This is a genomic window from Micromonospora sp. DT178 (assembly GCF_049841695.1).
Taxonomy (GTDB): domain Bacteria; phylum Actinomycetota; class Actinomycetes; order Mycobacteriales; family Micromonosporaceae; genus Micromonospora.
The window spans coordinates 56,645-167,228 of sequence record NZ_JBNCKV010000005.1 but is presented as its reverse complement, the minus strand read 5'-3'; the positions used below and the strand labels follow the sequence as shown (position 1 = coordinate 167,228).

General features: G+C 73.2%; 116 protein-coding genes and 2 pseudogenes (2 of these 118 cut by a window edge). 45 read left to right on the top strand and 73 right to left on the bottom strand.

Annotation, left to right across the window (positions count from 1 at the left end; translation table 11 throughout):
- Together ACLQ22_RS11635 and ACLQ22_RS11630 are read right to left on the bottom strand one after the other, a co-directional pair.
- A protein-coding gene (locus tag ACLQ22_RS11635) for a hypothetical protein (RefSeq protein WP_425692281.1) crosses the window boundary here: on the bottom strand, positions 1-159 show its 5' portion. 2,301 nt of this gene lie to the left of the window's left edge; the window shows 159 of its 2,460 coding nt (coding positions 1-159); its start codon is at positions 157-159; the stop codon falls past the left edge of the window.
- Positions 156-947 (bottom strand): deoxyribonuclease IV, encoded by a 792-nt coding sequence (locus ACLQ22_RS11630; RefSeq protein ID WP_425692280.1) that lies wholly within the window; start codon positions 945-947, stop codon positions 156-158. The genes ACLQ22_RS11635 and ACLQ22_RS11630 overlap by 4 nt, the downstream gene beginning before the upstream one ends.
- 638 nt (positions 948-1,585) lie before the next feature.
- Between ACLQ22_RS11630 and rpsF the strand changes: the two genes are divergently transcribed.
- The 4 genes from rpsF to rplI all read left to right on the top strand — a co-directional run bounded on the left by rpsF (position 1,586) and on the right by rplI (position 3,236).
- The gene (gene rpsF, locus ACLQ22_RS11625; RefSeq protein WP_074315517.1) at positions 1,586-1,876 is read left to right on the top strand and encodes a 30S ribosomal protein S6; all 291 of its coding nucleotides are present in this window, start codon (positions 1,586-1,588) and stop codon (positions 1,874-1,876) included.
- A gap of 81 nt (positions 1,877-1,957) precedes the next feature.
- Positions 1,958-2,494: a single-stranded DNA-binding protein gene (locus ACLQ22_RS11620; RefSeq protein WP_172896610.1), complete on the top strand. Its 537-nt coding sequence runs from the start codon at positions 1,958-1,960 to the stop codon at positions 2,492-2,494.
- Between the two features lie 41 nt (positions 2,495-2,535).
- Positions 2,536-2,775, top strand: a complete 240-nt coding sequence (gene rpsR / locus ACLQ22_RS11615) for a 30S ribosomal protein S18 (RefSeq protein WP_007073789.1) — start codon at positions 2,536-2,538, stop codon at positions 2,773-2,775.
- A gap of 14 nt (positions 2,776-2,789) precedes the next feature.
- Positions 2,790-3,236 carry a 50S ribosomal protein L9 gene (gene rplI, locus ACLQ22_RS11610; RefSeq protein ID WP_121397434.1) on the top strand — a complete coding sequence of 149 codons (447 nt, stop codon included), beginning with the start codon at positions 2,790-2,792 and terminating at the stop codon, positions 3,234-3,236.
- A 157-nt stretch (positions 3,237-3,393) separates the two neighbouring features.
- Here the strand turns inward: rplI and ACLQ22_RS11605 are convergent, their stop codons facing one another.
- Positions 3,394-4,962, bottom strand: a complete 1,569-nt coding sequence (locus ACLQ22_RS11605) for a hypothetical protein (protein WP_425692279.1) — start codon at positions 4,960-4,962, stop codon at positions 3,394-3,396.
- Between the two features lie 411 nt (positions 4,963-5,373).
- On the opposite strand from ACLQ22_RS11605, the gene dnaB reads away from it, so the two are divergent.
- Positions 5,374-6,765, top strand: coding sequence for a replicative DNA helicase (gene dnaB, locus ACLQ22_RS11600; RefSeq protein ID WP_370040282.1), 1,392 nt, complete (start codon positions 5,374-5,376; stop codon positions 6,763-6,765).
- A gap of 15 nt (positions 6,766-6,780) precedes the next feature.
- Here dnaB and ACLQ22_RS11595 read toward each other — a convergent pair whose 3' ends face one another.
- The 5 genes and pseudogenes from ACLQ22_RS11595 to ACLQ22_RS11575 all read right to left on the bottom strand — a co-directional run bounded on the left by ACLQ22_RS11595 (position 6,781) and on the right by ACLQ22_RS11575 (position 12,511).
- Positions 6,781-7,461, bottom strand: a complete 681-nt coding sequence (locus ACLQ22_RS11595; protein WP_425692278.1) for a maleylpyruvate isomerase N-terminal domain-containing protein — start codon at positions 7,459-7,461, stop codon at positions 6,781-6,783.
- 115 nt (positions 7,462-7,576) lie between these two features.
- Entirely contained in the window at positions 7,577-8,002 is a 426-nt protein-coding gene (locus tag ACLQ22_RS11590; protein ID WP_425692277.1) for a zf-TFIIB domain-containing protein, read from the bottom strand.
- A 22-nt stretch (positions 8,003-8,024) separates the two neighbouring features.
- The gene (locus ACLQ22_RS11585) at positions 8,025-8,657 is read right to left on the bottom strand and encodes a phosphoribosyltransferase (RefSeq protein ID WP_121397438.1); all 633 of its coding nucleotides are present in this window, start codon (positions 8,655-8,657) and stop codon (positions 8,025-8,027) included.
- Positions 8,647-9,971: pseudogene (locus ACLQ22_RS11580) on the bottom strand (glycosyltransferase 87 family protein); the annotation flags it as partial. The pseudogene ACLQ22_RS11580 and the gene ACLQ22_RS11585, both read right to left, overlap by 11 nt.
- Positions 9,972-10,006: 35 nt before the next feature.
- Positions 10,007-12,511: a putative bifunctional diguanylate cyclase/phosphodiesterase gene (locus ACLQ22_RS11575; RefSeq protein ID WP_425692276.1), complete on the bottom strand. Its 2,505-nt coding sequence runs from the start codon at positions 12,509-12,511 to the stop codon at positions 10,007-10,009.
- 898 nt (positions 12,512-13,409) lie between these two features.
- Here ACLQ22_RS11575 and moaC point away from each other — a divergent pair.
- The 4 genes from moaC (at position 13,410) to ACLQ22_RS11555 (ending at position 16,159) form a co-directional block, all read left to right on the top strand.
- Positions 13,410-13,901, top strand: a complete 492-nt coding sequence (gene moaC, locus ACLQ22_RS11570; protein WP_425692275.1) for a cyclic pyranopterin monophosphate synthase MoaC — start codon at positions 13,410-13,412, stop codon at positions 13,899-13,901.
- Positions 13,898-14,368, top strand: a complete 471-nt coding sequence (locus ACLQ22_RS11565; protein ID WP_121399159.1) for a MogA/MoaB family molybdenum cofactor biosynthesis protein — start codon at positions 13,898-13,900, stop codon at positions 14,366-14,368. The genes moaC and ACLQ22_RS11565 overlap by 4 nt, the downstream gene beginning before the upstream one ends.
- An 82-nt stretch (positions 14,369-14,450) precedes the next feature.
- Positions 14,451-15,710, top strand: coding sequence for a molybdopterin molybdotransferase MoeA (locus ACLQ22_RS11560; protein ID WP_425692274.1), 1,260 nt, complete (start codon positions 14,451-14,453; stop codon positions 15,708-15,710).
- Positions 15,707-16,159 (top strand): molybdenum cofactor biosynthesis protein MoaE, encoded by a 453-nt coding sequence (locus ACLQ22_RS11555; RefSeq protein ID WP_425692273.1) that lies wholly within the window; start codon positions 15,707-15,709, stop codon positions 16,157-16,159. The genes ACLQ22_RS11560 and ACLQ22_RS11555 overlap by 4 nt, the downstream gene beginning before the upstream one ends.
- Before the next feature lie 16 nt (positions 16,160-16,175).
- Here ACLQ22_RS11555 and ACLQ22_RS11550 read toward each other — a convergent pair whose 3' ends face one another.
- On the bottom strand, positions 16,176-17,618 hold the full coding sequence (locus tag ACLQ22_RS11550) for a glycosyltransferase 87 family protein (protein ID WP_121397442.1): 1,443 nt from the start codon (positions 17,616-17,618) through the stop codon (positions 16,176-16,178).
- Positions 17,619-17,833: 215 nt separating this feature from the next.
- The gene (locus ACLQ22_RS11545) at positions 17,834-18,379 is read right to left on the bottom strand and encodes a DoxX family protein (RefSeq protein ID WP_425692272.1); all 546 of its coding nucleotides are present in this window, start codon (positions 18,377-18,379) and stop codon (positions 17,834-17,836) included.
- A gap of 125 nt (positions 18,380-18,504) precedes the next feature.
- Here ACLQ22_RS11545 and ACLQ22_RS11540 point away from each other — a divergent pair, with 125 nt between their 5' ends.
- The gene (locus ACLQ22_RS11540; protein ID WP_425692472.1) at positions 18,505-19,059 is read left to right on the top strand and encodes a GNAT family N-acetyltransferase; all 555 of its coding nucleotides are present in this window, start codon (positions 18,505-18,507) and stop codon (positions 19,057-19,059) included.
- A 118-nt stretch (positions 19,060-19,177) separates the two neighbouring features.
- On the opposite strand, the gene ACLQ22_RS11535 is transcribed toward ACLQ22_RS11540, so the two are convergent.
- From ACLQ22_RS11535 to ACLQ22_RS11525, 3 genes are all read right to left on the bottom strand, one after another.
- Complete coding sequence (locus ACLQ22_RS11535) at positions 19,178-20,419, bottom strand: ATP-binding protein (RefSeq protein WP_121397445.1); 1,242 nt, start codon at positions 20,417-20,419, stop codon at positions 19,178-19,180.
- 141 nt (positions 20,420-20,560) lie between these two features.
- A complete protein-coding gene (locus ACLQ22_RS11530; protein WP_425692471.1) occupies positions 20,561-21,013 on the bottom strand; it encodes a PT domain-containing protein in 453 nt (150 codons plus the stop codon).
- 602 nt (positions 21,014-21,615) lie between these two features.
- A complete protein-coding gene (locus tag ACLQ22_RS11525) occupies positions 21,616-22,152 on the bottom strand; it encodes an LppU/SCO3897 family protein (protein WP_425692470.1) in 537 nt (178 codons plus the stop codon).
- Positions 22,153-22,379: 227 nt separating this feature from the next.
- Between ACLQ22_RS11525 and ACLQ22_RS11520 the strand changes: the two genes are divergently transcribed.
- Positions 22,380-23,408 (top strand): EamA family transporter, encoded by a 1,029-nt coding sequence (locus tag ACLQ22_RS11520; RefSeq protein WP_425692271.1) that lies wholly within the window; start codon positions 22,380-22,382, stop codon positions 23,406-23,408.
- Between the two features lie 10 nt (positions 23,409-23,418).
- Positions 23,419-24,141, top strand: a complete 723-nt coding sequence (locus tag ACLQ22_RS11515; RefSeq protein WP_425692270.1) for a prepilin peptidase — start codon at positions 23,419-23,421, stop codon at positions 24,139-24,141.
- 87 nt (positions 24,142-24,228) lie between these two features.
- Here ACLQ22_RS11515 and ACLQ22_RS11510 read toward each other — a convergent pair whose 3' ends face one another.
- The 6 genes from ACLQ22_RS11510 to ACLQ22_RS11485 form a co-directional block, all read right to left on the bottom strand.
- Positions 24,229-27,423, bottom strand: a complete 3,195-nt coding sequence (locus ACLQ22_RS11510; protein WP_425692269.1) for a UvrD-helicase domain-containing protein — start codon at positions 27,421-27,423, stop codon at positions 24,229-24,231.
- Positions 27,424-27,523: 100 nt separating this feature from the next.
- The gene (locus tag ACLQ22_RS11505; RefSeq protein WP_425692268.1) at positions 27,524-28,768 is read right to left on the bottom strand and encodes a metallophosphoesterase; all 1,245 of its coding nucleotides are present in this window, start codon (positions 28,766-28,768) and stop codon (positions 27,524-27,526) included.
- 13 nt (positions 28,769-28,781) lie between these two features.
- Entirely contained in the window at positions 28,782-29,060 is a 279-nt protein-coding gene (locus tag ACLQ22_RS11500) for a MoaD/ThiS family protein (protein ID WP_425692267.1), read from the bottom strand.
- 2 nt (positions 29,061-29,062) lie between these two features.
- Positions 29,063-30,076 (bottom strand): GTP 3',8-cyclase MoaA, encoded by a 1,014-nt coding sequence (gene moaA / locus ACLQ22_RS11495; RefSeq protein WP_425692266.1) that lies wholly within the window; start codon positions 30,074-30,076, stop codon positions 29,063-29,065.
- On the bottom strand, positions 30,073-30,987 hold the full coding sequence (locus ACLQ22_RS11490) for a fructosamine kinase family protein (RefSeq protein WP_425692265.1): 915 nt from the start codon (positions 30,985-30,987) through the stop codon (positions 30,073-30,075). Before ACLQ22_RS11490 ends, moaA begins: the two co-directional genes overlap by 4 nt.
- A gap of 97 nt (positions 30,988-31,084) precedes the next feature.
- Entirely contained in the window at positions 31,085-33,244 is a 2,160-nt protein-coding gene (locus ACLQ22_RS11485; protein WP_425692264.1) for a sigma-70 family RNA polymerase sigma factor, read from the bottom strand.
- A 338-nt stretch (positions 33,245-33,582) separates the two neighbouring features.
- Here ACLQ22_RS11485 and ACLQ22_RS11480 point away from each other — a divergent pair, with 338 nt between their 5' ends.
- The 3 genes from ACLQ22_RS11480 (at position 33,583) to ACLQ22_RS11470 (ending at position 37,794) form a co-directional block, all read left to right on the top strand.
- Positions 33,583-35,097, top strand: a complete 1,515-nt coding sequence (locus ACLQ22_RS11480) for a pectinesterase family protein (RefSeq protein ID WP_425692263.1) — start codon at positions 33,583-33,585, stop codon at positions 35,095-35,097.
- A 40-nt stretch (positions 35,098-35,137) separates the two neighbouring features.
- The gene (locus ACLQ22_RS11475) at positions 35,138-36,586 is read left to right on the top strand and encodes an RICIN domain-containing protein (protein WP_425692262.1); all 1,449 of its coding nucleotides are present in this window, start codon (positions 35,138-35,140) and stop codon (positions 36,584-36,586) included.
- A gap of 167 nt (positions 36,587-36,753) precedes the next feature.
- Positions 36,754-37,794, top strand: coding sequence for a DUF4192 domain-containing protein (locus ACLQ22_RS11470; protein WP_425692261.1), 1,041 nt, complete (start codon positions 36,754-36,756; stop codon positions 37,792-37,794).
- Between the two features lie 6 nt (positions 37,795-37,800).
- Here ACLQ22_RS11470 and ACLQ22_RS11465 read toward each other — a convergent pair whose 3' ends face one another.
- The 5 genes from ACLQ22_RS11465 to ACLQ22_RS11445 all read right to left on the bottom strand — a co-directional run bounded on the left by ACLQ22_RS11465 (position 37,801) and on the right by ACLQ22_RS11445 (position 41,494).
- Complete coding sequence (locus ACLQ22_RS11465; RefSeq protein WP_425692260.1) at positions 37,801-38,973, bottom strand: serine hydrolase domain-containing protein; 1,173 nt, start codon at positions 38,971-38,973, stop codon at positions 37,801-37,803.
- Between the two features lie 201 nt (positions 38,974-39,174).
- Complete coding sequence (locus ACLQ22_RS11460; RefSeq protein ID WP_327030015.1) at positions 39,175-39,609, bottom strand: hypothetical protein; 435 nt, start codon at positions 39,607-39,609, stop codon at positions 39,175-39,177.
- Between the two features lie 15 nt (positions 39,610-39,624).
- A complete protein-coding gene (locus tag ACLQ22_RS11455; RefSeq protein ID WP_425692259.1) occupies positions 39,625-40,077 on the bottom strand; it encodes a hypothetical protein in 453 nt (150 codons plus the stop codon).
- Positions 40,078-40,148: 71 nt separating this feature from the next.
- Complete coding sequence (locus ACLQ22_RS11450; RefSeq protein ID WP_425692258.1) at positions 40,149-40,529, bottom strand: hypothetical protein; 381 nt, start codon at positions 40,527-40,529, stop codon at positions 40,149-40,151.
- Between the two features lie 122 nt (positions 40,530-40,651).
- Complete coding sequence (locus ACLQ22_RS11445; RefSeq protein ID WP_425692257.1) at positions 40,652-41,494, bottom strand: helix-turn-helix domain-containing protein; 843 nt, start codon at positions 41,492-41,494, stop codon at positions 40,652-40,654.
- Between the two features lie 25 nt (positions 41,495-41,519).
- Here ACLQ22_RS11445 and ACLQ22_RS11440 point away from each other — a divergent pair, with 25 nt between their 5' ends.
- Together ACLQ22_RS11440 and ACLQ22_RS11435 are read left to right on the top strand one after the other, a co-directional pair.
- Entirely contained in the window at positions 41,520-42,026 is a 507-nt protein-coding gene (locus ACLQ22_RS11440) for a VOC family protein (protein ID WP_425692256.1), read from the top strand.
- A 70-nt stretch (positions 42,027-42,096) separates the two neighbouring features.
- Entirely contained in the window at positions 42,097-42,741 is a 645-nt protein-coding gene (locus ACLQ22_RS11435; RefSeq protein ID WP_425692255.1) for a class I SAM-dependent DNA methyltransferase, read from the top strand.
- A 19-nt stretch (positions 42,742-42,760) separates the two neighbouring features.
- Here the strand turns inward: ACLQ22_RS11435 and ACLQ22_RS11430 are convergent, their stop codons facing one another.
- Together ACLQ22_RS11430 and ACLQ22_RS11425 are read right to left on the bottom strand one after the other, a co-directional pair.
- Positions 42,761-43,837, bottom strand: coding sequence for a MerR family transcriptional regulator (locus ACLQ22_RS11430; protein ID WP_425692254.1), 1,077 nt, complete (start codon positions 43,835-43,837; stop codon positions 42,761-42,763).
- Complete coding sequence (locus tag ACLQ22_RS11425; RefSeq protein ID WP_425692253.1) at positions 43,831-44,526, bottom strand: HEAT repeat domain-containing protein; 696 nt, start codon at positions 44,524-44,526, stop codon at positions 43,831-43,833. The genes ACLQ22_RS11430 and ACLQ22_RS11425 overlap by 7 nt, the downstream gene beginning before the upstream one ends.
- Positions 44,527-44,583: 57 nt before the next feature.
- Between ACLQ22_RS11425 and ACLQ22_RS11420 the strand changes: the two genes are divergently transcribed.
- Positions 44,584-44,790 carry a hypothetical protein gene (locus tag ACLQ22_RS11420; RefSeq protein ID WP_425692252.1) on the top strand — a complete coding sequence of 69 codons (207 nt, stop codon included), beginning with the start codon at positions 44,584-44,586 and terminating at the stop codon, positions 44,788-44,790.
- Between the two features lie 44 nt (positions 44,791-44,834).
- Here the strand turns inward: ACLQ22_RS11420 and coaD are convergent, their stop codons facing one another.
- Positions 44,835-45,257: a pantetheine-phosphate adenylyltransferase gene (gene coaD, locus ACLQ22_RS11415; protein WP_425692251.1), complete on the bottom strand. Its 423-nt coding sequence runs from the start codon at positions 45,255-45,257 to the stop codon at positions 44,835-44,837.
- A 163-nt stretch (positions 45,258-45,420) separates the two neighbouring features.
- Here coaD and ACLQ22_RS11410 point away from each other — a divergent pair, with 163 nt between their 5' ends.
- On the top strand, positions 45,421-46,209 hold the full coding sequence (locus tag ACLQ22_RS11410; RefSeq protein WP_425692250.1) for a class I SAM-dependent methyltransferase: 789 nt from the start codon (positions 45,421-45,423) through the stop codon (positions 46,207-46,209).
- A 117-nt stretch (positions 46,210-46,326) separates the two neighbouring features.
- On the opposite strand, the gene ACLQ22_RS11405 is transcribed toward ACLQ22_RS11410, so the two are convergent.
- From ACLQ22_RS11405 to ACLQ22_RS11395, 3 genes are all read right to left on the bottom strand, one after another.
- On the bottom strand, positions 46,327-47,202 hold the full coding sequence (locus tag ACLQ22_RS11405) for an alpha/beta hydrolase family protein (protein WP_425692249.1): 876 nt from the start codon (positions 47,200-47,202) through the stop codon (positions 46,327-46,329).
- A gap of 396 nt (positions 47,203-47,598) precedes the next feature.
- On the bottom strand, positions 47,599-47,793 hold the full coding sequence (locus tag ACLQ22_RS11400; protein WP_425692248.1) for a DUF397 domain-containing protein: 195 nt from the start codon (positions 47,791-47,793) through the stop codon (positions 47,599-47,601).
- Entirely contained in the window at positions 47,781-48,524 is a 744-nt protein-coding gene (locus ACLQ22_RS11395; protein WP_425692247.1) for a Scr1 family TA system antitoxin-like transcriptional regulator, read from the bottom strand. Before ACLQ22_RS11395 ends, ACLQ22_RS11400 begins: the two co-directional genes overlap by 13 nt.
- A gap of 206 nt (positions 48,525-48,730) precedes the next feature.
- On the opposite strand from ACLQ22_RS11395, the gene ACLQ22_RS11390 reads away from it, so the two are divergent.
- The 3 genes from ACLQ22_RS11390 (at position 48,731) to ACLQ22_RS11380 (ending at position 50,185) form a co-directional block, all read left to right on the top strand.
- On the top strand, positions 48,731-49,051 hold the full coding sequence (locus ACLQ22_RS11390) for a hypothetical protein (RefSeq protein WP_425692246.1): 321 nt from the start codon (positions 48,731-48,733) through the stop codon (positions 49,049-49,051).
- Positions 49,052-49,171: 120 nt separating this feature from the next.
- On the top strand, positions 49,172-49,348 hold the full coding sequence (locus ACLQ22_RS11385; RefSeq protein ID WP_425692245.1) for a hypothetical protein: 177 nt from the start codon (positions 49,172-49,174) through the stop codon (positions 49,346-49,348).
- 141 nt (positions 49,349-49,489) lie between these two features.
- Positions 49,490-50,185, top strand: a complete 696-nt coding sequence (locus tag ACLQ22_RS11380) for a GAP family protein (protein ID WP_425692244.1) — start codon at positions 49,490-49,492, stop codon at positions 50,183-50,185.
- A gap of 9 nt (positions 50,186-50,194) precedes the next feature.
- On the opposite strand, the gene fdhD is transcribed toward ACLQ22_RS11380, so the two are convergent.
- Positions 50,195-51,049 (bottom strand): formate dehydrogenase accessory sulfurtransferase FdhD, encoded by an 855-nt coding sequence (gene fdhD, locus ACLQ22_RS11375; RefSeq protein ID WP_425692243.1) that lies wholly within the window; start codon positions 51,047-51,049, stop codon positions 50,195-50,197.
- Positions 51,050-51,206: 157 nt separating this feature from the next.
- Here fdhD and mobA point away from each other — a divergent pair, with 157 nt between their 5' ends.
- The 3 genes from mobA (at position 51,207) to ACLQ22_RS11360 (ending at position 53,277) form a co-directional block, all read left to right on the top strand.
- The gene (mobA, locus tag ACLQ22_RS11370; RefSeq protein WP_425692242.1) at positions 51,207-51,827 is read left to right on the top strand and encodes a molybdenum cofactor guanylyltransferase; all 621 of its coding nucleotides are present in this window, start codon (positions 51,207-51,209) and stop codon (positions 51,825-51,827) included.
- Positions 51,824-52,090, top strand: a complete 267-nt coding sequence (locus ACLQ22_RS11365; protein ID WP_416606308.1) for a DUF6457 domain-containing protein — start codon at positions 51,824-51,826, stop codon at positions 52,088-52,090. Before mobA ends, ACLQ22_RS11365 begins: the two co-directional genes overlap by 4 nt.
- Before the next feature lie 80 nt (positions 52,091-52,170).
- Positions 52,171-53,277: a T3SS (YopN, CesT) and YbjN peptide-binding chaperone 1 gene (locus ACLQ22_RS11360; RefSeq protein ID WP_425692241.1), complete on the top strand. Its 1,107-nt coding sequence runs from the start codon at positions 52,171-52,173 to the stop codon at positions 53,275-53,277.
- Between the two features lie 78 nt (positions 53,278-53,355).
- On the opposite strand, the gene ACLQ22_RS11355 is transcribed toward ACLQ22_RS11360, so the two are convergent.
- Together ACLQ22_RS11355 and ACLQ22_RS11350 are read right to left on the bottom strand one after the other, a co-directional pair.
- The gene (locus ACLQ22_RS11355) at positions 53,356-55,239 is read right to left on the bottom strand and encodes a beta-propeller domain-containing protein (protein ID WP_425692240.1); all 1,884 of its coding nucleotides are present in this window, start codon (positions 55,237-55,239) and stop codon (positions 53,356-53,358) included.
- An 82-nt stretch (positions 55,240-55,321) separates the two neighbouring features.
- Positions 55,322-55,780 carry an Lrp/AsnC family transcriptional regulator gene (locus ACLQ22_RS11350; protein ID WP_121397466.1) on the bottom strand — a complete coding sequence of 153 codons (459 nt, stop codon included), beginning with the start codon at positions 55,778-55,780 and terminating at the stop codon, positions 55,322-55,324.
- Positions 55,781-55,839: 59 nt separating this feature from the next.
- Here ACLQ22_RS11350 and ddaH point away from each other — a divergent pair, with 59 nt between their 5' ends.
- On the top strand, positions 55,840-56,673 hold the full coding sequence (ddaH, locus tag ACLQ22_RS11345) for a dimethylargininase (RefSeq protein ID WP_425692239.1): 834 nt from the start codon (positions 55,840-55,842) through the stop codon (positions 56,671-56,673).
- Positions 56,674-56,724: 51 nt separating this feature from the next.
- Here the strand turns inward: ddaH and ACLQ22_RS11340 are convergent, their stop codons facing one another.
- Both ACLQ22_RS11340 and ACLQ22_RS11335 read right to left on the bottom strand, forming a co-directional pair.
- The gene (locus ACLQ22_RS11340) at positions 56,725-57,918 is read right to left on the bottom strand and encodes an ABC transporter substrate-binding protein (RefSeq protein ID WP_425692238.1); all 1,194 of its coding nucleotides are present in this window, start codon (positions 57,916-57,918) and stop codon (positions 56,725-56,727) included.
- Positions 57,919-57,997: 79 nt separating this feature from the next.
- Positions 57,998-58,795, bottom strand: a complete 798-nt coding sequence (locus tag ACLQ22_RS11335; RefSeq protein WP_425692237.1) for an alpha/beta hydrolase family protein — start codon at positions 58,793-58,795, stop codon at positions 57,998-58,000.
- 83 nt (positions 58,796-58,878) lie between these two features.
- Between ACLQ22_RS11335 and ACLQ22_RS11330 the strand changes: the two genes are divergently transcribed.
- Positions 58,879-59,487 (top strand): bacterial proteasome activator family protein, encoded by a 609-nt coding sequence (locus tag ACLQ22_RS11330; protein WP_121399168.1) that lies wholly within the window; start codon positions 58,879-58,881, stop codon positions 59,485-59,487.
- A gap of 33 nt (positions 59,488-59,520) precedes the next feature.
- On the opposite strand, the gene ACLQ22_RS11325 is transcribed toward ACLQ22_RS11330, so the two are convergent.
- Positions 59,521-60,333 (bottom strand): HAD family hydrolase, encoded by an 813-nt coding sequence (locus tag ACLQ22_RS11325; protein ID WP_425692236.1) that lies wholly within the window; start codon positions 60,331-60,333, stop codon positions 59,521-59,523.
- Complete coding sequence (locus ACLQ22_RS11320; protein ID WP_416606296.1) at positions 60,333-61,154, bottom strand: HAD family hydrolase; 822 nt, start codon at positions 61,152-61,154, stop codon at positions 60,333-60,335. Before ACLQ22_RS11320 ends, ACLQ22_RS11325 begins: the two co-directional genes overlap by 1 nt.
- Before the next feature lie 193 nt (positions 61,155-61,347).
- Here ACLQ22_RS11320 and ACLQ22_RS11315 point away from each other — a divergent pair, with 193 nt between their 5' ends.
- Positions 61,348-61,869 carry a GNAT family N-acetyltransferase gene (locus tag ACLQ22_RS11315; protein ID WP_425692235.1) on the top strand — a complete coding sequence of 174 codons (522 nt, stop codon included), beginning with the start codon at positions 61,348-61,350 and terminating at the stop codon, positions 61,867-61,869.
- A 52-nt stretch (positions 61,870-61,921) separates the two neighbouring features.
- On the opposite strand, the gene ACLQ22_RS11310 is transcribed toward ACLQ22_RS11315, so the two are convergent.
- On the bottom strand, positions 61,922-62,671 hold the full coding sequence (locus tag ACLQ22_RS11310) for a hypothetical protein (RefSeq protein ID WP_425692234.1): 750 nt from the start codon (positions 62,669-62,671) through the stop codon (positions 61,922-61,924).
- A 112-nt stretch (positions 62,672-62,783) separates the two neighbouring features.
- Here ACLQ22_RS11310 and ACLQ22_RS11305 point away from each other — a divergent pair, with 112 nt between their 5' ends.
- From ACLQ22_RS11305 to ACLQ22_RS11295, 3 genes are all read left to right on the top strand, one after another.
- Positions 62,784-63,215, top strand: coding sequence for an OsmC family protein (locus ACLQ22_RS11305; protein WP_425692233.1), 432 nt, complete (start codon positions 62,784-62,786; stop codon positions 63,213-63,215).
- Between the two features lie 126 nt (positions 63,216-63,341).
- Positions 63,342-63,686, top strand: coding sequence for a metallopeptidase family protein (locus ACLQ22_RS11300; RefSeq protein WP_425692469.1), 345 nt, complete (start codon positions 63,342-63,344; stop codon positions 63,684-63,686).
- Positions 63,687-63,752: 66 nt separating this feature from the next.
- Positions 63,753-64,475, top strand: coding sequence for an AIM24 family protein (locus tag ACLQ22_RS11295; RefSeq protein WP_366641569.1), 723 nt, complete (start codon positions 63,753-63,755; stop codon positions 64,473-64,475).
- A gap of 137 nt (positions 64,476-64,612) precedes the next feature.
- Here ACLQ22_RS11295 and pheA read toward each other — a convergent pair whose 3' ends face one another.
- The 5 genes from pheA to ACLQ22_RS11270 form a co-directional block, all read right to left on the bottom strand.
- Positions 64,613-65,566 carry a prephenate dehydratase gene (pheA, locus tag ACLQ22_RS11290; RefSeq protein ID WP_425692232.1) on the bottom strand — a complete coding sequence of 318 codons (954 nt, stop codon included), beginning with the start codon at positions 65,564-65,566 and terminating at the stop codon, positions 64,613-64,615.
- A gap of 9 nt (positions 65,567-65,575) precedes the next feature.
- The gene (locus tag ACLQ22_RS11285) at positions 65,576-66,073 is read right to left on the bottom strand and encodes a hypothetical protein (protein WP_425692468.1); all 498 of its coding nucleotides are present in this window, start codon (positions 66,071-66,073) and stop codon (positions 65,576-65,578) included.
- Between the two features lie 260 nt (positions 66,074-66,333).
- On the bottom strand, positions 66,334-66,723 hold the full coding sequence (locus tag ACLQ22_RS11280) for an ACT domain-containing protein (RefSeq protein ID WP_121397477.1): 390 nt from the start codon (positions 66,721-66,723) through the stop codon (positions 66,334-66,336).
- 75 nt (positions 66,724-66,798) lie between these two features.
- Positions 66,799-67,257 carry a hypothetical protein gene (locus ACLQ22_RS11275; protein WP_425692231.1) on the bottom strand — a complete coding sequence of 153 codons (459 nt, stop codon included), beginning with the start codon at positions 67,255-67,257 and terminating at the stop codon, positions 66,799-66,801.
- Positions 67,258-67,432: 175 nt separating this feature from the next.
- The gene (locus tag ACLQ22_RS11270; RefSeq protein ID WP_121397479.1) at positions 67,433-68,173 is read right to left on the bottom strand and encodes a hypothetical protein; all 741 of its coding nucleotides are present in this window, start codon (positions 68,171-68,173) and stop codon (positions 67,433-67,435) included.
- Between the two features lie 163 nt (positions 68,174-68,336).
- On the opposite strand from ACLQ22_RS11270, the gene ACLQ22_RS11265 reads away from it, so the two are divergent.
- Positions 68,337-69,566, top strand: coding sequence for an arginine deiminase (locus ACLQ22_RS11265; protein ID WP_425692230.1), 1,230 nt, complete (start codon positions 68,337-68,339; stop codon positions 69,564-69,566).
- Between the two features lie 56 nt (positions 69,567-69,622).
- Here the strand turns inward: ACLQ22_RS11265 and ACLQ22_RS11260 are convergent, their stop codons facing one another.
- The 12 genes and pseudogenes from ACLQ22_RS11260 to ACLQ22_RS11205 all read right to left on the bottom strand — a co-directional run.
- Positions 69,623-70,507: a DUF5926 family protein gene (locus ACLQ22_RS11260; protein ID WP_425692229.1), complete on the bottom strand. Its 885-nt coding sequence runs from the start codon at positions 70,505-70,507 to the stop codon at positions 69,623-69,625.
- 60 nt (positions 70,508-70,567) lie between these two features.
- Positions 70,568-71,017, bottom strand: a complete 450-nt coding sequence (locus ACLQ22_RS11255; protein ID WP_121397482.1) for an ATP-binding protein — start codon at positions 71,015-71,017, stop codon at positions 70,568-70,570.
- Positions 71,018-71,052: 35 nt separating this feature from the next.
- On the bottom strand, positions 71,053-72,510 hold the full coding sequence (locus tag ACLQ22_RS11250; protein WP_425692228.1) for a PAS domain-containing sensor histidine kinase: 1,458 nt from the start codon (positions 72,508-72,510) through the stop codon (positions 71,053-71,055).
- 73 nt (positions 72,511-72,583) lie between these two features.
- The gene (locus ACLQ22_RS11245) at positions 72,584-73,375 is read right to left on the bottom strand and encodes a glycerophosphodiester phosphodiesterase (RefSeq protein ID WP_425692227.1); all 792 of its coding nucleotides are present in this window, start codon (positions 73,373-73,375) and stop codon (positions 72,584-72,586) included.
- A 10-nt stretch (positions 73,376-73,385) separates the two neighbouring features.
- Positions 73,386-73,721 (bottom strand): rhodanese-like domain-containing protein, encoded by a 336-nt coding sequence (locus ACLQ22_RS11240; protein ID WP_121397485.1) that lies wholly within the window; start codon positions 73,719-73,721, stop codon positions 73,386-73,388.
- 53 nt (positions 73,722-73,774) lie between these two features.
- Positions 73,775-74,692, bottom strand: coding sequence for an LCP family protein (locus tag ACLQ22_RS11235; RefSeq protein WP_425692226.1), 918 nt, complete (start codon positions 74,690-74,692; stop codon positions 73,775-73,777).
- A gap of 237 nt (positions 74,693-74,929) precedes the next feature.
- Entirely contained in the window at positions 74,930-76,144 is a 1,215-nt protein-coding gene (locus tag ACLQ22_RS11230) for an LCP family protein (protein WP_425692225.1), read from the bottom strand.
- 231 nt (positions 76,145-76,375) lie between these two features.
- Positions 76,376-77,611: an LCP family protein gene (locus ACLQ22_RS11225; RefSeq protein ID WP_425692224.1), complete on the bottom strand. Its 1,236-nt coding sequence runs from the start codon at positions 77,609-77,611 to the stop codon at positions 76,376-76,378.
- 76 nt (positions 77,612-77,687) lie between these two features.
- The gene (locus ACLQ22_RS11220) at positions 77,688-78,662 is read right to left on the bottom strand and encodes a UDP-glucuronic acid decarboxylase family protein (RefSeq protein ID WP_425692223.1); all 975 of its coding nucleotides are present in this window, start codon (positions 78,660-78,662) and stop codon (positions 77,688-77,690) included.
- An 89-nt stretch (positions 78,663-78,751) separates the two neighbouring features.
- Positions 78,752-80,425, bottom strand: coding sequence for a solute symporter family protein (locus tag ACLQ22_RS11215; RefSeq protein ID WP_425692222.1), 1,674 nt, complete (start codon positions 80,423-80,425; stop codon positions 78,752-78,754).
- Entirely contained in the window at positions 80,403-80,774 is a 372-nt protein-coding gene (locus ACLQ22_RS11210) for a DUF485 domain-containing protein (RefSeq protein WP_425692221.1), read from the bottom strand. Before ACLQ22_RS11210 ends, ACLQ22_RS11215 begins: the two co-directional genes overlap by 23 nt.
- A gap of 199 nt (positions 80,775-80,973) precedes the next feature.
- Positions 80,974-81,525 (bottom strand): annotated as a pseudogene (locus ACLQ22_RS11205) (flavin reductase family protein); the annotation flags it as partial.
- A 264-nt stretch (positions 81,526-81,789) separates the two neighbouring features.
- Between ACLQ22_RS11205 and ACLQ22_RS11200 the strand changes: the two are divergent.
- Complete coding sequence (locus ACLQ22_RS11200; RefSeq protein WP_425692220.1) at positions 81,790-82,620, top strand: M23 family metallopeptidase; 831 nt, start codon at positions 81,790-81,792, stop codon at positions 82,618-82,620.
- Positions 82,621-82,733: 113 nt separating this feature from the next.
- On the opposite strand, the gene ACLQ22_RS11195 is transcribed toward ACLQ22_RS11200, so the two are convergent.
- The 4 genes from ACLQ22_RS11195 to ACLQ22_RS11180 form a co-directional block, all read right to left on the bottom strand.
- The gene (locus ACLQ22_RS11195; RefSeq protein WP_425692219.1) at positions 82,734-83,159 is read right to left on the bottom strand and encodes a hypothetical protein; all 426 of its coding nucleotides are present in this window, start codon (positions 83,157-83,159) and stop codon (positions 82,734-82,736) included.
- Positions 83,160-83,276: 117 nt separating this feature from the next.
- Positions 83,277-83,771 (bottom strand): SRPBCC family protein, encoded by a 495-nt coding sequence (locus tag ACLQ22_RS11190; protein WP_311409887.1) that lies wholly within the window; start codon positions 83,769-83,771, stop codon positions 83,277-83,279.
- A gap of 74 nt (positions 83,772-83,845) precedes the next feature.
- Entirely contained in the window at positions 83,846-85,546 is a 1,701-nt protein-coding gene (locus ACLQ22_RS11185; protein WP_425692218.1) for an ABC transporter permease, read from the bottom strand.
- Positions 85,531-86,295 carry an ABC transporter ATP-binding protein gene (locus ACLQ22_RS11180; protein WP_425692217.1) on the bottom strand — a complete coding sequence of 255 codons (765 nt, stop codon included), beginning with the start codon at positions 86,293-86,295 and terminating at the stop codon, positions 85,531-85,533. The genes ACLQ22_RS11185 and ACLQ22_RS11180 overlap by 16 nt, the downstream gene beginning before the upstream one ends.
- Before the next feature lie 180 nt (positions 86,296-86,475).
- Between ACLQ22_RS11180 and ACLQ22_RS11175 the strand changes: the two genes are divergently transcribed.
- Together ACLQ22_RS11175 and ACLQ22_RS11170 are read left to right on the top strand one after the other, a co-directional pair.
- Positions 86,476-86,976, top strand: coding sequence for a SigE family RNA polymerase sigma factor (locus ACLQ22_RS11175; protein ID WP_425692216.1), 501 nt, complete (start codon positions 86,476-86,478; stop codon positions 86,974-86,976).
- Entirely contained in the window at positions 86,969-87,793 is an 825-nt protein-coding gene (locus ACLQ22_RS11170) for a hypothetical protein (protein WP_425692215.1), read from the top strand. The genes ACLQ22_RS11175 and ACLQ22_RS11170 overlap by 8 nt, the downstream gene beginning before the upstream one ends.
- Positions 87,794-87,856: 63 nt before the next feature.
- Here ACLQ22_RS11170 and ACLQ22_RS11165 read toward each other — a convergent pair whose 3' ends face one another.
- The 7 genes from ACLQ22_RS11165 to ACLQ22_RS11135 form a co-directional block, all read right to left on the bottom strand.
- Positions 87,857-89,497: a cation acetate symporter gene (locus ACLQ22_RS11165; protein ID WP_425692214.1), complete on the bottom strand. Its 1,641-nt coding sequence runs from the start codon at positions 89,495-89,497 to the stop codon at positions 87,857-87,859.
- A 1-nt stretch (position 89,498) separates the two neighbouring features.
- A complete protein-coding gene (locus ACLQ22_RS11160; RefSeq protein WP_151455584.1) occupies positions 89,499-89,888 on the bottom strand; it encodes a DUF485 domain-containing protein in 390 nt (129 codons plus the stop codon).
- A gap of 274 nt (positions 89,889-90,162) precedes the next feature.
- Positions 90,163-90,813 carry a DUF5701 family protein gene (locus ACLQ22_RS11155; RefSeq protein ID WP_425692213.1) on the bottom strand — a complete coding sequence of 217 codons (651 nt, stop codon included), beginning with the start codon at positions 90,811-90,813 and terminating at the stop codon, positions 90,163-90,165.
- A gap of 81 nt (positions 90,814-90,894) precedes the next feature.
- Positions 90,895-91,656: a LytR/AlgR family response regulator transcription factor gene (locus tag ACLQ22_RS11150; protein ID WP_425692467.1), complete on the bottom strand. Its 762-nt coding sequence runs from the start codon at positions 91,654-91,656 to the stop codon at positions 90,895-90,897.
- 67 nt (positions 91,657-91,723) lie between these two features.
- Entirely contained in the window at positions 91,724-92,974 is a 1,251-nt protein-coding gene (locus ACLQ22_RS11145; protein ID WP_425692212.1) for a sensor histidine kinase, read from the bottom strand.
- Between the two features lie 39 nt (positions 92,975-93,013).
- Positions 93,014-94,585 carry a sugar transferase gene (locus tag ACLQ22_RS11140; protein WP_366641751.1) on the bottom strand — a complete coding sequence of 524 codons (1,572 nt, stop codon included), beginning with the start codon at positions 94,583-94,585 and terminating at the stop codon, positions 93,014-93,016.
- 264 nt (positions 94,586-94,849) lie between these two features.
- The gene (locus ACLQ22_RS11135) at positions 94,850-95,710 is read right to left on the bottom strand and encodes an Fpg/Nei family DNA glycosylase (RefSeq protein ID WP_425692211.1); all 861 of its coding nucleotides are present in this window, start codon (positions 95,708-95,710) and stop codon (positions 94,850-94,852) included.
- A gap of 80 nt (positions 95,711-95,790) precedes the next feature.
- Here ACLQ22_RS11135 and ACLQ22_RS11130 point away from each other — a divergent pair, with 80 nt between their 5' ends.
- Complete coding sequence (locus ACLQ22_RS11130) at positions 95,791-97,059, top strand: glycosyltransferase family 4 protein (RefSeq protein ID WP_425692210.1); 1,269 nt, start codon at positions 95,791-95,793, stop codon at positions 97,057-97,059.
- Between the two features lie 228 nt (positions 97,060-97,287).
- On the opposite strand, the gene ACLQ22_RS11125 is transcribed toward ACLQ22_RS11130, so the two are convergent.
- From ACLQ22_RS11125 to ACLQ22_RS11105, 5 genes are all read right to left on the bottom strand, one after another.
- Positions 97,288-98,010, bottom strand: a complete 723-nt coding sequence (locus tag ACLQ22_RS11125; RefSeq protein ID WP_425692209.1) for a CDP-alcohol phosphatidyltransferase family protein — start codon at positions 98,008-98,010, stop codon at positions 97,288-97,290.
- Positions 97,985-99,052, bottom strand: coding sequence for an iron-containing alcohol dehydrogenase family protein (locus ACLQ22_RS11120; protein ID WP_121397506.1), 1,068 nt, complete (start codon positions 99,050-99,052; stop codon positions 97,985-97,987). Before ACLQ22_RS11120 ends, ACLQ22_RS11125 begins: the two co-directional genes overlap by 26 nt.
- On the bottom strand, positions 99,040-99,771 hold the full coding sequence (locus ACLQ22_RS11115; protein ID WP_425692208.1) for a sugar phosphate nucleotidyltransferase: 732 nt from the start codon (positions 99,769-99,771) through the stop codon (positions 99,040-99,042). Before ACLQ22_RS11115 ends, ACLQ22_RS11120 begins: the two co-directional genes overlap by 13 nt.
- 79 nt (positions 99,772-99,850) lie before the next feature.
- On the bottom strand, positions 99,851-100,621 hold the full coding sequence (locus ACLQ22_RS11110) for a hypothetical protein (protein ID WP_425692207.1): 771 nt from the start codon (positions 100,619-100,621) through the stop codon (positions 99,851-99,853).
- Positions 100,618-101,067 carry an NUDIX domain-containing protein gene (locus tag ACLQ22_RS11105; RefSeq protein WP_425692206.1) on the bottom strand — a complete coding sequence of 150 codons (450 nt, stop codon included), beginning with the start codon at positions 101,065-101,067 and terminating at the stop codon, positions 100,618-100,620. Before ACLQ22_RS11105 ends, ACLQ22_RS11110 begins: the two co-directional genes overlap by 4 nt.
- 115 nt (positions 101,068-101,182) lie before the next feature.
- On the opposite strand from ACLQ22_RS11105, the gene ACLQ22_RS11100 reads away from it, so the two are divergent.
- The 4 genes from ACLQ22_RS11100 (at position 101,183) to corA (ending at position 104,823) form a co-directional block, all read left to right on the top strand.
- On the top strand, positions 101,183-101,575 hold the full coding sequence (locus ACLQ22_RS11100; RefSeq protein WP_366641599.1) for a CBS domain-containing protein: 393 nt from the start codon (positions 101,183-101,185) through the stop codon (positions 101,573-101,575).
- Between the two features lie 92 nt (positions 101,576-101,667).
- Positions 101,668-102,126 (top strand): ester cyclase, encoded by a 459-nt coding sequence (locus ACLQ22_RS11095; protein ID WP_132240536.1) that lies wholly within the window; start codon positions 101,668-101,670, stop codon positions 102,124-102,126.
- 106 nt (positions 102,127-102,232) lie between these two features.
- Positions 102,233-103,327 (top strand): PLP-dependent aminotransferase family protein, encoded by a 1,095-nt coding sequence (locus ACLQ22_RS11090; RefSeq protein ID WP_425692205.1) that lies wholly within the window; start codon positions 102,233-102,235, stop codon positions 103,325-103,327.
- Positions 103,328-103,683: 356 nt separating this feature from the next.
- Positions 103,684-104,823, top strand: a complete 1,140-nt coding sequence (corA, locus tag ACLQ22_RS11085) for a magnesium/cobalt transporter CorA (protein WP_425692204.1) — start codon at positions 103,684-103,686, stop codon at positions 104,821-104,823.
- A gap of 154 nt (positions 104,824-104,977) precedes the next feature.
- Here the strand turns inward: corA and ACLQ22_RS11080 are convergent, their stop codons facing one another.
- The gene (locus ACLQ22_RS11080) at positions 104,978-105,793 is read right to left on the bottom strand and encodes a hypothetical protein (RefSeq protein ID WP_425692203.1); all 816 of its coding nucleotides are present in this window, start codon (positions 105,791-105,793) and stop codon (positions 104,978-104,980) included.
- A gap of 84 nt (positions 105,794-105,877) precedes the next feature.
- Between ACLQ22_RS11080 and ACLQ22_RS11075 the strand changes: the two genes are divergently transcribed.
- Together ACLQ22_RS11075 and ACLQ22_RS11070 are read left to right on the top strand one after the other, a co-directional pair.
- On the top strand, positions 105,878-106,408 hold the full coding sequence (locus ACLQ22_RS11075; protein ID WP_121397514.1) for a peptidylprolyl isomerase: 531 nt from the start codon (positions 105,878-105,880) through the stop codon (positions 106,406-106,408).
- Between the two features lie 94 nt (positions 106,409-106,502).
- Positions 106,503-107,417: a rhomboid family intramembrane serine protease gene (locus tag ACLQ22_RS11070; protein ID WP_425692202.1), complete on the top strand. Its 915-nt coding sequence runs from the start codon at positions 106,503-106,505 to the stop codon at positions 107,415-107,417.
- 72 nt (positions 107,418-107,489) lie between these two features.
- Here ACLQ22_RS11070 and ACLQ22_RS11065 read toward each other — a convergent pair whose 3' ends face one another.
- A complete protein-coding gene (locus ACLQ22_RS11065; protein ID WP_425692201.1) occupies positions 107,490-107,918 on the bottom strand; it encodes a PH domain-containing protein in 429 nt (142 codons plus the stop codon).
- A gap of 88 nt (positions 107,919-108,006) precedes the next feature.
- Between ACLQ22_RS11065 and ACLQ22_RS11060 the strand changes: the two genes are divergently transcribed.
- From ACLQ22_RS11060 to ACLQ22_RS11050, 3 genes are all read left to right on the top strand, one after another.
- Positions 108,007-109,179 (top strand): thiolase family protein, encoded by a 1,173-nt coding sequence (locus tag ACLQ22_RS11060; RefSeq protein WP_121397517.1) that lies wholly within the window; start codon positions 108,007-108,009, stop codon positions 109,177-109,179.
- Positions 109,180-109,231: 52 nt separating this feature from the next.
- Complete coding sequence (locus ACLQ22_RS11055) at positions 109,232-110,233, top strand: phosphotransferase (protein ID WP_425692200.1); 1,002 nt, start codon at positions 109,232-109,234, stop codon at positions 110,231-110,233.
- A 139-nt stretch (positions 110,234-110,372) separates the two neighbouring features.
- Positions 110,373-110,584, top strand: the start of a protein-coding gene (locus tag ACLQ22_RS11050) for a hypothetical protein (protein WP_121397519.1). Its footprint extends 301 nt past the window's final position; only the first 212 of its 513 coding nucleotides appear in the window; it begins with the start codon at positions 110,373-110,375; the stop codon falls past the right edge of the window.

Below are 110,584 nucleotides of genomic sequence, written 5' to 3'. Positions count from 1 at the left end.
CCCACCGGTTCTGGCGGCCGAGCCGGTTCTGGCGGCCGAGCCGGGCGTGTCACCGGCCGTGTCGGTCTTCCCGGCGGCTTCCGTCTTCTCGGCAGTGTCGGCCTTCTCGGCGGCGGCGTCAGGACGAGGGCTGCCGGCGGCGGACTGCTCGGTCGTCATGCCGCCGGGCTCCCCGTGCCCAGTCGGTCGCGCAGGAAGGCGATGTCGGCGCCCTGACCGTCGACCCCGCCCGGGGTCTCGACGATGACCGGCGCGCCGGCCGCGCGGATCACCGCCACCACCAGCTCCGGGTCGATCGTGCCGCCGTCGAGGTTGTCGTGCCGGTCCTGACCGGAGTTGAACGCGCCCTTGGAGTTGTTGGCGTGCACCAGGTCGATCCGCCCGGTGATCGCCTTGACCCGGTCGACGAGCCCGAGCAGCTCCTCGCCGCCGGCGTGGGCGTGGCACGTGTCCAGGCAGAAGCCCACCTCGTGGTCGCCCACCGCGTCCCAGAGCCGGGCGAGCGCGTCGAGCCGCCTTGCACACGCGTTGTCGCCGCCGGCGGTGTTCTCGATCAGGACCGGCACGTCGAAGCCGCCGGAGTCCGCCGCGTACGCGAAGGTCTTGCGCCAGTTGTCGAAGCCGACGGCCAGGTCGTCGCCGGCGTTGACGTGCCCACCGTGCACGATCAGGCCCTTGGCGCCGACGGCGGCGGCCGCCTGGGCGTGCCCGAGCAGCAGCTTGCGGCTGGGGATCCGGATCCGGTTGTTCAGGGTCGCGACGTTGATGACGTACGGCGCGTGCACGTAGAGGTCGACGCCCGCGGCCCGCAGCCGGTCCGCGTCCTCCCGCGGCTTCGGTGCCTTCCACCCCTGTGGGTCGGAGAGGAAGAACTGCACGGCCTCGGCCCCGCGGGCGGTCGCCTCCGCCACCGGGTCGGTCGAATCGACGTGGGCTCCGATACGCATGCACGGGAGCCTACGTCGCGTCGCCGACAGCCGGGATGACGGCGGTGGCGGACTCGCCGGTCCCACGCGTCACCTGCCGGCGCCGGCGGTCGTTGATGCGAGTGGGATCCACGGTTGCCGCAGCCGGCCCGCAACGGCCGCAGGTCGGCCTGCCGGGAGCACATCGAACCGCCCGAGAGCGGGGGCACCCCCGCCGCGCGGCCCGGCGCGGCGGGGGCCCGCCCTGACGGAACCGGGGTGACCGGGAAATTTGTCGGAGAATTCCGCCATTTCCTCCGACAAGGGGCAAGTGCCGTTGTAACGTCAGGTAACAACACGATAAAGCTCCGCGGGGCGTCCCCGGTCCAACCTCATCGGTGTGGTCGTTCCTCCCCAGGTCCCACCCAAGGAATGCGGACGGGACGCCCCGCGGCCTCGTGTACGGGGGCTCGCATCGACAGCGACGTCGAGGCGGGCCCCCGTCGCTTCGCCCGGTGGACGGCCCCCGCCGACCACCCCGGGCATGATCGTCGGGACCGGGTATCCTGGTCCGGTTGTCCGCGTCCGGCCGGGTCCCCCCGGAACCGGCGTGGGCCACGACGCAGACCTCCTGCCACGGAAGGACCGTGGCCGCTTAGCCCACAGGAGGTGAGCACGTCTTGCGTCATTACGAAGTAATGGTGATCCTCGACCCCAGTCTCGAGGAGCGCACCGTCGCCCCGTCGCTCGACACGTACCTGAACGTGATCCGGACCGCGGGTGGCTCGGTGGAGAAGACCGACGTGTGGGGCCGCCGGCGCCTCGCGTACGAGATCAACAAGAAGGCCGAAGGCATCTACGCCGTCGTCGACCTGCAGGCGACGCCCGCGGCGGTGGCCGAGCTGGACCGTCAGCTGCGGCTCAACGAGTCCGTGCTGCGCACCAAGGTCATCCGGCCGGAGATGCGCTAAAAGCATTCAACCCGGTTCACCCGGATCAGCCTCATCGGCACTGTCGGAGGGCTCTGAGAGCCTGTACGGCAGAACAGATGAGTGCGCGAGGAGATGGTCATGGCAGGAGACACCACCATCACGGTCATCGGCAACCTGACCGATGACCCCGAGTTGCGGTTCACCCCCTCCGGTGCGGCGGTCGCCAAGTTCCGGGTCGCTTCGACGCCCCGGTTCATGGACAAGGCCTCCGGCGAGTGGAAGGACGGCGAGCCGCTCTTCCTGGCGTGCACCGTGTGGCGGCAGGCGGCGGAGCACGTCGCCGAGTCGCTCCAGCGGGGCGCCCGCGTGATCGTCTCGGGCCGGCTGCGTCAGCGGTCGTACGAGACGCGCGAGGGCGAGAAGCGCACCGTCATCGAGCTCGAGGTCGACGAGATCGGCCCGTCGCTGCGCTACGCCACGGCGAAGGTGCAGAAGATGTCCCGCTCCGGCGGCGGTGGCGGCGGCTTCGGCGGCGGTGGTGGAGGTGGCCAGGGCGGCGGCGGAGGCAACTTCGACGACCCCTGGGCCTCGGCTGCACCGGCACCCTCGCGCGGTGGTTCGGGTGGCGGCAACTTCGACGAGGAGCCCCCGTTCTAATGGCGCCGAGCGCCCGCGATCGCAAACCAGGAGCACGAGCAATGGCCAAGGCCGCTGCACTTCGCAAACCGAAGAAGAAGGTGAACCCGCTCGACAAGGACGGGATCACCTACATCGATTACAAGGACACCGCGCTGCTGCGCAAGTTCATCTCCGACCGCGGCAAGATCCGCGCTCGGCGGGTGACCGGCGTGACCTCGCAGCAGCAGCGGCAGATCGCCCGTGCGGTCAAGAACGCCCGTGAGATGGCGCTCCTGCCGTACACGGCCACGGCCCGCTGAGAGGAGGCACCGAAATGAAGATCATCCTGACTCAGGAGGTGTCCGGCCTCGGTGCCCCGGGCGACATCGTCGAGGTCAAGAACGGCTACGGCCGTAACTACCTGCTGCCGCAGGGCTTCGCGATCGCCTGGACCAAGGGTGCGGAGAAGCAGGTCACGGTCATCAAGCGGGCCCGTTCGGCCCGGGAGATCCGCGACCTCGGCCACGCCAACGAGGTCAAGGGCCAGCTCGAGGGTCTCAAGGTCAGCCTGAAGGCCCGCGCCGGCGACGGCGGGCGCCTCTTCGGCTCGGTCACCCCGGCCGAGATCGTCGACGCCGTCAAGGCCGCCGGTGGTCCGGTCCTCGACCGGCGTCGGCTGGAGCTGTCCGGTCCCATCAAGTCGACCGGCTCCTACCCGGTGCAGATCAAGCTGCACCCCGAGGTGACCGCCAAGTTCGACCTCAACGTCGTCCAGGGCTGACACCTCACCCCAGCACCACGACAGGGCCCGCACCGACCGGTGCGGGCCCTGTTCGCGTACGGCCGCCGTCGCACTTCCCGCTGTACGCCTGCGGCACGCTCCCGCCGCACGGTCAGCGCGCGTCGGTCGACAGGCTGGCCGGTCACCGCGCTGATCGTCAGCCGATCGGCTGGCCCGTCACCGCGCTGATCATCACCGTCGAGAGACCGCCGCCGACCACGGCCGCCGCCAGCGCGACGCTGGCCGAACGCCACGTCGTGCCGACCCGGCGCAGCAGCAGCGCCACGACCAGGCTGCTGGCCAGCGCCAACCCGAAGCGCGGCAGGCCCGCCGCCAGCGAGCCCAGCGCCCGCGCCCGGGGCGAGTCGCAACCCCCTCCGGTGATGTCCGTGACACACCCGGCCGGCACCTGTCCGTCCAGGGTCAGCAACCAGACGAAGATCAGCGCCGCTGGCACCAGATAGCACGCGACCGTGTAGAGCAGCGACCGCCACGGCCCGCCCGGATCGGGATCGAGCAGGTCGTCCTCGATTCGACGGCCCCACGCCCCCGCCCCGGCCGTCCCGGCCCGACGGCGTACGGCCGACGCCGTCGCGGCACCGACCGGCTCGGCCACGCGCCGACGCGGCGCCGGACGCGGTCGCGGCGCGGAGTAGGGCGCCACCGGTGACCGGGGCGCCGACACCGGCGGGTCCATCCAGCGGGGATCGTCGCCCGCCAGCCGGGTACCCGACCAGAAACCCTCGCTCCGGTCGTCCTGCCCCGGCCGGGACCACCCCTGAACGGCACCCCCGCCGGAACCCGGCGCGGTCCTGTCCCACCCACCGTCGTCGGAATACCGCTCCCACTGGCCGGTGTCGTCGGACCGGTACCACTCACCGGTGCCGTCGGTCAGGTCCCACTGGCCCGTGCCGTCGCTCCGGTCCGAGCGGCCGGTGTCGTCGCTCCGGTCCGAGCGGCCGGTGCCGGCGTGGTCCCAGCGGTCGACCTCACCGGCCGGATGCCACGCGTGCACACCCGACGCGTCCCACGCGTCCACCGCGGGAGGACGGGAGGGCGGGATCTCGGACGCGGCGAGGTGCGACTCCCGGTCCCACGGATCGACGGCGGGTCGCTCCTCCGCCGCCCGCCGGCCCCGGCGGGCCGGCCGCTCGGCCTCCCGATCCGGTACGGGCCCGGAGGCGTCCGCCTCCGCCAGGCCGGACCAGACGACCTGCGGGCGGTGTGACGACGAACGCCTCGGCCGGCTCGGCGGCGGCGATCCCGAGACGGGTTCGTCCTCGGCCCGCCGCCGCCCGGAGTATCCCCGCTCCTGCGGATGGTCGAACGTCCACTCCCCGGTGTGCTCCGACTCCGGGGCAGCGCCGATCGCCGGGGTCTCGCGCCAGCTCGTCTCGCTGACCCGGCGCCAACCGCTCGTGGTCTCCGTGCTCCGCCAGGCACCGGAATGCGGCCGGTCGGCCTCGATCCGCGCCTCGTCGTCGGGCGCGGCGTGCCGGCCACCGCCGTCCGCGCTGCGTACCCCCGACTCCAGTGCCCAACGCGGCAGGTAGCTGTCGACCGGTTCCCGCTGGCCGCGCTCGACGGCCCGGCGCCGGCTCGGCGTGCGGTGCCGGGCGGGAGCGCGCTCGTCGGGATCGACCGGTGCCGGGTCGGCGGGATCCTCCCAGGGAGCGACCGGCTCGCGCGGACCACCCTCTCCGCGTCCCCAGTCCCGGTTACTCACGGCCGGAGCGTGACCCTTCTCAACCGATGGCGCAATCCGCTGTGCAGGTGTAGCCGTTCGCTGGAGATAGTACGGGACGTTCGATCGCGCAGTTCGACCGAAAACTTGCCGTCCACAGGCTGGGGATTGTGTTTCCGCAGCTCACAGCCTTGCGGTGGGGAATTCCCCAGCCGTTGTCCACAGGCTGTGCACACACTGCGCACATGCTCGTCCACCGGCGTCCACAGGTTGTCCCGAGGCTCGTCCACCGACGTGGTTGAGTGGCTGACCTCGGGTTCCGTATGGTTGGCCCCCGACCGGCCGTGCGATGACCCCCGATCGACCGGCAGGTCGAGGTTGTCGTACCTCGGCGGTAGGGCTGAATCCGGATCCGACGCAGTGGAGGGGGAACCCGTGTCGGTCACCGACGACATGCGGGCGGACTCGCGATCGGGCGGGGGGCAGGCGTCCGCGCCGCCGCAGCGCGACGGCCAGTTCGACAAGACCCCGCCGCAGGACGTCGCCGCCGAGCAGTGCGTCCTCGGCGGCATGCTGCTGTCCAAGGACGCCATCGCCGACGTCGTCGAGATCCTCAAGACCAACGACTTCTACCGGCCGGTGCACGCCACCATCTTCGACACCATCCTGGAGATCTACGGCCGGGGCGAGCCGGCCGACTCCATCACCGTGGCGGCGGCCCTGGCGGACTCCGGTGACCTCGTCCGCATCGGCGGCGCCCCCTACCTGCACACGCTGATCGCCAGCGTGCCGACCGCCGCGAACGCGGCGTACTACGCCCGCATCGTCAGCGAGCGGGCGGTCCTGCGGCGCCTGGTCGAGGCCGGCACCAAGATCGTGCAGCTGGGCTACGGCACGGGCCAGGGCGGCAGCCGCGACGTCGACGACATCGTCGACCTCGCGCAGCAGGCGGTCTACGACGTCACGGAGCGCCGCGTCAGCGAGGACTTCGCCGTGCTCGCCGACATGCTCCAGCCCACGCTGGACGAGATCGAGGCGGTGGGCGCCCAGGGCGGCGTGATGACCGGCGTGCCCACCGGCTTCACCGACCTCGACCGCCTGCTCAACGGCCTGCACGCGGGGCAGCTCGTGATCGTTGCCGGACGCCCTGGCTTGGGAAAATCGACCGCAAGCATGGATTTCGCCCGAAACGCCGCGATTCGGGCAAACCAGGCATCGGCCATCTTCTCGCTGGAAATGAGCAAGGTCGAGATCGTCATGCGGTTGCTCTCGGCCGAGGCGCGGGTGCCGCTGCACGTCCTGCGCAGCGGCCAGCTCTCCGACGACGACTGGACCAAGCTCGCCCGCTGCATGGGCGAGATCAGCGAGGCGCCGCTCTTCGTCGACGACACGCCGAGCATGAACCTGATGGAGATCCGGGCCAAGGCGCGCCGACTCAAGCAGCGGCACGACCTCAAGCTGATCGTGGTCGACTATCTCCAGCTGATGACCTCCCCGAAGCGCACCGAGAGCCGGCAGCAGGAGGTCGCGGACCTCTCCCGTGGCCTGAAGCTGCTCGCCAAGGAGGTCGAGTGCCCGGTGATCGCGGTAAGCCAGCTGAACCGTGGCCCGGAGCAGCGCACCGACAAGCGACCGCAGCTGTCCGACCTGCGTGAAAGTGGCTCAATTGAGCAGGATGCCGACGTCGTCATCCTGCTGCACCGCGACGACTACTACGACAAGGAGTCGCCGCGGGCCGGGGAGGCGGATTTCATTGTTGCCAAGCACAGAAATGGTCCGACCGACACGGTGACGGTGGCCGCGCAGCTCCACCTGTCGCGCTTCGTCGACATGGCCATCGTCTGAGGACGGCTGCGCCGCTCAGCCCAGGAGGGGGAACCAGCCGGCGACCTCGCCGAGTTCGAGCTGGTCGCGGTCGGTGAGTGGCATTCGTCCGGTCGCCTTGAGCAGGTACTCCGCGTCGCTCCACGCGGCCGGTCGGACGGCGTCGTCGCTGAGCAGGCCGTCCATGGTGGCGACGGCGACGCCTGTCGCGAGCGTTCCGGGCAGGGGCGCGGCGGGCAGGTCGAGCACCAGGTCCAGGTGATGCACGACGGCCTCGGTGGTCAGGGTGGCGATGAGGTCCCGCACCCGCAGCACGTGCCCCTGGGTGGTGACGTGGCCGTCGGGATCGGCCGCGCCCGCGGCGCGTACGGCGGCGGGTGCGGTGTCGGTCCAGAGCCGGACTATCCCGCCGGGACGGTCGAAGGCGGCCGCCGAGCGGCGGGCCCACCAGGCGTGCCGTGCGCCGTTCCCGTCCTCCTCGGACGGGAACGTGCGCCAGTAGCTCACGTCGTCCACGTCGGCCGGGCCCTCGGCGGGGCTGGCCAGCGCGACCAGCGCCCGCTGGGCGTCGCAGAGCACGTGGAAGAGCAGGTCCGCGACGAGCCAGCCCCGGCACCGGGTGGGCCGTTGCAGGCCGGCGTCGTCGAGGTCGGCGACGACCCGGGTGATCCCGTCGTACGCCTGCGCCAGCGGGTAGTGCAGCGTGTGCGGCGTCATGGGGTGCAGCGTCGCACGGCCGCTGCCGACCGGCACGGCGACCGGCGGTGGTGGGAGGGCGCGGAACCACGGGTGACCGGGCCGGTCGATGCACCGGCCCGGTCGACGGAGTGGCTCAGCCGAACATCTCGTCCAGGAAGCTCTTGTGCTTCTTGCGCTTGTAGTGCCCGTGGTAGCCGTGGTGCTGCTGGCCGTGGCCGTAGGCGGGGGCCGGCGGGTAGCCGTGCACCGGCGGGGGCGGCGGGACGGCGCCGTAGCCCGGCTGGTGCGGGGCGGGAGCGGGCGGCGGCGGGGGCGGCGGAGGCGGGTAACCGCCCTGCTGGTGGCTCGGCTGGCCGGCGTAGCCGCCCTGCTGCTGGGCGGGCTGCGCCGGGGCGGCCCCGCCCTGCTGGCGGTTCCAGTTGGCCTCCGCCTCGAACAGCTTCTCCAGTTCGCCGCGGTCGAGGAAGATTCCCCGGCACTCGCCGCACTGGTCGATGACGACGCCGCTGCGCTCGTACTGGCGCATTTCTCCGTGACACTTGGGACAGGTCAGGCTCATTCTCCGACCGTACCCGGTCAGGTCACGCAGTCGCTGTCAGCGCTTCGGTGACTTCGGAGTCGGCGACCTCGTGGAAGTCCTCGTAGTAGGCGCTCACCGCCATGAACTCCGGCGGGTGCTGGGCGCAGACGACCTGGTCGGCCTCGGCGGCAAGCATCTCGTACGCCTCCTGCGAGCCGACCGGGACGGCGACCACGACCCGGCGGGCGCCGAGGTGGCGGGCGACCTGGACGGCGGCACGGGCGGTGGCGCCGGTGGCCAGGCCGTCGTCGACGATCACGGCGGTGCGCCCGGTCAGGTCGAGCGGCGGTCGACCTGCGCGGTAGAGCCGTTCCCGCCGGTCCAGTTCGGCCTCCTCGCGGCGGACGACCTCGGCGACGTCGCCCTCCGTGAGCCGGCTGGCCACGACGTCGTTGAGGACCCGTACGCCGCCGGGGCCGAGCGCGCCGAAGGCCACCTCGGGTGCCCACGGCATGCCGAGTTTCCGGACGACCAGCACGTCCAGGGGCGCGCCGAGACGCTCGGCGACCACCCGGGCCACGGGCACGCCGCCGCGTACCAGCCCGAGGACGATGACGTCCGGTGCACCGATGAGTGCGGTGAGCCGTTCGGCGAGCGTCCGGCCCGCCTCTTCGCGGTCGCGGTAGGTGGTCATGCCTCAGGTCTACGCCGTGTCGCCGGCCTTCGCCCGCCGGTTCGCGGAAACCGGGGGGTGCAGGGCGGGGGCCCACGCCAGGAGGGCGAGCGGGTAGAGCAGGTAGCCGAAGCGGGTCGTGGGCATCAGCAGGATCGCGGCGAGCAGGCCGTACCCGCAGATCAGGGCGGCGGCGACGGCGGTGCGGGGCGGGCGGCGGGCGAGCCGGACGGCGATGGCCAGCCCGGCGGCGAGCAGGAGGGCTGCGGCGACGGCGCGGCCGGCGGGCAGCGCGGTGGCGATCAGGTGGCCGGGGAACGGCGACTGTGCGGGGCTGGTCACCAGGCCGTGCCCGAGCGGGAAGCGGAGCACGTTCTCGACCAGCGCGTCGCGGTCGACGAGCAGGGCCGGCAGCAGCGCGGCGGCGGGCAGGCCGATGGCGCCCGCGGCGACCCGTAGGCCGGCCCGCCGGGTCAGCCCCCAGATGATCAGCACGAGGGCGACCGGCCAGGCGAAGAGCTTCAGCGCCCCGGCCAGGCCGACCGCGAGGCCGGCCCGGCCCGGCCGGCCGGTGGCGGCGAGGGCGAGGGCGAGCAGGCAGAGCGCGAGTACGGGCAGGTCGTCGCCGCCGGTGGCGAGGGTGAGCGCGCAGATCGGGAGGACGGTGGCGGCCTGTACGCCGCGGAGGAGGGCGGCGCCGGTGTGGTCGTCCGCGGTCCGGTACACGCCGCGGGTGAGGGCGCGGACGGCCAGGGCGAGCGCCAGCGCGGTCCCGACGGCGAACCAGACGCGGGCGTCGGTCCACCAGACGTCGACGGCCGCCCGGGGCAGCCCGAACAGTGCCATTCCCGGCTGGTACGGGGTGTAGCCGAGCAGTTGTTCGCCGGGTGGCAGGGCGGCGATCGCGTCGTGCCCGAGGTACGGCGTGCCGGTGTCGACCAGCCGCCGGCCGGACTCCTCGACGACCAGCACCTCCTCCTGCGCCCGGTCGGTGCGTCCGCCGGCCCGTTGGATGCTCTGCCAGGCCAGCGGCAGCAGGGCGGTGGCGAACCAGGCGAACCCGGTGACCGCCCAGCGGGCCCGCAGCCCGGCCGGCGGCGATCCGGGGTCGCGTCGGCGCAGCAGGAGCTGGCCGGTCGCGGCGAGGGCGGCGAGGAGGTATCCGACGGCGGCGACGGCGCCCCAGGCCCGGTGCGGGACGAGGGTGGACGTGGCGGCGGTGATCGCGGCGAAGGCCGCCGACGCGGCGTACAGGCCGAGGTCGAGGGCGAGGCCGCCGGCGGCGGAGTCGAGGGGCTGCCAGCCACGGCGGCGGGCGGTCGGGGCGGCGGTCACGCGGGCCAGTCTGGCAGCAGGTGCGCGTCGCCGCGTCAGGCGGGCAGGTGGCGGTCGGTGCGGCCGCGCCCGCCCGGCCGGCGGCCCGGGGCGAGCCGGATCACGGCTCCGGCGTCGTGCAGCGGAGGCGCGAGGGTGCCGGGGCTGCCGCCGGAGCCGCGCCGGAACGCCGCGAGGAGCGTGCCGGCGGGCATCGGCCGGGCGAAGAGGTGCCCCTGGCCGGCGGTGCAGCCCAGCTCCCAGAGGGCCCGGCGCTGTGGCTCGCTCTCCACGCCCTCGGCCACCACGTCGAGCCCGAGGCTGCGGCCCAGGTCGAGGGTGGAGCGGATGACGGCGGCGGCCTCGGCGGAGGTCTCCATGGCGGTCACGAAGCTGCGGTCGATCTTCAGCTCGTGCACGGGGATGCGGGAGAGCAGCGACAGGGAGGAGTAGCCGGTGCCGAAGTCGTCGAGCGCCAGCCGGACCCCCTCGTCGCGCAGCCGGCTGAGCACCCGGTCGACCACGTCGAGCTGGCTGAGGGTGAGCGTCTCGGTCAGCTCCAGCACCAGCCGGTCGGGGGGCAGGTCGTGGGCCCGCAGCCGGGCCAGCACGGAGCCCGGGAAGCGGGCGTCGAGGAGGCTGCGCGGCGACACGTTGACCGCCACCGGCACGTCGAAGCCGGCGTCGCGCCAGCTGACCGCCGCGATCAGTGCCTGGTCGAGGATCGCCTCGGCGAAGGCGGGGAGCAGGCCGGAGCGTTCCACCGCCTCCAGGAAGCGCATTGGGTCGATCATCCCGTGGGTGGGGTGGTGCCAGCGGGCGAGGGCCTCGGCGCCGGTGACCCGGCCGGTGCCCAGGTCGACGATGGGCTGGAAGTTGACGGTGAACTCGTGGTCGGCGACGGCGCGCGGCAGTTCGCCGCCGAGGGTGAGCCGGCCGAGGTCGGCGGTGTCGCGGGTCGGGGCGTACGTCGAGGTCCGCTGCCCGGCCCGTTTGGCCTGGTACATCGCCACGTCCGCGCGGCGCAGCAGCTCCGGCATGCCGCCGGTGGCGGGTGCGGCGGCGATCCCGCCGCTGGCCTCGACGCTGATCCGCATGCCGTCGAGGTCGAAGGGCTCGTGCAGCGTGGCGAGCAGGGTCTCCGCGCGGTGTGCGGCCACCGCCGGGGCCGGCAGACCCCGCAGGAGTACGGCGAACTCGTCGCCGCCGAGCCGGGCCACCAGGTCCCCCTCCTGGGCGGCGTCGCGCAGCCGCTCGGCGACCTGCACCAGGACGTGGTCCCCGGCGGCGTGCCCGAGGGTGTCGTTGACCTCCTTGAAGTGGTTGAGGTCGATCAGCACCAGCGCGGTCACCCCGTCGGCGTGCCGGGTGTTGAGGTGTTCGGTGCCCTGGTCGAGCAGGTGCCGGCGGTTGGCCAGCCCGGTCAGCGCGTCGTGCGTGGCGGCGTACGCGTGCTCGTCGGCGACCCGGGCCAGTTCGGCGTACGCCTGCGCGTTGCGTACTGCCGTGCACAGCGCCGAGGCGAAGGTGCGCAGCGTGTACTGCTCCCGCTCGGAGAGCTGCACGGGCCCCCGGAACCGCAGTCGCAGTACGCCCACGTCGACCGTGCGGTCGTGCCCCTCCAGGGCGGCGGGGACCACGGTGCCGTCCACGGAGGTCGGCTCGCCGGCCGGCCCGTCGTACGTGGTGCCGGCCGCGCCGCCGCGGACGGTCCGGCCGCCGTCGCGCAGCTCGATCTCCACCTCGTCGGCGGAGAACAGCTCGGCGGCCTGGGTGACGGCGGTGGTGAGGACCTTGTCCAGGTCGACCACGTTGAGCGCGTCGGTGGTGCGGGCCAGCCGCTGCCACGCCTGCTGCTCGGTGCGGGCCTTGACCCGGTTGGAGTAGAGCAGGTGGAGGCTGAGTACGAGGGGCGGCACCGCCAGCAGGAGCCGGGGATCCCCGTGGAGGATGAACAGCGTGGTGACGATGAGGACGAAGCGCGCCAGCGCGCTCGTCAGGCGCAGCCCGATGTCCTCGCGGAAGAGCTGCCTGAGCCGGGTGCCGGTGGCGAGTGCGATGACCGGGAGGGTCAGCACTTCGTCGAGGACCACCGTGACGGCGTAGGCGACCCCGATCGGGCCGAGGGCCGGCCACAGGTCGGTGATCGGTGGTGACCCTCCGGCCGCGTGGAGGGCGGCCCCGCCGCCCACCGCCAGCAGCATGGTCTTGGCCACTCCGAAGGCGGCCTTCAGCGGCGGGAGCTTGGCGAGGTACTGGGCTATCGCCACCCCGATCCCGGTGGTCAGGATCACCAGCGGAGTCGGCGCGACCGCCAAACTCAGGATGATCGCTGTCTCGCTCCAGGAGATCGCGTGGACCGTCGCGCGAATCCGGATCCGCCACTTGATCGTCATGGCGAGGAGGGCCAGACAGATCAGAGTGAGCGAGAGCGTCAGGTGGTTACGGGACCAGTCCAGTTTCGTCAGCTCGCGCAGACACAGAGCGGCCGCGATGGCGGCCACAACGCAGACGAGGCCGACGTGCAGCGTCAGCCGCCGCTCGGCCTCTGTCTTGCCCACGTTCAGTCGTGTCACGGCATCCCGACTGCCTCCGCCTGCTAAGCACGCCAAGATTACCCGCGGTCACGCGCCAGCCACAATCCTCAGTTCCACTCGTGTGCCGACATCGCTATCCCTCCCCGGTATCGCCCTTGGCCCTTGCGCCGCTGTGTTCCGCGACGCCGACAGCCTAAGTGCGGTTCGGCCAATTATGGAGGGATATATGTGACTATGGGCAATGGATGAGAACCGCGCCCTACGGCGTGACTTTGTGCTTCCGGGTGGGAACTCAGTGCTGTGTTTCCATCGACTTCCGGTTAACGCTAGATAATGGACCGGTGGCGGCGTCGGCGGCATCGGACACGACGGTGCAGTTTGCAGCGGCCGGCGGCCCGGACGCGGCTCGTGGAGCGGACCTCGGGCACGCCGCGTGGTCGAGGCCGCCGCTTCCGTGCCGGTACGCCCCATCCGCCCGGTGATTCCGTCAGTGTCGACCCTCTGCTGCCGCCCTCGACGACCTCACGGACGACCGGCGCAAGATGCACTCCGCACGTTGCCCCCTGCCGCCCCGATCGACTCGCGACCGGGCAATTCTCCGGTGGTGATGATCGCTTCCGTGGCGTTGCGGAGTCAATGACGTGACATCGTTCCGCCGATGGCATCCTGAGTCACCGCCCACCGGGGAGGACGCCTATCGGGCCGGTCCGTGAACCGGGTTGGAAACGGTCGCGGGGCAACGGGCAGGAAACGCGTTCCCAATTCGCGACAGGGGTGGCGCCCACTCACCCGAAGTCGCGGCCGACGTGCGATCAAAAGGGACGGCAGTGCGGCGGTGCGGGCCGGCGACGCCCTGCGCCCGCCGCCGCGTGCCCGTACCGGCGACCCCGGGCATCCGTACCGGAAAGATAGGCTCGCGAGCGTGACCGATCCCGCGCAGCTCACCCACGTCGATCCGGCGGGCGCGGCCCGCATGGTCGACGTCTCCGCGAAGGCGGTCACCGGCCGCCTGGCCGTCGCCGCCGGCCGGCTCCGCACCACGCCGGAGGTCGTCGAGCTGCTGCGCCGCGACGGGCTGCCCAAGGGCGACGCGCTGGCGGTCGGCCGGCTCGCCGGCATCATGGGCGCGAAGCGCACCCCCGACCTGATCCCGCTCTGCCATCCCATCGCCCTGCACGGCGTCACGGTCGACCTGACGCTCACCGACGACACCGTCGAGATCACCGCCACCGCGCGCACGGCGGACCGCACCGGCGTGGAGATGGAGGCGCTGACCGCGGTGGCCGTCGCCGGGCTGGCGCTGGTCGACATGGTCAAGGCGGTCGACCCGGCGGCCAGCGTGGAGGCGGTGCGGGTGCTGCGCAAGGAGGGCGGCAAGACCGGCCTTTGGGTCCGCCCGGAGGAGCGGCCGTGATCCGGGCGCGGGTGGTCGTGGCGTCCAACCGGGCCGCGGCGGGGGTGTACGCGGACACCAGCGGCCCCCTGCTCGTGGCCGGCCTGCGCGACCTCGGCTGCGAGGTGGACGGGCCGGTGGTGGTGCCCGACGGCGAGCCCGTGGGCGAGGCGCTGCGCGCCGCCCTGGCCGACGGGATCGACGTGGTGCTGACCAGCGGCGGTACGGGGATCAACCCCTCCGACCGCACCCCCGAGGTGACCCGGGCGCTGCTCGATCACGAGATCCCCGGCATCGCCGAGGCGATCCGGGCGCACAGCCGCGACAAGGTCCCCGCCGCCGCGCTCTCCCGGGGGCTCGCCGGCGTCGTCGGCCGGATGCTGGTGGTCAACCTGCCCGGATCGACCGGCGGCGCCAGGGACGGCCTCGCCGTGCTCGGGCCGATCCTCCGCCACGCCGTCGACCAGCTCCGCGGCGGCGACCACTGACGAGGCGGGAGGGCCGCGACCGAGCGGTGGGCGCGGGACCGCTGACGGCGCGACCGGCGTGCCGCACCGTTAGGCTCGGCCGGTGAGCACGGAAACCGCCCCGGCCGCCGAGCCGGCCACCGCGCCCCCGCCCGCCGGCTGGGAGGAGGCCCGGTCCCGGGTGTACGCGGTCGGCCTGGCCGCCGCGCTCCCCGCCGTCAGCCGGCCGCTCGCCGAGATCGACGGGCACACCCTCGCCGAGCCGCTGACCACCCGTACGGACCTGCCCGCCTTCCCCACCTCCAGCGTCGACGGCTGGGCCGTGCGCGGCACCGGGCCGTGGCGGCCGGTCGGGCGGGTGCTGGCGGGCGGCACCCCGGCCCCGCTGACCGACGACGGGACGACCGTCGAGATCGCCACCGGCGCGATGGTGCCGGAGGGCACCACGGCCGTGCTGCGGGTGGAGGAGTCCCGTCGTACGCCGGAGGGGCTCGTCGACGGCACGCCACGGCCGGCGCCGGAGTGGCGCGAGCCGGGCGAGGAGGCGTACGCCGGGGAGGAACTGCTCCCCGCCGGCACGCCGGTGGACCCGGCGCTGATCGGCCTGGCCGCCTCCTGCGGGCACGACAGCCTGCTGGTGCGGCGGCAGCCCCGCGCCGCGCTGCTGGTCTTCGGCGACGAGCTGCTGACCGCCGGCCCGCCCGGCGCCGGCCGGGTGCGGGACGCGCTCGGGCCGGCGGTGCCGGCCTGGCTGCGCCGGTACGGCTGCCTGGTCCGCCCGTCGGACGTGGTCGGGCCGGTGGCGGACACGCTCCCGGCGCACGTGGCGGCGCTGCGCGCCGCGCTGGCCACCGCCGACCTCGTGTGCACCACCGGCGGCACGATGCACGGGCCGGTCGACCACCTGCATCCCACGCTGGAGGCGCTCGGCGCCGACTACGTGGTCAACACGGTGGCGGTGCGGCCCGGGTTCCCGATGCTGCTGGCGCGGCTGGTCGACGCCGACGGCCGGGTGCGGTTCGTCGCCGGGCTGCCCGGCAACCCGCAGTCCGCCATCGTCGCCCTGGTCTCGCTGGTCGCCCCGCTGCTGGCCGGCCTGGCGGGCCGCCCGATGCCGGTGCTGCCGCACGTCACGCTCGCCGAGCCGGTGCGCGGCCGGGGCGGGTACACCCACCTGGCGTTGGTCCGGTTGGACCGGACCGCCGGCACCGCGCACCCGGTGCGGCACGTCGGCTCGGCGATGCTGCGCGGCCTGGCCGGCGCAGACGGGTTCGCCGTCATCCGCCCCGGCACTTCCGGCGAGCCGGGGGACCGGGTGCCGCTCGTACCGCTGCCGCTGCTGCCCGGGGAGCGTGCGTGGTGACCGCGCCGACGGCCGACGCGTCGGCCCGCCAGCCCGCGACGTTCGGCGAGGTCACCGACCGGCCGCTCGACCTCGCCGCGCACGAGGCGGCGGTCGCGGACCGCCGGGCCGGCGCGGTGGTCTCGTTCCAGGGGGTGGTCCGCGACCACGACCACGGCCGCGCGGTGACCAGCCTGGAGTACGAGGGCCACCCGAGCGCCGAACGGATCCTGCGCGAGGTCGCGGCCGAGATAGCCGCCGACCCGGACGTGTACGCGGTCGCGGTGTCGCACCGGGTCGGCCCGCTCGCCATCGGCGACGCGGCCCTGGTGGCGGCCGTCAGCACCGCCCACCGGGCCGCCGCGTTCGCGGCCTGCGCCCGACTGGTCGACGAGGTCAAGGCGCGGCTGCCGATCTGGAAGCGGCAGGTCTTCGCCGACGGCACCGAGGAGTGGGTGAACTGCCCCTGAGGGGCGGTCCACCCGGTCAGCGGCGGAGGCTCGGCGCGGCCTGGCGGCCGAACCGGTCGGCGTAGAAGGCCGGCTCGGCGCCGGGGCGCCACGGCAGGGCGGCGACCAGCAGGATCAGGGCCAGCGCCAGCGAGTTCTCCATCAGGGCGCCGAAGAGGCCGTCCTGGTAGTGCGACACCTCGGGGAGCTGGTGCTCGTACGGCCAGATCGGGGAGACCAGGAAGAGCAGGTAGAGCCCGATCGCGGCGACGCCGTGCCGGAGCCCGGTCAGCGTCGGGTACCAGATCGGCGAGCGCAGCCCGGTCACCCCCGGCGGCCCGCCGTACCCGCCCTGACCGGCCCGCTGTGCCAGCCCGCGACTGGCTTCGCGGCGGCGTACGGCGGCGTCGGCCAGCACGATGATCGCCGGGATCACCCAGACCAGGTGGTGCGTCCAGGAGATCGGGCTGATCACGTTGGCGGTGAGGCCGACCAGGGTGAACGCGGTCAGCTCGTCGCCGTCGGCGCGGGCGTTGACGGCCCGGGAGAGGCCGACCGCCAGCATCAGCACCGAGAACGACAGCCAGAGCAGGCCGGGCGTCTCGATCGAGTCGTACAGCCGGGCCAGCAGCCCCGCCAGCGACTGGTTGGGCGTCATGTCGGCGGCCCCGACCCGCTCGGTCTGCCAGAGCACGCCGCCGAAGTAGGCCCGCGACTCGGTGCCGACGACCGCGAAGGAACCGACCGTCACCGCGATCACCGTGCCGATCGCGGTGGTCGCGGCACGCCACTGCCGCGTGATCATCAGGTAGGCGATGAACAGTGCCGGGGTCAGCTTGACGGCGGTGGCCAGACCGATGCCCACGCCGGCCCAGGCGCCGCTGTAGACGAAGCGCAGCAGCGGGCCGTCGGTCGGGGGGATGTGGGTGCCCCGGCGGGCCCGCCAGCGCAGGCCGATCAGGTCGGCCATGATCAGTGCGAAGAGGAGCAGGTTCACCTGGCCGTAGCCGAGGGTCTCCCGGGCCGGCTCGACGGCGACCGCCAGCGGCGTCGCGATCCCCACGGTGAACCAGAGGGGCCAGCCGAGCCGGTCGACGATCGGGCGGAGCAGCCCGGCCAGCACGACGGCCAGGGCGGCGATGCTGGCGAGCGCGTTTACCGTCCCGGCCAGCTCGACCGGCAGGTGCGCCATCGGCAGCATCACCAGACCGCCGAACGGCGGGTAGGTGAAACCCAGGGTGGTGCCGGGTGCGATGAACTCGTAGAGCTCGTGACCGCTCGCCCACCACACCACCGCGCCGTGGTAGATCTTCATGTCGAAGAAGTTGTACGGCCGCCCGAAAGCACCGATGGCGAGCCATGCGGCATAGGCGACGGCGGCCACGATGCCGGTCCGTACGACTGTCCTACGATCGATCCCACGCGTTACGCGACGGACTGGGGCGAGGCGGTCCACCCGTCTTCCGACGGTCGCCGGCATGGCGTGGCCACCCCCGTACCAAGGTCGTCCTACCCGTCCAGGTCCTGCACGGAGCCTAGAACGGCGCCTCACGTTAATGCCTCCCGCGTTATGCGACCGTGTCCGATCCCACACATGTTTTTGACATTTCAACCGCGTTAACGCCTGTCGGGTGGTTCAGGTGATTCGCGGCGTTGACACGTGAGGGGCCGGCCGGAGGGAGGTATCGACGCAGGTCAGCCAGGCAGTCGTCGGGCCGTTGCTGCCGATCGTACGGCGATCCGCGCCTCCCTGCGGGCGGTACGGACGGCTCGCTGCACGGAACGTCGCGAGTGGCCGATCCGGTGGCCGGTCCGCCACCGCAGCCCGGGCTTGCCGCCGGTGTCGGCGGCGGCGAGCAGCAGTCCGCCGAGGAGGCCGAGGTTCTTCAGGACGTGGATCTGGTTGTTGTGCCGCGTCGCCGGGTCGTCGTTGTTCCAGAAGGGATGCCCGGCGAGGGTCACCGGGACCAGCGTGCCGGCGAGGACCAGCGCCGCCGGCCGGGCGAGCCGGCCGGTGGCGAGCATCAGCCCGGCGCCGACCTGCACCGCCGCGTTGACCCGGATCAGCGTCTCGGTGTCGGTGGGGATGCGGGGATCGGCCTTCTCCAGCAGCGGGGTCACCCGGTCCGTCACGGGCTTCGCGGCCGGGACCAGCCGCCCGGGGTTGCGGAGGTTGGTGAACCCGCTGACCACGAAGATGCCGCTCAGCATGGCGCGGGCGAGGGAACGTACGGGTTTCATGGGTCAGTCATACCCCGTCGCCGGCCCGGCTACCCCCGCAACCGCCGATCCGGATCGGCGGGCGTGCACGTCGCGCCACGCCGATTCGAGCGACCGTCGCTGATGGACGGGCTGTGAGGGGTAACGTGCCCCGCGTGACGACGCTGCGGTTGCGACCCGAGGACCCGGCCGACACCGGCGCGGTCCGGCGGGTGCTGGCCGCCGCGTTCGCCCGCCCCGACGTGTCCACGCCGCCCGAGGTGAGGCTGGTCGAGGAGTTGCGCGACACCGACGCCTGGGTGCCGGAGCTGGCGATGGTCGCCGAGTACGGCGGCGAGGTCGTCGGCTACGCCCTGCTCACCCGGGTCCGGGTGAAGTCCGACGACCACACCGCGCCGGCGCTGGCGCTCGGTCCCGTGGCGGTCGCGCCGCACCGGCGGCGGATCGGGCTCGGCACTGCGGTGGTGCAGGCCGCCCTCGAAGCGGCCACCGAGCTGGGCGAGCGGCTGGTGGTGGTGCTCGGCGACCCCGGCTACTACCACCGGTTCGGCTTCGGCCGGGCGGACCGGATGGGCCTGACCAGCCCTTGGTCGGGTCTCGGCGACCCCTGGCAGGCACTGGTGCTGCCGCCGGCCACGAGCGGCGAGGGCCCGCCGCCGCGCGGCGAGGTGCTGTTCCCGCCGCCCTGGTCGAAGGTCTGAGGTGCTGTTCCCGCCGCCCTGGTCGAAGGTCTGAGGTGCTGTTCCCGCCGCCATCGTCGACGGTCTGACGCCCGCGTAGCACGCCGACGGCCCTCCGCCACCTGCCCGTCGCGGCGGGTCAGGCCGGTTGGGTGCGCAGGTAGCGGCCGAAGTGGGGGACGGTGAAGGCGACCGTGCCGCGTTCACCGGAGTAGATCAGGCCCTTCTTGATCAGCGCGTCCCGGGCCGGGGAGAGGCTGGCCGGCTTGCGCCCCAGGGCCCGGGCGATCTCCGCCGTCGGCACGGCGGCGTCCATGTCGTCGCGGCCTCCCCCGTCGGCCTCGCCCTCCACCAGGGACAGCGTGGCCATGGCCCGCATGTACTCGCGTTCGGCCGGGGTGGCCCGTTCGAAGCGGGAGCCGAAGAAGCCCACGGCCAGCTCGGCCTCGGCCTCGGGCGCGGCGACCCGTACGTCGGCGGCGGTGATCGGCGAGCGGGGCGCGTGGTCCCACGTCGCCTTGCCGTACGCCTGGACGAAGTAGGGGTAGCCGCCGGACTTCTCGTAGAGCAGGTCGAGCGCCTTCTGCTCGTACTCCACCTCCTCGCGCTCGGCCGGCGCGCAGAGCGCCTGGTCGGCGGCGATCCGGTCGAGCCGGTCGATGCGCTGGTAGCGGAAGAGCCGTTCGGAGTACGACTTGGCCGCGCTGAGCACGGCCGGCAGGTGCGGCAGCCCGGCGCCGACCACGATCAGCGGCGCGCCGAGCTGGGACAGCTCGTGGCAGGCGGCGCAGAGCGCGGAGACGTCCTCCGGGCCGAGGTCCTGCATCTCGTCGATGAAGACCGCGATGCCGGTGCCGACGTCGGCGGCCACCGCCGCGGCGTCGGTGAGCAGTTCGACCAGGTCGATCTCGATGTCGCCCGAGTCGGCACGGCCGCTGGCGGCGGGCACGTCGATGCCCGGCTGCCACCGGTCGCGCAGCTTCGGGGCGGCGTTGCCGCGACCGGTCGGCGCGGTCCGCTGGGCGAACGCCTTGAGCACGCCGAGGAAGGCGTCGATCCGGTCGGGCGCGCGGTGCCGGGGCGCCAGCTCCCGGACGGCCATGTGCAGCGCGGCGGCGATCGGGCGGCGCAGCGACTGGTCCGGCCGGGCCTCGATCTTGCCGCTGCCCCAGAGGTGGTTGATCGCCTGGGAGCGGAGGGTGTTGAGCAGCACCGTCTTGCCGACCCCGCGCAGGCCGGTGAGCATCAGGCTGCGTTCCGGCCGGCCCCGGGCGATGCGCTCCAGCACGACGTCGAAGACGTCCAGCTCGCGCCCCCGCCCGGCGAGCTCGGGGGGACGCTGGCCGGCGCCCGGGGCGTACGGGTTGCGGACCGGATCCACGCATCGCACAGTATCGGGCCGTCTAGCTGGGGGACTAGACATCCGTAGATGGGGCAACCGGCGTGTCGGGTCACCGGGATCGGTCTCGACACAAAACTAGGGCTGTCTAGCGTCCATGCTAGACAGCCCTAGTTTTGGTAATCAGCGCTTCTTCAGACAGAGCACGAAGTCGAGGAAGTCCACCGAGTTGTCGTGCACGTAGTTCGCGGTCGCCTCCGGGGCCCGGGTCTTGCACCGGTCGCCGTCCGCCGTGCCCGGGATCCGCAGCAGCACCTCGTACGTGTTGGGACCGCAGGGCACCTTCCGCAGCTCGGCCTTGCTGGCCGTGCCGTCGTTGACCACGCAGTCGCCCTTGGCGAAGTCCCTCCTGCTCGGGCTCGGCCTGGCGGAGGTCGGCGCCGCGCTGGGCTCGTCGGTCGGCTCGGTCGTCGGGTCGTCCGTCGGCTCCGGCGTCGGCTGGCCCGTCGGGTCGGCGGAGGCGCTCACCGTCGGGGCGGCGATCGGGTCCTCGTCGTCGCCGCCCTGCCAGAACGCCCAGCCGGCCAGACCGAGGCACGGGCAGAGCAGGAGCACCACCACCAGGCCGATGACCAGCGCGATCTTGCCGCCGCTCTTCTTCGCCGGCGGAGCGCCCAGCGGCATCCCGTAACCGCCGGGCACCGGCGGCGGCGGGGCGCCCCACTGGTTGCCCGGCGCGGGCGCCGGCCCGGCCGGCGGATACGGTCCCGCCGCCGGATAGCCCCCCTGGCCCGCGGGCGGCTGCGCCCCGGGCGGCGGCGGATAACCCGCCCCGGAGGTCGGCGGCGGGTACCCGGCCCCGGAGGTGGGCGGCGGCGGGTAGCCCGGGTCCGGGGCCGGCGGCTGCGCGGGCTGGTTCCACGCCGGGTCCGGCTGGCCCCACTGTGCGCCGCTCCCGGGCTGCTGTTGGCCCCACTGCGGGTCACTTCCCGATTGCGGCTGCCCCCACTGCGGTTCGCCGCCGGCCGGCGGCTGACCCCACTGCCCGGCGGCGGGCGGCTGCCCCCACTCCGGCAGGGTCGGGTCGATGGGTGGCGGGCCGCCCGGGGTGCCGGGCGTGCGCTGGTAGGGGTCGTCCGGCTGTGCGGGTGATCCGTAGGTCGTCATCTCTTCCTCAGGGGTGGGGCCGCTCAGAGTGCGGTGGTTCGGGGGGTCCGATGGATCGGGGGTGCGGTGGCTCAGCGCTGCTTCAGGCAGAGCACGAAGTCGAGGGTGTCCAGCTCGCTGTCGAAGAAGTACCAGTTGGTGTAGCCGTCAACCTTGGCGCACTTCGCCGCGGCGTCCTTCTCGCCGCTGGTCGCCCCGTCGATCCGGCGCAGCACCTCGTAGGACTGCGGCGCGCAGTCGCTGATCAGCAGCTTGGGCTTGCCACCGGCCGGCCCGTCGTTGCGGACGCACTGGCCGGCCTTGACGAAGCGCGGGTCGGTGGAGGACTCGGGGGCGGGTGTGCTCGGTGCGGCGGCCGTCGCGCTCGCCGGGGCTTCCGGCGGGTCGGTCCTCGCTGCGGGCGCGGGCCCGCTCGGCGTGGCGACGGGCGTCCTGTCGTCCTGATCGAGTAGGTAGAGCACCGCGGCGCCGCCGACCAGGACCAGCAACGCCACCGTGGCCAGCACCGCGACGACCGGGGCCGCCCGCCCGCGCCGACGCCGCGGCGGCGGGGCGGGACCTTCCGCGTACGGGGAGGGGACGCCGTCGCTCTGGGAGGCGTACGGCACCGGGCCGTGCTGCGGCGGGGTCGCGCCGTACGCGTCCTCCCAGCGGTCCGGCCCCGGGGGGCCGGCCGACGGGCCGTACGACTCGTCGGGGCGCCGCCCGTGCCACGGGTCCGGGTTCCCGCGACCCGGTGCTCCGTAGTTCGCCATGCACGCCTCCCGTGCGAGTGGTGAGAGGCCGGCCACCAACGAGGGACGCCGACGCCGAGGCCACCGTAGCGTGTCCACCGATGAGCTCACCTCCACCGAGTGCGCAGCCGCCCGTCGACGCAGGTACCCGGCCCGGCCCGGACGCCGGGACGGGTCGTACGGCTGCCGCCACGCCGGCCCTGCTCTGGACCGCGCTGCTGCTGGTCTACGTCCTGTGGGGCTCCACCTACCTGGGCATCCGGATCGCGGTGGAGTCCATGCCGCCGCTCGGCTCCGCGGCCGCCCGGTTCGCCGCCGCCGGCCTGGTGCTGGCGATCGTGCTGCGGGTGCGGCGGGGGCGGGGCGCGCTGCGGGTCGACCGGCGGCAGCTCGCCTCGGCCGCGCTGGTCGGGGTCCTCCTGCTGGCCTGCGGCAACGGGCTGGTGGTGCTCGCCGAGTCCGGTCCGGTGGGGGTGGCGGTGCCCTCCGGGATCGCCGCCCTGCTGGTGGCGACCGTGCCGCTGCTGGTGGTGCTGCTGCGTACGGTCACCGGCGACCGACCCCGGTCGTGGACGCTGGCCGGGGTGACGTTGGGCTTCGTCGGCCTGGTGCTGCTGGTGCTGCCGACCGGCGGGGCGGACGCTGTGCCGCTCACCGGGGCGCTGACCGTGGTCGCCGCGGCCACCTGCTGGTCGATCGGCTCCTTTCTCTCCGGCCGGATCCGGATGCCCGCCGATCCGTTCGTCGCCACCGTCTACGAGATGTTCGCCGGGGCGGCGGCACTGGCCGTCCTCTCGGTGGGCCGGGGCGAGCTGCGCGGCTTCGACCTGGGCGCGGTGACCACCCGGTCGTGGCTCGCGCTCGCGTACCTGATGGTGGCCGGCTCGCTGGTGGCCTTCACCGCGTACGTCTGGCTGCTGCACCACGCCCCGATCTCGCTGGCCTCCACGTACGCCTACGTCAACCCGGTGGTCGCGGTGGCGCTCGGCGCGTTGTTCGCCGCCGAGCCGGTCACCGCGCGGGTGGTGCTCGGCGGCGCGGTCATCGTCGCCGGGGTGGCCCTCGTGGTGAGCACCGAGAGACCGCGACGTCCCGCCCGGGGGACCGCGCCGGAGCCGTCGCGCCGGTAGCGTCCGGCCCGTGTCGACCGGGCTGCTGGCAGGCGTGGCGCTGCTCGGCGCCCTGGCCGGCCTCGCCGCGCCCCGGGTCGCCCGCCACTTCACCGCCCCGCCCGCACCGCACGTCGCCGGCGCCACGCCGAACGCGGCGCGGGACACCCGGTCCACGCCGCGCGTGGTCGGGGCCGCGCCGGGCGCGGTGCGCCTCGCCGGGGCTGCGCCGGGCGCCGGGTGGGGCGCGGCGGCGGGTGCGGTCGTGTTCGCCGGGCTCGCGGCGGCCCTGGGGGCGGATCCCGTCCTGCCTGTCCTCCTCGTGCTGGCCGCCGTCGGGCTGGTGCTCGCCCTGGTCGACCTGTCCTGCCTGCGGCTGCCCGACCCGCTGGTCGGCGCCGCCGCGCTGGTCGCCGCCGTCGGCCTGACCGGCGCGGCGGCGGCGTCCGGCAGCCCCGGGCGCCTGCTCGGCGCGGTGGCCGGGGCGGCGCTCTGTTTCGTCTGCCACGTGGTGCTGGCGGTGCTGCCCGGCTCCCGGCTGGGCTTCGGCGACGTGAAGCTCGCCGCCGTCCTGGGCCTGCCGCTCGGCTGGCTCGGCGGGTCGTCCCTGGCGCTCGGGCTGCTCCTGCCGCACCTGCTGCACGGTGTGCTGGTGCTCGTCCTGCTGGTCGCCGGCAGGGTGCGCCGCGACACCCCGCTCCCGCTTGGCCCGGCCCTCCTCACCGGCGCCTGGCTGGCCGCCCTGACCGCCTGACGGGAACGGCACCGCCGTGGCGGCCAGCGCCGACATTGTCTCCGCTGACGCGGCGACCGGAGCCGCGACGACCTGCCGACGCGCCGGTCAGATGAGGCGGAGCTGGCGGTCGCGGGGGCGGCGGGGTTCGGCCTCGCCGAAGCGCTCGAAGAGACCCGGGTCGATGGCGTCGAGGAACGGCGACGGGGCGCACTCGCGTTCCGTGCCGTGCCGGCTGCGGCGGGCGGCGTGCGTCACGTACAGCCGGTCCTGGGCCCGGGTCAGCCCGACGAAGAAGAGCCGCCGCTCCTCGGCGATCGCGTCGGAGTCGGGGGTGCTGCCGGGCCAGCGCAGCGGGAGCAGCCCGTCCTCGGCGCCGACCAGGAAGACCACCGGGAACTCCAGCCCCTTGGCGGCGTGCAGCGTGAGCAGGGTGACCGCCTCGGCGCGCGGGTCGAGCGCGTCCACCTCCGCGCCGGTGGCGAGCTGGGACAGGAACAGCGGCAGGTCGTCGCCGCAGCGGCGGGCCAGCGGGGTGAGCAGGTCGACGGCCGACCGGACGTCCTCCGGGCGGACCGTGTTGGCGCCGTCCAGCGTCGGCACGGCGAAGCGCTCCGCCAGCACCTGACCGGCCAGCCGGACCCGCGCGGCCAGCGAGCCGTCGAGCCCGTCGGCGTGGCGCAGCTCGCGGGCGATGGCGGCCACCCCGGGCCGGTCCCGCAGCCGGTCGTGCGAGCGCTTCTGCACGGGGATGTTCGCCCGGGCCAGCGCGTCCACGATCGGTGCGGCCTGCGCGTCCGTGCGGTAGAGCACCGCGATGTCGGAGAAGGACAGCGAGGTCGACCGGCCGTCGATCCGCCCCGAGTCCAGCGACCGGTGGGAGAGGCCGCCGACCAGCTCGTCGATGGTGCGTACGACGAAGTCGGCCTCGTCGGAGACGGAGGCCGCCGGGTAACGACCCACCAGCGGGGCCTCCGGGTCGAGCCGGGCCGGGTCGAGCCGGCGGCCCCGGACCAGCGACGACGGCGCGATGGCCTGCACGGCGGCGGCCAGGATAGGGGCGGACGAACGGTAGTTGCGGTTCAGCCGGACCAGCCGGGCATCGGTGAAGTCCTGCGAGAAGCGCAGGAAGTAGCCGACGTCGGCGCCCCGGAAGGAGTAGATCGCCTGGTCCGGGTCGCCGATCGCGCAGAGGTTGCCGTCGGCGGGGCTGAGCAGGCGCAGCAGCTCGTACTGCACCTCGTCGACGTCCTGGTACTCGTCGACGAAGATCCAGCGCCAGCGCTCCCGGTAGTGCCGGACCAGCTTCCTGTCGGCCTTCAGCAGCGCGACCGGCAGGGTCAGCAGCTCGTCCAGGTCCACCAGGTCCTGCTTGCGCAGCAGCGCCGCGTAGCCGGCCTCGTCGTCGCCCGCCTCGGCGCGGGCCTCCGCCCGCTGGGCGTCGTCGGCGATCCGGAAGTCCGCCGGCAGGCCGGCGGCGTCGGCGTTCTCCCGGAGGAGGGTCAGGCCCAGCGAGTGGAAGGTGCCGACGGTGACGTCCTCGGCGACCGGGCCGAGCAGGCCGTCGAGGCGGTGCCGCAGCTCCTCGGCGGCCCGCCGGGTGAACGTGATCGCCAGGCACTGCTCCGGGAAGACGTTCAGTTCCGCGCAGAGGTAGGCGATCCGGTGGGTCAGCGTCCGGGTCTTGCCGGTGCCCGGCCCGGCGACGATGAGCAGCGGACCGCCCGGCGCGGAGGCGGCCACCCGCTGCATGGCGTCCAGGCGGTCCAGCAGGCCGGTGCCGACCTCCTCCATGCCGGCGAGCATCGGCTCGAACGGCTCGTGCGGCGAGGGCGTCGGCGCGATCGGGGGCGGGGGCGCGACCGGCGCGGCCTTGCGCTTCGGTTCGGGCTTGGCCGCCGCCGGGCGCTTGGCCCGGGGCTTCGGCGCCGGCTCCGTCGGGGTGCGCTGCGCCGGCACGGGTACGTCGAAGAGCGTCTCCTGGGCCCCGCCGGCGTTGCCGCCCAGCTCGGCCGGGTCGAAGAGGGTGATGACGCCGTACTCGCCGTCGTAGCCGGGAACCCGACGGACGTCGCCCCGGCGCAGCCGGCCGATGCCCTCGGCGAGCAGTTCCCCGCCGACCCGGCCGATCTCGTCGAGCGGCGTGGTGGTGAGGATCTCCAGCTCCGGGCCGAGTGCGGCGACCAGCTCGTGGAGCTTGCCCTCGACCTTCTTGGACCGGGCGCCCACCTTGTTGATCTCGCCGAGCACCTCGGCCAGCGGCACCAGGTGGGTGACGTCGCGGGCGTGCGCGGGCCGGTGCCCCGACGGCCGGTCGGCCAACTCCTCGACCCGGCTGAGTACGCCGACGGTCAGCGGCTTGCCGCACTCCGGGCAGCGGCCGTCGGCGGCCCGGGTCTTCTCGGGCGACCAGTTGACCCCGCAGAGCCGGTGCCCGTCCGCGTGGTACTTGCCCTCCTCCGGGAAGAACTCGATGGTCCCGGCGAGCCCGTCGCCGGTACGCAGGGCGTCCCGGATCGCGAAGTAGTCGCGGGCGGTGGCGAAGACGGTGGCCTCCCGGGCCAGCGCCGGCGGCGAGTGCGCGTCGGAGTTCGACACCAGCCGGTAGCCGTCCAGGCTGCCGACGCGCCAGTTCATCTCGGGGTCGGAGGAGAGGCCGGTCTCCACCGCGAAGATGTGCCCGGCCAGGTCGGCGTAGCAGTCGGCGATCGCGTCGAAGCCCGACTTGGAGCCCAGCGCGGAGAACCACGGGGTCCAGATGTGCGCCGGCACGAGGTAGCCGTCGGCGCTGGCCTCCAGGGTGATCTCCAGCAGGTCCCGGGAGTCCAAGCCGAGGATCGGCCGGCCGTCCGAGCCGAGGTTGCCGATCCGCCCGAGCGCCGTGTTGAACCGGGCCACCGCGTCCAGGTCGGGCAGATAGATCAGGTGGTGCACCTTGCGGGTGCGGTCGTCCCGCTTGTAGATCGTGGAGATCTCCACGCTGAGCATGAACCGGACCGGGTCCGCCTCCGCCTCGCTCGCCAGCCGGGGCGGCAGCCGGCGGGCGATGTCCCGCTCCGCCTCCGGGCTGAGCCGGTGCAGGCCGGGCTCGGCCGGGTGCAGCGTCTCGCGGAGGTGGTCGTACCAGGCGGGGTGGGTGAAGTCGCCGGTGCCGAGCACCCCGATGCCCTTGCGCCGCGCCCACCAGCCGAGGTTGGGCAGGGTGAGGTCGCGACTGCACGCGCGCGAGTACTTCGAGTGGATGTGCAGATCCGCGACGAACGGCGAGAGGCCGCCGGGGGGTGCGGGACTGAACGGAGGCACGCCGCATCCTGTCACGCCCGCGCCATTACCCACCCGTCGCCACGCACACCCGTGACCTGAGCATCCGGTGCTGGACAACGCCGGCCGCCCGCGCTATGGGTCAGCGGGAGCGCAGCTCCACCAGGGTGATCTGCGGCTCGGCGCCGACGCGGACCGGCGGGCCCCAGAAGCCGGCGCCGTTGGTGACGTAGACCTTGGTGCCGTCGACCTCGCCCAGGCCGGAGACCACCGGCTGCTGGAGCTTCACCAGCAGGTTGAACGGGACCATCTGGCCGCCGTGGGTGTGCCCGGAGAGCTGGAGGTCGACGCCGAACTTCGCGGCCTCCACCGCGGCGACCGGCTGGTGGGCGAGCAGCACCACGGGCCGGTTCGGGTCGCGGTCGCCGAGCGCCGCCGCGTAGTCCGCCGGGGCGCCCAGGCCGGTGCCGGCGGCGGTGACGTCGTTCACCCCGGCCAGGTCGAGCACGCCGCCCCGGGCCTGGATCTCCGTCCGCTCGTTCTGCATGACCCGCAGGCCGAGCCGGTCCAGCTCCTGGACCCACTCCTCGACGCCGGAGTAGTACTCGTGGTTGCCGGTGACGAAGTAGCTGCCGTGCCGGGAGCGCAGGCCGCGCAGCGGCTCGGCCGCCTCGCCCAGCTCGGCGACCGAGCCGTCGACCAGGTCGCCGACGACGGCGACGATGTCGGCGTCCAGGCGGTTGATCGCGGCGACGATCCGCTCGGTGTGCGCCCGTCCGCGCAGCGGGCCGAGGTGGATGTCGGAGACCGTGGCGATCCGCAGGCCGTCCATGCTGCGGGGGAGTTTGGCCAGCGGGATCTGCACCCGGTCGAGCTGCGGCGGGCCGAGGGCGGTGCGGATGCCGTACCCGGTGAGGCCGGTGGCGGTGAGCCCGGCGAAGATCGCCGCCCCACGGGCGAGCAGCAACCGGCGGGCCGGGTCGTGGTCGGGCTGCGCGACGGCGTCGGCGGCCGGCGGGTCGGCCGGGCCCGCCGCGCCCACCATGGCGGGCTCGGGCGCGGCGGCGGTGGGCTCCGCGGCGGCGACCCGGCGGCGCAGCACGAGCTTCGTCACCGCCATCGGCACTTCCAACGCCACGAGCAGGACCAGCAGGTAGAACATGACGGCGAGCCAGAGGTAGCCCGGCCACGCGAGCCAGTAGAGGCCCGCCTGGGTGCCGGCCATGGTCGCCGGTACGAGCAGCGCGAGCACCAGGGCGGTGATCCCGCCGATCCGGCGCCAGCGCCCCGGGGCGGTGGTGTCCCGGACCAGGCGCTTCCACAGGTAGAGGTGGATCAGGCCGGTGATCAGGGCCATGGTGGCGACGAACGCCAGTGCCGCCAGCATGTGTGTGCCTCCCTCAGCCGCCCGCGAAGGGCGGCAGGACGTCGATCGTGGCCCCGGCCGTCAGCGGTGCCCGCCGATCATGACAGGTCACGCCGTCGACCAGGAAACTCGCCACCGTCAGGACGGCGGCGAGGCGCTCACCGTGCCGGTCGGTCAGCTCCACGACGAGTTCGTCCAGGGACCGCCCGGCGGATGCGGTCTCCTCGGTCCGGCCGGCGGCGGCCCGCGCCCCGGCGAAGTAGCGGACGGTCAGCGGCGCCCCGGCGTCGGCCGGGCGCGTCGGTTCTGCCACGGTCAGCCTCCGATCGCGGACATCGGCCGGGCGGGCTGGAGGAAGGCCGGGTCGTCGATGCCGTGCCCGGCCCGCTTGCCCCACATCGCGGCCCGCCAGCGCCGGGCCAACTCGTCGTCGTCCGCCCCGGCCCGCAGCGCGCCGCGCAGGTCGGACTCCTCGGTGGCGAAGAGGCAGGCGCGCACCTGCCCGTCGGCGGTCAGCCGGGTGCGGTCGCAGTCGCCGCAGAACGGCCGGGTGACACTGGCGATCACGCCGACCCGGGCAGGGCCGCCGTCGACCAGCCAGGTCTCGGCCGGCGCCGCGCCGCGTTCCGCCGGGTCGGGGGTCAGGTCGAACTCCCCGCGCAGAGCGGCCAGGATCCCGTCGGCGGTGACCATGGTCGCGCGGTCCCAGCCGTGCTGGGCGTCCAGCGGCATCTGCTCGATGAACCGCAGCTCGTAGCCGTGCGCGAGTGCGAAGCGGAGCAGCCGCGGCGCCTCGTCGTCGTTGACGCCGCGCATGAGCACCGAATTGATCTTGACGGGGGTGAGCCCGGCGGCGGTCGCCCCGGCCAGCCCGGCCAGCACGTCCGCCAGGCGCGGGCGCCGGGTCAGCCGGGTGAACCGCTCCGGGTCCAGCGTGTCCAGCGAGACGTTCACCCGGTCCAGCCCGGCGGCGCGCAGCGTGGGGGCGAGCCGGTCCAGCCCGATGCCGTTGGTGGTCAGCGAGATGCGGGGGCGCGGCTCCAGCGCCGCCACGGCGGCCACGATGTCGGCCAGGCCGGGCCGGATCAGCGGTTCCCCGCCGGTGAAGCGCACCTCGGTCACGCCGAGCAGGCGTACCGCGACCCCGACCAGCCGGACGATCTCGTCGTCGCCGAGCAGTTGCGGGCCGGGCAGCCAGGCCAGCCCCTCGGCCGGCATGCAGTAGGTGCAGCGCAGGTTGCACTTGTCGGTCAGGGAGACCCGCAGGTCCCGGGCGACGCGGCCGTACCGGTCGGCGAGGACGCCGGCGGTCGGCGGGGCGGCGGTCACCCGTCGACGGTAGCGCGCCCGAGCCCGGCCAGGGCCGCCCGGGCGGTACGGGCGACCGCATCCCGGTACGCCGCGCCGAACAGGGCGGTGTGCACCAGCATCAGGTGGAGCTGGTGCAGCGGCACCCGTTCCCGCCACCCGTCGGCCAGCGGCCACTCCTCCGCGTACGCGGCGAGGATCCGGTCGAGGTGCGGCGCGCCGCCGAAGAGGGCCAGCTGCGCCAGGTCGGTCTCGCGGTGCCCGCCGTGCGCCGCCGGGTCGACCAGCCAGACCCGGTCGTCCGCGCCCCAGAGCGCGTTGCCCGGCCAGAGGTCGCCGTGGATCCGGGCCGGCGGCTCGTCCCCGCCGAACTCGCCGATCCGCTCGACGACCTGCTCGACCAGGCCGGCCTCGGTGCCGGTGAGCGCGCCGCCGTCGACCGACATCCGGAGGTACGGAACGAGCCGGGCCCGCGCGAACCACCCTGACCAGGGGCCGTCGTCGGGGGTGTTCTCCGCCGGCAGCGCACCGATGAAGCCGCTCCACCCGGCGCCGAAGGCCGACGCCCCGGCGCGGTGCAGCCCGGCCAGCTCCCGGCCGAACCGCTCGGCCGCCCCGGGCGTCGGCTCCCCCGGGTCGACCCACTCCAGCGCGAGCAGCTCGGGCAGCGCCACCACCACCTCCGGTACGGCGACCGTCCCGGCCTCGCGGAGCCAGCGCAGGCCGGCCGCCTCGGCGGCGAAGAAGCCCTCCGGCGCGGGCCTGCCGGCGCTCTCCGGCCAGCTTTTGGCGAACACCGAGTGCCCGTCGTCCAGCGTCAGCCGGGACGCGGCGCAGATGTCGCCGCCGGCGACCGGCGTCTCCCGGATCCGCTGGTGGGTCAGGAAGGTCGGCAGGTGCTCCGGGTGCGCCCGCAGGTACGCCAGATCCATCTGCGCAAGGTAACCCCTCCCGCCGGCCGTACGGGTGCCGGCCGCACGGTGCCGGCGGCTCAGCCCGCCGGCTGCGCCTGGTCGGATGGCACCGCCGTCACCGCATGTCGGCGCCCATCGCCGGATCGCGGCGGTTGAGCAGGAACGTGGTCTCCGGCAGCGCGCCCCCGGCACCCCGTGGCCCCTCGGCCGAGGACGGGTCGCCGCTGCGCAGGGTCGTCGTCGCCCAGTCCCGCTGGTTCCACGAGTTTTCCTCGTCGTCGACCGTCCCGCCGAGCCACGTCTCGTCGCGGTTGGCCAGGGCCAGGTTGTGCCGCAGCACCGACGGCGAGCCGACGAACGCGAACCCGGCCTTGCCGTTGCGGTAGGCCGTGCTGTTCGTGATCCGCAGCTGCCCGTGGTTGCCCGCCTCGGTGAACCCGTAGCCGGCGTTGTCCCAGGCTGCGCTCCGGGTCACCCGGTGGCGCACCTCGGGAGCGGGGTCGCCGCCGCCGAGCTTGAAGCCGTTGCCGCCGCCCTGGGTGAAGCCGGGGATGCCCCACCGGTCGACCCCGTTGCCGTACGCCCAGGACCGTTCGACGCTCACCGGGTCCGTGAACTCGCTTAGGTCCAGCCCGTCGGCCGAGTTGTGGTACATCCGGCAGCCGCGTACGAGGTTGCCGGTGCCCGAGCCGTACTTGAACGCCAGCCCGTCCGCCGTACCGCCCGCGTCCGAGGTGTCGTGGTTGGCGTGGAAGTCGCTGTCCAGCACCTGGTTGCCCACGGTGCCCGGGTCGCGCAGCAGCAGGCCGACGCCCCCGTTGTCGTGGACCGACAGCCGGGAGAAGACGGTGTGGCGGCAGGAGACGCAGACGTACGCGTGGCCGGGGGCGTTCCTGATCTCCAGCCCGCGTACGGTCCAGTAGCTCGCCCGCTGGGTGATCGCCCACTCGCCGGCGGGCACCCGGCTCGCGTCGACCACCGCCCGCTCGTCGCGGTAGCCGCTGAGGGTGATGCGTCTCTGCGCGGTGCCGCTGGTGGTCATGACTAGGGGCTCGGTGAGCCGGTGGGTCCCGCCGTGCAGCACGATGGTCTGGCCCGGGCGTACCACCGCGACGGCCCGACCCAGCGTGGCATAGGGGCGGTCGGCGCTGCCGGTGCCGGCGTCCGAGCCGCCCGGGGCGACGTGGATCTCGGCTCCCGCCACCGGGGCGGCGGGGCGGGTCGGCCCGGCGGCGGTGGGCGTACTCGTGGGCGGGGACGGTTGCGCGGCCACCGTGGGGCCGGCCGGGGCGGGGACGCCGCCGGGGTCAGGGGCCTGGAGCACGGCGTAGCCGATGCCGCCGGCCGCGACCGCCGCGACCGTGGCGCCCGCCACGACCTTGTTGGCGAAGAAGCCCTGGATCATGGCCCAGAGCGTCCCGGCGGCCGGGGCCGCCGGGACGCCCGCCACGAGCCCGGCGGCGACCGGGAACGTCGTCATGCCCGGCAGCAGCCGCTCCGGTGCCAACAGCACGTGCCGGTGCGATCCGCACCGCGGGCAGCCCCGGCCGTGCCGGCTCAGCCGCTTGCGCCACAGCGGTCCGGCGGTGCCGTCCCAGTCGCGGAGCAGCGCGGCCAGGTCCGGGCAGCGGGGTGTCGCGCGCAGCGTGCGGACGATCAGCCGGCTCTCGTCCAGTCGCGTCCGCATCCGGCCCAGCCGTACCGCCGCGTGCTTCGGGCTGACCGACAGCGCGTTGGCCAGCTCGGCGCGGGTCAGCTCGCCGATCGCCTCCCGCCACCACCAGCGCAGCAGCCGCCGGTCGTCGTCGTCCAGCCAGCCGGTGGCCTCGGCCAGTTCCCGGCGCTGCTCGCTGAGGATCAGCTCCGCCACGGTCCGTTCGGCCAGGTCGCCGCCGGGGTCGGGCAGGTCCGCGTCGGTCTCCTGCTCGCGGCGCCGGGTCCTCGCCTGACCGCGCAGGTGGAGCTGCACCTGCCGGTACGCGATGGACACCAGCCAGGCGCGGAACCGTTCCGGCTCCCGCAGGTCCGGCAGGCCCCGGATGACCCGGACCATCGTCTCCTGGACCAGGTCGTCCACGTCGGCGTGCCCGTTCAGCGCCCGCCCGACGATCCCGTAGACGAGGGGGAGGTATGCGGAGACCAGCTCGGTGAGCGCCGCCTCGTCACCCGCGCGGGCGGCGGCGACCAGGGCGGGCACGTCCGGGTGGGACGGGTCGCGCGTCCCCGGGTCCAGGTCCGCGTCGTGGGCCGGCGTGTGGACGTCGCTGCCGGTCACGGTGGCGGTCCCTCCTCACGTCGCGGGTGGGCGGACCGACCGGATCGGCGTTCCCCCGCCGCTCCGGACCGGCGTCCTTCTGCCGGTCCGGCACCGGTGACGACGCAGCTCACGGCATGTTCGCACACCGATATGCGCCTGTAAAGATCGTCGCCCATCACTGTCCAGGTAAGTGGGCGATCCAAACAAAGTTCTGAATTTCCGTTGTCGGCGTGACCCTGCCGTCGTCTACGGAACCAGAGCGGGCCGACGCCGACCCGCCTGGCGCCGGCCCCCGGGCAGCCGGTCGCCAGGAGGGCCGACCACACCTCCACCACCCGTACGCAGGAAGGAAGTCAATGCGACTGACCCCCCATCCCCCCGACGACCACCCGGCACCGGCGGCCACCGCCGTCCGTCGCCTGTGGCGGCGTCTGGTGCCGTTGGCGGTGCTCGCCGTCGTGGCGCCGGCCGTCGTGGCGGTCACCAGTGGTCCGGCTCAGGCGGCGGCTGTGGACACGGGCGCGTTCTACGTGTTCGTGTCGCGGCACAGCGGCAAGGTGATCGATGTGTCGAACTATTCGACCAGTGACGGTGCGCCGATTCATCAGTGGTCGCGTACGGACACGTTGAACCAGCAGTGGCAGTTCGTGCCGGTGGACAACGGCTACTTCCAGTTGCGGTCGCGGCAGAGCGGCAAGGTGTTGCAGATCGCGAGTGCCGAGGACGGTGCGGCGTTGACGCAGGAGTCGGCGGGCACGAACACGCGGCAGCACTTCGGGGTCGCGGATTCGGCGGACGGGTACGTGCGGTTCGTCAACCGGCACAGCCGTAAGGCGTTGGACGTGTGGGAGTGGTCGACGGCCAACGGTGGCCGGATCTCCCAGTTTTCCGACCTCGACGGCGCGAACCAGCAGTGGCAGCTGGTCAAGCTCGGCGGTGGCAGCACGCCGCCCGGCGCGATCACGGTGGCCGCTGACGGCAGCGGCCAGCACCGCACGGTCCAGGCCGCCGTGAACGCGGCACCGGCCAACAGCGCCAACCCGGTCGTCATCGCGATCAGCCCCGGCACCTACCGCGGCGTGGTGTCCGTGCCGTCGAACAAGACGAACATCCAGCTCCTCGGCATGGGATCGAGCCCGAGCGCCGTGGTGATCGTCGAGCGGCACTCGGCCGGCACCGTCAAGCCCGACGGGACGACCTACGGCACCTCCGGCAGCGCCACCATGACGGTCTCGGGCCGGGGTTTCACCGCGACCAACCTGACCATCTCCAACGACTTCGACGAGGCGGCCAACGCCAGTCAGCCGGGCCACCAGGCGGTCGCGCTCAACCTGAATTCCGACCGGTCGGTGCTGAGCAACGTGCGGCTGCTCGGCGACCAGGACACCTTCCTCGTCGGCGGTTCGGCCCGCTCCTACATCCGCAACTCGTACGTCGAGGGCACCGTCGACTTCATCTTCGGCGACGGGATCGCGGTGCTGCACAGCTCGCAGATCCACGAGAAGCGGGCCACGGGCGGGCCGGTCACCGCCGCCCGCACCCCGGCGGCGCGGGCGTACGGCTTCCTCTTCTACCGCTGCAACCTGACCAGTTCGGCGGCGGCGGGTTCGAGCAGCCTGGGCCGGCCGTGGGGCCCGGACGCGCAGGTGCTCTACCGCGAGTCCACGCTCGGCGCCCACATCAGGACCAGCCAGCCGTGGACCGACATGTCCAGCAACTCCTGGCGCAACGCGCGCTTCCTGGAGTACCGCAACACCGGCGCGGGAGCCGGCACGAACAGCAACCGGCCGCAACTGAGCGACGTTCAGGCGCCCAACTACACCCCGCAGAAGTACCTGGCCGGCACCGACGGCTGGAACCCGGTCGGCTGACCGGTCCCACCCCGTCTGATCCTCAGGAGGAGAAACAACCATGAACATCCAGATCCGCCGGCTGTGGCGGCGCCTGGTGCCGTTGGCGGTGCTGGCCGTTTCGGTGCCCGTGGCTGTCGTGGCGACCGGCAGTCCGTCGCAGGCGGCGGTCGTGGACACGGGTGCGTTCTACGTGTTCGTGTCGCGGCACAGCGGCAAGGTGATCGATGTGTCGAACTATTCGACCAGTGACGGTGCGCCGATTCATCAGTGGTCGCGTACGGACACGTTGAACCAGCAGTGGCAGTTCGTGCCGGTGGACAACGGCTACTTCCAGTTGCGGTCGCGGCAGAGCGGCAAGGTGTTGCAGATCGCGAGTGCCGAGGACGGTGCGGCGTTGACGCAGGAGTCGGCGGGCACGAACACGCGGCAGCACTTCGGGGTCGCGGATTCGGCGGACGGGTACGTGCGGTTCGTCAACCGGCACAGCCGTAAGGCGTTGGACGTGTGGGAGTGGTCGACGGCCAACGGTGGCCGGATCTCCCAGTTTGCGGACCTCGACGGCACCAACCAGCAGTGGCAGCTGGTCAAGGTCGGCTCCGGCGGAACGCCGGCGGTGCCGTACGCGAACGCGCCGGACGGCTTCGCCACCGGGGTGACCGGCGGCGCCGGCGGGCAGACCGTCACGGTGACCACCCAGGCGCAGCTCAACCAGTACGTCACCGCGTCGGCGCCCTACGTGATCCGCGTCGCCGGCACGATCAACATCAGCCCGAAGGGCACCGAGCTGCGGGTGGCGTCCAACAAGACGATCATCGGCGTGGGCACCAGCGGCCACATCGTCGGCGGCGGGTTCTTCCTCGGCTCCGGGGTCAACAACGTCATCATCCGCAACCTGACGATCCGCGACACCCTGATGCCGGACGACGACCCGGGCGACGACACCTACGACTACGACGCCATCCAGATGGACACCGTCAACCGTGTCTGGATCGACCACAACCGGCTCCAGCGGATGAACGACGGACTGCTCGACAGCCGCAAGGACAGCACCAACATCACCGTGTCCTGGAACCACTTCGCCGACAACAACAAGACCTTCGGCATCGGCTGGACGGAGAACGTCACCGCCCGGATGACCATCCACCACAACTGGTTCCAGAACACCAGGACCCGCAACCCCAGCGCCGACAACCTGGCCAACCTGCACATGTACAACAACTACCTGCAGAACTGCGCGTCCTACGGCAACTACGTGCGGGGCCTGACCAAGGCCGTCGTCGAGAACAGCTACTACGAGAACGTCCGCAACCCGTACTACGTCGAGTCGGGCGAACTCGTCCAGCGCGGCAACGTCACGGTCGACAGCCCATGGGACTCCGGCAAGGTCAGGTCGAAGGGCACGGCGTTCAACCCGAGCAGCTTCTACCCGTACACGCTGCACGACGCCGCCGACATCCCGGCGATGCTGCGTACCCACGCCGGCCCGCAGGCTGGCATCGGCATCTGACCGATCCGCGGTGGCACCGGCCGGTTCCGCCGGCCGGTGCCACCGTCGCGTTCCCGCACGATCGAGAAACGGCGTGAGCTGCGGCGACACTCTCCGTGTCTGTGGACAACCCGCGTGTCGTCCACAGGGCCCGCCGGCCGTCCCGCCCGCGTCGCAGGCTGCGAGCCATGACCCCGACCGACCGCCCCCGGCTCGCCGTCCGTTCCCCCGCCGACCTCATCGCCGCCGTGCCCTACCTGCTCGGCTTCCACCCCGCCGACAGCGTCGTCGTGGTGGCGATGCGGGGTCGCCGGATCACCTTCGCCGCCCGCGCCGACCTGCCCGACCTCGCCGACCCGCGCGACCCCGCCGGCCACCTCGCCGGCGTCGTCGCCCGGCAGCACGCCGAGACCGCCACGGTCCTGGGCTACGGGCCCGCACCGCTGGTCACCCCGGCCGTCGACGCCGTGCGCGCCGCGCTGACCGCCGCCGGGATGTCCGTGCTCGACGCCCTGCGCGTCACCGAGGGCCGCTACTGGTCGTACCTCTGCACCGAGCCGGAATGCTGCCCGCCCGACGGAACCCCCTACGACGTCGGTGCCAGCGAGGTCAGCGCGGCGGCCGTCTTCGCCGGCCAGGTCGCCCTGCCCGACCGGGCCGCCCTGGTCGCGCAGGTCGCCCCGGTGACTGGTCCCGCTCGCTCGGCCGTACGCCGGGCCACCGCCCGCGCCGAGCGACGCCTGGCGGACCTGCTCGACCGGGCGCCCGCGACCGACCCGCGCGGCGAGCGGGCACTCCGCTCCGCGGGGGTGGCAGCGGTACGCACCACGCTGCGCCGGCACCGGCGGGGGCAGCGGCTCACCGACGACGAGGTCGCCTGGCTGAGCGTGCTGCTGACCCACGTGCCGGTTCGCGACCACGCCTGGGAACGCACCGACGGGCGGGACGAGGACATCGCGCTCTGGGCTGACGTGCTGCGCCGGGCCGAGCCGGAGCTGATCGCCGCGCCAGCCGCGCTGCTGGCGTTCGCGGCGTGGCGGGCGGGGCAGGGGGCGCTGGCGGCGGTGGCCCTGGAACGCGCCCTGGCCGAGCACCCCGGCCACTCGATGGCGCTGCTCCTCGACGACCTGCTGCGCCGGGGCGTGCCGCCCTCCGAGCTGGACGGCTGGCCGGCGGTCGGAGCGCCCGGCGTGCTACGCCGCAGACGCAGCCGACGCGGTCCCCGCTGACTCCCGTCAGAGCATCCCGAGCGCGGCACCGATGACGGCCTGAGCGGTACGGCTGAGCTCCTCACCCTTGGCGTCGGTCCCGGTAATCGAGTACTGCGTCCGGAACCGGCCGTCGCGGGTGGCCGCCACGCCGGTCAGGTAGCCGAACCGGGAGCCCGTCTTGATCCACAGAAGTTCGCCTCCGGGCAGCGGGAACGCGGTGAGCCCGGCGCTGTACCGGGCCGGACCACCGGAGACGTCGGGGACCCCGGGCAGGGTGAACATCTCGGCCAGCTGGGCCGGCGGTACGACGCGGCCGGCGAAGAGCGCGGCGACGAACGTGTCCAGGTCAGCGAGGCTGGAGATGACGTTGCCGGAGGCCGGAGTGAAGGTCTGGCTCCACGTCGTGGCGTCCACCAGTTCGGTGGCTCCGTCGCGCACGACGGCCTGGTATCCGTGTGCGTGCGGACCGAGGATGCGCGGGTCGTCGCCGGGGGCGTACGTGTTTCGCAGGTGGAGCGGGCGGGCGATCCGCCGGTCCAGTTCCCGCGCGTACGGGTGGCCGGTGACCTTCTCCACCAGCAGGCCGGCGACGATGTAGCCCATGTTGGTGTAATGCTGCTTCGTCCCGGGCTCGAACTCCCGGGGGTTACGCAGGCCGAGTCGCACGATCTGCTCCGGGGTCCACCGGTCGTACCGGTGGGCGAGCTGCCACTCGATGCCGTCCGGCATGGTCGGGCTGGGGATGCCGTTGGTGTGGTCGAGCAGCTGGCGGACGGTGACGGTCGGGTAGTCGGCGGGCAGCAGCCCGGGTAGGTGACGCTGCACCGGGTCGGCCAGGTCGATGCGGCCCTCAGCGACCAGTTGCAGCACCAGTGCGGCGGTGAAGACCTTGGTGACGCTGCCGGTCCGGAAGCGTGCGTGCGGCGGCACGGGGGCCTGACTGCGCAGGTCACGGACGCCGGTGGCGCCGGTCCAGCAGCCGTCCGGGGTGATGATTCGGACCTGGGCGCTGGTGGCGTCGGAGTTGGGTAGTCCGGCGATCGCCTGTCGGAGTGGGCCGGGGTCGAGGGTGCCGGGGCGGCAGTCGGCGGCGGAGCGGGCCGGGGGTGCGGCGGTGACCGCGCCGGGGGCCACGACAGTCAGCACGGTGGCGAGCGCAGTCGCCACGAGGGCGGTCCGGCTGTTCATGATTTTCATGACATCGAGCCTTGTCTCCCGGTGCCGGTCGGGACATCGGGGAGATTCCCCTGGCGCACCCGGACCGGAAGACCGGGGAGAACCCCGCCAGGAAGGGGGCCGGCCGGCCCCCTTCCCCACCTCCACACGCGTCGGCGCAACGTGGCTGGCCGGGCGAGCCCGCGGCAGGTCAGGCCCGGCGACGTCCTGTTGCGACCCGGCTCAGCCCGCGTAGATCGTGGTCCACCCGGTGGCCCAGGCGAAGCAGGAACCGTTCTTGCCCAGGCCCTCGCGGGCGCGGATCTTGGTCACGTTGATGGCGAAACTGTAGTGGCCCGCACCGATCGGAGCGCTCTTGCCGCTTCCTTTGCTCATGTAGTCGATCTCGGTGCGGCCCGGATTCGAGGAGTAGCTGTAGTAGGCCTCGGTCTGCAGGCAGGCCGAGTAGCCGTCGGCGGCGGTGTCCTCCAGCGTGCCGCGCAGAATGACGCGTCCGTCCTCGACGCCGACAGACCCCGCTGCGTGCGCCCCCGCCACATCTCCGTTGGTGTGGTAGAGCGACCAGTTGGCGACGGCCAACGCTGGCGATGCCGTGAAAGCGAGGACGGCCGCGGTCGTCGCCGCACAGATGGTGAACCTACGGCCCGTGATGCGCATTGATCGCCTTTCCGGCTAGAAGGCCAGTGACTTGTAGCCGGACGCGTAGACGCACGTCCCGCTGCTGTTCGTGATGCCCTCGCGGGCTTTGATCGTGCTTACGTTGCTGGCAAAGCTGTAATGTCCGGCGCTGCCCAGGCTCTTGCTGTTGCCGTAGCCGCCCACCCGGTCGTACTCCCTGCGGGTGCCGCCGTCCGAGTAGGTCGCGAAGAACTCCAGGCAGGCGGACTTCCCATCGCTCTTGGTGTCCTCCAAGGTGCCAAACACGCACACCCGACCAAGGCCGTCGCACTGGGTGGTGGTGTATCCGTCGGCGTGCGCACCGACGACATCCCCGTCGCTGTGGTACAGCGTCCAGCACTTGCCGAAGAGGATGTCGCAGTCGGCTGCGGCAGCCGGGCTGGCGACGACCGCCGTCGACACGGCCAGCCCCACGACAACTGCCAGCAGTAGTCGTACTGGTTTCATCAGGGCTCCCTTTCCATGGGAATCGAGCGATCTCCCTTGGGCGACCGCAGAGTGCTCTCGTGCGGATCAGGTCAGCACTGGTGGGAAGCGGGCGGGTGCGGCAGGATCCAACCGTTGCTGCGCAGGAAGGATTCGGAGATGTAGCCCTGCTGCTGGGTGCCGGCCTTACGTACGTGCCACCAGAGCGGGCTCGTGACGCCGTGGGCGGTGATCTTCTCACCGACTCGGTAACAGTGCAGATAGACGTCAGATCCGCTGTTCCAGGTGCCGTTCGAACTGCAACTACGCCACGGGCCGCTGCGATAGTTGACGTCGTCGCCGACGGTTACGGCTGTCCAATTGCTCGGATTGGACCACGAATAACTGCAGGCGGCGGAAGCCGTGGGCGCCCCGGCGACAACGCCAGCGGCACCCGAAACGAGGACGAAGATCGAAGCCAACAATCTGCGCATGGCGCGTAGTGGACCATGGCCTTCGATCGTCCAACAAGCACAGTTGGCAGAAATACCGCGAAGGTCCACGGACGTGTACCGCGGAAGTTCAGGGGCGAATACCGCGAGAGTTTACGGCGAACCTACGACCCGTCCTCCTCGCACGTGACCCGCTGCCGGTAGCTGCTCAGGGAGAGGCCGAGTACCGACCGGAACTCGTTGGCGAGGTGGGCGTGATCGCTGTAGCCGAGGTCGGCGGCGACGGCGGCCAGGGTCGTGCCCGGGTCGGTGCGCAGGCGTTCGGCCGCCTCCTGCAGCCGACGCCTGCGGATCATCGTCGACGGCGGCAGCCCGACGTAGCGTCCCGCGAGCCGCTGCAACGAGCGGGTGGACAGGCACACGCGTACGGCGGCATCCTCGACCGTCCGGATCGCCGGATCCGTGTCGATGGCCTCGGCCATCGCGTTGGCCAGCAGCGCCTCGTCGTTCGGCGGTGGGATCGCGTCGCTGAGCCACCCCGCGAAGGCGTCGACGGCCCGGCGGTGCCGGGTCTGCCGGTCGCCCGGCCCGGTCATCTCGCGGTGCACCCGCTCGTGCAGGACGGGTAGGTCCACGGCCTCGTAGCGGTCCCGCAGGGCCGCCGGGTCCGCGACGAGGTGGGGTACGGCCGCCGGCCGCAGCAGGGCGCCGACGGCCCAGCCCGTTCCGGTGAGGTCACGGTACGAACTGCCGGTCGTCGGCCCGGAGATGCCGACCGCGTCCGGTTCGACGACGAGGTTGCAGGCGGGGAAGGCGATCAGATGCTGCCGGGAGGACCGCCCCGGCTGGATCTGCCACTCCGGGATCCAGAACCACCGCACCAGCTGCCGCACCGCATCCGGCGGCGGGAGCCGGTCGAACGTGGGCAGCCGCGCCGGGTAGAGGACACCCCGTGGGCTCGCCGCATCCGGGCCGGCCGGCTGGCGCGAATCTTCAAGCCGGCCCACGCCCGCCATTCCTACGATCGGTCACATGACTGCAACGAGCCGAGCCGCCGACGGTGAGCACACCACGAACGGTACGCCGCACGGCGCCACCAGCCTGACCCCCTTCCTGGCGATCCCCGACGCGCGCGGCGCCATCGACTTCTACCGGGACATCTTCGGTGCCCGGGTGGTCGACGTGACCGAGATGGGCGGAGTCGTGGCCCACGCCGTCCTCGACTTCGGCCACGGTCTGCTGCAACTCGGCGAGCCGATGCCCGACTACGGGCTCGTCGCGGCACCCGAGGGGGACCAGGACTGCTACTCGATGGGCCTCTACCGCCCCGACGTGGACGCCGTCGTCGCCCGGGCCGAGGCGGCCGGCGCCGTCGTCCGTGAGGCGCCGTCCACGTTCGTGTCCGGCGACCGGTTCGCCAGCATCAGGGACCCCTTCGGCGTACGGTGGTCGGTCATGACCCGGGTGGAGGATCTCTCCGAGAAGGAGAGCGCGCGCCGGGTCGCCGAATGGGCCGAGCAGCAGAACCAGGCGAGCTGACCCACCGTGCCGGGCCGAGCAACGCTCCCCGGGGAAGGCGAGCGTCGCTTGGAGACCTAACGTGTCGGACGTGAACGGTGCAGGCTGGTTGGCGGACACCCGGGACTCCTACGACACCGTTGCCGCCAGCTACGCGGAACTGGTGCGCGACCTCCTGGTCGACGCGCCCCACGAACGGGCGGCCCTGGCGTTGTTCGCCGAACTGGTGCTGACCGCCGGCGGAGGCCCGGTCGCCGACATCGGGTGCGGGCCCGGACGCGTCACCGCCCACCTGCATCGGCACGGCCTCGACGCCTTCGGCATCGACCTTTCCCCAGGGATGATCGAGGTGGCTCGGCGGGACCATCCCCACCTGCGCTTCGAGGTGGGCTCGATGACCGACCTCGCGCTCGCCGACGCCTCGGTCGCGGGCGTGATCGCCTGGTACTCGCTCATCCACATCCCGGACGACGAGATCGGCCGGGTCTTCGCGCACTTCCGACGGGTACTGCGCCCAGGGGGCCCGCTACTGCTCGGCTTCCACGTCGGCGACGGGTCACGGCTGAAGACGGAGGGCTACGGCGGCCATCCCATGAAGGTCCACGTCCACCACCGCCGGCCGGCACGGATGGCGGCCTGGCTGCGCGCGGCCGGGTTCGCGGTGGAGGCGGAGACGGTCGTGACCTCGCCCGAGAGCAGGCTCGGCGGAATCCTCTTCGCACGCCGGCATCCCTGACGAGTACTCCCGGAGCCGGTCAGGGGGTCGAGGAAGAACCGAGCGGGAACTGACCCCGGGGCTTGCTCCTACTGGCAGGACCTTCGGCCGTCGAGCCGTTCATCGACGATTCCACGAGGGCCGAGGCGAGGAGGGCGACAGCCGGATCATCGTCGTGGGTCAGTTGGTGCAGGGTGCCCCGCGCGAGGGCCGCCGGCAGTTCGGCGAGCGCCTGGGTCAGGCGTACCCGCGCCGGGGAGTCCGCAGTGCGGGTGGCGAGCGCGTCGACCAGTGCAGTCATGATCCGGTCCGCGCAGTCGGGCTCCAGTGACAGGCTTGCCAGGATCTCGGCCGCCTCGACGTCGTTCGCGCCTTCGACCACCATGTTGACGAGTGTCGGCACGGCTTCGGTCGCGCCACGCGTACCCAATGACAGAGCAGACTGCCTGCGTACCGTCGGATCCGAGTCCCCGAGCGCTTCCCCGAGCAGCGCGGTCGCCTCGTCACCGGGCAGCTCCGCGACTGCCCGGACCGCGCGCCGCCGGATGTCGACGTTTGCCGAGTGCACGCCGGGCGCCACGCTCGCGACCGCGTCACCGCCTGCCCGCGCGAGGGCCCATCGCAGAGCACCGGCGACATTCGGATCGGATTCGGCGAGGACCGCCCCAGCCAGCAGCCCGGTGGGGACCGACATGCCCTCGGCCGGGTTCAGGACGGTCTGCTGCCGGCGTGCGGCACTGGGCGAGTTGAGCCCGTGCAGAAGCTCGACGATGCGCAGGACGTCCTGCCAGCCGGAGGGTGCCGCGACATCGACGGTACGGAGTCGCGCGAGTAGCTCCTGCTCCCGCTTCAGTCGGTCTTCGGCCTTTTGGATGAGGCTGCCGACCAGCGCGGACGGCGCGAAAGCAGGATCTTCCAGAGCACGTCTGATCTGTCGCAGCGACAATCCCAGGGACCGCAGACTCTCCACGTGGAAGATCCGGCGGATGTCCTCGGTGGAGTATTCGCGGTAGCCGCCCACAGTGCGTCCTGTCGGTCGTACCAGCCCGAGGGAGTCGTAGTGCCTGAGCATTCGCGCACTCACCCCCGAGCGGCGTGCGACCTCGCCGATCAGCACGCTGTTCCCCCGACCTGTTCCGGGCCGAGCGCGACGATCCGGGTCGCCTCGTCAACGGCCGCGTCGAAACCGGCATCCGGGTCGCGCAGGAGCAGTTCCGTGGCGCGGGCATGGGCACTCACCGCTGGGTCGTCACTCGCCATGCCCGTCCGCAGGGCCGGCTCGATCACGTCTCCGAGTGCGACGAGTGCTCTGCTGAGACTCAGTCTGACATTCCGGTCACCGCGACCGAGTTGTGCAGCAAGCTCCGCGGCCAGCGCCTGCTGTTCCCCGTCAGGCACGAGGACGACGGCGGCACGCCACGCGCTTCGCGCGACCTCGTCGTCGGCGTCATGCAGCAACGACCGGGTGATTGCGGGGTACGCGCTCCTGTCGCCGATCTTGGATAGCGTGTGCAACGCCTGGCTACGGGCCTGAGCGCGCTCGGTGCCAAGCTCCGTGCGGAGTCTGGGGACCGTAATCTCCGCCGGGAGGCGGGTCAACGCCCAGGTGAGCATGTCGCGTACGAAGAAGTCCGGTTCGATCGCGCAGCGCGCCACGAGCGCGTCGACGAGGCCGGGTTCGGCGCGCGTGCCAACCGCCAGAGCCGCCTGGAGTCGCGTCGACGAGTTGTCGGCGCCCAACGCGTCGAGCAGCCGTTCGTCCTGGGAATTCCTGGGTGTCGCGTTGACGGGGACCACCTCCTGCATCCAGTGAAGGCCTTGTCACAGTGTCAACGTCAAGTGCGCGTGACGCCCGGGCGGCCGGTGTCAGACCGGCCTGAGTTCGAGCTGGAACCCTACGAGGAGCCGGAAGGGCTGGACGCCGACGTCGAGGTGCTGCGGTTCGTGTTCCGCACCCTGACCACGCCGCTCGACGAGCTGCCGCGCCGCACCGAGCTCCAGCGGGCGGTCGTCGATCACCTGAGCGCGGGCCGCCACTGGCACGTCCGGCGCGGCCGTTTCCCGATCTAGTGCCCCAGCCTCACTCCGGCCGGCTGCGGCTGCGTGGACGAAGGTCACTCCCTGAGCGTGCGCACCGCAGTCGAAGACACCGCAGCCAGTTCGGGCTGGGCAGGCAGAAATACCGTGGGGACACCGAGCGACTCGTTCATCGCGGCGAGCCGGTACTCGCTCTGCAGATCGGTGGTGTTCCGCAAGCCGCGGACGATCACTCCTACTCCGTGACGACGGCAGTAGGCGGAGGTCAACCCGCTCCAGGCCGCAACGCTGACGGAGGTCCACCCTGCCGGCAGGATGGCCCGGACCGCAGCCGCGCGCTCCTCTTCGTCGGTGCCCGGATTCTTGAAGCTGTTGATGGCGACGAGCACGACCACCTCGTCGAAGATGCGGCGTGCCCGGTCCACCACATCCAGATGCCCGGGAGTGAAGGGATCGAAGCTGCCGGGGTAGACCGCCCGCACACCTCTGCCGGTGCTCATGGCCCGACTGTAGGTATCGGCTGTCGGATCCGCTGGCCCCTGCCTGTGGGCAGTACGTCACAGCCACAGGGACTCGCCCTGCCGGGCGCAAGCAGCGACACCTTGGCCATGCCCTGAGCAGAATCGCTCGCTTCCCGAACTGCGCTGCGGGCAGGCTGTCGAGATGAAGGCGAGCTTCAGCGGTGAGGTGGCGACGTACTACGCGAGGCACCGGCGGGGTTACCCACCCGAGGTGCTCGACGCCCTCGTCGAAGCGTTCGGCCTCAGCGCCGAGGACACGGTGGTCGACCTCGGCTGCGGCACCGGCCAGTTGAGCCTCCCGCTCGCCGCCCGGGTCGGGGCCGTCGTCGGCGTGGACCCGGAGCCGGACATGCTGGTTCTGGCCCGCCAGGCCGCTCTCGACGCTGCGACGGTCAACACCACGTGGCTGCTCGGCACCGGCAACGACCTGCCCGCGCTGGGTCGGCTACTCGGCGACCGGACGATCGGCGCGCTGACCGCCGCCGTCGCCATCCACTTCATGGACCGCGACGCGCTGTTCAGGGCCGTCCGGCCGCTGCTGCGCCCCGGCGGCGGCGTCGCCGTCGTCACCAACGGAGCGCCGCTGTGGCTCCAGGACGCCGACTGGTCCAGGGCACTGCGCGAATGCCTGGAACGGCTGCTCGGGCACCCCGTCACAGCTGCCTGCCAAACCGACGACGCCGGCCGCCTACGCAACCGGGAAGCCCTCGTTCGCGCCGGCTACCGGTACGCGGAGTTGTCGGTGCAGTACGACGCACCGCTCACCGTCGATGACATGGTGGGCGGCGTCTTCTCCGCCCTGTCGACCGACCGGCTGCCGTCCACGCAGGGCCGGGCCACGTTTGCCGCAGAGATGCGCGACGCCCTCGGCGGACGCGACGAGGTCACCGAGCGGGTCCGCGTCTGGCTCCAGTTCGGTACGCCCGACTGAAGCCGCACCTCGCCCAGCCAAGCCTTCCACCTCCACGGCCCGCCGGCATCGGAGCGCGCCCCGGATGGTCAGGCCCGCTCGGCCAGCTCACCGACGAACGCGCGCCACGCCGCCACGTCATCGAACTGGGGGGAGCCGCCGGTCCAGCCAGGAGAGCAGGATCTGTGCGTACTGCGGGCTGATGCCGGCCAGGTTTTCGGCCTCGTGCAGGGTGGGCGCGTGGTCGCAGCCGGCCAGCCGGGCGATGGTCAGGTCTGCCGCAACGGCCGCCCGGCGCCACACCGTCAGGCTCTCCTCGATCGGGATCCAGGCGTCGGTGTCGCCGTAGCAGAGCAACACCGGGCAGGTCAGCGCCGCGAATACCGGTTCCGGATCGAAGTCCATGTCGGCCCAGGCGCCGGGCTCCGGCACCTCGCGCGGCAGGAACGCCAGCGGAAACCAGGGCCGCTCGACGGCGGCGTCCAACTCCGCCTGGGCGACCGCCCGCGACAGCCCACCGCGAAGGTACGCCTCTGCGACCCCACGCAGCCGGTCCAGCTCGGCGAGGTCGGCGTCGCCGTACCCGTGGCGGCGAAGTTGCTCGGCGGTGCCGTACCGCATCTGCCGTGCGGGGCTGACCCCGCTGCACCCGACGAGCACGAGGAGGTCGACCGGGTGGCGGCTGGCGGTCAGCGCCGCCGCCCAGGCCCCCTGGCTGAACCCCCACAGCCCGACCGGGACGTCACCGACCTGCCGGCGTAGCACGTCCAGGGCCGCCGCCGCATCGTCGGCCTGGGCGTTCATCGGCACGTCGCGTCCGTCGATCCGGGGGCGCCGGTCGTAGCGCAGCACCGCGATGCCGGCAGGCGGCAGCAGCCGGGCCAGGTGCTCATAGAGAAAGTACGACCGGTTGTCGGCGTGGGAGCCGTGCAGCACGGCGAGGGCGCCCCGGGCCGGCCCGGCCGGCAGGGTCAGGGTGGCGGGGAGTTGCTGCTCGCCGACGCTCAGCTCCATGCCGGGCAGTCAAGCACCGACCGGGCGTCTCCGTCTCGCCCAGTGAGGAGCTGGCGGCGCGCCGATCCGGTCCACCGCCAGGATCGGGCGGCCCTTGCGGCTCGCGTGGGACTGTCGAGCTGATGTCGCAGACGATTCACCGCCATCTGGTGTCGCAGCGAACCAGGCATCGCCTGATGTCACAGACGACTCAGCTCGACAGCGTCGAGCGACCTGTTCGCCCGCGGGCGGGCTCCGCCACCGCCGCACGAGGCGCGGATCACCCGGTCGAGGCTGCGTGACGAGGCGCCAGCTCGACTGCTGGCGGTTACGAGCCGTCTCCCGCGCGGCGCTCGGGTTTGGCTGGGTGTCCGCGATCCTGCTCGCCCGCGCCGGGCCCGACGTGCGCTTCCGACGTCAGGCCCGCTCGGCCAGTTCGGCGACGAACGCGCGCCACGCCGCCGGTGCGAAGGTGAGCGCCGGGCCGGCCGGGTCCTTCGAGTCGCGGACGGCGACGACGCCGGGAAGATTGTCGGCGACCTCGACGCAGGCGCCGCCGTTCGAGCTGCTGCGGGTGCTCTTGCGCCACTGCGCGCCGGTCAGGTCAGCCATGATCGCGCTCTCAACAGGTCGATGGTCTGGTCTCGCGGCAGCGCGACCGATCTCACGGTATCCCAGACCGCCCAGAGCGGAGCAACGTCATTCGTGAGACGGCCGGTGGCTTGGTCATCGAGGTAGCCGACCTCGCCGTCGGGCGTGCTGGCGATGATGAACGGCCCAGCCTGCCCGGGGTGCAGCCCGGCACGGAGAGGAAGCACGTGGATCATGACGTTCGGACGCCGGGCAAGCTCGATCAGGTGATCAAGCTGCGGTTGCATGACCTCGGGCTCTCCCCGCCGGAGCGCAGCCTCGTCGATCACGAAGACCAGGAGAGGAGGACGTGGACGGTCGAGCACGGCGGCCTGCCGGCGTAGCCGGGCGTCGACATAGGCTTCCGCGTCAGCCATCAGCGGCCCGCTGGTGAGGACCACCCTGGCGTAGTCCTCGGTCTGTAGGAGGCCCGGGAGGACGGCTGACTCGAACCACCGCAGCCCGGACGCCTCACGCTCGATCTCGGTCCACGGTCTGAACCACGCTGGCTCTCTTCGCTTCAGTGCGTCCGGCCAGAGCTCTTCTATGTCCTTGTTCAGGATCTCGGCGACCCGGGCACGGTGACGGGTCTGCGGGATTCGTCCCTGACTCACCCAGCGCGCCGCCGTCTTCGGATCGACGCCGATCTGAGCTGCGAGGCTCTCCGCAGTCTCGCCGGCCTTCGCCATCGCTACCTGAACCGCCCGGTTCATCCCTGCTCCTCGCCTGAACGTCCTGAATATCCCAGGTACAGACTGCTACGCGGTGTGATCGGCTGGCAACCCTCGGCAGGGTGCCTTGTAGACGGCGCGAGCCGGTGGAGGCATCCCGAGGCCCGCCGGTCGTGCCGCGAGGGGGTCGCCGCCGGGCGAGCATCCGTGGCGGCCCCCTCCTCCACCGACGGACGAGGGGGAAGACCTTGCCGGAGCGCCAGCCGCCGCCAGGGCTGGAACCGAAGCCGGACCCCAAGCCCGTGCTGCGGCAGATCAGGTCGGGTGACGTGCTGTACCTGACCCGGTCCGCGAGCCCGCAGTTCGTCCGTCCGATCTCCGTGCGCGTGATCCGCGTCCTGACCGACTGGCACACGTACCACGGTTGGCGCTGGATCGACGTCTACCAGCTGGGCGCGCGCGGCGACGCCGTGGACCGGCGCTCGCTCTACGTGTGGTGCGAGGGGGTCCGCTGGCGTACCGCAGCTCCGGCCTCGCCGGCGACGGCCCGCCGGCGGGTCCCGGCATGAACCGGCGCCGCGCCCACCTGCCCACCCGGCCCACCTGGCGCTGCGCGGCCTGCGGGATCGCCTGGCCGTGCTCGGCGGCGAAGCTGCGGCTGCTCGCCGAGTACCGGACGGACCGGCCTGATGGCCCACCTCGACCACCTGCGCACCTTCCTGATGTACGAGCCCCGGGGCCCGGCCCTGCTGATCCACCTGGCGACCCTCCAGGCCGAGGCGGGCGAGGAACTCGCCGCGCTGGACCACGCCACGACGCCGGCCGGTCTGACCGCCCGCTTCACCGCCTGGGCCCGCCCGCGCTGACCGCCGCCGAAGGCGCCACCGGGAGCGACGGTGTGGCGTTCTCCGTCGAAAGATGTAGGGGATGTTCGTTCCGTAAGGCGAGTCGGTGGGTACGACGCCGGCACAGAATGGGTCCGTGCCCCAACCCATCGCAAGCACCGCATGAGCGTCGGACTGCTGCTGTCGCTCGCCGGCCTGGCCCTGGTCGACAGCACGAGCATCGGCACACTCTTCATCCCCGTCTGGCTGCTGCTCGCTCCCGGGCAGGTCAACGCCCGCCGGATCCTCGTCTACCTCGGCACGATCGTCGTCTTCTACTTCGGCGTCGGGCTGCTGCTCGCCCTCGGCGGCAGCCGGCTGGCCGACGTCCTCGGCGGGGCGATGGACAACCGGCCGGTGCTCTGGGCACAGCTCGTCCTCGGGGTCGGGCTGTTCCTGCTCAGCTTCCGCTACGACAGCAAGCGGCGTCCGCGCAGCGGCGGGGTGCTGCGCTGGCGGGACCGGGCCACCGCCGGCGACTCCTCCGCGCGGTGGCTGGTGGGGCTGGCGCTGCTCGCCGCGCTCGCGGAGGTGGCGACGATGCTGCCGTACCTCGGCGCGGTCGGCCTGCTGACCACCTCGGGTCTCGGCGCGGCCGAGATGGTGGGGCTGCTCGCCGGCTACTGCCTGGTCATGGTCCTGCCGGCGGTGCTGCTGCTGGCGGCCCGGATGGCGCTGCCGAGGCTGATCGAGCCGGTGCTGGCCCGGCTCAACGCCTGGATCATGCGAACCTCGGGCAGCATGCTCGGCTGGATCCTCGGCATCGCCGGCTTCCTGGTGGCCCGCGACGCCGCGGTCCGGCTGGGGCTGTTCGACTAGGCCGGCGGATCAGGTGGTGATCCGGTCGGGGCGGGCGTAGACGTTCATCGTGTCGCCGCGCAGGAAGCCGACCAGCGTCAGCCCGGCCTCCTCGGCCAGCTCCACCGCCAGGGTGCTCGGCGCGGAGACCGCCGCGAGCAGCGGCACCCCCGCCATCCACGCCTTCTGGGTCAGCTCGAAGCTCGCCCGCCCGGAGACCAGCAGGACGTGCCCGGCCAGCGGCAGCCGCCGCTCGCGGAGCGCCCAGCCGACCACCTTGTCGACGGCGTTGTGCCGGCCCACATCCTCGCGCAGCACCACCAGGTCGCCGTCGGCGGTGAACAGGCCCGCGGCGTGCAGGCCGCCCGTGCGGTCGAAGCCGCGCTGCGCCGCGCGCAGCCGGTCCGGCAGCGCGGTCAGGACCGCCGCCGGCACGGTCAGCGGGTCGTCGCCCACCGCGAAGACCGATCGGGTACGCACGGCGTCGATGCTCGCCTTGCCGCACACCCCGCAGGAGCTGGTGGTGTAGAAGTTCCGGGCCGGATCGACGGCGGGTTCGGGCACGCCGGGCGACAGCACCACGTCCACCACGTTGTACGTGTTGGGTGTCTCCGCGCCGGCGCAGAGCTGCGCGGTGCGCACGTCGTCGGCGGAGCGGATCAGCCCCTCGGTCAGCAGGAAGCCGATCGCCAGGTCGAGGTCGTCGCCCGGAGTGCGCATGGTCACCGCGAGCGGCCGTCGCCGGCCGGGACCGGCCGCACCGACCCGGATCTCCAGCGGTTCCTCCACGGCGAGGCTGTCCTGCCAACGTACCGAGGCGCGGCCCGTCGCCGCCGCGTCGAGGTCGATGCGGAGCACGCCGCGCCGGTCAGTCGCCCGTCCCATCCCGCCATCCTGCACCCCGGGGTCGGGGCGCCGCGCGGCGACGGCCCGTCCGTCGACCCGCTGCGTGGCGTCGAACGCCGGTGTTCGACTTCGAGCAGGCGGTCTCGACCCGCCGCCACACCGCCCTGCCGAGGCGTCGCGCGGCTACCGTGACCGGATGGACGCGTACGCGGCGGTGGTGCTGGCGGGCGGCGCCGCGCGGCGGATGGGTGGCGTGGACAAGCCCGCCCGGACGGTCGGCGGCCTGCCGATGCGGGACCGGGTGCTGGCCGCGGTCGCCGATGCCGCGCCGCGCATCCTGGTCGGCCCGCCCGGGCCGGTGCCCGCCGGGGTTCGGGTGACCCGGGAGGAACCGCCGGGCGGCGGCCCCGTCGCCGCCGCCGCGGCCGGGCTGGCCCTGCTCGACCCCGGTACGCCGGTGGTCGCTCTGCTCGCCGCCGACCTGCCCCTGCTCACCCGCGCGGCGGTCGGGGAGTTGCTCGACCGTCTCGACGCCGGTCACGACGGCGCCTGCTACGTCGACGGCGACGGGTGGCGGCAGACCCTCTGCGGGGTGTGGCGGGTGGCCCCGCTGCGCGCCGCCCTGGACCGCCTCGCCGCCGAGCGCGCCAGCGGGCAGCCCGACGGGTCCGCCGCGACGCTGGCGGGGGCACCGATCAGGGCGCTGCTCGCCGGGCTGCGGGTGCGCGAGGTGCCGTGGTCCGGTGCCGGCCCGCCGCCCTGGTTCGACTGCGACACTGACGAGGACGTACGCCGGGCGGAGGAGTGGACGCGATGACGGTCATGGACGACTGGGTGACGGCGGCCTGTGCCGAGCTGGACCTGGACCCCGCCCAGGTGCCGGTGCCGGCCGTGCTCGACCTGGCCAAGGACGTGGCGCACCAGGTGCTGCGGCCGGGCGCGCCCGTCACCGCGTACCTGCTCGGGCTGGCGGTCGGGCGGGGCGCGGACCCGGCCGGCGCCGCGGCCCGGCTCAGCGCGCTGGCCGCCGCCTGGCCGGTCGAGCTCGGCGCCGAACGCGCGGGCGGAACACCCGCCTGACCTCCGCTGTCCGATCACGGTCGGCCTGATTCGTCTCCCCCGTTCCGTGGGTAGGGTGACCTTGACGGACGGAGGCGATCATGACGGCAGACCACCCCTCGGCGCCGGGCGGCGACTCGCCCGGCACCCTGCCGGCGCACCACGAGCCGATCCTGCTCGACGAGCCCAGTACGGCCGACCTGCGGGCCAAGGTCACCCAGGCCTGGCACGAGTTCGCCCGGGCGCTCGCCGAGCGGTTGGCGGCGCTGCCCACGGGCACGCACGTCGCGCTGACCCTCGACCCCACCGCCTCCGGCACCGGCGACGCGGTCTACTCGGTCAGCATCGACGTCGGTGAGGAGGGCCGGCTTGCCGCCCGCGCGGTCGGCAACGCGACCCTGCCGGAGGGCTACCGGCTGGACCGGGCCGCCGTGGCGGACATGATCGCGCTCGGCTGGTCGCCGCCCGGCGTGGTGGAGGGCTCCGGCGAGCACTTCGGGCTGGACGGCGGCACCGCCGAGGCGACCCGACTGGCGGCCCTGCTCACCCGGACGCTGCGCGACGTCTACGGCGCCCCGCACCCCGCCTTCCTCGTCTACCTCATCCACGACGCCGAGGGTGAGCCGTTGCCGGTGGAGCCGCTGGGCACCGCCCGCAGCGAGTTCGGTCCGGACCGCAACGTCGAGGCCGACCTGGACGAGGCGCTCGCGGCGGCCGCCGCCGCCCAGGCGCCCGAGCACGACGTCGCCGCGCTCGCCGAGCAGGTCCGCACGGTCGTCTCGACCATGCTCAAGTCGGACTCGGACCGGTTGCAGGTCGACTCCGACGGCGACATCAACATCCGTGCCGGCTCGGCGATGGTCTTCGTCCGGGTCCGCGACAACCCGCCGCTGGTGGACGTCTTCTCCCCGGTGCTGACCGAGGTCGAGCCGACCGAGCGGCTCTACGTGAAGCTCTCCGAGCTGACCAACCGGATGCCGATCGGCCGGCTCTACTGCGCCGACGACACCGTGTGGGCGTCCATCCCCGTCTTCGGCCGCAACTTCCAGGCCACCCACCTCATGCTCGCGGTCCAGGTGATGACCGGGCTCGCGGACGAGCTGGACGACCGCCTGCACGGCGAGTTCGGCGGGAAGCGGTTCTTCGGCGAGGGGGACAAGCCGGTCAAGCGGGACCAGGAGGAACACCGCACCGGCATGTACCTCTGAGCCACGCCCGCCCTCGGTGGTGGCGGGTGGGGCCCGGAAACCCCGAGAAACCGGGCCCCACCCGCCGGGGAGGGAGGATCAGGTCACGGGGAGCCAGTCCAGGCTCCGGGCGGTGGTCGGATCGGTGGCCCGCAGGCCGGCGGCCGAGACGGTCCACAGCACGTCCCCGACCAGCAACGACCGGAGGACCGGGCCCGCCGGGCCGGTGTGGGAGACCGTGCCGACCTCGCCGATGTCGGTCCCGGACACCCGCAGCAGCCGTACGTCGTCGCCGACCGGCAGGGCGACCAGGCCCGTCTCCGGGTGGTGCAGGAAGGCGTGCGTGTCGTGCTCCAGCGCGGAGTACGCCCTCGGCACGTGCCACTGGTCGAGCCGGGCCGGGCGGGCCGGGTCGCGTACGTCGAACAGCGAGACCTGGAGCCCCTGCGCCCGTCCCCGCCGGTCGGCCTCCTGGCCCACCCCGAGCAGCCGGCCCTTGGGCAGCGGGTGCAGGTACGCCGAGTATCCGGTGATCTTCAGCTCCCCGGTGACCCGGGGCGCGGTCGGGTCGGTCAGGTCGACCGCGTAGAGCGGATCGGTGAGCCGGAACGTGACCACGTACGCGGAGCCGCCGAGGAAGCGCACAGAGTAGATCCGCTCGCCCGGGCCGAGGCCGGTGACCGCGCCCGTCCGGACCAGCGTCTCCCCGTCGGGACGCAGCACGTACACGGCGGACTCCGAGTTCGGCCGGGTGCCCCAGGCGTCGCCCGTGGTGGTGGCCACCCGCAGGTGCCCCTGCCACTCGGAGAGGGCGTACTGGTTGACGAGCGACCCGGGCACCGAACCGGAGGCCACGTAGCGGGGACGCCCGGGCGCGCCGGTGTCGAACCGGTGGATCTCGGTGACCTGCGGGTCCGGCCGCCGGACGTCCCCACGGAACGAGCCGGGCCGGCGCGGCACCTGCCGTTCCCCGGCGAGGTAGAGACTGCTCCCGGTGCCGTAGACGGTGGTGGCGTCGGCGGCGACGCTGACCGGGTCGCCGTCGCCGAGCCGGTCGCCGGCGAGGTCGAAGCTCAGCACGGTCAGCATCGACGTCCCGGACCAGGTGGGTGGCCGGCTCAGCCGGTCGCAGCCGACCCGGCCCACGTGCCGTTCCGCCCCGGCCGTCCATTCGTACGCCGGCAGCCACGCCTCCACCCCGGCGGCGGCGATCACCGCGCGGTTGGCGGCGGTCCGCGTCGCGTCGGTGCCCCATTCGGCGTACGGGAAGACCAGCTGGGGACGGCTGCGGACCACGACCCGCGCGGTGGTCCCCGTCTGGCGGGCGTCGACGAGGCTCCCGTCCATCCGGTAGGTGCCGAGCACCCGTGGCGTGCCCGCGAGGTCGACCAGGATCAGGCTCGGCGCGGTGCGGGGCCGCGCGGCGCGGGTCGCCCGCTGGAGTTCCGGGCCCATCTGGGTCAGCACCAGCGCCCGGTCGCCGTGCAACAGCAGGGTCGCCTGCTCCCCCCAGCTCAGCTCCGGCGTCGACCGCGTGAGGTCGAGGCGGCCGGTCTCCCGCCGGGCGGCCGGGTCCACCACCCGCAGCACGCCCCGGGTGACGGTCACGATCCGCCGCCCGTCCGTCTTGACCAGGTCGGGTTCGTCCGCGCCGGCCTCGTGCACGTTGGTCGCGGAGTGCTCCTGGGCGGGCTGGGCGGACTGGGCCGAGGCCCGGGCCCCGGACGCGTCCTTGGGAACGTCGCCGAAGGCGGCCCCGGTGCGCCAGCCGTTGCCGAAGCCCCACGGGCCGACGGAGGCCCCGGCGGCGGCGCGGAGCCCGGCGAGCGCCTGGGCGCAGGAGTCGTAGGAGACCAGCAGGGGTGCGGCCGTCGGCCGCCTCGGGACGGCCGGGTCGGGCGGCGCCGCCGGGAACGCGCTGCCGCCGAGCAGGGTGAGCGCGGCCAGCGTGCCGACCGCGAAGATGGGGGCTCCCCGTGTCATGGCGGTTCGACGCGCCCGACCGGCGGACGGTTCCGGCCCTCCGTCGCCCTTCCGCGCCGCCTGTCCGCCGCGCCCGCCCCGGTCAGCGGGGAGAGGGGCCGACGCCGGGGGAGTCCACGAGCCGGGAGAGCACGATGGTGCTCCGGGTCGAGGTCACGAAGGGCTCGGCCCGCAGCCGCTCCAGCGCCGCCTCCAGGTGTCCGATGTCGGCGGCCCGCAGGTGTACGAGCGCGTCGGCCTCACCCGAGACGGTGTACGCGCCGACCACCTCGGGGTGCCGGCGGGTGGCCACCCCGATCTGGGCCGGGGTGGTCCGGCCGGCGCAGAACAGCTCGACGAACGCCTCGGTGGTCCAGCCGACGGCGGCGGGGTCGACGACGGCGGTGAAGCCCCGGATCACGCCGGCCGCCCGCAGCCGGTCCACCCGCCGTTTGACCGCCGGGGCGGAGAGCGAGACCCGCTGACCGATGTCGGCGTACGAGGCGCGGGCGTCCGCGACGAGCAACGCAATGATCCGCTGGTCTACGGCATCTATCTGCAACGTTCCGCCTCTGCGAAGCAACGGTTGTGGCTGTTACCAAAGTTCGAGGGTACCTACTCTTGGTCACCGTGAACCAGCAGCGAGTCCCGCGAAAGCGGACATATCTCATGTGCTCGCCCGAGCACTTCGCGGTCGAGTACGCGATCAACCCGTGGATGGACGTGAGCACCCCGGTCGACTCGGAGCTTGCGGTCAAGCAGTGGGACCGGCTGCGGGAGACCCTGGTCGGTCTCGGCCACGAGGTGCACCTGCTGACCCCCGAGCGGGGGCTGCCCGACATGGTCTACGCGGCCAACGGGGCGTTCGTGGTCGACGGCACGGTCTACGGCGCGCAGTTCAAGCACGAGCAGCGGACCGCCGAGGCCGCCGCGCACCGGGCGTTCTACGAGTCGCGGGGCTGGCGGTTCATCGCGCCGATCGAGACCAACGAGGGCGAGGGCGACTTCGCGTACCTGCCGGAGGCGCACGGTGGGCTGATCCTCGCCGGGCACGGCTTCCGCACCGAGCTGCCGGCGCACGCCGAGGCGCAGGAGGCGCTCGGCCGCCCCGTGGTGTCGCTGCGCCTGGTCGACCCGCGCTTCTACCACCTGGACGTCGCGCTCGCCTCGATCGACGACGAGAACGTCGTCTACTACCCGGGCGCCTTCTCCGCCGCCAGCCAGCGGGTGCTCACACAGCTCTTCCCCGACGCGGTGGTCGCCGACGCCGAGGACGCCCTGGCCTTCGGCCTCAACCTGGTCAGCGACGGGCTCAACGTCGTGCTGAACAGCGAGGCGACCCGGCTGGCCGGGAAGCTGAAGGCGGCCGGCTACCACCCGGTCCCGGTCGAGCTGGCCGAGCTGAAGAAGGGCGGCGGCAGCGTGAAGTGCTGCATCGCCGAACTCCGCCCCTGACTCACTCCTGCCGTCCCACCCCCGCCCCACCGCCTGGGGCGGGGGTGGGGGTCAGCCGAGGGTGGCCAGTTCGGTGACCAGGACGTTGGACAGGACCTGGCCGTCGAGCTGGACCTCGCGCAGGTACCACTTCTGCTGCGGCGTGCGCGGCTGGTTGAACTGCCACACCCCGCGCGGGCTGTCGATCTGGCCGATCTTGCCGAGGGCCAGGTTGACCTGCTGCGGGGTGGGTGACCCGCCGGCGATCCGGATCGCCTGGTCGAGCACCTGCGCGGCGTCGTACGAGGCCATCGCGTAGGTGGTCGGCGAGGTGCCGTGCTTCTTGCGGTACGCCGAGGCGAACCGGCGGTTGGCCGTGTTGTTCAGGTCGGACGAGTAGTTGAGCGCCGTCTGGATGCCCAGCGCGTCCTCGGCCTTGACGCTGCTCAGCACGGCGCCCTCGGTCAGGAAGCCGGGGGCGTAGACCTTGCCGGTGAACCCCTCGATGCGCAACTGCTTGATGAACTCGACGGCCGCCGGCCCGGCGAAGAAGCAGAACACCGCCGTCGGGTTGCGGCCCAGCGCCTTGCGGATGTCGGCCCGGTACGCGGACTTCGACGGGTTGGTGAAGACCTCGGTCGAGACCACCGCGTCCTTGATCCGGGGGTCGGACTCGCCGAACTCCTGCCGGAAGCCCCGCACCACGTCCTGGCTGCCCACGCTGTCCGGCGCGATGATCGCCAGCCGTGCCGACGGTTCCAGTTGTTCGCGCAGGTAGCGGCCCAGCGCCCGGCCGGCCTCGTCGAGCACGTACGACGTCCGCCAGATGTAGACGACGCTCTGGAGGCTGGACGGCGAGGCGTTGGAACCGATCAGGGGCACCCGGGCCTGCTCGACGGTGTCCCGGATGCCGGACATGACGTTCGCGTCGACCACGCCGGTGAGGGCGAGCACGCCCTGCTTCAGCAGCCCCTCGACGGCGGCCTTGCCGGTCTTGACGCTCTCGCCCTCGTCGGCGGTGAGCAGGGTGGTGGGGTGCCCGCCCAGCAGCTTGTCGTTGAGGTCGAGGAAGAGCTGGAAGCCGTTGGTGATCTCGTCGCCGATCGCCTTGAGGCCGCCGCTGGTCGGCGCCACGAGGCCGATCTTGATCGGGCTGCCCGTGGCCGTCTCGCCGTCGGCGTCGTCGGTGCCGCACCCGGCGACCAGTCCGGCCGTACCGAGCGCGGCCAGCAGTTGGAGGGCCCGCCTGCGGTTCATCTGCGACACCGAGTTCCTTCCGGGGAGCGTTGCAGGGCGGATCACGCCCCCTCGGCGTTCTACCCGGTCAGCGACGCTGCGTCAATGCTTAGCGATCTTTCCGCAGTGATCGGAAAGCAGCCGTGATCTGCGGCCACGCCGCGGACTCCGGATCGATGAGCCCGAAATGCTCGCATTCCGGCAGCTCAACGAGGTGAATGTCGCCGCCCGCCGCCCGGTCGGCGGCGACGAACTCCCGGCTCATCCCGACCGGCACGTGCTGATCCAGCGCGCCATGTGCGACTACTGTCCGTGTCGGTACGGGCACCAATGACCGTGGATCCGCTGCGGCGTACCGCTCGGGGTGGTCCGCCGGACCGCCGCCCAGCAGCGCGGCCACCGCCCCCTCGTCCAGGTCCAGCCGGTACGCCTCCGCGAGGTTCGACACCGGGGCCAGCGCCAGCACGCCGCCGACGGTGTCCGGGGCGGTCGCGGCCACGTACAACGCCAGGTGTCCCCCCGCCGAGTGGCCCACCAGCAGCGGCGGCCCGGCGGCGACCCGGCCGGGCAGCGCCTCGGCCGCGAGCCGGGGCAGCTCCGCCACGCCGGTCAGCACGTCGGTCAGCGTCGTCGGCCAGCCGCCACCCGGCTGCCCCGTCCGGCGGTACTCCACCTGCGCCACGGGGTGGCCCAGCCCGGCCAGCGCGGCGGCCAGCGGGTCGGTGTGCCGCCGGTCGTACTCGGCCCGCCAGAAGCCGCCGTGCACCACGACGACCAGCCGCCCGGCCGGGCCCGACCCGGCCGGGGCACGCAGGTCGGCGAGCTGGTCCGGGTGGTCGCCGTAGGAGACGGTGGCGTCGGGGGCCGGAGCGGGCCGGCTGAGCACGTCGCGGGGGTCGGCGGGCATGGCGCGACCGTAGCGCGGATCACGCGCGGATCCGAGGCCGGGGATCGGTCCCCGGGCGCATGGGCGCTCGCGGCTGGGTAAAGATGGGTCCCATGACCGAAGCGCACTCCGCTGGACAGAACGACGAGCCGGGCCAGGATGGCACCGGTCACTCCGGAACGGTGGTGGTGGTCGGCCCGGACGGGCGACCCGTCGGCACCGTGCAGACCGACGAGGCACACGGCGAGGACCCGACCCGACTGGTCGAGCAGCCGGCCAAGGTGATGCGGATCGGCAGCATGATCAAGCAGCTGCTCGAGGAGGTCAAGGCCGCCCCGCTCGACGACGCCAGCCGGCACCGGATGCGGGAGATCCACGAGCGGTCGATCGTCGAGCTGAAGGAGGGGCTCGCCCCCGAGCTGCGCGAGGAGCTGGAACGCATCTCGCTGCCCTTCACCGAGGAGAAGGCGCCCAGCGAGGGCGAGCTGCGCATCGCGCACGCCCAGCTCGTCGGCTGGCTGGAGGGCCTGTTCCACGGCATCCAGGCGGCCCTGGTCGCGCAGCAGATGGCCGCCCGGGTGCAGCTGGAGCAGATGCGCTCCGGCCGGCAGGCGCTGCCCAGCGGCCCCGGCGGCGGCATGCTGCCGGGCATGCCGGGGATGGGCCAGCCGCCGCAGGGCGGCGAGGGGCACAGCACCGGCCAGTACCTCTGACCGCGCGGCCGGCCGGGAACGCCGGCCGGCCGCTCACCCCACCCCGAAGACCTTCTCCAGGTACGCCGCGACGCCGTCCGCCGAGTTCGCCGCCGTGACCTCGTCGGCGATCTCCAGGACGGCGCGGTGCGCGTTCGCCACCGCCACTCCCCGACCGGCCCAGGTCAGCATCGGCACGTCGTTCGGCATGTCGCCGAAGGCGAGCACGTCCCGGGCGTCGATGCCGAGCCGCGCGCAGTACCACGCCAGCCCGGCCGCCTTGGTCACGCCGGCGGCGGAGATCTCCACCAGCCCCGAGTACGACGAGTGCGTCGCCTCGGCCAGCCCTCCGAGGGCCGCGGCCACCAGCGCGACGAACGCGTCCGGATCCTGCTCCGCGGAGCGGGCCAGCAGCTTCACCGCCGGCGCCGACAGCAGCTCCTCGGGGGTCTCGACCGCCCGGATCGCGTCGTGGTCGGCGTCCCAGCGCAGCGGGTAGTGCGCCTCGTGCCGCATCTGCCGGCTGTCGACGATCTCCACCGCGAAGCTGACCTCGGGCACCTCGGCGCGCAGCCGCCGGGCCACCTCGGCGAGCAGTTGCGGGGCGAGCGGATCGGCCCGCAGCACCTCGTCCGCGACCGGGTCGTAGACCACCGCGCCGTTGGCGCAGATCGCCGGCAGCGGCTCGGCGAGCTGCTCGTACACCATCTTCAGCCAGCGGATGGGACGGCCGGTGACCAGCACGACCGGCGTGCCCCGCGCGGACAGCCGGGCCAGCACCTCGGCGGTGTGCGGGCTGAGCGTGCGGTCGTCCCTGAGCAGGGTGCCGTCGATGTCGGTGGCGATCAGCCGTGGTGCCTCTCCCATCAGCGGGACAGTAGCCGATCGAGGTACACCGCCACCCCGTCGTCGTCGTTGCGCAGGGTCACCTCGTCCGCGACGGCGCGGACCGTCGGGTGGGCGTTGGAGACCGCGACCCGGGCCCAGCCGGCCCACTCGAACATCGGCAGGTCGTTGGGCATGTCGCCGAAGACCAGCACCTCGGCCGGGTCGACGCCGAGGCGCTGCGCCACCACGGTCAGCCCGGTGGACTTGTCGACCCCCGGCGGGCAGATCTCGACGAAGCCCAGCCCGGCCTGGGTGAGCGTGGCCACCTCCGGCGGGACGACCTGCCGGGCGACCGCGAGCAGTTCGTCGACGTGGTGGTCGGCGGTCCGGACGAACGCCTTGATCACGTCGCAGGAGAGGCACTCGGCGCGGCTGCGCGTCTCGAACGCGTCCTGGTAGGGCCAGCTCGGGTGGTAGTCGCCCCAGAGCGGCGCGTCGTGCTCGTCCGACGCCTCGACCATCACGGTCAGCGGCCCGACGGCCGCCTCCAGGTCGGCCAGCAGCGTGGCCAGCACCTCGGCGGAGAGGCGCTCGTCGCGCAGCACCACCGGCCCGGACGGGTCGCTCTGGTCGACGACCCGGCCGCCGCCGGCCATCACCAGGAAGTCCGCGGCCCGGATGTCGTTGCGGGTCAGTTCGGCCAGCCGGGGCCCGCGACCGGTGGCGCCGACCACCGGGATACCGGCGGCCCGCACCCGGTCGAGCACCTCGTGGGTGTACGCGGAGACGGTCTCGTCGCTGCGGACGAGCGTCCCGTCGAGATCCGTGGCGATCAGCTTGGGCAGGCCCGGGCGGGTCATCGTTCCTCCTTCGCCCGCCGCCGTCGCAGCCAGCCGTCTCGGTCCTCGGTGCCTCGACCCCTCGGTGACGGCGGGCAGCAAACGTACCTCGCGGAACGGGTCCCGACCATGGCGTTTCGGCGAATGCGGTGCCAACGGTCGACGGCCCGCCGGTGTCCCGTCCGGGACCCTCCGGTGGCCGTACGGTGGACGGGTGGGAGAGCGGGACTGGCCGGTGGCGGAGGCAGTCGACACCGAGCGGCTGCTGCTGGAGCCGCTCCGCGTCGACCACGCCGAGGAACTCGCCCCGCTCCTGGACGACCCGGCCCTGCACGAGTTCATCGGCGGCAGCCCGGCCACCCCGCAGCAGCTGCGGGAGCGGTACCGCCGGCAGACGGCCGGGCGGTCCCCGGACGGCCGGGAGGGCTGGCTCAACTGGGTCGTCCGGCACCGGGACAGCGGCGAGGCGGTCGGCACCGTGCAGGCCACCGTGCGGCTCGACGGCGACCGGCCGGTCGCCGAGCTGGCCTGGGTCGTCCTGGCGCCGCACCAGGGCCGCGGCTACGCCGGCGAGGCCGCCGTCGGCCTGGTCGGCTGGCTGGCGGAGCACGGCGTCCGGGCGCTGGTCGCGCACGTGCACCCCGACCATCGGGCCTCCGCCCGGGTGGCCGAGCGGCTCGGCCTGCGGGCCACCGACGAGCGGTCGGACGGCGAGGTCCGCTGGGTGGCCCCCTGAGTGACGCCGGGCGCGCCGGCGGTCACCGGAGCGGGGTGGGGCCGGCGACCGGTCAGTCCCGGGGTTCGGGGCGCGCGAAGGGGACGGTCGGCCCGACGGTGAGGTCGGCCGGCGCGGGCGGCCCGTCGTCCACCACGTCCCGCGACCCGCGGCGGCGCCAGCCCACCGGCTCCGCCTCGTCCCCGCCGTCCGTCCCGACCGCGTCGTCCGCCTCCCCGGGGAGCCGGGCCGCGCCGGCCGGGGCCAGCTTCAGCGCCGCCGCGAAGAGCGCACAGGCTAGGAACGCCGTCACCAGGCCCCGGCCGTACTCGACCTGGAACCCGTCGTCCGTCGAGTAGAAGAAGACGCGTTGGGCGGCCTCGTCGAGCGAGGCGGTGGCCGCGACCAGCAGCCCCAGCAGCGCCACGGCCACGGCCAGCCCGGCGAGCCGGGCGTTCGGACGCACCGCGGGAGTGCCGCGCAGCGCGAGCACCACCGCGCAGACCAGGGCGAACAGCCCGACCAGGTAGCCCACCCCGAACCCGCCGACATCGGACACCCCGCCCGGCACCCGCAGCGGCGTGTTGCCCTGCGGGCCGCCGTTGGGGATGGTCATCACCTGCCACTCGCCGAGCATCGAGGCGAGGGCGGCCACCGCGCCGAGCGCCGCGAGCAGCACGGGGAGCCGGCGGTCCCGGCCCAGGCCGGAGAACGTACGCCCGAACCGCCCCGGCCCGTCCGGCTCCGTGCTGCTGCCCCACTCCAGGACGGCCGCACCGTCGGACCGCTGTTCCTGCCGGGGAATGGGGGAATCCTGGGACATCGGCCACCCTTCCGCGTTCGCGGGCCTGCCCCGAATCATGACACAGTACGCACCCGGCGACGCGGAGCGTGAACGGTCGCCAGCGGGTGCCCGTTGGGCTAGCGTCGGGTGCATGCCTATCCGTACCGCTTCCGCACAATGGCAGGGCAACCTCACCGAGGGGTCCGGCACGATCCGCACCGGCAAGGGCGGGCTGGAGGGGAACTACTCCTTCAAGTCCCGGTTCGAGGAGGGTGAGGGCACCAACCCCGAGGAGCTGATCGGTGCGGCCCACGCCGGCTGCTTCTCGATGGCGTTCTCCAAGGCCCTCGCCGAGGCCGGCTCGCCGCCCACCTCGGTGGAGACCACCGCCAAGGTCCACCTCGACAAGACCGACGCCGGAATGACGGTGACCCGGATCGAGCTGGACACCGTCGGCCAGGTGCCCGGCATCGACGAGGCGCAGTTCACCAAGCTCGCGGAGACCGCCAAGGAGAACTGCCCGATCTCCCGCCTGCTCGCCCCGGGCACCCAGATCAGCCTGACCGCCCGCCTCGCCTCCTGACCGTCCCCGTCCGTCGGCGTCGACCGTCACGGGGACCACGCTCCCCGTGGCGGCCCGCCGGCGCGGGCCGGCGGGTCCGACCGGCGCGGGCGGGCCGTGTCGTCGGGCAGAATGGGCGGGGTGCCGGTGGAGATGAGTCGCGAGCGCTTCGAGGAGCTGGTCGGTGACGCGCTCGACGAGGTGCCCGAGGAACTCCTCGGCCTGATGAGCAACGTCGTGATCCTGGTGGAGGACGACCCGCCCCCCGGCGAGGACCTGCTCGGCCTCTACGAGGGGCACGCCCTCACCGAACGCGGCTGGGACTACGCCGGCGTGCTGCCGGACCGCATCCTGATCTACCGCAACCCCATCCTGCGCATCTGCGACGACGACGAGGACGTCGTCGACGAGGTCGCGGTGACGGTGGTGCACGAGATCGCCCACCACTTCGGCATCGACGACGCCCGCCTGCACGAGCTGGGCTGGGGCTAGGCGGCCGGTTGTTGCCTCCGTCGCCTACCGTCGGTCCAGGTACCGCGAACTCAGGAGGCACTTCCAATGCGCAGCGAGCTGTTCTCGGCGGAGAACCTTGAGAAGGAGTCCGCGCAGCCCGGCATGCGGCTGCAGAACTCCAAGATGTTAAAGATCGAACTCAACGGCGAGGCGATGGCCCGGGTCGGGTCGATGGTCGCCTACCAGGGGCAGGTGCAGTTCCAGGCGCTCGGCTCCGGCGGGCTCGGCAAGTTCCTCAAGCAGAAGCTGACCGGCGAGGGCGTCCCGCTGATGAAGGTCTCCGGCCGGGGCGACGTGTTCCTCGCCGACTTCGCCAAGGACGTGCACGTCATCGACCTGGAGCCCGGCGACGCGCTCTCCATCAACGGCTCCAGCGTGCTGGCCTTCGACTCCACCCTCCAGTACGACATCCGGATGGTCGGCGGAGCCGGCATGGCGTCCTCCTCCGGCCTGTTCAACTGCGTCTTCAGCGGTCACGGTCGGATCGCCATCACCACCAAGGGCACCCCGGTGGTGCTGAGCGTGGACGCTCCCACCTACGTCGACCCGCAGGCGGCGGTCTGTTGGTCGGCCAACCTCCAGACCGGCTACCACCGCGCCGAGCAGCTCGGCCTCGGCACGCTGCTGGGCCGGCGCACCGGCGAGTCGTTCACGATGAGCTTCGCCGGTCAGGGCTTCGTCGTCGTCCAGCCCTCCGAGGAGCCGCCCATCATGGGCAGCGGCACCCAGGAGCAGCAGGGCGGGCTCCTCGGCGGCCTGCTCAGCTGAGGCACGTCCCGCACCGCACCGCACCGCCTCGCACCGCCCCCGCCCCGCGCCGACCGGCCCCGCCGGATCCGACGCGGGTCGGGGGCGGTGCCGTTGTGGGGGCCGCGGTCAGCCGCGGTGCGGTTCCGGGACTGCCGTCAGCTGAGGTCGCCGGCGCGGAGGCGGGCCAGCCAGGCGGCGGCGTCGGCGTAGTCGGCGTCCGAGAGGCCGGCGGGGGCCGGGATCGGGCGGTCGCCCGTCCCGGGGAACCGGTGCCGGGGGTACGAGCCCAGGAAGCGCACGTCGGCGCAGACCCGGCGCAGCCCCTGCAACGCCTCGCCGAGCCGCACGTCCGCCACGTGCCCGGCGCAGTCGAGGAAGAAGACGTACCGGCCGAGCGCCTCGCCGGTCGGGCGGGACTCGATCCGGCTCATGTTGATCCCACGGACGGCCAACTCCATCAGCACGGACAGCAGCGCGCCGACCCGGTCGTGGGCGATGTAGACCGCCAGGGACGTCACGTCGTCGCCGGTCGGCGGCGGGGGCGGCCCGGGACGGGACACCAGGGCGAAGCGGGTCACCGCGTCCGGGTGGTCGGCGATCTTGTCGGCGAGCACGTCCAACCGGTGCCGGCCGGCGCCGATCGGGGCGCAGATCGCCGCGTCGTACTCGCCGGCGGCGGCTCCGGCGGCGGCTGCGCCGTTGGAGAGCACGTCGACCACGACCGCGTCGGGCAGGTGCGCGCGCAGCCAACCCCGGCACTGGGTGGACGCCTGCGGGTGGGCGGCGACGCTGCGCACGTGCGGGAACGTCGTGCCGGGCCGCGCGGCGAGCACGAACTCGACCGGCAGGATCACCTCGCGGGTGATCACCAGGGGCTCGCCCTCGGCGAGTTCGTCCAGGGTCACCCCGACCGCGCCGCCGATCGAGTTCTCCAGCGGCACCAGGGCCGAGTCCGCCTCCCCGGCCCGTACGTTCTCCAGCGCCTCGGGGACGCTGCGGGCCGGCGTGCGGCTGCCCCGCTCGGCGGCGGGGATGCTGTTCAACGCCTGCTCGGCGAAGGTGCCCTCCGGCCCGAGGTAGACGAAGCGCGTCGGCGGTGTTCCCGGCATGGCGACAGCCTACGCACCCGGTACGCCGAGCGACCCGCCCTCGCAGACGCGCGTCCGGATGCCGGGCGGCCCGGCGGCGCGGACCTCGGCGGTGCAGACGTCGGTGCCGGCGGTGACCAGCCGCGGGGCACCCGGCCGGCCCTGGGTGATCACCTGGAGCGTCTCGTGCCCGGTCACGTCGAGCACCGTGTAGTGCCACTCACCGGCGCAGAGCGGTCCGGTCCGCACCCGCACCCGGACGCCGTTCGGCAGCACGCCACCCCGGCCGCGCACCAGGTCGACGATCCGTGTTCCCGAGGGGCCGTCCGGGCACGGGACCGCGACCAGGCCGGGGTCGACCGTGGGGGTGATCCCCCCGGTGCCGGGCAGGCCGGTGGCGGGCGGGGGCGTCGGCGCGGCGCTGGGCGTGGTGGGGACCGCGGTGCGGGTCGGGGCGGTGGTCGGGGCCGGGCGGCGCAGCTCCGGTGGGGTGCCGCAGCCGGCGAGGGGCAGCGCGGCCAGCAGCACGACGGCTGCGAGGCGGCGGGCGCACGCCGGCGGGGCCGGGCGGGACGACGCGCGGGCGAGCGGCGGGGGCGGAGCCGACGGCCGGTCGGTCGGGGCGCACGGCTGAACCGCTCCGGGCCGGGCGGCGGGGCCGGGCGGTCGGGCGGGCGTGGCGTGGCGCGAGGGGGTGGGCGGCACGGCCGATCCTCGGGACATCGGGGAGCGTCACTGCGGCCGGGAGGCCGAGCCCATCCTAGGAGGAACCGGCGGCCGGGTGAAGATCAGCCGAGGACGCGATGGCCGGCGCGCTCCAGCGCGGCGGTCGCCTCGCGGAGCCGCACGGCGGGAACCAACAGGTAGTCGGTGTCGTAGGTGGAGAAGGCGACCACGCTGACCCGGGCTGCGGCGAGCGGGTCCACCAGCGCGGCGAGGGTGCCGCTGACCGCCAGGTCGAGCGGTTCGGCGACCCGCAGGCAGCGCCAGGCGGTCTCGCCGACGGCCTGCTCGGGCGCCCGGTCGGCGGGGCAGATCAGCGAGATCCCGTCGGCCGTCCAGCTCACCGTGACGACGTCGCCGTTGCTCAGCCCGCCCGACAACTCGGGCGGCAGGGCGGAGCCGGCGGCCAGGCGGCACACGGCGTACTTCCCCGGCAGCAGAGCGATATCGAGCATGTGGGCACCTTACGGCCTCGGTGCGGGCCCGCCCCAGATTCGCCGCGTGCGGCGAACGCCACATCCCGCCGCTGGTCAGACCGGGGAGAAGAACGTGAGCGAACCGGCGACCGTCCCGCTGGTGAACACCGGGGTGGAGATCGCGTCGACGGTCGAGTCCGGCGCGTCGGTCGACGCGGCCTGGACCCGGAGCAGCCCTCGGGCCAGGCGCCCGGAGGAGAGGGCCAGCAGCGGCGGGATCTTGTCGATCTCGGGCTCGGTCAGCTCGCAGCGGTTGGCCGTGAAGTCGAGCAGCCGTAGCCCGCCGTCGAGCAGCGGCAGCCCGGTCACGTCCTCCGGGTGGCCCAGGCAGAGCAGCTCGCAACCGGCGACGGAGACGGCGACGACCCTCGTCCCGGAGTCGATGAGCAGGCACGGCTCGTCGGCGTGGGAGACGGTCGACGACCACCGACCGAGATTGTCGAACTCCTGCCCTGTCGTTGTTCCCGCCGCGGGCACGAACACGTCAGAGAGCGAGAGTTCGACGTGGGCCACCGCGCCTCCTATGTACACCGACGGTCCGTCCACGCTAGCCGGTCGTCGCGGGTGACGCCGACCGCGCGTGGTCGCCGGGCCGCCGGTGGGTGAGGGATGCCCTGACCAGACGGCCGGCGACGGCGCGATCGACGGGTGCCGACCGGCACCCGGGTGCGTGGCGTCGCCGGTGACGTTACCGTCGGTTGGCCGGCTTGTCAGCGGCCGTTCGGCCGCCCTCGTACCACCGGTAGTCCGCGGCGGGGCGGTACGCGCCGTTCACCCAGGTCTCCGGGTGCTGCGCGACCCGGGAGAGCTTCTCGGCCGTGGCCGGACTGATCCGGCTGCCCCCGGCGACGAGCAGGCGGTCCAGCTCGCGGTGGGTGGCCATGAGGCAGTCCTTCGGCAGGCCGTAGACGCTGATGACGCCGGAGCCGACGAAGGTCAGCACCGGCGTCACCGGAATCGGCAGCCCCACGGCGTCGGAGAGGGCCTTGCTGGCGCGCTTGGCGTCGCGGCGGGCCTCGGCCACGTAGGGCGGTCGCTTGCCGTTGATCTGGACCACGTCGCCGGCTACCAGGACCCGGGCCCGGCCGTGGTCGGCGATGGTGACCGCGAAGAGCCCGCTCGGCCCGATGGCGAGGAAGCCGGCGCGTTCGTCGCGTTCGTGGTCGAGCAGGAGGTCTGAGGCGTCCGTGCGGGGCCACTCGATGACGTGCCACGCGGGCCCGAGATGGTCGAGCCGGCCGAGCGCCCGTGCCCCGGCCGCCTCCAGCCGTCGGGCGCCCCGTTCCGCCCTGCGGCGGCGGGCCCACTCCAACGGGGACGGACGGACGGGTGCGAGCACCCCCGGCGACTCCACGCGGGGGTGTGGCACCGCCGCGGGCGGCAGTGCCCGGGCGGACGGTACGGCTTGACGAGCGGGAAAGACAGTCATCGCGACCTCCGGCAAAAGGTCCCTCGAAGTTATGTCCTCACTACCCTACGTTGCCAGTCCCCTGTGTCGGCAAGTTGGAACGCCGGAGTGAGTGCGGATGAATGCCATATTCACCCACCCCTGTTTTATCGGATGCCGCCAAACCCTGCCCTACGCTGCGAGGGTGACCCACTACGTGGACAGCGAAGTCGGTCGGCTCGGGACGGTGCTGCTGCACCGCCCCGGTCCTGAGCTCGCCCGGCTCACCCCCCGCAACAACGACTCGCTCCTCTTCGACGCCATCCCGTGGGTCGGCCGCGCCCAGGAGGAGCACGACGCCTTCGCCGCCGCCCTGCGCGAGCGCGGCGTCGAGGTGCTCTACCTTGCCACCCTCCTCGCCGAGACGCTCGCCGTCGCCGACGCGCGGGCCGAGCTCACCGAGGAGGTGCTCCGTTCGCCCAGGCTCGGCGACTCGCTGCGCGCCCGGGTCGCCGACCACCTCGCGTACCTCGACCCCGTCGCGCTCGCCGACGTGCTCATCGCCGGGCTGGCCCACGAGGAGCTGCGGGTCAGCCGGGAGCGGCCGGGCGGCCTCGTCTACACCCTGATGGACCGGCACGACTTCGTCATCGACCCGCTGCCCAACCTGCTGTTCACCCGGGACTCCTCGTTCTGGGTCGGCGACCGGGTCGGGGTGACCAGCCTGGCGATGCCGGCGCGGCGGCGGGAGACCACGCTGACCGACGCCATCTACCGGCACCACCCGCGCTTCGCCGGCACCGAGCTCGTCTACCAGCCCGGCCTGGAGCACCTGGAGGGCGGCGACGTGCTGCTGCTTGCGCCGGGGGTGCTGGCCGTCGGGGTGGGCGAGCGGACCACGCCCGCCGGCGCGGAACGCCTCGCCCGGCAGGTCTTCGCCGCCGGGCTCGCGCACACCATCCTCGTCGTGCCGATCGCCCAGGAACGGGCGACCATGCACCTCGACACCGTCTGCACGATGGTGGACGTCGACGCCGTGCTGATGTACCCGAACATCGCCCACACGCTGTCGGCGTACACGGTGATCGCCGGGGCGGACGGCGAGGACCCGCGGGTGGACGGCCCGGCGCCGTTCCTGCGGGCCGCCGCCGACGCGATGGACCTGCCCCAGCTCCGGGTCATCGACACCGGCCTGGACCCGGTCACCGCGGAACGCGAGCAGTGGGACGACGGCAACAACACCCTGGCGATCGCGCCCCGGCTCTGCGTGGGCTACGAGCGCAACACGGAGACCAACGCGCAGCTGGAGCGGGCCGGCATCGAGGTGATCCCGATCGCCGGCTCGGAGCTGGGCTCGGGCCGGGGCGGACCGCGCTGCATGTCCTGCCCGCTGGTCCGCGAGCCGCTGGGCGGTCAGGGCCGGGAACCTGCCTGACACCTCCCCGCGGGAGGCCGCGATGCCCCCGCCGGGTGGCGGCGGGGGCACCCGGCTCAGCGCAGGGTGAGTTGGCGGCCGAGCAGGCCGTGGCGGGACCGGCGGCCGGCGGCGTCCAGCGGGGCGGGCTCGGCGAGCGCCTCCGCGTACCGCTTGGCGAAGTCGGCGACCGGCTGCTCCCAGTCGGCGGCCGGGACGTCCTCCGGCAGGTCCCACACCGGCACCAGCCGGCCGTGGGCCCGGAACATGCCCGCGAACCGGGTGTTCTCGCCGAGCACCAGCGTGCCGGCGACGCTCAGCCGGGCCAGCGCGTCCAGCGCGGCGTCCTCGTCGTCGGGCAGCACCCAGCGCACGTGCGCCTTCTCCGGCACCTGGCACCAGTACGCGGCCCGGGCGGCGGCGAGCCGCACGGTGGGGTAGATCGCGGCGTTCGCCCGCTCCAGGGACGCCTGCACGTTCGGGTCGTCGCCGGCCCCCGGGTCGAGCCAGAACTCGAACCCGTCGTGCATGCTGACCTCCAGCGGGCCGTCGACGAGGACGTCCTGCAACCGGGGGCCGGGGCCGGGCAGCGGCGGCACGGGCACCGGGCGGCCCGGCTCGGCCCGCAGCGCGCAGAGCAGCGCCTCGGCCAGGTCCCGGGAGACGTCGCCCGACTGGAGGTGACGCTGGAGCCCGATGAGGACCCGCCCGTCCGGCTTGGTCATGGCGGGGGTGGCCATCGGCAGCACGGTGGCCAGGGTGACCTCCCGGTCGCCGAACTCCTCGACCAGGGCGGGGGCCAGCCGCAGCGGCGCCGAGGCGGCCGGCACCAGTTCCCGCAGGGCGATCCACTCCGGCTCGTCGGTCAGCCCCTCGAACGGTCGGGGCACGAAGATGTCCCGTACCTTCTCCCGCTTGGGGGTGGCTTCGGCGGCCCGCTGGCTCTTTCGACGCTTGCTCACGGCGAGACAGCCTAGAGGCCCCCGCCGATCGGCGGGGGCAGGACCCGCCCTCGCGGTCGGTCAGCCGGCCACGGCCAGGTCCGACCGGGTGACGTCGGCAGGGTCGAACTCGGCCCACACGCTCTGGCCCAGGCCGTCGCGCTCGACGCCCCAACGGTCGGCCAGCCCCGAGACGATGTGCAGCCCCCGGCCGTCGACGGCGTCGGTGTCGGCGATCCGCATCGTGGGGCCCGCGGCGGCGCCGCCGTCGGTCACCCGGAGCTGCACCTGCTGGCCGCCGGGCGAGTGACGCAGCCGCCAGGCCACCCGGACCACTCCGCCGGGCAGCGGATCGGCGTGCCGGATCGCGTTGCCGACCAGCTCGGCCAGGACCGCGACGAGGTCGGCCAGGAGCGGCGGGGGTACGACGTCGGCCAGTTCCTCGGCGAGGCGTCGCCGCGCCACCCGTGCCCCAGCGGCGTGGTGGGGCACCACCACGCACCACGCCCGATCGGCAGCTCCCGTCGACACCTTCGTCCCTTCACGCCCCCGTTGCCCGTCGCCGGTCACCCGCGGGGCAGCCGCACCTCTGCGACCGTACCGCCACCGGCCCTCGGCCGTAGGGATACCCATCCATTCTGCTGTTCAACGATCCGACGGACGAGATAGAGGCCGAGTCCGGCCCCGGCATAGCGGCGGCGGTCGCCCGACTCGCCCTGCCAGAACCGGTCGAAGGCCCGCTCCACGTGCTCCGGCCGGATGCCGATGCCCCGGTCGCGCACCTGGAAGGAGACCGTCGACCCGTCCGCGTCGGCGGTGATCTCGATGAGCGAGCCCGGCGCGGAGTACTTACCGGCGTTCGTGCACAGCTCCGTGAGTATGGTGGCCAGGCTCAGCCGGTGGCCGAGCGCCTTGGGCAGGTCCGCGGGGAGGCGGAGGACGAGCCGCTGCCGCAGCTCCGCCGGCAGGTCGACCGCCGCCGCGCGCAGCGCGTCACCGAGGTCGTACGGGGCGGGCGGCTCGTCGCCCGGCCCCGCCTCGGCGGCGGAGGAGAGCAGCCGGTCCACCAGCCGGGCCAGCTCGTTGGCGCGTTGCCCGATCACGCGGGCGGCCTGCCGCCGATCGGTCTCGGTCAGCGACTCCCAGTGGTCGGTGAGCGTGTCCGCGTAGCCCTTGATCACGGTCACCGGCGTACGCAGCTCGTGGCTGGTCACCGCCACGAAGAGGTCCCGGTCGTGGTCGCGGCGCTGCTGGTCGGTGATGTCCCGGAAGGTGACCACCCGCAGGGTGCCGGGGCCGGGCAGCTCGCCAGAGGTGATCTTGAGCCAGCGGCCGTCCGGCATCCGGTGGTCGAGCACCCGCCCGGACGGGGGCAGCGGGAAGGGCAGTGGGCGATTGAGCGCCTGGGCCACGGAACGGCCGGTGACCCGGGCGGCGGCCGGGTTCCAGAGCCGGACGTGGTTGTCCCGGTCGACCACGGCCAGGCCGTCCGCCAGCGCCGCCACCACCGGCCCGTCGCCGTGCACGGGCAGCCCGGTCTGGTCGCCGTACATGTGGGCGATGCAGGAGGCCAGGTAGCCCGCGACGGCGTGCTGCTCGGCGTCCAGCGGGTCTTCGCCGTCGGGATAGAGCACGTGCAGGCTGCCGACCGTCAGCCCGCCGATCTCCGCGCGGGAGACCACCATCCGGAGCAGGCCCCGCTCGGCGAGCTCACCGCAGAGCCTGCCGGTGAGCTCGTCCGTGCGGACCTGGCGTACCCGCGCGCCGGAGAGCAGGCAGACGGTGGCGGGGTCGTCGGCCGGCACGGGGTGGCCGACGGCCCACTCGGCGGCGCCGGTCGCGGCGATCACCCGGCCGCCGGTCGGGGCGAACTCGACGAACGCCGTGCCCGCCGCGCCGAGCGCCGACCGGGCCACGCGGAGCAGGTGGGTGAGCACCGGAAGGCCGGTGCCGCCCGAGTTGATCATTTCGATCACCGTGGTCTGGCCGGCGATGAGAGCGGAGAGGTCGGTGCGCTCCGGCATCCTCCGAGTGTGCCCCGCCGGTCCGTCCCGGGACACCCCTGCCCGACCCGGCCTCCGCCCGGCGCCACCCCGGTCAGCGGCCCAGGCTGGCCAGCGTGTGCGCCGGCCGGTCGGTGATGATGCCGTCCACCCCGGCGGCCAGGACGAGGTCCAGGTCCGCCGGCTCGTTGACGGTCCACACGAAGACCTGGTTGCCCGCCGCCCGCAGGGCCGGCACCAGCTGCGGGCGGGCCCGCACCAGGGCGACGCCGGGGCCGGCGATCCGGGTGCCGAACGGCAGCCGCCCCGGCCGTATCCAGCGCGGCAGCACATCCAGCAGCAGCACCGTGGGCAGCGCGGGGGCCAGCCCCCGGATCCGGCGTACGGCCAGCGGCGAGAACGACATGACGGTGACCCGTACCGGGTCGTCCGGTTTCGGCTCGGCCAGGCCGTACCGGCGCAGCATTGCGACGAGCCGGCGCTCGACGTTCCCGCCGTGGCGGGAGGGGTGCTTGGTCTCGATCAGCAGCCGCACCGGCCTGCCCGCGGCCAGCACCGCGTCCAGCAGCCGCTCCAGGGTGAGCAGGCGCGTGTGCGAATTGTTTAGCACCTCGTCGCCGTCGGCGGGCGCGCAGCCGGGGTGCCAGGAGCCGAAGTCCAGCGCCTCCAGCTCCGCGAGGGTGCGGGCGCTGACCAGCCCCTGGCCGTTGCTGGTGCGGTCGAGCCGGCGGTCGTGCACGCAGACCAGGTGCCCGTCCCGGGTCAGCCGGACGTCGCACTCCAGCCCGTCGGCACCCTCGTCGAGGGCCCGCAGGTAGGCCGCGAGGGTGTGCTCGGGCAGGTCGTGGGAGGAACCGCGGTGGGCGAAGACGAGAGGGGCGTCCATCCCGCCCGTCCTAGAGGACCCGGCCCGGCTGCCCGTCCTCGCCGACCACCGGTCGCCCGGCGGCGGCCCACTGGCCCATCCCGCCCTCGACGTTGCGCACCTGGTCCCAGCCGTTGCGCATCAGGTAGGTGACGACCTGTGCGGAGCGCCCGCCGGAGCGGCAGATGACGGCGACGTCGCGGTCGGTCGGCACCTCGGCGATGCGGGCCGGCAGTTCCATCATCGGCAGGTGGTGCGCGCCGGGGGCGTGGCCGGCGTGCCACTCGTCGTCCTCCCGGACGTCGAGCAGGTACGCGTCGTCGGCGATCTCGGTCACGGTCACGGTGGGAACCTGGGATCCGAACACGGGCCAAGCCTAGATCCTCGCCCGGACGGCCGGTGGCGGGCCGCCCCCCGGCGTCACAACCGGGTGACCCACCGCGGGTTGGCCCGCGCCCAGTCCGGCACGCGGGTGCCGCGTACCGCCTCGAAGAGGCCGTTCCCGCCGTTGTCGAGCACCACGTACGACACCTGGTCGATGGTCTGCGGGTGGGAGGGGACCTGCACGCCGCGCAGCGCGTCGGCCGGCAGGTCGCGCAGCGCGAGGACCAGGTCCTCCAGCGGTACGCCGTTGGTGTCCACGGTCAACGAGCCGCCCACGGCGCGGATCACCTGGTCCAGTTTGACCGGGTTGGTCCGCAGCGACGTCTCACTTGTGCGCTCCAGCATCGCCCGGAGCAGTTGCTGCTGGTGGGTCTGCCGGTCGTAGTCGCCGCCCGGCAGGTCGTAGCGCTGCCGGACGTAGTCCAGCGCCTGGCCGCCGTCCATCTGCTGGCAGCCGGGCGGGAAGACGCGGTCGGTGTGGATCGAGCGGACCTCGGTGTCGACGCACATGCGTACGCCGCCGAGCAGGTCGATGACCTTGCGGAGGCCGGAGAAGTCGATCAGGGCCGCGCCGTCGAAGCGGATGCCGGTCAACCGGGACAGGGTGGCCGAGAGCAGCCGGGTGCCCGCCTGGCCGCCGCCGCCGTGCTCGTACGCCGCGTTGATCTTGTCCTGGCCGCCGCCGTAGCCGTTGCCGGCGGGGATGGCGACGAGCAGGTCCCGGGGGACGGAGACCAGGTACGCCTCGCGCCCGCCGGCGGGGACGTGCACGATGAGGATGGTGTCCGAGCGTCGGTCCGCCGCGCTGCCGCTCTGCCACCGGTCGGTCCCCACCAGCAGGTAGTTCAGCGGCCCGTCGGGGTCGGTGCGCTCCCGGCGGGCGGTGGGGTCGAGCAGTTGCTCCCGGACGACGCTGCCCTCGTACCGGTCGGTCAGCGCCTTCAGGCCCGCCACGGCGAGCCCGGCCAGCAGGACCAGGGCCAGGCCCAGGCCGAGCAGCAGGCGGGGCCAGCGGGCGCGGGGCGGCCGGGCGGGCCGGCCCCCGGCCCGGCCCCGACCGTCGCCCGTCGATCTGGACGTGACGCCTCCCCCGCGACCCGTACGTGAATGCTTCTCACGTCAGGCTAGGGGCCGGCCCCGGCCGTCCGGGCCGGTTCGCCGACATCGCCCGGTGGACCGGCGCGGACGGCGTCACTCGCGGTTCGAGACCACCTCGGGGTTGGCGAAGACGAATTCGGCCAGTTTGTCCTGCTTCGCCGCGCGGAACATGTCCAGCGTCTGCTCGCTGAGCGTCTCGCGGGTGCCGTCGCTGTGGAAGGTGCCGCCGTTGGTCTTCAGCATCACCAGGTCGTTGCCGGTCACCCCGCGCATGGTGAAGACGAAGTCGGCGACCGGCACGCCGCCGGTGTCGAGGATGAACGCCTTGCCGGCCGCGTCCATCAGCTTGTTCAGCTTGATCGGATTGGTCAGCGTCCCGTCCTCGGTGGCCTTCTTCGCCATCGCCTTGATCAGCTGCTGCTGGTTCTGCTGCCGGTCGTAGTCGCCGTTCTTGAGGCTCTTGCGCTGCCGGGAGTAGTCCAGCGCCGCCCAGCCCTCCATCTCGCGGCAGCCCTTCTTGTGCACCACGGGCGTCCGCTGCTTGCCGGTCTTCTTCGCGTCGGCGTTCCACATCGGCTTGCCGTCGACGTACGACATGTGGATCGACTCGACCTCCTGCTTGACGCAGATGCGCACGGTGCCGAGGGCCTCGATGACGTTCTTGAATCCGCCGAAGTTGATGATCGCCGCGCCGTCGAAGCTGATCCCGGTCATCTTCTTGATCGTCTGCGCCATCAGCTGGGCGCCGCCCTCCCAGCCACCGCCGTTGCGGGCGCCGGCCTGGAACGCTGCGTTGATCTTGTCGGTGCCGCCGGAGTAGCCGCTCTTCTTGAAGGCCGGGATCTGGGCCTCGGTGTCCCGGGGGATCGAGATCAGGTACGCCTGGTCGTGCGTCGCCGGGATGTGCAGCACGATGATGCTGTCCGCCCGCACGTCGTCGGCCGCCCACCGCTCCCGGGCGTCCACACCGAGCAGCAGCATGTCGATCGGGCCGTCCAGGCTGGCGCCACCCTCGGCGTCGGTCTTGCCCGCGTCACCGAGCAGGTTGCGCTGGGCGATGTTGCCGGTGGCGCTGCTGATCAGCGCCTTGCTGCCGACGATCGCCGCACCGCTGGCGACCATCAGCACGGCGCCGAAGATCAGGGTGAGTCGGGCCCAGAGCGGGTCCTTGCGGCGCGACCGCTTCTTCGCGGACCCGCCACCGGGCTTGCCGCCCTTGACGGGCTGCTTCGGGATGCTCGTGGAGGCCCGGACCGGGCCACGGGGGGACTCCAGCGCCGGAGGGCGACGGCTGGTCTGAACCGGCATGCGTGCTCCAGCTCGCGTTGTCAGGGGGCGGGATCACTTTACGGACGCTTTCCCGTCCTGGCGAGGTCGTCCGACCGTCAAATACCGTTCGTACGGCCGTCATCCAGGAAAACTGACCGAACGGACAGATCGATACGGCTGGTCGGCGGTTGGCTCACAGGAAGCGGTCGGCCGGCCCTCCGAATCGTGATGACGTTTGTCGATCACGGGAGGGCCGGCCGGCGGGGCTGGTCAGTTTCCGGTGCCGTCCTTCTTCTGGTTGGCCTCGACCCAGGCCGTCATGGTGTCGGCCGACATCGCCTTGTACATGGTCAGCGCCTTTTCCTTGTCCGACACCACCACCGACTCCCCGTTGATGGTCTGGCTGCCGACGTGCGGGCTGGTCACGAAGGTGAGGTTCTCGCCGCGCAGGTTGCGGAACTGGACCCCCATGTCGACCAGCGAGAAGCTCTGGTCGACGGTGACCGCGGCGGTGACCGACTTCAGGAAGTCGTTCAGTTTCTTCGGATTGGTCAGCGTGCCCGTGCTCGCCGCCTTGTCCATCAGGGCGCGGAGGAACTCCTGCTGGTGCCGCATCCGGGCGAAGTCGCCGTCCGGGAACTGCTTGCGCTGCCGGATCCAGTCCAGCGCCTCGGCGCCGTCCATGTGGTTGGTGCCCTTGGTGAACGTCCGGTACGGCTTGTGGATCGAGGTGATGGTGCGCTCGACCTTCAGGTCGACGCCGCCGAGGGCGTCGGTGACCTGCTTGAAGCCGGCGAAGTCGATCGCCATCACGTGGTCGAGCCGCACGTCGGTGAAGCACTCCACCGTCCGGACGGCCAGCGGCAGCCCACCGAAGGCGAAGGCAGCGTTGATCTTCCCCCGCTGCCCGGTGCCGCAGTCCGCGTTGGCGCCCTCCGGGATCGGCACGTAGAGGTCGCGGGGGATGGAGACCAGGTAGGCCTTCTGGTGGTCCGACGGGATGTGCATCACGATGATCGTGTCGGCCCGCCACTTGCTGGACTTGTCCACCGGGGCGTCCGGGTCCCGGGAGTCGCTGCCCACCAGCAGGATGTTCAGGGCGCCGTCCACCGCCTTGGCCGGGCGGCCCCCGGTGATCTCGGAGAACGGGTCGGTGCGGGCCAGGTCGTCGTTGAGGCCGCGGGCGTAGAACCAGGCGCCCGCCCCGCCGAGCAGCGCGAGCACCAGCACGGCCACGCCGGCCACCAGGGCGATCCGGCCCCACCGGGGGCGGACGCCGCGCCGGCCCGGCCGGTCAGGTCCACCCGGTCCGCCCGGGCCGGCCGGCCCGCCCGGTCCCGCGGGACCGGGCGGGCCGCCGGCGCGTGGCTCGTCCGCCGCCGGGGACCAGCGGGCCTCGGCCGGCCGGGCGCGTCCGGCGTCCCGGCCGGGGCCGGGCACCGAGGCGCGCCCGGCGCTGCGGTGCAGGTGCGGGAGTGGAACTCCGGCGGGCATGGTCGCTGACATGTAACTCAGGGTACGTACGCGCGGCCACTGTCGCCCCGTAGCGCCGCCGACGTGTGCGCCGGCGGCGGCACGCCCGCTAGACCATCCGCTCGCGGAAGTACTCGATGGTCCGGCGCAGGCCGTCCTCGGGCGCCACGGTCGGCTCGTATCCGAGCAGCTCGCGGGCGAGGGTCAGGTCCGGACGGCGCATCTCCGGGTCGTCGGCGCTGCGCGTGATGTAGGTCACCTCGGAGCTGCTGCCGGTGAGCGACACGATCGTCTCGGCCAGCTGCCGCATGCTCATCTCGTGCTCGGTGCCGCAGTTGATCGGCCCCGTCTCGCGGGAGTCGAGCAGCAGCAGGATGCCGTGCACCAGGTCGGAGACGTAACAGATCGACCGGGTCTGGTTGCCGGTGCCGTGCACGGTGATCGGCTCGTCGCGCAGCGCCTGGGAGATGAAGGTCGGGATGGCCCGGCCGTCGTCCGGGCGCATCCGCGGGCCGTACGTGTTGAAGATCCGGACGATGGCGGTGTCCAGCCCGCGGCTGCGGTGGTAGGCCATGGTGGCCGCCTCGGAGAAGCGCTTCGCCTCGTCGTAGACGCTGCGGATGCCGATCGGGTTGACGTTGCCCCAGTACGACTCGGGCTGCGGGTGCTCCTTCGGGTCCCCGTACGCCTCGGAGGTGGAGGCCATCAGGAAGCGGGCGCCGTCGGCGACCGCGCGGTCCAGCAGGTGCAGGGTGGCCACCGAGCCGACGCGGAGGATCTCCACCGGCAGCTTCTCGAAGTCGGTCGGGCTCGCCGGCGAGGCCATGTGCAGGATGGCGTCGAACCGCTCGGCCAGCGCCGGGTGGGTCGGCAGGCCGTCCGAGATGTCGGCCTCGACCAGGGTGAAGTTCGGCTCGTCCAGCAGGTGGGCGACGTTCTCCTTCGACCCGGTGACGAAGTTGTCGAGCGCGACCACGGTGCAGCCGCGAGCGATCAGGGCGTCCACCAGGTGCGACGGTACGAAGCCGGCGCCGCCCGTGACGAGGATGCGGTGACCGGGTCCGAAGCGGGCAACAGCGTTCATGCCGGTCAGCCTACCGAGTGCTCCAGGCCGCCCCGGCGCAAGGAAGGGGCCCGCGTCGCCGAGGGCCCCTTCCGCGCACTGCCGGCCCGTCAGTGGGCGCCGGCGCCGGTGACGGAACGCACCTCCAGCTCCGCGTACTTCTCCTCGTCGTGTTCCTTGGAGATCACGGTGCCGATCCACCCGCACAGGAAGCCGAACGGGATGGACAGGATGCCCGGGTTGGACAGCGGGAACCACTGCCAGTCCTGCTCGGGGAACATCGAGGTGGGCGCGCCGGAGACCACCGGCGAGAAGAACACCAGCAGTACGGCGGAGAGCAGGCCGCCGTAGATGGCCCACACGGCGCCCGAGGTGTTGAACCGCCGCCAGAACAGGCTGTAGAGGATCGCCGGCAGGTTGCCGGAGGCGGCCACCGCGAAGGCCAGCGCCACCAGGAAGGCCACGTTCAGGTTCTGCGCGTAGATCGACAGCACGATCGAGATCGCGCCGATCACCAGGGCGGAGACCCGGGCGACCCTGACCTCCTGCCGCTCCGACGCCGTCCCGTCCTTGATCACGTTGGCGTAGAAGTCGTGCGCCAGGCTGGACGAGGAGGCCAGGGTCAGGCCGGCCACCACGGCCAGGATCGTGGCGAAGGCGACCGCCGCGATGATCGCGAGCAGAGTGGCGCCGCCCAGGTCGCCGCCGAGGAAGTCGATGCCGAGCGCCTCGGCGAGCTGCGGCGCGGCCGTGTTGCCGGCCTTGTCCTGAGCGGTGATCGCCTCGCTGCCGACCAGCGCCGCCGCGCCGAAGCCGAGGGCCAGGGTGAGCAGGTAGAAGGTGCCGATGATGCCGATGGCCCAGAGCACGCTCTTGCGGGCCGCCTTGGCCGTCGGGACGGTGTAGAAGCGGATCAGGATGTGCGGCAGGCCGGCGGTGCCGAGCACCAGCGCGATGCCGAGCGACAGCAGGTCCATCTTGTTGTAGAAGGTCTGCGTCGGGTTGCCGGCCACCTCCACGCCGTACCGCCCGCCCGGCTTGAGGAAGCTCTCTCCCTTGCCCGATGCGGCCGCCGCGTCGCCGAGCAGGGCGGAAAGGTTGAACTTGTAGTGCGCCAGCACCAGCAGGGTCATCACGAGGGCGCCACCCATCAGCAGGAACGCCTTGACGATCTGCACGTAGGTGGTGCCCTTCATGCCGCCCACCGTGACATAGATGATCATCAGGGCGCCCACCATGATGATGGTGGCGACCTTCGCGGTGTCGGCGTCCATGCCGAGGAACGTGGTGCCAGGCTTGATGCCGAGCAGCAGCGCGACCAGCGCGCCCGCGCCGACCATCTGCGCCAGCAGGTAGAAGATCGACACGGTGATGGTGGAGACGGCTGCGGCGGTCCGCACCGGGCGCTGGCGCATCCGGAAGGCCAGCACGTCGGCCATCGTGTAGCGGCCGGAGTTGCGCAGCAGTTCGGCGACGAGCAGCAGCGCGACCAGCCAGGCGACCAGGAATCCGATGGAGTAGAGGAAGCCGTCGTAGCCGTAAAGGGCGATCATGCCGGCGATGCCGAGGAACGACGCGGCCGACATGTAGTCGCCGCCGATCGCCATGCCGTTCTGGAACCCGGAGAAGGAGCGCCCGCCGGCGTAGAAGTCGGTGGCCGTCTTGGTCTGCCGGCTGGCCCAGATGGTGATGACCAGGGTCACCGCCACGAAGACCAGGAACAGGGCGATGGTGAGATTGCGGGCGGTGGTGTCGCCCGCCTCAGCCGCGAGGACCGTGTTCATGGCCCACCTCCCCCATCTCGGCGCGGATCCGGTCGGCGACCGGGTCGATCTTCCGGTCGGCGAACCGCGCGTAGAGCCAGGCGATGAGGAACGTGGAGACGAACTGGAGCAGGCCGAAGACGAGGGCGACGTTGATGTTGCTGCCGAAGAGCTTCGTGCCCATGAAGTCCCGCGCGTACGCGGACAGGATCACGTAGAGCGCGTACCACAGGAAGAACGCGACGGTCATCGGGAAGATGAAGCCGCGCAGCGTGCGCCGCAACCCGGCGAACTCGTCCGACCGCTGTACGGCCAGGTACCGGTCCGCCGCCGAGGTCGACGGCGCGGACGGGGGTGTGTCCGTGGACATTTGTGGATCACCACCTTCACAGGCGTGGGGAGTTTCGCGCACGGTAGAAAGCGCGCTCCCCGCCGGGGAAGGGCGAGATCGACGCCGGTCGGCGGCTGCGCCGAACGGCACGGTGGCTGCGCCGAGTGACGCAGCTCACTCCGTTCACCGGTCACGGGCGCGGCCCGGGTGGGCCGAGCGGTCGCCCGGTCGCCGGTTGTCAGGTCAGCTCGCGGTACCGGCCCCGGTAGTGCAGCAGCGGGTCCGTCTCCCCGACCAGCTCGACGGCCTCGATGGTGGCCTCCACCAGCAGGCCCCAGCCGTACTCGCGGGCGGTGTCTAGCCGGCATCCCGCCCAGCCGCCGGCGTCGGCCGGCACCGGACCGTAGGGGGTGTCGGTCCACGCGCCGGTGGCGAACAGGCCACCGGGGGACGGGAAGAGGCCCGCGAACCGGTCGGCGAGCTGCCGGTGCGACGGGCTCAGCGGGGCCACCGCGAAGCGGCCGGCGGACTCGACCGCCGCCCACAGGTCGGACTCCGGGTCGACCAGGCCGAGCAGCCGGTCCGGCTCGCCCTCCGCGACCAGCGTCGAGGAGACCGTCAGGCCCGCCGGCTCCGGCGCCGTCCAGAGCGTCACCGGCGACGCCAGTCGACCCCGCAACCGGCGTACGGGCGAGCGTTGGTCGGCGGGCACGGCGAACGGGTCGATGTGGTGGATCTCGGCGCCCGGCTCTTGATTCACGTGAAACATTGTGGGGCCTGCCCCGCCCCGACGGGCCCGGACCGCGTGGTGGCCGCTCTTCTCAGCTCCGGCGCGTCCGGTCCTGGTCTGCCGTGCGGCGGTCGACGCGCACGGCGCCGGGCAGGGCGGGCGAGGCCAGATCAGGCGTCCGGCGCAGTCCGCGATACCTGCGCGACGTGACCTACGGCGACGCGCGCCTGGCCTGGCTACCTCACGGAGAGGACTCGCGCGACTTCCAAAAGCGATCGTGGAGAAACCCTTGCCCTTCAACGGAAGTGGCCTTAAGTTGCATCGATGATCCTCAGCGAGGAGCCTGGCCCTGACCCTTCTCAGAATGCCAGCCACGGCGATCTGCGGCCCAAGGATCTCGGTGGCATCGCCTATCTGCGGGGGCTTTCGCGTCGGGGGTTCATCACAAGCGCCGCGTTGGCGGCATCAGGGGTGTCGGCCGCCTTTGCTCTGCTGCCCGGCTCCGCTCAGGCCGCCGGCAGCTATCAAAGGCCGTGCGGCAATGTTCGGATTTCGAGTTCTTGGCAGGACCACCGGAACCGGATGCCGCCCTCGGGTGAGCCGGGCACCGACTATGCGGTCGGAACCGGTACTCCCGTCATGGCCGCGGCGAACGGCACGATCCGTTACGTGAAGACCGACACCTCTACCGCGACCGGGCGCGTCGTGGGGATGGCCCATGACGATGGCAATTACACCCGGCACCTGCACTTGTCGAGGATCGCCGTCTCAACCGGTCAACGTGTGTCGCGAGGCCAGACGATCGCGTACTCCGGCGCCTCGGCGAACGGCAGTGACTACGGTGTCGGACCGCATGTGCATACGAGTCTCTGGCTGAACACCGGCAGTCCGACGGATTTCCGCACGACGGTGGATTTCGAGAACTACGTCGGAGACGTCGCCAACCCGAACCCGCCCGACCAGGAGGTAGATGAAGTGTTCATCGCGAACGTGAAGGGTAACTGGTACCTCGTCGTCCCCCAGGGCACCGGTAAGCCGCGGGCAGTGGTCCTCGGTGGCGACAGCAATGCCGCCGCTTCCGGCCTCCCCGTCCTGAACTTCAGCTGGGATCCGTCGATCAATGCGCTCAGGGCCGCGGTCGACGGCATCGGTTGATGTGGCCGGGCGCGTCGTCGGCGGGGAAACCCGTGGCGCGGATTCACAGAATTGGATCTCGAGCAGGCCGACCTGGTGAGTGAGGCCGTTTCGTGGCCGTCCACATCACTGGATCAAGTGGTTTCAGCAGGCTTGATGTGCAGGTTCAGCAGCATGTCCTCAAACGTCTGGGGTCCGAATCGCGCCGCCACTATGTGCACCGGTGAACACATCATGTCCAGTGTCACGCCACCTACGGGGCGCCTCTCGACGCCGGTCACCACCAGAGTCGTTTCCCGCACGGTGACGTCTTCGATCGTGACGTCGTAGCCCAGAACAGCGCGGGTCCCTACCGAGAGCATGATGACCGTCTCACGGGTGAGATCTACCAGCGGCGGCGGCGGGACGGGCTGCCTTCCCGCATTGATCGATGCCCAGTGCTGCGCCCATGACCCTGATCGGCGGATCAGAAAAAGGCCGTAACTCGATGCGCCGACAGCTGTGGCCTGCCCGTGGTACAGGGTGCGGAAGTTCGCGGTGCGTCCGGACGATCTGCTCACCCGCCGACCCTACCGGCACTGATCCACGGCACAGCGCTCCCTTTGCCGCAGCCGCCCGCCGAGCACGGTGATCGCGCGGCGGTGAGGTCCCGCGGGGTGCGCGTACCGCTGGAGGGGTCAGTCGTCGGCGGCGAGTGAACGTCGGGCGGCGGCCAGCACCTCCGGGTCCGTGCAGCCGGCGGCGTAACCGGCGATCCGGCGGCGGATGTCGCGGCCGAGCAGCCAGGATCCGATCCGGTCCGCGACCGGGCGGAGGAACGCGGGCCGGCAGCGGAAGCTGTAGCGCCAGGTGGCGATCGCGTGGCCGGGCTCCGGGGCGGGCGCGAACCGCCAGCCGCCGGCGAACATCTCGAAGAACCACGGCCCGCGCACCATCTTCATCCCGACGTGGCTCGGCGGGGCCCAGGAGACGTACTCGCTGACCATCGCCAGGCCGTGCCGGGACCGGGTGAAGGTCCGCACCCCCTTGCCGGGCCGGGTCGCCCCGTCGGTGAAGTGCTGCTCGCGGACGAACGGGTCCCACCGGTAGCGCACGGGCGCGGTGGTCTGGGAGACCGCGAAGGCCAGTTCGGGCGGGACCGGCACGGTGATCACCGCTTCGACGACGGGCATCAGGCCATTGTGCCGCCGATCGGCAACCACCGCGTCCGACGTGCGCCGGCCCGCCTTCCGCGCCCGGCCCGCCGTCAGCGGCGCGGGGTCACCGTGGCGAGCAGCTCCGGCATCCGGCGGTCCAGCACGTCACCGGCCAGGTACGCGCCGAGCAGCGCCGCCCCCAGGCCGTACGCCGCCCCGAGCGGCAGGGCCAGCCAGAGCCAGGCGTCGCCGAGCAGCCCGGCGGCCACCACCATCGGCACCGCCGCCACCGCGGTGGCGACCATCGCCAGCAGGGTGAGGAAGCTCTTCGCGATCCCGGCGCCGGTGTTCAACGCGAACGGGTTGCTCGTCTCCGGCAGCGAGTACGCCCCGAGCACCGAGACGAAGCAGTTCACCGCCAGCCCCGCGCCGTACGTGGCGAACAGGGTGCCCGCCATCAGCCCGATCCAGCCGGGCTCGCCGACGACCACCGCGACGACCACGGAGATCACCGCCAGCATCGGCAGGACGTAGAGCGAGAACGCGGCCATCCGGGCGCGCAGCTCCTGCTGGCCGGAGACGCCCGCGACCACGTTCGCCGCGTACGCGCTGCCGTCGAAGCCGAACTGGTTGGCCAGGGTGACGGCGGCGAGCAGCCCGACGAAGAGCATCGACAGGCTGGACAGCACCGGGGACGGGTCGAGACTGGCGTTGAACCCCTCGGCGCTGTCGATGGTGAAGCCCGAGCCACCCACGTTGACCATGACCGGTACGAAGAGACCGACGACCGCGACGGTGATCAGGTTGGCCCGGCGTCGGGCGTCCCGCCACCAGTAGCGGGCCTCCCGGGCGACGAGGGCGCCGAACCGGTCCCGCCGGGCCCAGCCGACGGCCCTCGGGAAGAGCTGGGCGACCGCTCCGCCGGTCGCGCCGCGCTGGGCGCGGGCCGGTCCGGCACTGGCCGTGCCCACCATCGCGGACTCGAGCGAGCGGGACCACCAGGCCAGCAGCGCGACGATCGTCACCGCCGTGATCAGCAGCTTCACCGGCGCGGCCCAGAGACGGCCCTCGGCCACGTCGATGCCGGCCGTCCAGGGCGCGCCGAACGGGGTCCAGCCGACCACCTCGGCCACCCCGTCGAGGCGGTCCCAGTCGGCGTCGGAGAGGGCGGCGACGCCCAGGAGCTGCAACGGCCCGAGCAGCGCGGCGAGCACGGCGAGCAGCACGGCGGCCAGGTCGCGGACCCGGCGGGACCGCAGCGCCGTGGCGAAGGCGCTGGTCACCGCCCGGGCCGCCGCGACGCAGAGCAGCAGCCCGGCGACCACCCCGACGAGGGCGACCGCGGCGGCCGACCAGCCGCCCAGCGCTCCGGCGGTGACCACCAGCCCGCACAGGGCCAGCAGCACCGAGATGGTGGGGACGCTGACGAAGGCGGCGGCGAACAGCCCGGTGACGAGCGTGCGGCGGGGCAGTGGGAGCAGCGCGAACCGGGCCGGGTCCAGCGTCTCGTCCACCCCGAAGAAGACCAGCGGCAGCAGCAGCCAGCCGAGCACCGTCAGGCCACCGCCGAAGGCGGCGACCATCAGCGCGTAGCGGCTCTCGTCGGCCAGGCCGGGCGCGGCGAAGAGGAAGAAGCCGGTGCCGGCGAACCAGAGCCCGGCCACCGCGCCGCCCACGAAGAGGGCGACCCGCCAGCCCTGACCCCGGAAGTTGTTGCCCATCACCCGCAGTTTGAGCCGGACGAAGTGCCGGGCGGAGACCTTCCGGACGGGCTGGGCGGAGACGGTCGGTTCGGTCACCGCGACAGCCACGCCAACTCCTCGCCGGTCGCCGTACGGCCGCCGACCACCTCGACGAAGGCCTGCTCCAGCGAGCGGCCGCCGCGTACCTCGTCGATGGGGCCGACCCGTTTGATGGTGCCCGCCGCCAGGATCGCCACGTGCGAGCAGAGCCGCTCGACGACCTCCATCACGTGGCTGGAGAAGACGACGGTGCCGCCCCCGGTCACGTACCGGTGCAGGATGTCCCGGATCAGCGCGGCCGACACCGGGTCGACCGCCTCGAAGGGCTCGTCCAGCACCAGCAGCCGGGGCCCGTGCAGCAGCGCACAGGCCAGCCCGATCTTCTTCTTCATGCCCGCCGAGTAGTCGACCACCAGGGTCCGGCCGGCGTCGCCGAGCGCGAGCACGTCCAGCAGCTCCGCCGCCCGCTGGTCGACCACCGCCGGGTCCATCCCCCGCAGCAGACCGTGGTACGCGAGCAGCTCCGCGCCGCTGAGCCGGTCGAAGAGCCGTACGCCGTCGGGCATCACGCCGAGCAGCTGCTTCGCCTGCACCGGGTCGGCCCAGACGTCGTGACCGAGCACCCGGGCGTCGCCGGCGTCCGGCCGGAGCAGCCCGACCGCCATCGACAGGGTGGTGGTCTTGCCCGCGCCGTTCGGGCCGAGCAGGCCGTAGAAGGAGCCGGCCGGCACGTCGAGGTCGACACCGGCGACGGCGACCTTGCCGTCGAAGTGTTTCGCCAGGCCACGCAGGGAGAGCGCCGGGTGCTCAGCAGTCATGCGTCGACCGTATCCGGCCGCGACCAGCCGTTGCTCCGGCCGCAGGATGATCCCCGGTCATCCCCGAGTCGGACCCGCGTTCCCCACCGGCGGAGTGTTCGACCGCCGGCACCGGACCCGCTGCAACCCGTCGCCCCGCTGCGGGGTGACCAGAGGGCAGGATCGCGACGAGGAGGGACATTGCAACCGGACGACGGCTTCGAGGAGTTCTACCGCACCACCAGACACCGGATCGTCACCGTGCTGTACGCGCTGAGCGGCGACCTCAGCGAGGCGCAGGACGCGGCGCAGGAGGCGTACGTGCGGGCCTGGCAGCGCTGGCGGCTGGTCGGCGGGTACGGCGACCCCGAGGCGTGGGTCCGCACCGTGGGCTACCGGCTCCTCGTCAACCGGTGGCGCAAGATCCGTAACGGGATCACCGCCTACCGCCGGCACGGTCCGGTCCCCACGGTCGGGCCGCCCTCGGAGAACACGGTCGCCCTGGTGGCGGCGCTGCGGCAGCTACCGGCGGAACAGCGGCAGGCGATCGTCCTGCACCACCTGGCCGACCTCTCGGTCGCCGACATCGCGACGCAGACGAACACCCCGATCGGCACCGTGAAGGCCCGCCTCGCCCGGGGTCGCAAGGCTCTCGCCGCCCTGCTCGACACCACCCTCCCCGAGGAGGTCAGCAATGCCTGATCAACCCTTCACCGACCTGTACCGCGACACCGAGAACCTGACCTGGGCGCCGGTCGAGCAGGTCCGCCGGCGCGGCCGGCAGCGCACCCTGCGTACCCGGGCCGCGGCGACCCTGTCGACGGTCGTGGCCGTGGCCGCGGTCGCCACCGGCGCGGCGGTCCTCGCCGACGGTCGGGACGCGGCACCGCCTCTCCCGCCCGCCACCGGCGCGCCGACCCCGACGCCCCCGGCCACCCCGACCTCCGCCTCCTCCCCGACCCCGACGGAGGGCGCGACGTCCGAGTCTCCGGCGTCCGGGCCCGCGGGCCCCACGAGCCGGGAGGTCCCGCCGGCCGCCCTGCTCGGGGCGGGGGACCTGCCCGACGGTTTCCGGAAGGTGCCCTGGACCGACGGCGACTGGTCCCTCGACGCAGCCTCCACGCGCTGTCGCAACGGGGCGCCCCCGCTGACCGTCAGGAAACAGGCCGAGCGGGGCGCGGCCTTCCGGGCGGCCCCCGAGGAGGCGGTCGTCGAGCGGGTGAGGCGCTACGCGTCGGAGGACGCGGAGGTGACCATGGACCGGGCGCGCCGGCTGGTGACGGGCTGCCGGCCCCACGATCCGGAGCAGTCGCTGGCGATCGTCGACTCGGGCTTCGCCGGGGACGAGTCGCTCCTGGTCGCTGCGACCGGCGACGGCACGCCGAGCCGCTGGCTCCTGGTCCGGCGGGGCGACCTGATCGCGGAGGTCTGGCTGAAGGGCGAGGAGGATCCGGCCGAGGCGCGGCGGATCGCGCAACGGGTGGCCGAGCGGCTCTGCGCCGGCACCGAAGCCTGCTGAACGGCCGGATCGTCCGTCGGGAGGGGCCCTTCCCGCACCGCGCGTGACGGCGCGGGCCCCTCCTCACAGCCGCAGCGCCTCCGGGGCGTGCAGGCGGAGCATGGTGGCGCCGACGTCGGCCGGCGCCCGGCGGCGGGTCGCCATCGAGACCGCCACCATTACGGCGAAGGCGAGCGGCACCGTCCAGGCGGCCGGCTGCGCGGTGAGCGTGGCCGGCCAGCCGGACAGCGGCGGGCCGAGCACCGTGACCAGCACCGCCCCGACCGCCGCGCCGCCGCCGACCAGGATCCCGGCGGCGGCGCCGAGGTCGGTCAGGCCCCGCCACCAGATGCCGAGCACCAGCAGGGGGCAGAAGCTGGACGCGGCGACCGCGAAGGCCAGCCCGACGACCTGGGACACGTCCAGCCCGGCGAGGTTTAGCGCGAGGACCGTCGGCACGGCTCCGGCGATCACCGTGGCGAGCCGGAAGCCGCGTACCGAGCCGCGCCCCAGCACGTCCGTGGAGATGACCCCCGCGACGCTGGTGAGCAGCCCGGAGGAGGTGGAGAGGAAGGCCGCGAACGCGCCGGCCGCGACCAGCGCGGCGAGCATCCGGCCGACCGTGCCGTCGCCGAGCGCGGCGCCGGGCAGCAACACCACCACCGCGTCGGTCTGCCCGCTCAGCAGCAGCTGCGGGGTGTAGATCCGGCCCAGCACCCCGTAGATGGTGGGTAGCAGGTAGAACGCCCCGACCAGGGCGAGCACGACCAGCGTGGTGCGGCGGGCGGCGGCGCCGTCGGGGTTGGTGTAGAAGCGGACCAGCACGTGTGGCAGCCCCATGGTGCCGAGGAACGTCGCCAGGATCAGCGAGTAGGTGGCGAACAGGCCCCGGTCGTCGTCCCCGGCGGCGCTGGGCAGCAGCCAGTCGGCGGCGTCCGTGGCCACCCCCGACACCTCCGGCACCGGGTCGCCGGCGGCGAAGGACAGCTCGTCGCCGGGGCGTACCTCGACGATCCGACCGTCGGGGAGGGTGAGGGTCGCGCGGTGCTCGACCACGACGGTGGTCGCGGTCCGGAACGCCGGTCCGTCGGGCGGGGTCACCGCCGGGCGGGCGTCGGCCTGCCACTGCAACGCCAGGAAGATCGCCGGTACGGCGAGCGCGGTCAGCTTCAGCCAGTACTGGAAGGCCTGGACGAAGGTGATCGCGCGCATGCCGCCGAGCGCGACGTTCGCGGTGACCACCACGGCCACCAGCAGGGCCCCCAACGGGTACGGCGAGCCGGTCACCGTGGCCAGCGTCAGCCCCGCCCCCTGGAGCTGCGGCACGAGGTAGAGCCAGCCGATGAAGATCACGAAGGCGGTGGCCAGGGTACGCAGCCGGCGTGACCCGAGCCGCAGCTCGCAGAAGTCCGGCAGAGTGAACGCGCCGGAGCGGCGCAGCGGGGCGGCCACGAACAGCAGCAGGGCGAGGTAGCCGGCGGCGAAGCCGACGGGGTACCAGAGCACGTCGACGCCGTACTTGAGGATCAGCCCGGCGACCCCGAGGAAGCTCGCCGCCGACAGGTACTCCCCGCCGATCGCGGCGGCGTTCCAGGTCGGGCTGATCGCCCGCGAGGCGACCAGGAAGTCGGAGGTGGTACGCGCCAGCCGCAGCCCGTAGAAGCCGATGCCGACGGTGACCAGGGTGACCGCCACGATGGCCGGTACGACGAAGCCGTTGCCCACCTCAGCGCTCCGGCCGCTGGACCAGGTCGGTGAAGTCCTGCTCGTTGCGCTCGGCCAGCCGCACGTACGCCCACCCGACGGCGATCAGGAACGGGAACGACGCCACCCCGAGCAGCAGCCAGGGCAGGTTGACGCCGAGCACGGTGACCCGGCCGACGGCGGGCGCGACGGCGAAGAGCCACGGCAGCCCGCCGAGCCCGATCGCCACCACCAGGGAGAGCCGCAGGGCCAGCGCGAACTGGGCGCGGACCAGCCCCCGGACGAGCGCGTCGCCGACCCGGGTCTGCTGGGCCAGCTCGGCGCGGGTGCGTTCCGCCCGGTCCTCGCGGCGGGACACCTCGGCCAGCACGATCCGGGTCCGGGGCTGGGGTGGCGTGGGCCGCCCCGGCACCCCGGGCCGGCCCGCGTGCCCGGGCGCTGCGGACCCGCCCTGCCGGGGCGCGGGGACGGGATCGTCGGCAGCGGCCACCCCGGCAGTCTCGCCCGATCGCCGCGATTGTCAAGGGCTCCCGTAGGCGTCGCGCCCGCTGCCGGCCGGCCCGGGCGGAGCCGTCCACACCGGGCTGTGGACAACCTGTGGAGAACGGGTTACCCCTGTGGATAACTTCGTGGACGTTCCGGCCGGACGGCCGGGGCGTCAGCTCCCCGGCCGTCCCCGCGACCGCTCAGGGCAGGCCGATGCGCTCCGGGCGGGCGGAGGCGGAGCCGAGCCAGGTGTGCGGGTTGCCGTACCAGCACCAGCCGAGCTTCGGCGCGTTCTGGCTGATCCAGAGCGCCGGCACCCGCTTGTCGCCGCAGCGGGAGCCGACCAGCGAGAAGCACTTGTTCTTCGCCAGCGCCTCCGGGTGCAGGGTGACGAAGGCGAGGCCCTCGTCGATGGTGAGCGGCAGCCGGCCCTGGCCGGTGATCACCTCCATGGCGGCGGCGGGCGCCAGGTTCAGCGTCTCCTCGCCCCGGTCGACGTCGAAGAGCAGGTACGCCGGCCCGGCCGGCACCTCCAGCTCCTTGATCGGGTCGAACTTCGGCAGGTCGCCATCGGCGTAGTGCCGGTCGACGATGCCCGGCTTCCGCTTGCCGGCCAGGGTGGTCAGCGCGACGCGCTCCTCCACCGGCACCAGGTCGCGGGTGATCACCAGGAGGAAGGGCACCCGTGCCTCGGTCGGGGCGGGCAGGCCGGCAGCCCCGGCGACGGCCGCCGCGCGCAGCGGCGCGACGAGGTCACGGAAGGCGTCCTCGGTCAGCTCGGCGAGGGCCGGGTAGCCCAGCTCCACCAGCCGGTCGAGCTGGCGGTCGAATTCGGTCGCGGCGTCGGACAAGGCGGCCTCCAATTGTCGTACGGAGTACCGTACAGCGTACGACGAAGCGCACGTATTCCCGACCCGCGAAGAAATTCGGGGTCAGCGGTTCCAGTCCTGCTTCGCCGCGCGGACCAGCTTGTCCTTCAGCTCGCGGGTGTGCCGGCGGCTGACCGGCAGCTCCGCCGAGTCGACCACCACCACGTACCCCGAGTTCACCAGCCGCAGTTCGGCGATCAGCTTGAGCTGCACCAGGTACGACCGGTGGATCCGGACGAATCCGGCGTCCGCCCAGCGCTCCGCGAGGGTCGCCAGCGACACCCGGACCAGGTGCGAGCCGTCGGCGGTGTGCAGCCGCGCGTAGTCGCCCTGCGCCTCCACCCACCGCACCGCCGAGCGGGGCAGCATCCGCGTGGTGCCGGCCAACTCGATGGGGATGGTCGGATCCTCCTCCGCCCGGGCCAGCGCCGCCGGGTGCGACGGCACCACCCGCGCGCCGATCACCCGGCGCAGCGACTCGGCGAGCCGCTCGGCGCGTACGGGCTTGCGGACGTAGTCGGTGGCGCCCAGGTCGAACGCGTCCACCGCCCCGTCGTCGTACGCGGTGACGAACACGATCGCCGGCGGCCGGGCGAAGCGGCGCAACACCCGGGCCAGCTCCATGCCGTCCAGGCCGGGCATCCGGATGTCGAGGAAGACCACGTCCACGTCGCCGTCGCGGAGCACCCGCAGCGCCTCCGTCGCGTCGCCCGCCGTGTGCAGCCGGGCCACCCGGGGATCGGCCCGCAGGTGGTACGCCAACTCGTCCAGCGCCGGCGGCTCGTCGTCGACCGCCAGCACCCGCAGGAACCCCGCCGCGCTCACCACGGCGCTCACGGTGCCACCTTCGTTCGCGGCTGCGGGGCTCGCAGACCCGGCTCACTCCTCGCGCTCACGAGCCGGCCCGTACGCCCGGGTGGAACTTCGGCACCCGCATGCTCACCTTCGTACCCGAGCCGAGGCCCGTCTCGACGACCAGGCCGAAGCCGTCCCCGAAGACCGACCGGAGCCGCTCGTCGACGTTGGAGAGCCCGACGTGCTGGCCCGGGTCGTCCCCGACGCCGGCCAGCGCGGCGTCGCCCGGGTCCCCGGCGGCGCCGGCCAGCTCGGCGATGCCGGCGGTCAGCGTGGTCGGATCCATCCCCACTCCGTCGTCCTCCACCGTGATGTGACACTCGGTGCCCGCGTCCCGGGCCTCGATGCTCACCATGCCCGTGCCCGGCTTGCGGGACAACCCGTGCCGGACGGCGTTCTCCACCAGCGGTTGCAGGCAGAGGAAGGGCAGCGTCACGGGCAGCACCTCCGGGGCGATCTGGAGGCGCACCTGGAGCCGGTCGCCGAACCGGGCCCGCTCGATGGTCAGGTAGCGGTCGATCGAGCGCAGCTCCTCGGCCAGCGTGGTGAACTCGCCGTGCGCCCGGAACGAGTACCGCGTGAACTCGGCGAACTCCAGGATCAGCTCCCGGGCCCGGTCCGGGTCGGTGCGGACGAACGAGCCGATCGCGGTCAGCGCGTTGTAGATGAAGTGCGGGCTGATCTGCGCGCGCAGGGCGCGTACCTCGGCGCGGGCCAGCCGCTCCCGCGAGGAGTCCAGCTCGGCCAGGGCGAGCTGGTTGCCGGCCCAGTGCGCCGTCTCCAGGGTGGCCTGCACCAGGCCCGGCTCCGGCTGACCGTCGGCGACCGCGATCAGCACCCCGACCCCGCGCCCGTCCGCGCCGGTCAGCGGGGCGACCACCGCGCCGCGTACCGGGCAGTCGACCCGGTCGCAGTGCAGCTCCGGCTCGCCGAGGACCGTCGAGCGGCCCGTCGCCACCGCCCGCCGGGCCGCCGCGACCAGTTGCGCGTGGTGGTGCCCACCCCGCCCGTCGAGGGCGAGCAGGCTCTCCCGGTCCGTCAGCGCCAGCCCGGCCGCCCCCACCAGCGCCCGCAGATGGCGTACGGCCTTCGCCGCGTTCGCGGCGCTCAGGCCCGCGCGCAGCGGCTCGGCGGCCAGCCCGGCGGTGTGCAGCACCTCGTACGTCGCCCGCTGGGTGGCCGTGGCGATGCCCCGCCGCGCGCGCAGCCGGACCACCGCGAACAGGGCCGCACCCAGCGCGGCGATCAGCGAGACGACGCCGAAGACGCCCGAGAGGTTGCCACCCACGCAGCGATCCTGGCCCCTGCCGGCCCGCACGCCAAGGGGTCAGTACGCGCCCTTGCGGGCGAGCACCACCCCGACGGTGCGCCACAGGATGCTCAGGTCGTACGCCAGCGACCAGTTGTCGACGTAGTAGAGGTCGAGCCGGACCGCCTCGTCCCAGGACAGGTCGGAGCGGCCGGAGACCTGCCACAGCCCCGTCATGCCCGGCCGGACCAGCAGCCGGCGGCGCACGTCGCCGAGGAAGTCGCCGTCGTCGGCGGGCAGCGGGCGCGGCCCGACCAGCGACATCTCGCCCTTCAACACGTTGATCAGCTGCGGCAGCTCGTCCAGCGACGAGGCCCGCAGGAAGCGGCCCACCGGGAAGACCCGGGGGTCCTGCTTCATCTTGAACAGCATGCCGTCGGTCTCGTTCCGGTCGACCAGGCTGGCCAGCCGGTCCTCCGCGTCCACGTACATGGTGCGGAACTTCCAGACCCGGAAGGTACGGCCCTCGTGGCCGACCCGGGGCTGGCGGAAGAAGACCGGGCCGGGGTCGGAGAGCCGGATCGCGATCGCGATGGCGAGGAAGACGGGGGCCAGCAGCAGCAGGCCGACCCCGGCGGCCACCCGGTCCATCAGGTTCTTGGCCAGCAGCGCCGGGCCGGAGAGGGTCGGCTCCTCGACGTGCAGCAGCGGCAGGCCCTCGATCGGCCGGATGTGCACCCGGGGCCCGGCGATGTCGGTCAGCTGCGGGGCGACGACCAGGTCGACGCCCGAACCCTCCAGCTGCCAGGCCAGCCGGCGCAGCTCGCCCGGCTCGGAGCTCGCCGAGCCGCAGACCGCGATCGTGTCGCCGCCGACCTCGCGGACGAGGGCGAGGACGTCGCGGCCCGCGTACACCGGGACCGGGGTCTCGATGCCCTTGGCCGCCGCGTAGCCGTCGGTGATGTGGATGGCGACCGGCATCAGCCCGGCGGCCGGGTTGCGGGTGACCGCCGTGTAGACCTCCAGGCACTCCGGCAGGGTGCCGATCAGCACCATCCGGTGACCGGCCTGGCTGATGTTGCGCCGGACCACGTGCAGCACGAAGCGGCAGAGCATCCGGTTGAGCAGGATCAGCAGCAGCGCCGCGAGCAGGGCGGTGCCGACCGTGTAGCGGGACAGGTCGGTCTTGGTGGCGAAGGCGAGGAAGGACACCGTCGCGGCGACCGCGACGCCGGCCCGGATCACCCGCTTGTACTCGTCCGGGCCCAGGCCGAGGTAGCGCCGGTCGTAGGCCCGGTTGGCCCAGAGGCTGACGAGCCAGCCGAGCGGCAGGAGCACGAACGCCACCGTGTGGAACCACGTCGGGTCCTGCTCGGCGTTGTAGAAGCCCGCCCGCGACTGGTCGAACGTCTCGATGGCGATCAGGCTGGCGACCGCGGCGGCTGCGAAGTCGAGCAGCAGCAGGAGTGTGATGTAGGGGCGGTGCCAGCGTGACACGCGACGGCGGGCCCGAGCCCACGCGGACCGGGGTACGCCGTTGTGGGACGGCGGTGCCGGCGGCTGGATCTCGAAGCTGTCGACGTGCCGCACGAGTTTGCTCCGGCCTGTGTTGGTTACCGGGCGCTGGAGGCTTGTCGTCACCTCACCCATGTCCTCCCGCATGACACGAGCCGCTCACTCACCGTGAGGGCCCGGTCGCCCACCGTCCCAGTCTCCCACGCGGGCGCCAACCCGTGCGCTGACCCGAGGGACATCGCGCCGGTGTGGTGCCGCCGGGCGTCTGGCCGGCTCCGCGCCATTTCAGAAGCCGGGGACCGAGCCACTATACCGATGGATGGCGGGCCCGGTAGAGCCGCAACTCAGACCTTCGGCGCGGGATGGCCGATTCCGTTCCGTAGTCGGCAGTGTCGTCACTCACCGTACGAGCCGCGACAACCGGCGGTCAGCGAGCGGCTTGCCGCCGGTCTGGCAGGTCGCGCAGTACTGGAGGCTGGAATCGGCGAACGAGACCTCGCGGACGGCGTCGCCGCAGACCGGGCAGGGCAGCCCCGTCCGGGCGTGCACCTTCAGCCCCGAGCGCTTCTCGCCCTTCAGCTCGGCCGCCCTCTGCCCGACCGACCGGCGCACCGCGTCGCCGAGCACCTCCCGCGTCGCCGCGTGCAGGGTCGCCAACTGGTCGTCGGTCAGCCGGTTGGTCAGCGCGAACGGGGACAGCTTCGCCGCGTGCAGGATCTCGTCGGAGTACGCGTTGCCCACGCCGGAGAGCACCGTCTGGTCGGTGAGCACCCCCTTGACCTGGCCCTTGCGGCTGCGCATGCGCTCGGTGAAGGTGGGCAGGTCGGCGGCGAGCACGTCGGGGCCGAGCCGGGCCACCCCGGGCACCGCCTGCGGGTCGGTGACCAGGTAGACGGCGAGGCTCTTCTGGGTGCCGGCCTCGGTCAGGTCGAAGCCCGAGCCGTCGTCGAGGCGTACCCGCAGCGCGATCGGGCCCTTGCCGGGGCGCAGCGGGGCGGCGGACGGAAACGCCTCCCGGTAGTGCAGCCAGCCCGCCCGGGCCAGGTGGACCACCAGGTGCAGCTCGCCGTCGAGCACCACGTCGAGGAACTTGCCGTGCCGGCGGGCGTCCGTCACGGTCCGCCCGGCGGCGGCGGTCGGCGCCGGGTCGTACGTCTTCAGGGCGCTGATCGCGGCGACCTCCAGCCGGTCGACGCGCCGCCCCACCGCGCGCTCACGCAGGTATTCCGCGAGCGCCTCAACCTCCGGTAGTTCGGGCACCAGCCAACGGTAGCCTTCTTTCCCGTGAGCGCGAGGAATGAGCTTGCGAGTCCCGCAGTCGCGAACGAAAGGCAAGCTGCGTGAGAATCGTGGTGGCGCACAACCGGTACCGGGAGGCTCAGCCCTCCGGTGAGAACACGATCGTCGACGCGGAGATCGCCCAGCTCACCGCGGCCGGGGTGGAGGTGCTGCCGTTCATCCGTAGCTCGGACGAGATCCCGTCGATGTCGAAGTCGGCCAAGGCGCTGCTGCCGATCTCGCCGATCTGGGCGCCCCGCGCGCAGGAGGACCTGAGCCGGCTCATCACCGAGCACCGGCCGGACGTGCTGCACCTGCACAACCCGTACCCCCTGATCTCGCCCTGGATCGTGCGGACCGCGCACCGGCACGGCGTGCCGGTGGTGCAGACGGTGCACAACTACCGTCAGGTCTGCTCCTCGGGGCTCTACTTCCGGGACGGGATGATCTGCCAGGACTGCCGGGGCCGGGCCCTGGGGGTGCCGGCGATCGTGCACCGCTGCTACCGGGGCTCGCGGGCGCAGAGCGCCCTGATGGCGACCACGCTGGCCGTGCACCGGGGCACCTGGCGCTCGGTGGACCGGTTCGTCGCGCTCACCTCGGCGGTCGCCGACCACCTGCGCGACTACGGCATCCCGGCGGAGCGGATCGTGGTCAAGCCGAACGGCATCCCCGACCCGGGGGCGCCCGCGCCGCTCGGCGACGGCTTCCTCTACATGGCCCGGCTCTCCCCGGAGAAGGGGCTGGACCTGCTGCTGGACGCCTGGCGCCGGCACCCGGACGGGGCGCTCGGCCCGCTGCGCATCGCGGGCGACGGCGAGTTGCGCCCGCTGGCCGAGGCCGCCGCCGCCGAGCGCGCCGACGTGACCTACCTCGGGCCGCTGGACCGCGCCGGGGTACGCGACGCGATCGAGGCCAGCGCGGTGATCATCGCCGCCTCCACCTGGCACGACGTGCTGCCCACGGTGATCATCGAGGCGCTGGCCGCCGGCCGGCCGGTGCTCGGCACCGCCCTCGGCGGCATCCCGTACCTGCTCGGGGCGGACGGCCCGCGCGAACCCGCCGGCACCGGCCCGGCCGCCGTCGCCTCCGCCGCGCCGGGGGAGGGCCGCGTCGCGCTGCCCACCGGCGTGGCGGCGGGCGAGGCGGGCTGGGTGGTGCCCCCGGAGCCGGCCGCCATGGCCGCCGCCCTGCCGGTGGCCCGGGCCGGCGCGGCGACGCTGGCCCCGGCGGCCCGCGCCCGCTACGAGCGCACGTTCCACCCCGACGTGGTCACCAAGCGCCTCCTCGACGTGTACGCGGACGTCTCGCGCCGCGCCCAGCCCCGCTAGCCACCCCGCCCCCTGCATCGTGTGCCCCTGCCGAGCTCCTTGATCGTTTGCTGCTCACCCGGTGCGACACGCGGGCGGGACACGGGTGATCGACAGACGATCTTGGGGTGGCGGTGACGCCGTTCCGCTCCTCGTGATGACGGGAGATCTTGGTAGCGAAGCGCCCCTGGAGGGGCACTTTCCTACCAAGATCTCCCGTGCGGTCAGTCGTGGTTCCGGCGTCACACCTCAGCGGAGGGAGGCGCGGGCCGAGAAGGCGATGCTGGCGAGCAGGAAGCCGCCGTTGACGATCGTGAACGCGACCATCACCCAGAGGACGAGGGCGGGGACGAAGGCCAGCACCAGGCCGGCGGCGAAGATCACCGCGCCGTAGTCGCGGACCAGCTTCACGAGGCGTACGGGCAGCGAGGTCGAGGTGATCATGCTGGCGGCGTTCGGGCCGGCCTGCATCACGGAGGTGACCAGGTTGACCATCCAGGTGCCGGCGAAGATCGCGACCAGCCAGCTCGGCGTCGACGGCTCCTGCGCCACGGCCGTCGCCGCCAGGGCGGCGACCAGGGCGATCTGGGCGGCCACGTCGCAGAGCACGTCGACGCGGGCGCCGGCGGCGCTGCCCTGCCCGGTCACCCGGGCGAGCTGACCGTCGGCGCAGTCCAGGCAGTACGCGACCTGCCAGCCGACCAGCGCGAGCAGCCCGACCGCCCAGGCCGGCACGTCACCGGCGGCGACCCGCCCGGCGAGCGCGACCACGGTGACCGAGGTGGCCAGGCCGAGCACCAGGTTGGCGATGGTCAGCGCCGTCGGACGCAGCCCGAGGCGCTGGGCGACGAGCGCGAAGACGGCGCCCAGCCACTGGCTGATCGATTCGCTGAACAGGCCGCCGCCCCGGTTGACCCGGTGGAAGTCGGCGACGGTGGGACGGGGCTCAGCCAAGGTGGTCGCGGATTGCACCGGCGTAGTCTGCCAGCCGCTCCCGCGTCTCGGTAGGCGACATCGCCAGGTGTTCGAGGATCGTGTAGCGGTCCGGCCGGGTCCGGGGCGCGAACTGCACGGCATCGACGAACTGCTCGTCGGTCAGGCCCAGGTCGGCCGGCGTGGTGGCGAGACCGTGCCGGTGCAGGCAGCGGGCGAGCCGGCCGAACCGGTCGGTGTCGCCCCGCAGGAACGTGCAGAAGAGGGCGCCGAGCCCCACCTGCTCCCCGTGGGCGGCGGTGCCGGGGTGGAGCCGGTCGATCGCGTGGGAGATCTCGTGGTCGCCGCCGCTGGCGGGGCGCGTCGACCCGCACACCGAGCTGGCGATGCCGCCCATGATCAGCGCCTCGGCCAGCGTGGTGAGGAAGCTGTCGTCGGTGATCTTGCCGGGGTGGTTGAGCAGCGCCTCGGCGCCCGTCCTGGCCAGGGTCACCGCGAGCCCGTCGATGGGCTCGCCGCGTACCTCGTGGGCCAGCTCCCAGTCGGCGCAGGCGTTCAGGTTGCTCACCGCGTCGCCGATGCCGGCCTGGGTCTGCCGGTCCGGGCCGTTCTCCACGAAGTCGAGGTCGACGATGACCGCGATCGGGATGTGCACCCCGTAGGAGCCCTTGCCGCCCTCGTGGTCGAGCGAGGCGGTCGGGGAGGCGATGCCGTCGTTGGCCAGGCTGGTCGCCACCGTCACCATCGGGATCCCGTAGCGGGTGGCCGCGTACTTGGCGGTGTCGATGGTCTTGCCGCCGCCGATGCCCACCACGGCGTCGTAGTGGCGGCGGCGCAGCCGGTCACCGAGATCGTTCGCCGCGTCGATGGTGCCGCCGACGACCGTGAAGACGTCGGCCGCGCCGAGCGACGGCCGGCACAGCTCGACGATCCGTTCACCCTGCCCGGGGCCGACCACGACGGCCACGTCCCCGCCGGCCGAGATCCGGCGGTCGGCCAGCAGCGGCCCGAGGTCGGCCACCGCACCGCGCCGGACCTCGATCACGAGCGGGGTGTTGACCGTACGGGCTAGTAGCGGCACGCGATCTCCCGCGCCCGGGCCAGGTCGGCGTGGTTGTCGACCTCGACCCAGAGGACGTCGCCGATCGGCGCCGCCCGCACCTCGCCACCTCGGTCGGAGAACTCCTGGTAGCCGTCCTCGTAGTAGAGGTTCGGGTCGCGCCGCCACGTCGCCTCCAGCGCGTCGGCGAGGGCGTCGGCCACCTGCGGCTCGATCAGCGTCGCGCCGATGTACTCCCCGTACGCCTCACCCGGGTCCATCAGCTTCGTGATGCGGGTGAGCTGGCCGGCGGGGTCGAAGGTGGTCTTCATCTCCTCCTCGGCCAGCGGCTTGATGGTGTCGACGGCGAGCAGGATGCCCGGGCCGCGCTCGGCCAGCAGGGTCTTCTCCACGCTGACCGGGTGCACGGTGTCGCCGTTGACCAGCAGCACGCCCCGGGCGAAGTGCTCCCGGGCCAGCCAGAGGGAATAGGCGTTGTTCCACTCCTCGGCCTTGTCGTTGTGCACCAGGGTGAGCGTGACGCCGTACTTCTTCTCCAGCTCCGCCTGGCGGGAGACGACCGCGTCGGCGGCGTAGCCGACCACGATCACGATGTCGGTGAGCCCCACCTCGGCCAGGTTGCGCAGCGAGATGTCCAGGATGGTGGTGTCGCCGTCCACCGGCACCAGCGCCTTGGGCAGGGTGTCGGTGTACGGGCGCAGCCGGCGCCCCGCCCCGGCTGCCAGCACCATCCCGATCATTGAGGCGTCCTCCCTCGTACGACTCCCGGTCACCGCTGGAGGATAGCCCCGCGTGGCGGCACCGCTGCGGCCAACCGGGTCAGCCGGGCAGCGCCGCCAGGTCCGCCAGCACCTCCAGCCGCTCCTGAGCACTCAGCACGGCGTACGGGGCGGCGGCCCGCCGGTCGGTCTCCAGCTCGATGGCGAGCTGCTCCGGGCCGGGCGGCAGGGCGGCGGCGCTCGCCGCGCTGTGCCCGGCGGCGGTCCACGCGGCGGCGTGCGCGTCGGCCCGGTGGTAGCGCATCGTGCCGAGCCGGTTCAGCAGCAGCACGCCGGGCGGCGTGCCGTCCGGCTCGTACGGCGGCGCGGTCGCCGCGAACGCGGCGCCGGGCTCGGCGCCCTCCTCGTCGGCCAGCACCAGCGCGCACGTGAGCACCCGGCCGAACGCCTCCACCAGCCGCAGCACCCGGTCCTCGTGCCCCGCCCACAGTTCCTCGGTGACCTCCGCGTGCACCTGCCAGATCTCGGCCAGGAAGGCCAGTCCGCGCTCGGTGGCGGAGAGCCCGCCCTCGGGGCTGCGGTGGATCATCCCGTACGCCACCTGCTTGTCCAGGGCCCGCCGGCACTCGACCGGGTCCCGGTAGCGGGTGACCGCGGCGAAGCCGGCCTCGTCGACCGTCTCGCCCGGCGCCGCGAGGCGGGTGCGGAACTCCAGCAGGAAGCCGGTGGCGGCCGGCCCGCCGTACCGCTGGCTCAGCTCGGCGCCGCCGCCGTCGCGGCCGGCGAGGATGCCGGCGCCGAACGCCCGGTCGACCGCCGGGGCGACCAGGCCGGCGAACCGGTGCGGCGCCAGCTCGACGGTGTCGTTCACAGCCCTATCGAACGCAGGGCGGCGAAGCCTTCGTCCGCGATCCGCCGGATGAGGCCGTCGTTGACGTCGCGGTGCTCGTCGAGCAGGTCCAGCTCGTCGGCGGCGAGCCACCGGAACTCGGTGTGCTTGCCCACCTCCAGCGCCGGCCGGGTCAGGTCGCCGTCGACCCGGACCAGCCAGTCGCGCTCGATCCGGGCCAGGCCGTCGTCGGCGACGTAGTGGTGTTCCCCGACCTGGCCGAGCACGTGCGACACCGTCCAGCCGGTCTCCTCGGTCACCTCCCGGCGCAGCGCGTCCATCCAGTCCTCGCCGGGCTCCAGATGGCCGCCGACGATGTCCCAGCAGTTGGGAAAGATGCGCCGGTGGGGAGACCGTCGCTGGATGAAGAGTCGACCGTCGTCGTCGACGATCAGCGCGCCGGCGCAGCGCAGAGGCTCGGTGGACACGCCACGACAGTAGCGAGCGGTGGCGCGTTCCGGCGACGTCCGGTCTTGTCCGCGGCAGCGCCCGGGCGCACCATGTCCCCTACCGGGTGCCACCGTCCCACAGGGGTGATGCGTGATGCAGGTTCGGGAAGCGATGTCCAGCGAGGTTCTCGTGGTCGGCCCGGAGCACACGCTCCGCCAGGCGGCCCGGATGATGTCGGCCCGCGGTGTCGGGTCGGCGGTCGTGATCGACCCGGACTCCGAGGGGGTCGGCATCATGACCGAACGCGACGTGCTCAGGGCCATCGGGGCCGACCTCGACTGCGACGTCGAGCGGACGGCCGCCCACCTGACCTGGGACGTGGTCTACGCCGGGCCGGAGTGGACGGTGGAGGAGGCGGCCGCGGCCATGGCCCGGGGCGGCTTCCGGCACCTCGTGGTGCTCGACGGGCGCGAGGTGGCCGGGGTGATCTCCGTCCGGGACATCATGCGGGTCTGGGCGGAGAGCCGGATGGCCGAGTCGACCTGAGCCGCCGCTCGGCGGAGGGTGTGGCGGGCCGATCGACGGGTAAGGATTCCCGTGCGGGCACGGACGGGCCGTGACCCGCGACGGAGGTCCTCATGCGTGGCGCGGATCGGCTGGTCGAGCAGCAGTACGCGATGCTCCTGCGGCGGGACGTGGCCCGGCTGCCGGACCTCTACGCGGCCGACGCCTTCTACTCGATGCCCGGCGTCACGGTGCGCCCGATCGAGTTGCCCGCCCTGCTGCGCACCTGGACCGGTGCCTTCCCGGACCTGTCCGTCGACCCGCTCGGGTCGGTGCAGACGGCCGGTGGCGCGGCCGTCGAGCAGCGGCTGACCGGCACCCACACCGGGGTGCTGCACACCCCGTTCGGCACCGTCGCGCCGACCGGCCGGCTGGTGAGCTGGGACGTGGTGGACGTCGTCCGGGTCCGGCGTGGCCGGATCGCGGCCTGGCGGTCCTACTTCGACTGGGGGCAGCTGATCGCGGCGCTCGGCCTGCACGTGGACGGGCTATCCCGGGAGGCGCAGCACGACCCGCTCGGCCTTCCGGTCTGACCTGCCGCCGACCGGTCGACGCCGGTCACCCGTCCCGGTGGCTCAGGATGCGGACATCGCCGTGCCTTCCGCGCGCACCCCGTCGGCTTCCGTACGCTGAACAGCCATGACCGCCGAGCAGCTGATCTCCTTCGCCCGTGGCGCTCCCTCGCTGGACATCGTCGATGTCGAGGGGCTCAAGGCCGCCGCCGTCCGCGCCTTCGACGCCGACCCCGCCGGGGTGACCGCGTACGGCACCTCCGTCGGCTACCTTCCGCTGCGGAAGTGGATCGCCGAGAAGCACGGGGTCTCCGCCGACCAGGTGCTGATCACCAACGGGTCGTTGCAGGCGGACGCGTTCCTCTTCGACCACCTGGTCCGCCCCGGTGACGCGGTGGTGGTGGAGCGCCCGACGTACGACCGGACGCTGCTCAACCTCCAGCGGATGGGCAGCGAGCTGCACGGCGTCTCCGTCCAGCCGGACGGGCTCGACACCGCCGAGCTGCGCAAGCTGCTGGAGTCCGGGGTGCGTCCCCGGCTGGCGCACGTCATCCCGAACTACCAGAACCCGGCGGGCGTGACCCTCAGCCTGGAGAAGCGCCGGGAGCTGCTCGACCTCGCCGCCGAGTACGAGTTCACGATCTTCGAGGACGACCCGTACGCCGACATCCGGTTCCGGGGCGAGGCGCTGCCGTCGATGCTCTCGCTGGACACCCGGGGCGTCGTGGTGCACGCCTCCAGCTTCACCAAGACGGTCTGCCCGGGCGTACGGGTCGGCTACCTGGTCGGTCCGGCGGACCTGATCGGCGACATCGCGAAGAAGGCGACCAGCCTCTACATCTCGCCGGGCATGGTCTCCGAGGCGATCGTGCACCAGTTCTGCGTCTCCGGCGACATCGGGCGCTCCATCGAGACCGTGCGCGCCGCGCTCGGCGAGCGGGCCCGGGTGCTGGCCGAGTCCCTGCGCCGGCACATCCCGGAGGCCCGCTTCGTGGAGCCGGACGGCGGCTACTTCCTCTGGGTCGAGCTGCCCGAGGACGTGGAGGTCGACCGGCTCGCCCCGGCCGCCGCCGAGCGCGGGGTCGCCGTGGTCAAGGGCAGCGACTTCGTCGTCGACGGCGGGCGGCACGCCCTGCGGCTGGCGTACTCGGCGGTGACCGCGGACCGCATCGATGAGGGCGTGCGGCGCCTGGCGGAGGCCATGGCGGCCGTACGGAGCTGAATTTCTGTCAGATTTCTGACAGTTGGACGATCGTGGCCGCCCCGGGACTCCCGCCGGGGCGGCCGGCGGCCCACAATGCTGCGAGCGTCACTCACCACGTGTAGCGGAGTTCACCGCCCGGTGTCGGCCCCGCCGCGCCCGGCGACGAGCCCGGGCCGGCCCGGCCGGCGGCACGTGGGGCGGCGCGACCAGCACAACCCCCGCCCCCAAAAGGGCGTCGGGTGGGCCGTGTCGTCCCCTCACCCCCCTGATGCGACCCGGCCCACCCGGCGCCACCATCCCGGCGATCGTCACCGGCGGTGATCATCCACGGCGGCGTACTGTTCACCGGCGGCAGCGCGTGGGGAGGGGGCGTGATGACGGACCGGGAACGGACGACCGCGTCGAACGGCGGACGGGTGCTCAGGCCCCGGGACTGGGTGGCGCCGGTGCGGGCGATGACCCGCCGGCTCAACTCCGACAGCCCTCAGCAGACGTCCCCGCCGGCCGGCCCGCAGCGCAACGCGGTGGTCGACTGCGCCCTCTACGTGGACGGCCGCCGGCAGCCGGGCGACTGGCAGTACGCCGAGGCGCTCGCCGCGGCCCGCCGCGAGGAGCACGGCTTCGTCTGGCTCGGCCTGCACGAGCCGGACCTGGCCGAGATGACCGCCATCGCCGCCACGTACGGGCTGCACGAACTGGCCGTCGAGGACGCGGTGAAGGCGCAGCAGCGCCCCAAGCTGGAGCAGTTCGGCGAGGTCAGCTTCCTGGTGCTGCGGACCGCCCGGTACTGCGAGCACGCCGAGCTGACCGAGCACTCCGAGGTCGTCGAGACCGGCCAGGTGATGCTCTTCATCGGCCCGAACTTCCTGATCAGCGTGCGGCACGGGGACGCCTGCCGGCTGGCCCCCGTCCGCGCCGACCTGGAGACGAAGCAGGACCTGCTGCTCCAGGGCCCCTGGGCGGTGGCGTACGCGGTCACCGACCGGGTGGTCGACATCTACCTGGAGGTCGCCGACCGGCTGGAGGACGACCTCGACACGCTGGAGACCGACGTGTTCGACCGCCAGTCCACCGGCCGGATCCAGCGGATCTACCAGATGAAGCGGGAACTGGTGGAGTTCAAGCGGGCGGTGATGCCGTTGCAGCGCCCGCTGCTGACCCTCACCGCGCAGATGAACCGCGACGTGCCGAAGGAGATCCGCCGCTACTTCCGCGACGTGCAGGACCACCTGAGCCGCACCGTCGAGCAGGTCAACTCCTACGACGACCTGCTCAACTCCATCCTCCAGGCGCGGCTGGCCCAGGTCACGGTCGACCAGAACAACGACATGCGCAAGATCGCGGCGTGGGCCGCCATCGCCGCCGTCTGGACCGCCATCGCCGGCATCTACGGGATGAACTTCGACGTCATGCCGGAGCTGCGGATGACGTACGGCTATCCCGTCGTGCTCGCCCTGATGCTCGCGATCTCGCTGGCCCTCTACCGCTGGTTCCGCCGCAACGGCTGGCTCTGACCGCCCGAGCCTGACGCAGCCCTCCCGCCGGACGCGGCGCCGCCTGACCCCGTCGTCCCGGCGCCACCTGACCCCGCAGCCTCCGCCGGACGCGGAAGCGCCGGCGGGGCGGCGGGAGCCGCTTCGCCGGCGCTTTCCGTGACCGACAGAGGTGTCAGCGGCGGCCGTTGGTCTTGGCGGTGCCCTTGCCGAGCGCCTCGGTCAGGTCGTCCGCCGGACGGCCCGAGGTGTCCTTGGCGCCCTCGGCCACCGACGGGACCTTGTCCGTCGCGTGGACCGTCGGCTGCTTGCCGGGGGTGGTGGTGGAGGCGCTGTCGCCGCCGGCCACCGCCGAGCTGCCGGCGCCGGTCGGGCCGCCCGCCACGCCCGAACCGCTCGACATCGTCGAGGCGTCGGTCACCGGGGTGCGGATCTCCATGGTCTCCACCTCGTCGCGCATCGGCTCCAGCGTGCGGGTCGGGTCGTACTCGGCCCACTCCTGCTGCTCCCGGCGCCGCCGCATCGCCACCGCGGCGACACCGGCCACCGCGCCGGCCGCGAGCAGACCGGTCATCATGGACCCGCCCCGTCGGGAGTTCTTCTTCCGGGAAGCCTTCATGTTCTTCGCCTTGACCTTCCTGCCGGCCGCGACCTGCTTGGCTGCCATTGCCTTCCGGCCGGTGACCGCCTTGCCCGCCGCCTCGGCCTGCGCCTTGCGGACGGCCAGGGCCAGCGGCGCGAGCGCGGCGACCGTGGACGCGAGGCCGCTGGACGCGCGGTCGCGCACGATGACGGCCGTCGGCGCGACCGCGCCCCGGGCCGCCTGGACCCGCGGGGCGACGGTGGCGCCGGCACCCTTCGCGGCGTACGTCGCGGCCTGCCTCAGGTGACCGAGGCCCTGGTTCAGCTCCACCTTGGCCAGCTGCCCCTGGGTCTTACGCCGCCCGATTCCAAACACGGTCCCACCTCCTGGGAGTTGTTCCTTCGTCATCCTCCACCTTCGGATGCCTCCGCACTGCCAGATCGGGCACATGGGAGGATCCGCATGGAACTGACCAACGAGTGAGGAGTACCCGTGGCCGAGGCTGTCTACGCCACCTTGCACACCAACGCTGGCCCGATCCGGCTGGAGCTCTTCCAGAACCACGCCCCGAAGACCGTCAAGAACTTCGTCGACCTGGCGGAGGGCAACCGCGAATACACCGACCCGCGTACGGGTCAGCCGGGCAGCGGGCCGTACTACGACGGCACCATCTCGCACCGGGTGATCAGCGGATTCATGATCCAGATGGGCGACCCGACCGGCACCGGCCGCGGTGGCCCGGGTTACAAGTTCGGTGACGAGTTTCACCCGGAGCTGCGCTTCGACCAGCCGTACCTGCTGGCGATGGCGAACGCCGGGCCGGGCACCAACGGCTCGCAGTTCTTCATCACCGTCTCGCCGACGCCGCACCTGAACAACCGGCACACCATCTTCGGGAAGGTGGCCGACGAGCAGTCCGCGAAGGTCGTCGACACGATCGCCAACACCCCGACCGGTCCGAACGACCGGCCGTTGCAGGACGTCGTCATCGAGCGGGTCGAGATCGAGCGGACCGCTGCCTGAGTGGTCCGCGAGGTACCTTTGCCGGCATGACTGAGCGCTCCGAGGGCCGGGACCGGTTGGTGGGCCGCACGATCCGCGACGGCGGGCGGGCGCGGTGAGCGAGTCGCCACCCACCACCCCGGTCTGCTACCGGCACCCCGGCCGGGAGACGTACGTGCGGTGCACCCGCTGCGACCGGCCGATCTGCCCGGACTGCATGCGGGAGGCGTCGGTCGGGTTCCAGTGCCCGGAGTGCGTGGCGGAGGGACGTCGTAGCGTGCGGCCGGCGCGTACCGCCTTCGGTGGCGGTGCCGCCGGCCGGCACGGCTACGTCACCAAGGCGCTGATCGCGCTCAACGTGCTGATGATGCTGCTCTCCATCGCCTCGGACCGGGGCGGGGACGCGGCGGTCGGCGGCTCCGGCTTCGGCGGCCTGATGGGCGGCAGCACCCCGCTGACCGACTGGGGCTCCGTGCTCGGCGGCGCGATCTTCCCGGACGGCACGATCGGCGGCATCGCCGAGGGCGAATGGTACCGCCTGGTCACCGCGATGTTCCTGCACTACGGCGTGGTCCACCTGCTGCTGAACATGTGGGCGCTGTGGGTGCTCGGGCGGTCGCTGGAGGCCAGCCTCGGGCCGCTGCGTTTCCTGGCGCTCTACCTGGTCGCCGGGCTGGGCGGGAACGTCGCCGCCTACCTGTTCAGCGCGGAGAACCAGCTCACCGCCGGCGCCTCCACGTCGATCTTCGGCCTGTTCGCCGCGCTGGTGGTCATCGAACGGAAGATGGGCCGGGACATCTCCCAGGTGCTCCCCGTCCTGGTGATCAACCTGGTCTTCACGTTCACCGTGCCGGGCATCTCGATCCCCGGGCACCTGGGCGGCCTGGTGGTCGGCGCGCTGCTGGCGCTCGTGTTCGCGTACGCCCCGAGGTCGCGCCGGTCGCTGGTGCAGCTCGCGGGCGTCGCGGTGATCGTGGCGGCGCTGGTCGGTCTGGCCCTGGTCCGCACCGCGGCCATCGTCGGCGGCTGACCTCCCGCCCGGTCCCGCCTTCCGGGCGCGGGCCGGCCGGGGCCACCGCCGCGACCCGGTGCGCGGGCCCGCTCAGTGCGGGCGGGCCTCGTGCAGGGCCTCGGCCACCTCGGCGGGATCCGCGCCGAGGTCGTGGCGGCCGAAGAGGTGCAGCGACTCCCCCGCGTCGATCTCCAGCAGCTCGCTGGTCAGGCCCCGCCGCGCGCGGCGGTCCACGGTCACCTTCTCGACGGCCGACCAGGGCAGCCGCCGGTGCCCGGCGAAGCCCCGGACGACGGTGATCCCGTCCGGGTCGACGGCGAGCCGGACGGGCACGATCAGGTCCCGCGCGGCCCAGCCGGCGAGCGCGGCGGCGGTGAGCACGGCCAGCGCCAACCGGATCGGGTCGCCCCCGTCGAGGAGCAGGGCCAGCGCGAGCAGCGCGACCGCGCCGGTCAGCTTGAGCGCCGGCAGGGTGGGCGGCACCCGCCACTGCCGGGTCGGGGCCGGGTCGGGAGACATCCGTTCAGCATGCCAGGGCACCGGGGGAGGACGCCCGGCCCGCCGACGACGTAGGATCGGGGCCAGCCCAAGTTACCGGGGAGTAGTCATGAGTGACGCAGTCATCGTCGGCGCGGTACGCACCCCGGTGGGGCGGCGCAAGGGCAGCCTGGCCGCCGTGCACCCGGTCGATCTCTCGGCGCACGTGCTGCGCGCCCTCGCCGAGCGCACCGGCATCGACCCGGCGCAGGTCGACGACGTGGTCTGGGGCTGCGTCTCCCAGGTCGGCGACCAGTCGTGGAACGTCGCCCGCAACGGCGTGCTCGCCGCCGGCTGGCCCGAGTCGGTGCCCGGCACCACGCTCGACCGGCAGTGCGGCTCCAGCCAGCAGGCCCTGCACTTCGCCGCCGCCACCGTCCTCTCCGGCCAGGCCGACCTGGTCGTCGCCGGTGGCGTCGAGTCGATGACCCGGGTCGCGATGGGCTCCAGCGTGGCCGGCGGGTCGCCGTTCAGCGACCAGCTGCGCGACCGCTACCGCGGCGTCGAGGGCTTCGCCGACGACGCGCCGCTGCCGTTCAACCAGGGCGTCGGCGCGGAGCTGATCGCCGAGCGCTGGCGCCTGTCCCGCACGCAGCTCGACGAGTTCGCCCTCGCCAGCCACGAGAAGGCCGCCGCCGCGCAGGACGCCGGCGCCTTCGACGCCGAGATCGCCCCGGTCGCCCTGGCCGACGGCGGCAAGTTCGCCGCCGACGAGGGCATCCGGCGGGACACCTCGCTGGAGAAGCTCGGCGAGCTGGCCACCCCGTTCCGCGCGGACGGGGTCGTCACCGCCGGCTCCGCGTCGCAGATCTCCGACGGCGCGGCGGCGCTCGCCGTCACCACCAGCGAGTGGGCCAGCCGGCACGGCCTGCGCCCGCTGGCGCGAGTGCACACCGCCGTCGTCGCCGCCGACGATCCCGTCACCATGCTCACCGCGCCCATCCCGGCCACCGCGAAGGCGCTGCGCCGCGCGGGGCTGGGCATCGAGGAGATCGGGGTGTACGAGGTGAACGAGGCGTTCGCGCCGGTGCCGCTGGCCTGGCTGGCGGAGACCGAGGCGGACCCGGAGCGGCTCAACCCGCGCGGCGGCGCGATCGCCCTCGGCCACCCGCTCGGCGGGTCCGGCGCCCGGATCATGTGCACCATGCTCGCCCACATGCGGGACAACGACATCCGCTACGGCCTCCAGACGATGTGCGAGGGCGGCGGCATGGCCAACGCGACGATCGTCGAGCTGCTGTAGCGGGCGGGAAAACTCCTGGCCCCGTGGCGGGGCGGCGGCTAGGTTGCCGGGCGTGACCGACGCCACCGCCGCCCACACCGACTGGGCCGAACCGCACTGGCGGGAGACCGCCCTCGACTGGATCGGCGAGCAACTCGGTCGGCACGGCCGCCGGGTCGTCGGGCCGGTCGAGCCACGGCTCCGGCCCTGGTCGTTGGTCTGGCGGGTGCCGACCGACGCCGGGGACGTCTGGTTCAAGGCGAACAACCCCGGCACCCGGCACGAGGCGGCGCTGCTGGCCGCGTTGGCCCGGCTCGTCCCCGACCGGGTGCTCGACCCGGTCGCCGTGGACGCCGAGCGCGGCTGGTCCCTGCTGCCCGACGGCGGTCGGACGCTGCGCGACGCGCTGGGCGGCGACCGGAGCCTGCTGAGCCGCTGGGAGCGGGTCCTGCCCGAGTACGCGCACCTCCAGCGCGCGGTCGCGCCCCGGGCCGGCGAACTGCTCGCCCTCGGCGTGCCCGACCACCGGCCGGAGGTGCTGCCGGAGCTGTTCGAGGCGCTGCTGGACGACGAGGAGTCGCTGCTGCTCGGGGCGGAGGACGGGCTCACCGCCGAGGCGTACGGGCGGCTGCGCGCCCACCGGTCCGCCTTCGCCGAGGACTGCCGGCGGCTGGCCGCGTCGGGTCTCGCGCCGACCGTCCAGCACGACGACCTGCACGACGGCAACGTGTTCGTGGCCGGCGACGGGCACCGCTTCTTCGACTGGGGCGACGCCTCGGTGGCCCACCCGTTCGGCACCCTGCTGGTGACGCTCAACTCGGTCGCGGACGCGTTCGGGCTGCCCGACGGCGACCCGGCGCTGGCGCGGCTGCGCGACGCCTACCTGGAGCCGTGGTCGGACGGGCACGACCCGGCGACGCTGCGCGAGGCGGCCCGCCTGGCCGTCCGCGTCACCCGGGTCAGCCGGGCGCTCTCCTGGCGCCGCGCCCTCCCGATCGCCGACCCGACCCGGGCGGAGTACGCCGCCGCGGTGCCCGGCTGGTTGCAGGAACTGTTCGCGCCGGATCCGGTCTGAGCCGTCGCGGCGACGCCGGTCGACCGGCCCTCCGGCGGCCGGCGCCGAAGCCGGACAGGCGGTGCGACGCGCGCGCGTGGAAGTTCCAAAATTCCCGCGTGACCCACGTCACCCCAGGTCGCGCCTCGTTGGGCAGGGCATGGACGTCTTCTCCCGAACGTTCCTCCCGGCCGCCTCCGAGGCCGGGCTGGCGGTGCAGACCGTCACCCGGCACATGCCGGTCTTCCGACGCTGCGTCGGTTCCGGCGACGCCACCATCCTCGTCACCCGGTGCGCCCGGCCGGACCGCCCGATGGCCGGCGAGTACCTGCTCCTGCTGACCCACCGACGGCTGGTCGTCACCCAGCAGAC

Bases quoted from the DNA above. Each gene is read 5' to 3' on its own strand.
- ACLQ22_RS11630 (WP_425692280.1), bottom strand. From the start codon at position 947: ATGCGTATCGGAGCCCACGTCGATTCGACCGACCCGGTGGCGGAGGCG.
- rpsR (WP_007073789.1), top strand. From the start codon at position 2,536: ATGGCCAAGGCCGCTGCACTTCGCAAACCGAAGAAGAAGGTGAACCCG.
- rplI (WP_121397434.1), top strand. From the start codon at position 2,790: ATGAAGATCATCCTGACTCAGGAGGTGTCCGGCCTCGGTGCCCCGGGC.
- dnaB (WP_370040282.1), top strand. From the start codon at position 5,374: ATGCGGGCGGACTCGCGATCGGGCGGGGGGCAGGCGTCCGCGCCGCCG.
- ACLQ22_RS11595 (WP_425692278.1), bottom strand. From the start codon at position 7,461: ATGACGCCGCACACGCTGCACTACCCGCTGGCGCAGGCGTACGACGGG.
- ACLQ22_RS11590 (WP_425692277.1), bottom strand. From the start codon at position 8,002: ATGAGCCTGACCTGTCCCAAGTGTCACGGAGAAATGCGCCAGTACGAG.
- ACLQ22_RS11585 (WP_121397438.1), bottom strand. From the start codon at position 8,657: ATGACCACCTACCGCGACCGCGAAGAGGCGGGCCGGACGCTCGCCGAA.
- ACLQ22_RS11550 (WP_121397442.1), bottom strand. From the start codon at position 17,618: ATGCCGGCGACCGTCGGAAGACGGGTGGACCGCCTCGCCCCAGTCCGT.
- ACLQ22_RS11545 (WP_425692272.1), bottom strand. From the start codon at position 18,379: ATGAAACCCGTACGTTCCCTCGCCCGCGCCATGCTGAGCGGCATCTTC.
- ACLQ22_RS11520 (WP_425692271.1), top strand. From the start codon at position 22,380: ATGAGCTCACCTCCACCGAGTGCGCAGCCGCCCGTCGACGCAGGTACC.
- ACLQ22_RS11505 (WP_425692268.1), bottom strand. From the start codon at position 28,768: ATGCTGGCGGCACTGGCGTTCGTCGCCACCATGGCCCTGATCACCGGC.
- ACLQ22_RS11490 (WP_425692265.1), bottom strand. From the start codon at position 30,987: ATGGATCTGGCGTACCTGCGGGCGCACCCGGAGCACCTGCCGACCTTC.
- ACLQ22_RS11480 (WP_425692263.1), top strand. From the start codon at position 33,583: ATGCGACTGACCCCCCATCCCCCCGACGACCACCCGGCACCGGCGGCC.
- ACLQ22_RS11475 (WP_425692262.1), top strand. From the start codon at position 35,138: ATGAACATCCAGATCCGCCGGCTGTGGCGGCGCCTGGTGCCGTTGGCG.
- ACLQ22_RS11470 (WP_425692261.1), top strand. From the start codon at position 36,754: ATGACCCCGACCGACCGCCCCCGGCTCGCCGTCCGTTCCCCCGCCGAC.
- ACLQ22_RS11465 (WP_425692260.1), bottom strand. From the start codon at position 38,973: ATGAAAATCATGAACAGCCGGACCGCCCTCGTGGCGACTGCGCTCGCC.
- ACLQ22_RS11460 (WP_327030015.1), bottom strand. From the start codon at position 39,609: ATGCGCATCACGGGCCGTAGGTTCACCATCTGTGCGGCGACGACCGCG.
- ACLQ22_RS11455 (WP_425692259.1), bottom strand. From the start codon at position 40,077: ATGAAACCAGTACGACTACTGCTGGCAGTTGTCGTGGGGCTGGCCGTG.
- ACLQ22_RS11450 (WP_425692258.1), bottom strand. From the start codon at position 40,529: ATGCGCAGATTGTTGGCTTCGATCTTCGTCCTCGTTTCGGGTGCCGCT.
- ACLQ22_RS11440 (WP_425692256.1), top strand. From the start codon at position 41,520: ATGACTGCAACGAGCCGAGCCGCCGACGGTGAGCACACCACGAACGGT.
- ACLQ22_RS11425 (WP_425692253.1), bottom strand. From the start codon at position 44,526: ATGCAGGAGGTGGTCCCCGTCAACGCGACACCCAGGAATTCCCAGGAC.
- coaD (WP_425692251.1), bottom strand. From the start codon at position 45,257: ATGAGCACCGGCAGAGGTGTGCGGGCGGTCTACCCCGGCAGCTTCGAT.
- ACLQ22_RS11410 (WP_425692250.1), top strand. From the start codon at position 45,421: ATGAAGGCGAGCTTCAGCGGTGAGGTGGCGACGTACTACGCGAGGCAC.
- ACLQ22_RS11405 (WP_425692249.1), bottom strand. From the start codon at position 47,202: ATGGAGCTGAGCGTCGGCGAGCAGCAACTCCCCGCCACCCTGACCCTG.
- ACLQ22_RS11400 (WP_425692248.1), bottom strand. From the start codon at position 47,793: ATGGCTGACCTGACCGGCGCGCAGTGGCGCAAGAGCACCCGCAGCAGC.
- ACLQ22_RS11395 (WP_425692247.1), bottom strand. From the start codon at position 48,524: ATGAACCGGGCGGTTCAGGTAGCGATGGCGAAGGCCGGCGAGACTGCG.
- ACLQ22_RS11385 (WP_425692245.1), top strand. From the start codon at position 49,172: ATGGCCCACCTCGACCACCTGCGCACCTTCCTGATGTACGAGCCCCGG.
- ACLQ22_RS11380 (WP_425692244.1), top strand. From the start codon at position 49,490: ATGAGCGTCGGACTGCTGCTGTCGCTCGCCGGCCTGGCCCTGGTCGAC.
- fdhD (WP_425692243.1), bottom strand. From the start codon at position 51,049: ATGGGACGGGCGACTGACCGGCGCGGCGTGCTCCGCATCGACCTCGAC.
- mobA (WP_425692242.1), top strand. From the start codon at position 51,207: ATGGACGCGTACGCGGCGGTGGTGCTGGCGGGCGGCGCCGCGCGGCGG.
- ACLQ22_RS11365 (WP_416606308.1), top strand. From the start codon at position 51,824: ATGACGGTCATGGACGACTGGGTGACGGCGGCCTGTGCCGAGCTGGAC.
- ACLQ22_RS11360 (WP_425692241.1), top strand. From the start codon at position 52,171: ATGACGGCAGACCACCCCTCGGCGCCGGGCGGCGACTCGCCCGGCACC.
- ACLQ22_RS11355 (WP_425692240.1), bottom strand. From the start codon at position 55,239: ATGACACGGGGAGCCCCCATCTTCGCGGTCGGCACGCTGGCCGCGCTC.
- ACLQ22_RS11335 (WP_425692237.1), bottom strand. From the start codon at position 58,795: ATGCCCGCCGACCCCCGCGACGTGCTCAGCCGGCCCGCTCCGGCCCCC.
- ACLQ22_RS11330 (WP_121399168.1), top strand. From the start codon at position 58,879: ATGGGTCCCATGACCGAAGCGCACTCCGCTGGACAGAACGACGAGCCG.
- ACLQ22_RS11325 (WP_425692236.1), bottom strand. From the start codon at position 60,333: ATGGGAGAGGCACCACGGCTGATCGCCACCGACATCGACGGCACCCTG.
- ACLQ22_RS11320 (WP_416606296.1), bottom strand. From the start codon at position 61,154: ATGACCCGCCCGGGCCTGCCCAAGCTGATCGCCACGGATCTCGACGGG.
- ACLQ22_RS11310 (WP_425692234.1), bottom strand. From the start codon at position 62,671: ATGTCCCAGGATTCCCCCATTCCCCGGCAGGAACAGCGGTCCGACGGT.
- ACLQ22_RS11305 (WP_425692233.1), top strand. From the start codon at position 62,784: ATGCCTATCCGTACCGCTTCCGCACAATGGCAGGGCAACCTCACCGAG.
- ACLQ22_RS11295 (WP_366641569.1), top strand. From the start codon at position 63,753: ATGCGCAGCGAGCTGTTCTCGGCGGAGAACCTTGAGAAGGAGTCCGCG.
- pheA (WP_425692232.1), bottom strand. From the start codon at position 65,566: ATGCCGGGAACACCGCCGACGCGCTTCGTCTACCTCGGGCCGGAGGGC.
- ACLQ22_RS11280 (WP_121397477.1), bottom strand. From the start codon at position 66,723: ATGCTCGATATCGCTCTGCTGCCGGGGAAGTACGCCGTGTGCCGCCTG.
- ACLQ22_RS11270 (WP_121397479.1), bottom strand. From the start codon at position 68,173: ATGACTGTCTTTCCCGCTCGTCAAGCCGTACCGTCCGCCCGGGCACTG.
- ACLQ22_RS11250 (WP_425692228.1), bottom strand. From the start codon at position 72,510: ATGCCGGAGCGCACCGACCTCTCCGCTCTCATCGCCGGCCAGACCACG.
- ACLQ22_RS11245 (WP_425692227.1), bottom strand. From the start codon at position 73,375: ATGGACGCCCCTCTCGTCTTCGCCCACCGCGGTTCCTCCCACGACCTG.
- ACLQ22_RS11230 (WP_425692225.1), bottom strand. From the start codon at position 76,144: ATGCCGGTTCAGACCAGCCGTCGCCCTCCGGCGCTGGAGTCCCCCCGT.
- ACLQ22_RS11225 (WP_425692224.1), bottom strand. From the start codon at position 77,611: ATGTCAGCGACCATGCCCGCCGGAGTTCCACTCCCGCACCTGCACCGC.
- ACLQ22_RS11220 (WP_425692223.1), bottom strand. From the start codon at position 78,662: ATGAACGCTGTTGCCCGCTTCGGACCCGGTCACCGCATCCTCGTCACG.
- ACLQ22_RS11215 (WP_425692222.1), bottom strand. From the start codon at position 80,425: ATGAACACGGTCCTCGCGGCTGAGGCGGGCGACACCACCGCCCGCAAT.
- ACLQ22_RS11210 (WP_425692221.1), bottom strand. From the start codon at position 80,774: ATGTCCACGGACACACCCCCGTCCGCGCCGTCGACCTCGGCGGCGGAC.
- ACLQ22_RS11200 (WP_425692220.1), top strand. From the start codon at position 81,790: ATGATCCTCAGCGAGGAGCCTGGCCCTGACCCTTCTCAGAATGCCAGC.
- ACLQ22_RS11190 (WP_311409887.1), bottom strand. From the start codon at position 83,771: ATGCCCGTCGTCGAAGCGGTGATCACCGTGCCGGTCCCGCCCGAACTG.
- ACLQ22_RS11180 (WP_425692217.1), bottom strand. From the start codon at position 86,295: ATGACTGCTGAGCACCCGGCGCTCTCCCTGCGTGGCCTGGCGAAACAC.
- ACLQ22_RS11170 (WP_425692215.1), top strand. From the start codon at position 86,969: ATGCCTGATCAACCCTTCACCGACCTGTACCGCGACACCGAGAACCTG.
- ACLQ22_RS11140 (WP_366641751.1), bottom strand. From the start codon at position 94,585: ATGGGTGAGGTGACGACAAGCCTCCAGCGCCCGGTAACCAACACAGGC.
- ACLQ22_RS11115 (WP_425692208.1), bottom strand. From the start codon at position 99,771: ATGATCGGGATGGTGCTGGCAGCCGGGGCGGGGCGCCGGCTGCGCCCG.
- ACLQ22_RS11100 (WP_366641599.1), top strand. From the start codon at position 101,183: ATGCAGGTTCGGGAAGCGATGTCCAGCGAGGTTCTCGTGGTCGGCCCG.
- ACLQ22_RS11095 (WP_132240536.1), top strand. From the start codon at position 101,668: ATGCGTGGCGCGGATCGGCTGGTCGAGCAGCAGTACGCGATGCTCCTG.
- ACLQ22_RS11090 (WP_425692205.1), top strand. From the start codon at position 102,233: ATGACCGCCGAGCAGCTGATCTCCTTCGCCCGTGGCGCTCCCTCGCTG.
- corA (WP_425692204.1), top strand. From the start codon at position 103,684: ATGACGGACCGGGAACGGACGACCGCGTCGAACGGCGGACGGGTGCTC.
- ACLQ22_RS11080 (WP_425692203.1), bottom strand. From the start codon at position 105,793: ATGACGAAGGAACAACTCCCAGGAGGTGGGACCGTGTTTGGAATCGGG.
- ACLQ22_RS11065 (WP_425692201.1), bottom strand. From the start codon at position 107,918: ATGTCTCCCGACCCGGCCCCGACCCGGCAGTGGCGGGTGCCGCCCACC.
- ACLQ22_RS11060 (WP_121397517.1), top strand. From the start codon at position 108,007: ATGAGTGACGCAGTCATCGTCGGCGCGGTACGCACCCCGGTGGGGCGG.